The 115,343-nt window shown below is 73.4% G+C and carries 89 protein-coding genes and 4 pseudogenes (1 of these 93 running past the window's edge); 50 read left to right on the forward strand and 43 right to left on the reverse strand.

All coding sequences use genetic code 11. From position 1 onward, the window contains the following. Positions 1-112 precede the first annotated feature (112 nt). Positions 113-1,570, forward strand: coding sequence for a hypothetical protein (locus U5640_RS39070; protein WP_340385601.1), 1,458 nt, complete (start codon positions 113-115; stop codon positions 1,568-1,570). Here the strand turns inward: U5640_RS39070 and U5640_RS39075 are convergent. Beyond that, positions 1,543-2,316, reverse strand: coding sequence for a polysaccharide deacetylase family protein (locus U5640_RS39075; RefSeq protein WP_340383945.1), 774 nt, complete (start codon positions 2,314-2,316; stop codon positions 1,543-1,545). The genes U5640_RS39070 and U5640_RS39075 overlap by 28 nt on opposite strands. Before the next feature lie 337 nt (positions 2,317-2,653). Between U5640_RS39075 and U5640_RS39080 the strand changes: the two genes are divergently transcribed. Next, on the forward strand, positions 2,654-4,201 hold the full coding sequence (locus U5640_RS39080) for a multicopper oxidase domain-containing protein (RefSeq protein WP_340383947.1): 1,548 nt from the start codon (positions 2,654-2,656) through the stop codon (positions 4,199-4,201). 78 nt (positions 4,202-4,279) lie between these two features. On the opposite strand, the gene glpK is transcribed toward U5640_RS39080, so the two are convergent. Beyond that, entirely contained in the window at positions 4,280-5,797 is a 1,518-nt protein-coding gene (gene glpK / locus U5640_RS39085) for a glycerol kinase GlpK (RefSeq protein WP_340383949.1), read from the reverse strand. A gap of 28 nt (positions 5,798-5,825) precedes the next feature. After that, entirely contained in the window at positions 5,826-6,671 is an 846-nt protein-coding gene (locus U5640_RS39090) for an MIP/aquaporin family protein (RefSeq protein WP_340383951.1), read from the reverse strand. Positions 6,672-6,873: 202 nt separating this feature from the next. On the opposite strand from U5640_RS39090, the gene U5640_RS39095 reads away from it, so the two are divergent. The 3 genes from U5640_RS39095 (at position 6,874) to U5640_RS39105 (ending at position 11,878) form a co-directional block, all read left to right on the forward strand. After that, positions 6,874-7,776: a peptidoglycan-binding protein gene (locus U5640_RS39095; RefSeq protein ID WP_340383953.1), complete on the forward strand. Its 903-nt coding sequence runs from the start codon at positions 6,874-6,876 to the stop codon at positions 7,774-7,776. 248 nt (positions 7,777-8,024) lie between these two features. Next, complete coding sequence (locus U5640_RS39100; RefSeq protein ID WP_340383955.1) at positions 8,025-10,520, forward strand: SpoIIE family protein phosphatase; 2,496 nt, start codon at positions 8,025-8,027, stop codon at positions 10,518-10,520. A gap of 236 nt (positions 10,521-10,756) precedes the next feature. Further along, positions 10,757-11,878 carry an NAD(P)/FAD-dependent oxidoreductase gene (locus U5640_RS39105; RefSeq protein ID WP_340383957.1) on the forward strand — a complete coding sequence of 374 codons (1,122 nt, stop codon included), beginning with the start codon at positions 10,757-10,759 and terminating at the stop codon, positions 11,876-11,878. Between the two features lie 35 nt (positions 11,879-11,913). Here U5640_RS39105 and U5640_RS39110 read toward each other — a convergent pair whose 3' ends face one another. The 4 genes from U5640_RS39110 to dacB form a co-directional block, all read right to left on the reverse strand. Continuing rightward, entirely contained in the window at positions 11,914-15,108 is a 3,195-nt protein-coding gene (locus U5640_RS39110; protein ID WP_340383959.1) for a glycoside hydrolase, read from the reverse strand. Between the two features lie 107 nt (positions 15,109-15,215). Further along, positions 15,216-16,520, reverse strand: a complete 1,305-nt coding sequence (locus U5640_RS39115) for a PP2C family protein-serine/threonine phosphatase (RefSeq protein WP_340383961.1) — start codon at positions 16,518-16,520, stop codon at positions 15,216-15,218. Positions 16,521-16,727: 207 nt separating this feature from the next. After that, a complete protein-coding gene (sulP, locus tag U5640_RS39120) occupies positions 16,728-18,437 on the reverse strand; it encodes a sulfate permease (protein ID WP_340383963.1) in 1,710 nt (569 codons plus the stop codon). A gap of 137 nt (positions 18,438-18,574) precedes the next feature. Continuing rightward, a complete protein-coding gene (dacB, locus tag U5640_RS39125; RefSeq protein WP_340383966.1) occupies positions 18,575-19,936 on the reverse strand; it encodes a D-alanyl-D-alanine carboxypeptidase/D-alanyl-D-alanine-endopeptidase in 1,362 nt (453 codons plus the stop codon). A gap of 190 nt (positions 19,937-20,126) precedes the next feature. Between dacB and U5640_RS39130 the strand changes: the two genes are divergently transcribed. Beyond that, positions 20,127-20,786 carry a TetR/AcrR family transcriptional regulator C-terminal domain-containing protein gene (locus U5640_RS39130; protein WP_340383968.1) on the forward strand — a complete coding sequence of 220 codons (660 nt, stop codon included), beginning with the start codon at positions 20,127-20,129 and terminating at the stop codon, positions 20,784-20,786. Between the two features lie 8 nt (positions 20,787-20,794). Beyond that, positions 20,795-21,838, forward strand: a complete 1,044-nt coding sequence (locus U5640_RS39135) for a beta-eliminating lyase-related protein (protein WP_340383970.1) — start codon at positions 20,795-20,797, stop codon at positions 21,836-21,838. Positions 21,839-21,844: 6 nt separating this feature from the next. Here the strand turns inward: U5640_RS39135 and U5640_RS39140 are convergent, their stop codons facing one another. The 5 genes and pseudogenes from U5640_RS39140 to U5640_RS39160 form a co-directional block, all read right to left on the reverse strand. Beyond that, positions 21,845-24,256: a cellulosome protein gene (locus U5640_RS39140; RefSeq protein WP_340385603.1), complete on the reverse strand. Its 2,412-nt coding sequence runs from the start codon at positions 24,254-24,256 to the stop codon at positions 21,845-21,847. Positions 24,257-24,280: 24 nt separating this feature from the next. Further along, a pseudogene (locus U5640_RS39145) lies at positions 24,281-25,342 on the reverse strand (LacI family DNA-binding transcriptional regulator); the annotation flags it as partial. Positions 25,343-25,372: 30 nt separating this feature from the next. After that, positions 25,373-25,948, reverse strand: a complete 576-nt coding sequence (locus U5640_RS39150) for a hypothetical protein (protein WP_340383971.1) — start codon at positions 25,946-25,948, stop codon at positions 25,373-25,375. 103 nt (positions 25,949-26,051) lie between these two features. Continuing rightward, complete coding sequence (locus U5640_RS39155; RefSeq protein WP_340383972.1) at positions 26,052-27,608, reverse strand: hypothetical protein; 1,557 nt, start codon at positions 27,606-27,608, stop codon at positions 26,052-26,054. 88 nt (positions 27,609-27,696) lie between these two features. Next, positions 27,697-28,179, reverse strand: coding sequence for a MarR family transcriptional regulator (locus tag U5640_RS39160; RefSeq protein ID WP_340383973.1), 483 nt, complete (start codon positions 28,177-28,179; stop codon positions 27,697-27,699). 167 nt (positions 28,180-28,346) lie between these two features. On the opposite strand from U5640_RS39160, the gene U5640_RS39165 reads away from it, so the two are divergent. Then, complete coding sequence (locus tag U5640_RS39165; RefSeq protein ID WP_340383974.1) at positions 28,347-29,309, forward strand: alpha/beta hydrolase; 963 nt, start codon at positions 28,347-28,349, stop codon at positions 29,307-29,309. A gap of 9 nt (positions 29,310-29,318) precedes the next feature. On the opposite strand, the gene U5640_RS39170 is transcribed toward U5640_RS39165, so the two are convergent. Continuing rightward, entirely contained in the window at positions 29,319-31,475 is a 2,157-nt protein-coding gene (locus U5640_RS39170) for a GH92 family glycosyl hydrolase (protein ID WP_340383975.1), read from the reverse strand. 235 nt (positions 31,476-31,710) lie between these two features. Between U5640_RS39170 and U5640_RS39175 the strand changes: the two genes are divergently transcribed. From U5640_RS39175 to U5640_RS39190, 4 genes are all read left to right on the forward strand, one after another. Next, positions 31,711-34,533, forward strand: coding sequence for a BTAD domain-containing putative transcriptional regulator (locus U5640_RS39175; protein ID WP_340383976.1), 2,823 nt, complete (start codon positions 31,711-31,713; stop codon positions 34,531-34,533). Next, complete coding sequence (locus U5640_RS39180) at positions 34,523-36,319, forward strand: BTAD domain-containing putative transcriptional regulator (RefSeq protein WP_340383977.1); 1,797 nt, start codon at positions 34,523-34,525, stop codon at positions 36,317-36,319. The genes U5640_RS39175 and U5640_RS39180 overlap by 11 nt, the downstream gene beginning before the upstream one ends. Before the next feature lie 88 nt (positions 36,320-36,407). After that, entirely contained in the window at positions 36,408-37,289 is an 882-nt protein-coding gene (locus U5640_RS39185) for a helix-turn-helix domain-containing protein (protein ID WP_340383978.1), read from the forward strand. Positions 37,290-37,386: 97 nt separating this feature from the next. After that, positions 37,387-38,349, forward strand: coding sequence for an alpha/beta hydrolase (locus U5640_RS39190; protein ID WP_340383979.1), 963 nt, complete (start codon positions 37,387-37,389; stop codon positions 38,347-38,349). A gap of 14 nt (positions 38,350-38,363) precedes the next feature. Here the strand turns inward: U5640_RS39190 and U5640_RS39195 are convergent, their stop codons facing one another. Together U5640_RS39195 and U5640_RS39200 are read right to left on the reverse strand one after the other, a co-directional pair. After that, entirely contained in the window at positions 38,364-39,317 is a 954-nt protein-coding gene (locus U5640_RS39195) for a DUF1731 domain-containing protein (RefSeq protein WP_340383980.1), read from the reverse strand. A gap of 72 nt (positions 39,318-39,389) precedes the next feature. Then, the gene (locus tag U5640_RS39200; RefSeq protein WP_340383981.1) at positions 39,390-39,767 is read right to left on the reverse strand and encodes a peptidase inhibitor family I36 protein; all 378 of its coding nucleotides are present in this window, start codon (positions 39,765-39,767) and stop codon (positions 39,390-39,392) included. 266 nt (positions 39,768-40,033) lie between these two features. Between U5640_RS39200 and U5640_RS39205 the strand changes: the two genes are divergently transcribed. Together U5640_RS39205 and U5640_RS39210 are read left to right on the forward strand one after the other, a co-directional pair. Then, entirely contained in the window at positions 40,034-42,088 is a 2,055-nt protein-coding gene (locus U5640_RS39205; protein WP_340383982.1) for a discoidin domain-containing protein, read from the forward strand. A 22-nt stretch (positions 42,089-42,110) separates the two neighbouring features. Further along, complete coding sequence (locus U5640_RS39210) at positions 42,111-42,713, forward strand: TetR/AcrR family transcriptional regulator (RefSeq protein WP_340383983.1); 603 nt, start codon at positions 42,111-42,113, stop codon at positions 42,711-42,713. On the opposite strand, the gene U5640_RS39215 is transcribed toward U5640_RS39210, so the two are convergent. Beyond that, positions 42,700-43,293, reverse strand: coding sequence for a hypothetical protein (locus tag U5640_RS39215; RefSeq protein ID WP_340383984.1), 594 nt, complete (start codon positions 43,291-43,293; stop codon positions 42,700-42,702). The two genes, U5640_RS39210 and U5640_RS39215, sit on opposite strands and share 14 nt — an antisense overlap. Before the next feature lie 188 nt (positions 43,294-43,481). Here U5640_RS39215 and U5640_RS39220 point away from each other — a divergent pair, with 188 nt between their 5' ends. From U5640_RS39220 to U5640_RS39245, 6 genes are all read left to right on the forward strand, one after another. Further along, positions 43,482-43,781: a hypothetical protein gene (locus U5640_RS39220; RefSeq protein WP_340383985.1), complete on the forward strand. Its 300-nt coding sequence runs from the start codon at positions 43,482-43,484 to the stop codon at positions 43,779-43,781. Positions 43,782-43,834: 53 nt separating this feature from the next. Further along, a complete protein-coding gene (locus U5640_RS39225; RefSeq protein WP_340383986.1) occupies positions 43,835-44,593 on the forward strand; it encodes an IclR family transcriptional regulator in 759 nt (252 codons plus the stop codon). Between the two features lie 119 nt (positions 44,594-44,712). Next, entirely contained in the window at positions 44,713-45,861 is a 1,149-nt protein-coding gene (locus U5640_RS39230) for a PP2C family protein-serine/threonine phosphatase (RefSeq protein ID WP_340383987.1), read from the forward strand. A gap of 54 nt (positions 45,862-45,915) precedes the next feature. After that, the gene (locus tag U5640_RS39235; RefSeq protein ID WP_340383988.1) at positions 45,916-46,695 is read left to right on the forward strand and encodes a hypothetical protein; all 780 of its coding nucleotides are present in this window, start codon (positions 45,916-45,918) and stop codon (positions 46,693-46,695) included. Continuing rightward, complete coding sequence (locus tag U5640_RS39240; protein WP_340383989.1) at positions 46,692-48,092, forward strand: alpha/beta fold hydrolase; 1,401 nt, start codon at positions 46,692-46,694, stop codon at positions 48,090-48,092. The genes U5640_RS39235 and U5640_RS39240 overlap by 4 nt, the downstream gene beginning before the upstream one ends. Positions 48,093-48,225: 133 nt before the next feature. After that, the gene (locus U5640_RS39245; protein WP_340383990.1) at positions 48,226-49,416 is read left to right on the forward strand and encodes a CaiB/BaiF CoA-transferase family protein; all 1,191 of its coding nucleotides are present in this window, start codon (positions 48,226-48,228) and stop codon (positions 49,414-49,416) included. A 175-nt stretch (positions 49,417-49,591) separates the two neighbouring features. Here U5640_RS39245 and U5640_RS39250 read toward each other — a convergent pair whose 3' ends face one another. The 4 genes and pseudogenes from U5640_RS39250 to U5640_RS39265 all read right to left on the reverse strand — a co-directional run. Continuing rightward, positions 49,592-50,305: a gamma-glutamyl-gamma-aminobutyrate hydrolase family protein gene (locus U5640_RS39250; RefSeq protein WP_340383991.1), complete on the reverse strand. Its 714-nt coding sequence runs from the start codon at positions 50,303-50,305 to the stop codon at positions 49,592-49,594. Then, complete coding sequence (locus U5640_RS39255; protein ID WP_340383992.1) at positions 50,302-51,792, reverse strand: aldehyde dehydrogenase; 1,491 nt, start codon at positions 51,790-51,792, stop codon at positions 50,302-50,304. Before U5640_RS39255 ends, U5640_RS39250 begins: the two co-directional genes overlap by 4 nt. Continuing rightward, positions 51,792-53,339, reverse strand: coding sequence for an APC family permease (locus U5640_RS39260; RefSeq protein ID WP_340383993.1), 1,548 nt, complete (start codon positions 53,337-53,339; stop codon positions 51,792-51,794). Before U5640_RS39260 ends, U5640_RS39255 begins: the two co-directional genes overlap by 1 nt. A gap of 183 nt (positions 53,340-53,522) precedes the next feature. Continuing rightward, positions 53,523-54,104: pseudogene (locus U5640_RS39265) on the reverse strand (TetR family transcriptional regulator); the annotation flags it as partial. 376 nt (positions 54,105-54,480) lie between these two features. Between U5640_RS39265 and U5640_RS39270 the strand changes: the two are divergent. Next, a complete protein-coding gene (locus tag U5640_RS39270) occupies positions 54,481-56,988 on the forward strand; it encodes a protein kinase (RefSeq protein ID WP_340383994.1) in 2,508 nt (835 codons plus the stop codon). Between the two features lie 22 nt (positions 56,989-57,010). Then, positions 57,011-57,235, forward strand: a complete 225-nt coding sequence (locus U5640_RS39275) for a hypothetical protein (protein ID WP_340383995.1) — start codon at positions 57,011-57,013, stop codon at positions 57,233-57,235. A gap of 133 nt (positions 57,236-57,368) precedes the next feature. Here U5640_RS39275 and U5640_RS39280 read toward each other — a convergent pair whose 3' ends face one another. From U5640_RS39280 to pdhA, 7 genes are all read right to left on the reverse strand, one after another. After that, complete coding sequence (locus tag U5640_RS39280; protein WP_340385605.1) at positions 57,369-58,505, reverse strand: ABC transporter substrate-binding protein; 1,137 nt, start codon at positions 58,503-58,505, stop codon at positions 57,369-57,371. A 344-nt stretch (positions 58,506-58,849) separates the two neighbouring features. After that, a complete protein-coding gene (locus tag U5640_RS39285) occupies positions 58,850-59,713 on the reverse strand; it encodes a 3-hydroxyacyl-CoA dehydrogenase family protein (RefSeq protein ID WP_340383996.1) in 864 nt (287 codons plus the stop codon). Then, positions 59,710-60,471, reverse strand: coding sequence for an enoyl-CoA hydratase/isomerase family protein (locus tag U5640_RS39290; RefSeq protein WP_340383997.1), 762 nt, complete (start codon positions 60,469-60,471; stop codon positions 59,710-59,712). Before U5640_RS39290 ends, U5640_RS39285 begins: the two co-directional genes overlap by 4 nt. Beyond that, the gene (locus U5640_RS39295) at positions 60,468-61,649 is read right to left on the reverse strand and encodes a thiolase family protein (RefSeq protein ID WP_340383998.1); all 1,182 of its coding nucleotides are present in this window, start codon (positions 61,647-61,649) and stop codon (positions 60,468-60,470) included. The genes U5640_RS39290 and U5640_RS39295 overlap by 4 nt, the downstream gene beginning before the upstream one ends. 57 nt (positions 61,650-61,706) lie before the next feature. Then, positions 61,707-63,077: a dihydrolipoamide acetyltransferase family protein gene (locus U5640_RS39300; protein ID WP_340383999.1), complete on the reverse strand. Its 1,371-nt coding sequence runs from the start codon at positions 63,075-63,077 to the stop codon at positions 61,707-61,709. Continuing rightward, positions 63,074-64,093 carry an alpha-ketoacid dehydrogenase subunit beta gene (locus tag U5640_RS39305; RefSeq protein WP_340384000.1) on the reverse strand — a complete coding sequence of 340 codons (1,020 nt, stop codon included), beginning with the start codon at positions 64,091-64,093 and terminating at the stop codon, positions 63,074-63,076. The genes U5640_RS39300 and U5640_RS39305 overlap by 4 nt, the downstream gene beginning before the upstream one ends. Positions 64,094-64,098: 5 nt before the next feature. After that, complete coding sequence (gene pdhA, locus U5640_RS39310) at positions 64,099-65,220, reverse strand: pyruvate dehydrogenase (acetyl-transferring) E1 component subunit alpha (protein ID WP_340384001.1); 1,122 nt, start codon at positions 65,218-65,220, stop codon at positions 64,099-64,101. Between the two features lie 163 nt (positions 65,221-65,383). On the opposite strand from pdhA, the gene U5640_RS39315 reads away from it, so the two are divergent. Beyond that, entirely contained in the window at positions 65,384-65,854 is a 471-nt protein-coding gene (locus tag U5640_RS39315; protein WP_340385607.1) for an Lrp/AsnC family transcriptional regulator, read from the forward strand. Positions 65,855-65,866: 12 nt separating this feature from the next. On the opposite strand, the gene U5640_RS39320 is transcribed toward U5640_RS39315, so the two are convergent. The 3 genes from U5640_RS39320 to U5640_RS39330 form a co-directional block, all read right to left on the reverse strand. Next, positions 65,867-67,558: an aldehyde dehydrogenase family protein gene (locus tag U5640_RS39320; protein ID WP_340384002.1), complete on the reverse strand. Its 1,692-nt coding sequence runs from the start codon at positions 67,556-67,558 to the stop codon at positions 65,867-65,869. Between the two features lie 5 nt (positions 67,559-67,563). Continuing rightward, positions 67,564-68,610, reverse strand: a complete 1,047-nt coding sequence (locus tag U5640_RS39325) for a histidinol-phosphate transaminase (protein WP_340384003.1) — start codon at positions 68,608-68,610, stop codon at positions 67,564-67,566. 214 nt (positions 68,611-68,824) lie between these two features. Then, positions 68,825-69,733 (reverse strand): endonuclease/exonuclease/phosphatase family protein, encoded by a 909-nt coding sequence (locus U5640_RS39330; RefSeq protein ID WP_340384004.1) that lies wholly within the window; start codon positions 69,731-69,733, stop codon positions 68,825-68,827. Between the two features lie 154 nt (positions 69,734-69,887). On the opposite strand from U5640_RS39330, the gene U5640_RS39335 reads away from it, so the two are divergent. Together U5640_RS39335 and U5640_RS39340 are read left to right on the forward strand one after the other, a co-directional pair. Next, positions 69,888-72,764: an AAA family ATPase gene (locus tag U5640_RS39335; RefSeq protein ID WP_340384005.1), complete on the forward strand. Its 2,877-nt coding sequence runs from the start codon at positions 69,888-69,890 to the stop codon at positions 72,762-72,764. 65 nt (positions 72,765-72,829) lie between these two features. Further along, positions 72,830-73,519 (forward strand): M24 family metallopeptidase, encoded by a 690-nt coding sequence (locus tag U5640_RS39340; protein ID WP_340384006.1) that lies wholly within the window; start codon positions 72,830-72,832, stop codon positions 73,517-73,519. Here the strand turns inward: U5640_RS39340 and U5640_RS39345 are convergent. The 3 genes from U5640_RS39345 to U5640_RS39355 are packed head-to-tail and all read right to left on the reverse strand — an operon-like array spanning position 73,509 to position 75,689. Beyond that, positions 73,509-74,366, reverse strand: a complete 858-nt coding sequence (locus U5640_RS39345) for a PaaX family transcriptional regulator C-terminal domain-containing protein (RefSeq protein WP_340384007.1) — start codon at positions 74,364-74,366, stop codon at positions 73,509-73,511. The two genes, U5640_RS39340 and U5640_RS39345, sit on opposite strands and share 11 nt — an antisense overlap. Before the next feature lie 10 nt (positions 74,367-74,376). Continuing rightward, a complete protein-coding gene (locus U5640_RS39350; RefSeq protein ID WP_340384008.1) occupies positions 74,377-75,258 on the reverse strand; it encodes a fumarylacetoacetate hydrolase family protein in 882 nt (293 codons plus the stop codon). After that, on the reverse strand, positions 75,255-75,689 hold the full coding sequence (locus U5640_RS39355; RefSeq protein WP_340384009.1) for a RidA family protein: 435 nt from the start codon (positions 75,687-75,689) through the stop codon (positions 75,255-75,257). Before U5640_RS39355 ends, U5640_RS39350 begins: the two co-directional genes overlap by 4 nt. A 181-nt stretch (positions 75,690-75,870) precedes the next feature. On the opposite strand from U5640_RS39355, the gene U5640_RS39360 reads away from it, so the two are divergent. The 4 genes from U5640_RS39360 to U5640_RS39375 are packed head-to-tail and all read left to right on the forward strand — an operon-like array spanning position 75,871 to position 81,370. Continuing rightward, on the forward strand, positions 75,871-76,353 hold the full coding sequence (locus U5640_RS39360; protein WP_340384010.1) for a cupin domain-containing protein: 483 nt from the start codon (positions 75,871-75,873) through the stop codon (positions 76,351-76,353). Next, positions 76,350-77,258 (forward strand): acyl-CoA thioesterase domain-containing protein, encoded by a 909-nt coding sequence (locus U5640_RS39365; RefSeq protein WP_340384011.1) that lies wholly within the window; start codon positions 76,350-76,352, stop codon positions 77,256-77,258. Before U5640_RS39360 ends, U5640_RS39365 begins: the two co-directional genes overlap by 4 nt. A 42-nt stretch (positions 77,259-77,300) precedes the next feature. Continuing rightward, positions 77,301-78,977, forward strand: coding sequence for an AMP-binding protein (locus tag U5640_RS39370; RefSeq protein WP_340384012.1), 1,677 nt, complete (start codon positions 77,301-77,303; stop codon positions 78,975-78,977). An 11-nt stretch (positions 78,978-78,988) separates the two neighbouring features. Next, on the forward strand, positions 78,989-81,370 hold the full coding sequence (locus tag U5640_RS39375) for a bifunctional salicylyl-CoA 5-hydroxylase/oxidoreductase (RefSeq protein ID WP_340384013.1): 2,382 nt from the start codon (positions 78,989-78,991) through the stop codon (positions 81,368-81,370). A 2-nt stretch (positions 81,371-81,372) separates the two neighbouring features. Here U5640_RS39375 and U5640_RS39380 read toward each other — a convergent pair. The 3 genes and pseudogenes from U5640_RS39380 to U5640_RS39390 all read right to left on the reverse strand — a co-directional run. Then, positions 81,373-81,564: pseudogene (locus U5640_RS39380) on the reverse strand (amidohydrolase); the annotation flags it as partial. A 170-nt stretch (positions 81,565-81,734) separates the two neighbouring features. Then, the gene (locus U5640_RS39385) at positions 81,735-82,604 is read right to left on the reverse strand and encodes an SDR family NAD(P)-dependent oxidoreductase (RefSeq protein WP_340384014.1); all 870 of its coding nucleotides are present in this window, start codon (positions 82,602-82,604) and stop codon (positions 81,735-81,737) included. 120 nt (positions 82,605-82,724) lie between these two features. Next, positions 82,725-83,297, reverse strand: coding sequence for a TetR/AcrR family transcriptional regulator (locus U5640_RS39390; RefSeq protein WP_340384015.1), 573 nt, complete (start codon positions 83,295-83,297; stop codon positions 82,725-82,727). 180 nt (positions 83,298-83,477) lie between these two features. Here U5640_RS39390 and U5640_RS39395 point away from each other — a divergent pair, with 180 nt between their 5' ends. Further along, entirely contained in the window at positions 83,478-83,795 is a 318-nt protein-coding gene (locus U5640_RS39395) for a hypothetical protein (protein ID WP_340384016.1), read from the forward strand. A gap of 103 nt (positions 83,796-83,898) precedes the next feature. Continuing rightward, a pseudogene (locus U5640_RS39400) lies at positions 83,899-84,417 on the forward strand (alpha/beta fold hydrolase); the annotation flags it as partial. A gap of 265 nt (positions 84,418-84,682) precedes the next feature. Here U5640_RS39400 and U5640_RS39405 read toward each other — a convergent pair. Further along, complete coding sequence (locus tag U5640_RS39405; RefSeq protein ID WP_340384017.1) at positions 84,683-85,138, reverse strand: MarR family transcriptional regulator; 456 nt, start codon at positions 85,136-85,138, stop codon at positions 84,683-84,685. Between the two features lie 59 nt (positions 85,139-85,197). Between U5640_RS39405 and U5640_RS39410 the strand changes: the two genes are divergently transcribed. Then, the gene (locus U5640_RS39410) at positions 85,198-86,031 is read left to right on the forward strand and encodes an alpha/beta hydrolase (RefSeq protein WP_340384018.1); all 834 of its coding nucleotides are present in this window, start codon (positions 85,198-85,200) and stop codon (positions 86,029-86,031) included. 826 nt (positions 86,032-86,857) lie between these two features. On the opposite strand, the gene U5640_RS39415 is transcribed toward U5640_RS39410, so the two are convergent. Continuing rightward, complete coding sequence (locus tag U5640_RS39415) at positions 86,858-87,514, reverse strand: CBS domain-containing protein (protein WP_340384019.1); 657 nt, start codon at positions 87,512-87,514, stop codon at positions 86,858-86,860. A 313-nt stretch (positions 87,515-87,827) separates the two neighbouring features. Between U5640_RS39415 and U5640_RS39420 the strand changes: the two genes are divergently transcribed. The 3 genes from U5640_RS39420 (at position 87,828) to pflA (ending at position 91,840) form a co-directional block, all read left to right on the forward strand. Further along, entirely contained in the window at positions 87,828-88,706 is an 879-nt protein-coding gene (locus U5640_RS39420) for a carbamate kinase (protein ID WP_340384020.1), read from the forward strand. A 138-nt stretch (positions 88,707-88,844) separates the two neighbouring features. Then, positions 88,845-91,106: a formate C-acetyltransferase gene (pflB, locus tag U5640_RS39425; RefSeq protein ID WP_340384021.1), complete on the forward strand. Its 2,262-nt coding sequence runs from the start codon at positions 88,845-88,847 to the stop codon at positions 91,104-91,106. Positions 91,107-91,111: 5 nt separating this feature from the next. Beyond that, positions 91,112-91,840 (forward strand): pyruvate formate-lyase-activating protein, encoded by a 729-nt coding sequence (gene pflA / locus U5640_RS39430; protein ID WP_340384022.1) that lies wholly within the window; start codon positions 91,112-91,114, stop codon positions 91,838-91,840. A 30-nt stretch (positions 91,841-91,870) separates the two neighbouring features. Here the strand turns inward: pflA and U5640_RS39435 are convergent, their stop codons facing one another. Further along, positions 91,871-92,521, reverse strand: coding sequence for a CBS domain-containing protein (locus U5640_RS39435; protein ID WP_340384023.1), 651 nt, complete (start codon positions 92,519-92,521; stop codon positions 91,871-91,873). Positions 92,522-92,695: 174 nt separating this feature from the next. On the opposite strand from U5640_RS39435, the gene U5640_RS39440 reads away from it, so the two are divergent. Next, on the forward strand, positions 92,696-95,074 hold the full coding sequence (locus U5640_RS39440) for a glycosyl hydrolase family 65 protein (protein WP_340384024.1): 2,379 nt from the start codon (positions 92,696-92,698) through the stop codon (positions 95,072-95,074). Between the two features lie 27 nt (positions 95,075-95,101). Here U5640_RS39440 and U5640_RS39445 read toward each other — a convergent pair whose 3' ends face one another. Continuing rightward, a complete protein-coding gene (locus U5640_RS39445; RefSeq protein ID WP_340384025.1) occupies positions 95,102-95,737 on the reverse strand; it encodes a CBS domain-containing protein in 636 nt (211 codons plus the stop codon). A 202-nt stretch (positions 95,738-95,939) separates the two neighbouring features. On the opposite strand from U5640_RS39445, the gene U5640_RS39450 reads away from it, so the two are divergent. Next, positions 95,940-96,455, forward strand: a complete 516-nt coding sequence (locus tag U5640_RS39450) for a DUF2231 domain-containing protein (RefSeq protein ID WP_340384026.1) — start codon at positions 95,940-95,942, stop codon at positions 96,453-96,455. Between the two features lie 41 nt (positions 96,456-96,496). On the opposite strand, the gene U5640_RS39455 is transcribed toward U5640_RS39450, so the two are convergent. Both U5640_RS39455 and U5640_RS39460 read right to left on the reverse strand, forming a co-directional pair. Then, a complete protein-coding gene (locus U5640_RS39455; protein ID WP_340384027.1) occupies positions 96,497-98,068 on the reverse strand; it encodes an AAA family ATPase in 1,572 nt (523 codons plus the stop codon). Further along, a complete protein-coding gene (locus U5640_RS39460) occupies positions 98,061-98,927 on the reverse strand; it encodes a universal stress protein (RefSeq protein ID WP_340384028.1) in 867 nt (288 codons plus the stop codon). The genes U5640_RS39455 and U5640_RS39460 overlap by 8 nt, the downstream gene beginning before the upstream one ends. 318 nt (positions 98,928-99,245) lie before the next feature. Here U5640_RS39460 and U5640_RS39465 point away from each other — a divergent pair, with 318 nt between their 5' ends. From U5640_RS39465 to U5640_RS39485, 5 genes are all read left to right on the forward strand, one after another. Next, positions 99,246-99,533: a DUF1876 domain-containing protein gene (locus U5640_RS39465; RefSeq protein ID WP_340384029.1), complete on the forward strand. Its 288-nt coding sequence runs from the start codon at positions 99,246-99,248 to the stop codon at positions 99,531-99,533. A 48-nt stretch (positions 99,534-99,581) separates the two neighbouring features. Then, entirely contained in the window at positions 99,582-100,502 is a 921-nt protein-coding gene (locus U5640_RS39470; RefSeq protein ID WP_340384030.1) for a pyridoxamine 5'-phosphate oxidase family protein, read from the forward strand. Positions 100,503-100,567: 65 nt separating this feature from the next. Next, a complete protein-coding gene (locus tag U5640_RS39475) occupies positions 100,568-101,491 on the forward strand; it encodes a nitroreductase (RefSeq protein ID WP_340385609.1) in 924 nt (307 codons plus the stop codon). A 51-nt stretch (positions 101,492-101,542) separates the two neighbouring features. After that, the gene (locus U5640_RS39480) at positions 101,543-102,568 is read left to right on the forward strand and encodes a 6-phosphofructokinase (protein WP_340384031.1); all 1,026 of its coding nucleotides are present in this window, start codon (positions 101,543-101,545) and stop codon (positions 102,566-102,568) included. Positions 102,569-102,743: 175 nt separating this feature from the next. Then, the gene (locus U5640_RS39485) at positions 102,744-104,027 is read left to right on the forward strand and encodes an MFS transporter (RefSeq protein ID WP_340384032.1); all 1,284 of its coding nucleotides are present in this window, start codon (positions 102,744-102,746) and stop codon (positions 104,025-104,027) included. Between the two features lie 30 nt (positions 104,028-104,057). On the opposite strand, the gene U5640_RS39490 is transcribed toward U5640_RS39485, so the two are convergent. Further along, positions 104,058-105,278: a metallophosphoesterase gene (locus U5640_RS39490; RefSeq protein WP_340384033.1), complete on the reverse strand. Its 1,221-nt coding sequence runs from the start codon at positions 105,276-105,278 to the stop codon at positions 104,058-104,060. Positions 105,279-105,479: 201 nt separating this feature from the next. Between U5640_RS39490 and U5640_RS39495 the strand changes: the two genes are divergently transcribed. From U5640_RS39495 to U5640_RS39530, 8 genes are all read left to right on the forward strand, one after another. Then, positions 105,480-106,661, forward strand: coding sequence for an ROK family transcriptional regulator (locus U5640_RS39495; RefSeq protein ID WP_340384034.1), 1,182 nt, complete (start codon positions 105,480-105,482; stop codon positions 106,659-106,661). A gap of 369 nt (positions 106,662-107,030) precedes the next feature. Beyond that, positions 107,031-108,554 carry a sugar ABC transporter ATP-binding protein gene (locus tag U5640_RS39500; protein WP_340384035.1) on the forward strand — a complete coding sequence of 508 codons (1,524 nt, stop codon included), beginning with the start codon at positions 107,031-107,033 and terminating at the stop codon, positions 108,552-108,554. After that, positions 108,551-109,579 carry an ABC transporter permease gene (locus tag U5640_RS39505; protein WP_340384036.1) on the forward strand — a complete coding sequence of 343 codons (1,029 nt, stop codon included), beginning with the start codon at positions 108,551-108,553 and terminating at the stop codon, positions 109,577-109,579. The genes U5640_RS39500 and U5640_RS39505 overlap by 4 nt, the downstream gene beginning before the upstream one ends. 63 nt (positions 109,580-109,642) lie before the next feature. Continuing rightward, positions 109,643-110,689, forward strand: a complete 1,047-nt coding sequence (locus U5640_RS39510; protein ID WP_340384037.1) for a substrate-binding domain-containing protein — start codon at positions 109,643-109,645, stop codon at positions 110,687-110,689. 68 nt (positions 110,690-110,757) lie between these two features. Beyond that, positions 110,758-112,005 carry a Gfo/Idh/MocA family oxidoreductase gene (locus U5640_RS39515; RefSeq protein WP_340384038.1) on the forward strand — a complete coding sequence of 416 codons (1,248 nt, stop codon included), beginning with the start codon at positions 110,758-110,760 and terminating at the stop codon, positions 112,003-112,005. A 31-nt stretch (positions 112,006-112,036) separates the two neighbouring features. Further along, complete coding sequence (locus tag U5640_RS39520) at positions 112,037-113,044, forward strand: sugar phosphate isomerase/epimerase family protein (RefSeq protein WP_340384039.1); 1,008 nt, start codon at positions 112,037-112,039, stop codon at positions 113,042-113,044. A 459-nt stretch (positions 113,045-113,503) separates the two neighbouring features. After that, entirely contained in the window at positions 113,504-114,706 is a 1,203-nt protein-coding gene (locus tag U5640_RS39525) for a sugar phosphate isomerase/epimerase family protein (RefSeq protein ID WP_340384040.1), read from the forward strand. 56 nt (positions 114,707-114,762) lie between these two features. Beyond that, positions 114,763-115,343: the 5' end (the start) of a PQQ-dependent sugar dehydrogenase gene (locus tag U5640_RS39530; RefSeq protein ID WP_340384041.1), read on the forward strand. Its footprint extends 1,540 nt past the window's final position; only the first 581 of its 2,121 coding nucleotides appear in the window; the start codon lies at positions 114,763-114,765; its stop codon lies off the right edge, out of view.

Raw genomic sequence — 115,343 nt, forward strand, 5'->3', positions numbered from 1 at the left:
GGGCCGTTCGGCCCGCCCCGCAGGCCCGTCCGCCCCCCGGCTGGAACGGTGGTGAGGCGTGAGTGACAGCCCGCGGACCACCCTGACCGGCGCGCGTAGGACCGGCTCCCCGATGCGCGGCCGCTCCGGCTGGCCGGCGCGCGCGGACGCCGGCCTCCTGGCCGTGGCCGCGGCGTTCACCCTGGCCCAACTCCTGCTCGTACGGCCGGGGATGGGGCTCGGCTGGGACGAGTCGGTCTATGTCAGCCAGGTCTCCCCGCACGCCCCGGCCGCGTTCTTCAGCGCCCCGCGCGCCCGTGGCGTCCCGCTGCTGGTGGCGCCGGTCGCGGCCTGGTCGTCGTCCGTCGTGCTGCTGAGGACCTGTCTGGCCGTCCTGTCCGGACTGGGGCTCCTGCTGGCCCTGCGCGCCTGGCGCGGTCTCTTCCCCACCCGGGTGCTCGCGACCGCCGGCGCGCTGTTCGCCACCCTGTGGGTGACGCTGTTCTACGGCCCGCAGGCCATGCCCAACTACTGGGTCGCCGTCGGCGCCCTGGCCGCCACCGGGTACGTCCTGCGCCCCCGGTCCCGGTCGGCGCTGTGGGGGCTGGCGCTGAGCGCCGCGCTCATGGCCTGGATGCGCCCCGCGGACGCGGTCTGGGCGACCCTGCCCCTGTTCGTCCTCCTGGTGGGGGTACGGCGGTGGAGGCACCCGGCGCCGCTGCTGGCACTGGCCGGCGGGCTCGCCCTCGGGGCCGCCGAGTGGGTGATCGAGGCGTACCTCTCCTACGGCGGGCTCGCCCGGCGCCTGTCCGACGCCTCCCGCATCCAGGGCGGCCTCGGCTGGAACCCCGCCGTCGGGGACCAGGCGCGCGCCCTGGCGGGACGTACGCTGTGCCGGCCGTGCACCGGGGACCTGCCCGCCCTCGTGCTCACCCTGTGGTGGTGGACCCTGCCGCTGCTCGCCGCCGGCGCGGCCGTCGTCGCCGTCCGCGCCCGGCGCCCGGCCCGCACCCTGGTGCCGCTGGCCTGCGCCGCCTCGGCGGCCTTCCCCTACCTCTTCCTGATCGGCTACGCGGCCCCCCGGTTCCTGCTGCCCGCCTACGCGCTGCTCGCCGTGCCGGTGGCCGATCTCCTGGTGCACGCCGTCCGGGCGCCGGGGCGGGTCCGGCGGCGACTGACGGCCGCCCTGGTGACGCTCGCCCTGGCCGCGCATCTGACCGTGCAGTTCGTGGTGCTGGACCACACCGTGCGGCGCACCACCGCCGCCCACCGCGAGTGGGCCCGCACCGCGGCCGCGCTGCACCGCCTGGGCGTCACTCCGCCCTGCCTGCTCACCGGTGACGACTACGTCCCGCTCGCCTTCTACGCGGGCTGCGCGTCCGCCGCCACCGGTGGCCACGACGCCAACACCACCGCGGCGGCCCTCGGCCGTGCCGCTCGGAGCCGGTCCGTTGCGGTCCTCGTCCCCCCGGGCGGAACGCCGCCCGCCTACGCCCGCTCCTGGACCCCGGCCCGGGCCGGAGCCCTGCTGGCCTACCTCGCGCCGGGCCCGCGGGCCGGGGTTCAGCGCACCGGGAAGCCGAAGGAGTAGCCCTGCTCCTTGAGCCGGGGCAGGATCCGGCGCAGCGCCTCGACGGTCTGGGAGCGGTCACCGCCCGCGTCGTGGAAGAGGATCGTCGGCCCGTTCGGCAGCTCGCGCTCGACGGTGGTGACGATCGCGTCGGCTCCGGGGCGCTCGAAGTCCTTGGAGTCGACGTTCCAGCCCAGCGGGCGCATGCCGCGGGAGGCGGCGAGCTTGCGGCTGTACGGGGTGAAGGCGCCGCCGGGCGCCCGGTAGTACATCGGCCGGACGCCGCCGGACGCCTTGGTGATCATCCGTTCGGCGTCGAGTATCTGTTGCGACTGGTAGGCCTCGGACTTCTTGTCCATGGCCGTGTCGTGCGACACCGAGTGGTCGCACAGCCGGTGCCCCGCCGCGACCACCTCCTTCACCAGGTCCGGGTGGGCCTGCGCCTGCGTGCCCACCATGCAGAACGTCGCCCGCACCCCGTACTGCTCCAGCACGTCGAGGACCTGCGGGGTCCAGGTGGGGTCGGGGCCGTCGTCGATGGTGATGTTGACGCCCCGCGCGCCCTTGTCCGAGGCGTGCGCGATGGTCACGTCCACGGGCTTGACGGCACGGCCCGGCTCGGCGGAGCTCTCCGCCCGGGAGGACCCGACACCGACGGCCCCGGCCTGGGCGGTCCACACCGAGGCGCCGGCGGCCAGCACCGTCACACCGAGCGCCGCCCCGACCACCTTGCCGTACCAGCCCCGCCCGTTGCCGTGCCGCGCCATGTCCGCCCACTTTCCCGCAGTTGCCCGTCGACCCTCGGTCGCCTTCCGACCACCTGGCAGGACGAGGAAGCAGGGCTGCGGGATCCCTTCGTTACGGATCACGGACAATTCCGGGGAGGTTTTCGGACAACCCGGCGACCGGGGCACGCGGGTGCGGGCGGAACGGGCACGGCGCCCCGTCGGCCGGGGCCCCGCGCCGCCCGATCGGTCCGTCCGAACGGCCGCGCCACCCGTGCGCCGACGACTACTCCTCGTACACTATCATCACACTCCGTGATGAAAGGGGTGTGGTGTGTCCGAATCGATGGTCTGACCGCTGCCGTCCTGGAGGCGATTCATGGCATCTGTGCCGCGTCGTGGAGTACTGAAGGGCCTGCCGCTCGCGGCCGGGGCGGTCATCGCGGGGAGGGCCAGCGGCGCACGCGCCGACGCGCCCGTGTCGGCGCCCCCGGCCGACACGGCCCCCTTCCCGCAGCCCGCGACCCGGACCGTCAAGCCCCGCCCGCGCCGGCTGGAGACCCGGCTGACCGTCGGGTTCACCGAGCACCGGCTGCCCGGCGTCGGCACCGTCCTGACCCGCAGCTACGACGGCTCCCTGCCGGGGCCGACCCTGCGGGTGCGTCCCGGGGACTCCCTGCGCATCACGCACGTCAACGCGCTCCCGCCGAACCCCGCGGCGGCCCACCACGACCTCGGCATGAACGTCCCGCACGGCTTCAACACGGTCAACCTGCATCTGCACGGCATGCACGTGGCCCCCACGGGCGACGCGGACAACGTCTTCCGCTCCTTCGAGCCCGCAGCCTCCGGGAAGGCCGCCACCAGCTGGAGCAGTGTCGTCGACATCCCCCTCAACCACCCGGCCGGCACCTTCTGGTACCACCCGCACCACCACGGGGCGACCGCGACCCAGCTGCTGAACGGCCTGGCCGGCGTGATCATCGTGGAGGGCGACATCGACGCGGTGCCCGAGGTCGCGGCGGCCAAGGACATCGTCGTCTGCATCAACGAGCTGAAGGTGTCCGGCGGCAAGGTGCCCGACCTGACCTCGGACACCACCTACGACGGCATCGCCTCGACCTTCCTGGTCAACGGCGCGGCGAACCCCACCCTGACCATCGCCCCGGGCGAGGTCCAGCGCTGGCGGATCGTCAACGCGGGGGCGCTCACCACCCTCTATCTGACCCTGGACGGCCAGCAGACGCAGCAGATCGCCGCCGACGGCATCACGTTCACCAGGCCGGTCCCCGTCACCGACCTCCAGCTCCCGGTCGGCGGCCGGGCCGACCTGCTGGTCCGCGGCGGCGAGCCCGGCACCTACCGGCTCACGGCGGGCGGGTTGTCCCAGCCGCTGATGACCCTCAAGGTCACCGGCACCCGCCGCGCGATGGCCCTGCCCACCCGGCTGCCCGGCCGGCCCACCACCCTGCCCGAACCCACCCGCAAGCGCTCACTGATCTTCCGCAGCTACGAGAACGTCTTCTCCGGGGACTTCCGCAACGCCTACCGCATCCTGGGCGACGGCGAGACCCCGCCCGGCGACCCCCGGGCCACGCGGACCGACCCCCAGTGGGGCCGCTTCCGGCCCGACTACGTCAACCACCGGGTGCGCCTCGGCCAGGTGGAGGAGTGGACCGTCACCAACGACTCCCACCGCCACGCCCACCACCCCCTCCACCTGCACACCAACCACTTCCTCGTCACCCGGGTCAACGGCCGCCCGCTGGCCACCCCCGTCTGGCACGACACCGTGGCCCTCCCGCCGCACGGCTCGCTCACCTTCCGGCTGCGCGCCGAGGACTTCACCGGCCGCGCGATGGTGCACTGCCACCAGTCCCAGCACGAGGACGAGGGCATGATGCAGATCGTCGAGTACGTGCGCTGACGGCACGAGGGCGGCCCCCGGCCGCGGTGACCGGGGGCCGCCGTGGAGACGACAGCGCGGGGGCTGCCCGGCGGGGCGCTACTCGACCTTGACCCAGTCGAGCGTGCGCTCCACCGCCCGCTTCCAGCCCGCGTAGCCCTCCGCGCGCTGGTCCTCCGACCACTGCGGCTCCCAGCGCTTGGACTCCTGCCAGTGGGTGCGCAGTTCGTCCTGGCTCTGCCAGAAGCCGGTGGCGAGGCCCGCCGCGTAGGCGGCGCCGAGCGCGGTGGTCTCGGCGACCACCGGACGGCTCACGGGCACGCCGAGCACATCGGCCTGGATCTGCATGCACAGATCGTTCGCGGTGATCCCGCCGTCCACCTTCAGGACGTCGAGATGGACCCCGGAGTCCTGCTCCATGGCCTCGACGACGTCGCGGCTCTGGTAGCAGATGGCCTCCAGGGTCGCCCGGGCCAGATGCTCGTTGGTGTTGTAACGGGCGAGCCCGACGATCGCACCGCGGGCGTCGGAGCGCCAGTACGGGGCGAACAGACCGGAGAACGCCGGGACGAAGTAGCAGCCGCCGTTGTCCTCGACGCCGCGGGCCAGCGTCTCGCTCTCGGGCGCGCTGGCGATGATCTTCAACTGGTCGCGCAGCCACTGCACCGCGGACCCGGTCACCGCGATCGAGCCCTCCAGGGCGTAGATCGCCGGGCTGTCCTGGAACTGGTACGCCACCGTGGTGAGCAGTCCGTTCTGCGAACGCACCAGCTCCGTACCGGTGTTGAGCACCAGGAAGTTGCCGGTGCCGTAGGTGTTCTTCGCCTCGCCCGGCGCATAGCAGACCTGGCCGACGGTGGCCGCCTGCTGGTCGCCGAGCACACCGGCGATGGGGATGGCCTCGCGCAGCGGGCGGGACGTCCGGGTGGTCCCGAACGCCTCCGCGTGCGAGGAGGGGTTGATCTTCGGCAGCATCGCCCGGGGGACGCCGAAGAACCCGAGCAGTTCGTCGTCCCAGTCGAGGGTCTCGAGGTCCATCAGCATGGTGCGGCTGGCGTTGGTCACGTCGGTGGCGTGGATGCCGCCGTCGGGACCGCCGGTCAGGTTCCACAGGACCCAGGCGTCGGTGTTGCCGAAGAGGGCGTGGCCCTGTTCGGCCGCCTCACGGACGCCGTCGACGTTCTCCAGGATCCACTGGATCTTCCCGCCGGAGAAGTACGTCGCCGGCGGCAGCCCCGCCTTGCGGCGGATGACGTCGCCCTTGCCCTCGCGTTCCAGGGCGGCGGCGATGGAGTCGGTTCGGGTGTCCTGCCAGACGATGGCGTTGTAGTACGGCCGCCCGTTGCGCGGGTCCCACACCACGGTGGTCTCGCGCTGGTTGGTGATGCCGATCGCCGCCAGGTCGGTCGGGGACAGGTTGCCGTGCCGCAGGGCGTTCTGGATCACGGAGTTGGTGCGCTCCCAGATCTCCACCGGGTCGTGCTCGACCCATCCCGCCCTGGGGAGGATCTGTTCGTGCTCCAGCTGGTGCTTCGCCACCTCGTTGCCGTTGTGGTCGAAGATCATGAAACGGGAACTGGTGGTGCCTTGGTCCACCGCTCCCACGAAGTCCGCCATGGGGATGCCGCCTCTTTCGTCGGGGGTGTCATTCCTCGGGGGCCGGAATACGACCGGGAGGCTCGGGCTCCGCCGTCGGCAGGAACCGGCCGACGAAGAACTTGTACAGGAACGCGCCGAGCAGACCGCCGATCAACGGACCGATGATCGGCACCCAGAAGTACAAGTTGCCGTACTGATCTCTCCAGGCCGTGCCGTACCCCGTGATGAAACTCGCGAGTCTGGGGCCGAAGTCACGTGCCGGGTTGATCGCGTACCCCGCGTTGGTGCCCCACGCCATGCCGATGGCCACGACGATCAGGCCGACGATGAAGGGGGCCAGGTTCGCCTGGGGCGGGTTGTTCAGCAGGTCGGTGACGGCCAGGACCAGCAGCAGCAGGAGGGCGGTGCCGATGATCTGGTCCCGGAACGCCCCCCACTCGTGGACCGGCAGGTTGGGATTGCCGTTGGCGGGGAGCGTGGAGAACACGCCCTGCGACTTGATGGTGTGGCCGGGGTCGTACTTCCCGAGTGCCTCGGTGTAGTTCCAGCGCACGATGAGTGCCGCGACGAAGGCGCCGAGGAACTGGGCCACGATGTAGGGCCCCACCTTCTTCCAGGGGAAACCCTTGAACGCCGCCAGGGCGACCGTCACCGCGGGGTTGATATGCGCGCCGCTCAGCCGGCCGGCGACGTAGACGCCCAGGGTGACGCCCAGGCCCCAGGCCCAGGCGATGCTGTCGTGGTTGCCCAGTCCGCCGGGCGGTACCGTCAGTCCTCCGCCGGCCACGACCTGGGCCACCACGCCGCAGCCGAAGAGGATGAGAACCATGGTTCCGGCGAATTCGGCCGACAACTCGCCGACCAGTGCCGATCTTTTCAGCCGCTCAGCCATAGCAGCTCGATTCCTGCCGGCCTCAGGACCGGCCGTAGATTGCCCCGAGTCCTCACGAGATCAGAATAGGACGATCAAGTCCTTACCGCACATACAGAATATTTATCTCTCGCGCCCGCGTGGCTGTTTCCCGGCGGTCCGCCGGGGATTCGGTGCAGAAAGTTTGGTTGAATTCTGTAGTTCGTAGGGAGAGGAACGGCGCGTGAGTGAACCGACTGGTCTGGTCTGCCCCGAATGCGGTGTGCCCAGGGCGGCTGACGGCAGTCCTGCCTGTTCCTGTGCCCGCCGCGCGGCCGACGCCCACCTGGAGAACCGGGCGGCGGAGACGGCGGCCGCCGAGGACTTCGACCCCCTCCGGATTCGTCCCTTCGCCGAACCGGCGGTCGCGGAGGAGGGCGCCGGGGACTTAGCCGGACCGATCACCAAGGCCGCTGTCGCCCCCGTGCCGGAGCCGGTGGCGCAGGACATCGGAGGGACGGAGGAGGCCGAGGAGAGCGGAGAGCCGCAAGCGTCCGCGGAGCGCTGGCGGCCCCGGCGGCTCGTGCAGCTCAGCGGGGTCGGGGCGGCCGCCGCGGTGCTGGTGACGGGCGGCGCGGTCGCCGCCCTGTTCAGCTACCAGAGCCCCGCCCGTGAGGACGCGGGACCCGACGACGTGCGGGTGAGCGTCCCCGCCGGAGCCGCCGGGACCGGTACGGTCACCACGCGGCCGTCCGCCACGGCGTCCCCCACGCAGACGTCCGCGAGCCCGACCGCGTCGCCGAGCGAGACCCCCTCCGAGAGCGCCACCGCACCCACCGGGTCCGCCGAGCCGTCGGCGTCCCCGACCGCCACCGGCGCCACCTCCACCGCGGCCCCCGCGCCCAGCCCCTCCGAGGGCCGGCCCCCCGTGCTCCGCCCCGGCGACAGCGGACCCGAGGTCACCGAACTGCAGCTCCGTCTGGCCCAGGCCGGTTTCTACGGCGGTGACGCCGACGGCCGGTACGGCGGCGAGGTCGAGAACGCCGTCCGCCGCTACCAGCTCGCCCGCCTCCTTCTCGCGGAGGAGCCGGGCGTCTACGGGCAGACGACCAGGGCCGTCCTGGAGAGCGAGACCTCGGAGCCCTGAGCCGCCCGCTCGCCCGAGGGCGCGGGCAGCGGGACGCCGAGGGCCACCGGGGTGCCGAAGTGCGGGGTGCCGTCGGCGTTCCAGGTGTCGCCGCCCGTCGAAGCCGAGGTCTCTCACGGGTGTGCGCCCGCGCGGCCGGGAGGGACGGCGACGCGCAGCGCGTCAGCAAGGAGAGGTGGTTCTACCCTGGAGACAGCCGCTGGAGACCAGCCCTTGGGGGGACCGCTGTCCAGACGGAGGCGTGGTACATGGAAATGGCCGACGACCGTGATTTCCCCACCGCAGCCGTGGTCGTGGACGCGGACGGCAGAGTGAGCGGCTGGAGCGAGGGCGGGCGTCTGCTGCTGGGCTGGGCGTCCGAGGACGTCCTCGGACAACCCGTCACCGACCTGCTGGCGGATACTCCGGCAGTCGGCTCGGAACCGCGACCGACCGGCTCGGAGCCGTCACCGTCCGGCATCCCCGGAGGCAACGGTATCGGCGCCGACGGCACGGGCCTCGTGGCACTGCGGCACCGGGACGGATTCACGGTGGATGCGGTGGTGACCACGCATCCCCTGGTCGGTCTCGACGGAGGCGCGCAGGGCCGGGTGATGACCGTGCAGCGCTGGGACCGGCGCCCGGTGATCGCTGACCGGGCCTTCGAGCAGTGCCCCTTCGCCCTGGGCGTCTACGACCCCGAGCTGCGCTTCCTGTGGATCAACGCCTCCGCGGGCCGGGTGATCGCGCACTCCGAGGAGCAGGTGCGCGGCAGGAAGTACCGCGACGTGCTGCCCGAGTTCGACCGGTCGTTGTTTCCCGAGAGGGACGACAAGCCCTACACCGACCAGCTCGCCGAAGTGGCCAGGACGGGCGAACCCGCGCGGCTGATCACCGTCTTCCGTCCGCTGGGCAGCAACTACGCGAACGCCTGGGCCACCAGCATGTGGCCCGTCCGGGACGCCGAGGGCACGGTGCGTGCGGTCGCCAACTGGGGCTTCGACATGAGCGCCGAGTACTGGGCCCGGCAGCGCCTGCTCCTCCTCAACGAGGCCAGCAGCGGCATCGGCCGCACCCTCGACGTCATCGGCACCGCCCAGGAGCTGGCGAGGACCCCCGTGCCCGGGTTCACGGACCTCGTCACCGTGGACCTCTTCGACGAGGTGCTGCGCGGGGAGGAGCCGCCCTCCCCGCCGACGATCGAACGCGGCGCGTCCGTCACGCTCAGCCGTGCCGCCCGGCACGGCACCACGGAGGACACCGACCGGTCGACCGGGCCCGCGATGCCGGTCACGCATGCCGCAGCTTCCGTGGCCGCCACTTGCATGGACACCGGCAGGTCCACCGTCGAACTCGCCGCCGACCCCGGAGTGGGCGGCGAATGGGCCTTCGGCCCGGGACTCGCCGCCGACCCGGCCCACTGGCCGCCGGGGAACCCGGTGATCGACAAGTCGATCACGGCGGAAGGGCTGACCGGCCGCATCACGGTCCCGCTGCGGGCCCGTGGCGCACTGCTGGGGGTCGTCACCTTCTCCCGCAGTGAGCGGCCCGAGGCCTTCACCGCCGACGACCTGATCCTCGCCGAGGAACTCACCGCCAAAGCGGCCGTCGCCATCGACAACGCCCGTCGGTACTCACGCGAGCGCACCACCGCGCTGACCCTGCAACGCACCCTGCTGCCCCAGCGGTTGCCCCAGCAGGACGCCGTCGAGGTGGCCTCGCGCTACCTGCCCGCCGACACCGACGCGGAAGTGGGGGGCGACTGGTTCGACGTCATCCCGCTGTCCGGCGCCCGGGTCGCGCTGATCGTCGGCGACGTCGTCGGCCACGGTCTGCACGCGTCGGCCAGTATGGGCCGACTGCGCACGGCGGTGCGCACGCTGGCCGATGTCGACCTGCCGCCGGACGAGTTGCTGACCCACCTCGACGACCTGGTCCTCCACCTCGCCAGCGACCTCCAGCCCAGCAGCCACTTCCAGACGACCGGCGAGACCGGGGCGACCTGCCTGTACACCGTCTACGACCCGGTCTCGCGCCGCCTGACCCTGGCGAGCGCCGGCCATCCGCTGCCGCTGGTGATCGCCCCGGACGGCACCAGGACCCCGGTGGCCGCACAGCCCGGACCACCGCTCGGGATCGGCGGCCTGCCGTTCGAGTCGAGCGAGCTCGAACTGCCCGAAGGCAGTCTGCTCGCTCTCTACACCGACGGGCTGGTGGAAAGCCGCGAGCGCGACGTCGACCGGGGCGTCGCCGGACTGCTGGGAGCACTGGACCACACGGTGTCCTCGCTGGACGCCCTGTGCGACACGGTGATGGCGGCCATGCTCACCGGGCACCGCACCGACGACGCTGCGGTGCTGCTCGCACGCACCAGCGCCCTGGATCCCCAGCACGTCGCCGACCGGGACGTCGAGCCGGACTTCACCCAGGTGTCGCGCGCCCGGCAGTTCGCTCTCGACCAGGTGGCGGCCTGGGGTCTGGAGGAGACGGCCTTCGTCACCGAACTGGTCGTCAGCGAACTGGTCACCAACGCCATCAGATACGGCGAGCCCCCGATCAGGCTCCGGCTCATTCGCGACACCGCTCTGATCTGCGAGGTCTCGGACGCCAGCAACACCGCTCCGCACCTGCGCCGGGCGCGTGCCTTCGACGAGGGCGGACGGGGCCTGCTGCTCGTCGCCCAGCTCACCCAGGGGTGGGGCACCCGGCACACCTCGCAGGGCAAGACCATCTGGTGCGCTCAGTCCCTGGCAGACGATGCCTGATGAACGTGGCGGGCAGGGTGCGTCGCAGCATGAGCGGCCCCGGCCGCTGCGAGGTGGATGCCGGGCTATAGTCACCGGGTCGCGAAAAACGATGTCGCGCGGGTGCACCCCGGGCATCGCACACACATCGATGCAGATGGTTCTGATCGGTGAGCGTCTCCTGCCGAGACCGGACAACCCGTCCGCTCACGGCGCTGACCTCGCCGACGCGTGTCGGCGCTACAGAGGAGCGCAGCATGCAGAAGACCATCGCCATCGTCGGAGCGGGACTGGGCGGGCTGACGCTCGCCCGGGTGCTTCAGGCCCACGGCGTCGCCGCGACGATCTACGAGGCTGAGGCCTCGGCGACGACGCGTGCACAGGGCGGCCTGCTCGACATCCACGAGGAGACCGGACAGGTCGCGCTTCGCGCAGCCGGTCTGTACGACGAGTTCCTCACTCTGGTCCGCCCGGGTGAGGACGCCAAGCGTGTGGTCGACCGCCACGGCACGATCCTTCTCGACCTGCCCGGTGACCCCGGTTCGGTCCGTCCCGAGGTGGATCGTGGCGAACTCAGGCGCCTGCTCGTCGACTCGCTGGCGCCCGGGACGATCAGGTGGGGTCACAAGGTCGCCTCGGTCCGGCACCGTCCGGAGGGCGGCTACGTCCTCACCTTCGGTGAAGGTTCCGCCACGCGCGCCGACATCGTCATCGGCGCGGACGGCGCCTGGTCGAAGGTGCGTCCGCTGCTCACCCCCGCCGAGCCTCTCTTCAGCGGAACCTGCTTCATCGAGATCGCCCTCGCCTCGGATGGCCAAAACCGTCGGGCGAACGCGGCCGCGATCGGCAGCGGCACGCTGATGGCGGTTGCGCCGGGCAAGGGCATCATCGCCCATCGCTACGCCGACGGGCACGTGCGCGGATACGTGGCGCTGAACAAGCCCGAGGACTGGATGAGGTCGATCGACTTCGGCGACCCGTCAGCGGGCCTTTGCCAACTTGCCGACGAGTTCGACGGCTGGTCGCCGCTGCTCACCGCCTTCGTGACGGAGAGCGACGCGGAACCGTGGCTGCGCCCCCTCTACGCCCTTCCCGTCGGGCTTGCATGGGACAGGGTGCCCGGAGTGACGCTCGTCGGTGACGCCGCGCACCTGATGTCGCCCTTTGCCGGCGAGGGCGCGAACCTCGCCATGTACGACGGCGCGGACCTGGCCGCCGGGCTGGTTGAGCAACCCGACATCGAGGTCGCGCTCAGTGCCTACGAAGAGCGGCTGTTCCTGCGCAGTGGCGACGCCGCCGGCCGCTCGGCGCGGAACCTGGAACTCTTCTTCGGCCGGGAAGCACCACAGAGCGTGGTCAACCTGTTCGACCACTCCTGATACCTCGGTCCGTCCACCTGCGATCTCCGGCCCCGTCAGCGCCGTACGAGTCCGATCCGGTACGTCGTCGTCCGTGACCCGTCCTCGGCGGTCACGGCGACGACGGCCAGGGTCCGGCCGGAGGGAGCCCGCGTCCTGGTCACGGTGACCGCCGCGTACGGATCACGGGCGGTCGCCGTGAGCCGGGCGTGGGCGGGATCGGCGGTCACGGCGCGGTAGTCCGTCGTGCCGGGGTCGAAGTCCGCGAGCGGGACACCGGCCACCTCGATCGAGGCGGCGGCCGAGTCGGAGGAGACCCCGGCCGTCCGGGCGTGCACCTCGATCTCGCTCATCGTGATGTACCCCCCGGGCCGTGCCGTCATCACCAGCCGCACCCCGGTCGCCGGACCCGCCCGCAGCGGTACGCCGACCACCGGCGTGCCCTCGGTCCCGACAGCGATCTCGTCGCTCGCGTCGGTCCAGCCGCCGGCGGGGTCGCGCACCTGCGCCCTCAGGCTCGCCGGGAAGGAGGGGGTGGTCCCGTCGCGGTGGAAGTGCGCCACGAGCCGGGTGAGATCGCGGGCCGCCGGCAGGGTGAAGGTGATCGTGTCGGAGGGGTTCTTGGTGTTCCCCGGCTTCCAGTTGGACCAGGCCTTGTCGGTGGTGTCGCCGTTGCGCAGGCGCTCGGCGGAGTAGCCGCTCTCGGTGAAGCTGGCGGCGACAAGGACGGCGGGGTCGGGCGCGAGGTCGGTCTCGGCGGCCTCGGTGACCTGCACCCGGACGGTCGCGGGCACCGTACCGCCGTCGACGATCCGCGCGGTGCCGCGCAGGCTCACGACCCCGGTCGCCGTGAACGCGTCCTCGGGCACCGGGTCCCAGGCCACCGGCAGCTCGGCCCGGCCGCCGTGCGCGCCCACGCCGACCACGGTGGCGGGCAGTCGCGGGCTGCCGCCGACGTAGGTCTTGGCGCGGCCGGGCAGGGTGGCGGTGACGGTGTCCACCGTGACGAGGGCACGGGCGGGGATCTGGCGGCCGAGCGGATCGGTGGCCCGGCCGGTGACCCGGACCGTGCCGGGCTCGCGCCAGACCCGGTCCGCGGGGAGCCGCCACACCACGGGGAGCGCGCCTCGGGCGCCGTCCCGGTGGACCGGGGTGACCGTCGCGGGGAGGTCCGGGGTCCGGCCCGGGGTGGTGAACACCGCGGCCGGCTCGGTGCGCAGCACGGTCTCGTCCGTCACGGTCCAGCGCTGGTTCGCCGCCGAGGTCGGGGTGTACGCCGACACCGGGGCGCCGTCCGCCGTGGACTGCCCGGTGACGTCCAGGAGGCGGCCGGTGCCGGCGTTGACGAGAGTCCAGGTGCCGTCGCCGGTGGTGGACAGGATCCACTGGGCGGCCGGGTCGGAGACGCCGTCGGCCGGTTCCTCCAGGACGGCCCGGCCGTCCCGCACGGCGAGCAGCCTGCCGTCGGCGGCGTGCGCGACGGTGTAGCGCTCACGGTTGCCGAGGCCTCGCGTCACCTTCCGCACGGACCAGAGCTGCCGGGCCCCGGCCGGGTCGTCCGTACGGATCACGGGTGTGCCGCCGTCGTCGGACGGGGCGAGCGACCTCCCGCTCTGGGTGCCCCGGAGGCGGTAGACGTGCCCCTGCTGCACGAGGGCCGCGTCCTCGGCCACTCCGCCCACGCCCGAGACCAGGAAGGTCGTGACGGACCTCGCGGGGACGGTGAGGGTGGCGGACCGGCCGGTGACGGCCACCGGGGTGCCCCGGACCAGGGCGCCCTGCGCGCTCGTCACCACCGGGGTGACGGTGGCGCCCGGCGCGATCCGGCGGAAGCGGGAGAGGTCGAGGGTCACGGCGTGGGCGGTCGCGGCGCCGTTGACGTGCACGACGGTCGCCGCGCGGCCGGAGCGGGCGACGGCGGCCACGCTGGAGGTGTCGTCGACCTTGACGAAGTGGTCGCCGGGGCGGATGTAGTGGGTGAAGTTGCGGATGGTGTGGAACTTGGAGTTGGTGCGGACCGGGCAGGTCTCCAGGGTGTCGGCAGCCGTGCAGGTGAAGGGCACATGGACGCTGCCCCAGTTCTTGCCGGCGGCGGTCTGCGGGATCGCGTCCTCGATCGGCTGCCAGAACACCCAGGCGGACGGCTCCAGTTCGCGCATGTCGTCGACCATCCGAGTGGCGATGCCGAGCCCCGGGTCCATGCCGGTGTAGTCGGTGCCGGTGCCCCAGGTGCCCTCGACCTCGCTCATCCACAGGGGTTTGCCGGCGCCCTTGGCGATGTCGCGGGCGCTGGTGCGCAGCCCGGTGCCGTAGGTGTGGACGTTGAGCCGGTCGACGGCGGCGCGGGCGGCGGGGCCGTAGGCGTTCCAGTTCTGGGTGAAGAGGGTGGGGTTGGTCTCGTCCATCGCCGAGACGCGGGCGTCGGTCGAGGCGCCGCGCAGAGCGCCGGCGAGGGCGAGGAGCACCTTCTGCTGGAGCGCGGGACCGGCGTGGGCGCCTTCCTGGCGGCCGCCCGTCGGCTGGCCGTCGGAGCCCAACTGGGTTCCCCAGTAGGTGGTGTTGGGTTCGTTGAGCGGGTCGATGGTGTCGAAGGCGATGCCGTGTTCCCGCTCCAACCGCTCGGTCACGCGGACGAGGTAGGCCGCGAAGTCGTCGACGCGGTCCGCGCGGATCTGGTCGGTGCCGGGGTCGAGGCCGCCGGAGACGTATCCGCTGACCGTCTGGAACCAGGGCGGCGAGTTGCTGAACGCCTCCCACCGGGTGACCTTGTCCTTGATCTGGTCCACCCACCAGCGCTGGCCCGCGTCGGCGTCCGGGTTCCAGTGGCCGGGATCGTTCGGGTCCCACCAGTCGGTGTCCGCGCGGGTGGTGCCCTCGGGGGCCTTCCAGAAGCCCTCCATGGTCGCGCCGGTCTTCATGTAGTCCGTGCGCACGTCGGGGGCGTTGCCGCCGCCGATGTTGTAGCGCGCGATGTTCAGGCGCAGTCCGTCCTCGCCGAAGAGGAGGTCGACGAGGCGCCGCCGGACGGGCTCCGGGTAGCCGCCGGTGGCGTTGGCGAACCAGACGAGGCTCGTTCCCCAGCCCTCGAACTCCTGCTGCCGGTACGACGGATCGATGCGCACGGTCACCGCGCCCGGCGGTGCCGGGGTGTCCGCGACGGCGGCCGGGGCGGAGACGGTGAGGAGACCTGCGCCGAGCAACAGGGGCACCGCCGCCGCCGTCGCCCGGATCACGCGCTGCCGTCTGGACACGGAACTCCCTGCAGAGAGAAACAGAATCGACCAGAAGCGATCGGCCTCAGGTATGCTCAACCGACGGTAATGAACACGTCAAGATGGTCGACGGTCCCTGACGGGAATCAGCGCGCGGCCGGGGTGAGTTCGGCCAGCAGCAGAGTGCGGTCGTCGGTGCCGGGCGTGCCCGAGGGCAGTCGGAGGAGCCGTTCGCACAGCGCGGGCAGCGTGTCGGGGTCACCGGCGTCGGCGGGCCCGGCGACCGCCTCGTCCAGCGCCCGGGCCAGCCGTCCGATCTCCTGGTCTATGTCGGCCTCCCGCGACTCCACCAGACCGTCGCTGTACAGCGCGAGCAGGGCCGGTTCCGGCACGGTCAGCACCGTCGGCTCGTAACTGCCCGAGCCCAGACCGAGCGGCAGACCCGCCCCGGTCAGCGCCACCGGGGAGGTGCGTCCGTCCGGGCCGCGCAGCAGCGGTGGGGGATGGCCCGCCCCGACCAGCGAGCAGGTCCGCTCCCGTGCGTCCCACTCGGCGTACACACAGGTCGCGAACGAGGCCCCGGGCGTCTCACTGGCGAGCGCGTCGAGCCGGCGGATGACCTCCGCCGCCGGGATGTCCATCCCCGCGAGCGTGCGCAGGGCCGTCCGCAGCTGGATCATCGCCACGGCCGACTCCGGACCGTGCCCCATGGCGTCCCCGACGATCAGTCCGACCCGGTCGCCCGGCCGCCGCAGCACGTCGTACCAGTCGCCGCCGACCACACTGCCCCTCCCCGCGGGCAGACAGCCGTGCGCTATCCGGCACCCCTCCAGCTTCTGCGCCGGACCGGGCGGCATGCTGTCCCGGATCGCGAAGGCCATACGGCGTTCCCGCTCGTAGCGCCGCGCGTTGTCCAGGGCCACACAGGCGCGGGCGGCCAGCGCCTCCACGGCTGCCACGTCGACGGGCCGGAACGGCGCCCGCCCCGTACCGCGCGTGCAGGTCGTGAAGCCGATCGGGACGCCCCGCAGCCGCAGCGGGACGACCAGGAAGGACCCCACCCGCAGCAGATCGCCGCGGCGCGCCTCGCCGTCCCCGGCGGCCGTCAGCCGCTCGGCCGTGTACGGGTCCACCCGCTCCAGCACCTGCGCGTGCCCGGCCGTCAGGGCCTGCGCGTACGGCGTGTCGCGCGGGAAGGACACCATCTCCCCGACCGGCAGCGCCCTCTCCCAGTCCTCGGCGGCCCCGGGCCCCACCCGCAGCGCCAGCCGGCGCGCCTCGACGTGCGGGGCGTCCGAGGCCGGGGGCGCGTCCTCCTCGCGCCGCCAGCGCTCCAGGACGTACAGGGAGGCCGCGTCGCAGAATCCGGGTGTCAGCGCGTGCACGACATGGCTGCCGGTCAGCCGCAGATCGAGTTCCGAGCCGATGACGTCGGCCGCGGGCGAGAACACCGACCGGCGGGGCGAGGACAGGGGGTCGAAGGAGTCGGAGCCGCGGCTGTGCGGGTCGTTCCGCAGGGTCGTGCCTTTCGGGTGGGGCGGCCGCGTGGCGGGGACAACGGATCACCACGCGTAGTCGGCCACTATATGATGAAGCGTCAAGTCACGGAGCCGCATGGGAAGTTGACCCCGGTCCGGGGGGCCGGGATCCGGCCGAGGTCAGGACGGCTCCGCCCGGTCGGCCCGCCACTGCCGGTAGGCGGCCACCGCGGTGGGCAGCGTCGGGAAGATCAGCTCCTCGCCGACGGACCGCGTCAGACCGTAGGCGTCCAGGTCGCCCCGCAGGTCCTGCTTCACCCGCGCCAGTGCGAACACCACGCCACGCCGGTCGAGTTCACGGCGCAGCTCGTCGACCGCGTCCAGCGCGGTGATGTCCACCTCCACATTGGCCTCGGTGTTCAGCACGAACCACCGCACCGGATCCCGCTGCCCGTCCACCGCGGCCAGCGCCCGGTGCCGGAAGTTCTCCGCGTTGGCGAAGAACAGCGGCGAGTCGTACCGGTACACCAGCAGCCCCGGGACCGTGGCGGCCTGCGGATAGTCGTCCACGTCGTGCATCCCGGCGAGACCGGGCACCAGCCCCTCCACCGCGTCGTGCGGACGGGCCACCCGGGTCAGCAGTTCCGCGACCGACAGGCCGACGGCGACCAGCACGCCGTACAGGATGTCCAGAAGCAGCACACCGGCCAGACAGCCGAGGGACAGCAGCAGTTCACGGCGGCGGAAGGAGGCCAGTCGGCGGAAGCCCGCCAGGTCGATCATGCGCAGCGCGGCATAGACCACGAGCGCGCCGAGCACCGCCGACGGGGTGTCGGCCAGCAGCGGCCCCATGAAGAGCAGCACCGCGAGCACCACCGCCCCCGCGCACAGCGAGTACGCCTGGCTGCGGGCGCCGGCCGAGGAGGCGAGCGCCGTGCGGCTCGCGCTGCTGCTCACCGGGAATCCGTGCAGCACGCCCGCGCCCAGGTTGGCCGTGCCCAGCGCCAGGAACTCCTGGTCGGCGTCGAGCTCCGGGCCGTCCGACCCGGGCTCGGCGAAGGCGCGGGCGGTGAGCACGAAGTCGGTGTACGCCACCAGCAGCACGCCCACCGCGGGCAGGACGAGCCGCGGCAGGTCCGCCAGGTCCGGGAAGGACAGGCTCGGCAGGCCCGAGGGGATCTCGCCGATCACCTTCAGGTCGTAGCGCCCGTCCAGGTCGAACAGGGCCACCGCCGAGGTGGACAGGACCACCGCCAGCAGCGGGCCCGGAAGCCTCGGGAACCAGCGGGTCACGGCGAACAGCAGGGCGAGGACGCCGACCGAGAACAGCAGGGTGGCGAGGTCGAGGTCCGCGAGGTGCGTCAGGAACGACCACACCTGCGGGAAGAACTTCGACCCCGACGTCTCCACCCCGGTCAGCTTGGGCAGCTGGTCCACGATCATGATCAGCGCCACGCCCGCCAGGTACCCGATCAGGACGGGCCGGGACAGCAGGTCCGCGACGAAGCCCAGCCGCAGCGCCCACGCGGTGAGGCACAGCAGGCCCACGGTGACGGCCAGCGCGGCCGCCAGCACGGCGTAGCGCCCCGGATCACCGGCGGCCAGCGGGGCCACCACCGTGGCTGTCATCAGCGCGGTCGTCGACTCCGGGCCCACCGACAGCAGCCGCGAGGAGCCGAACAGCGCGTACAGGCCGAGCGCGGGCAGGATCGCCCACAGCCCGGCCACCGGCGGCAGCCCGGCCACACCCGCGTACGCCATCACCTGCGGCACCAGGTACGCCGCGACCGTCACCCCGGCGAGCAGGTCGCCGCGCAGCCACGCACGGCGGTATCCGGCCAGGACCGCGAGCCCGGGCAGCGGGCGCAACCTCGACGGGGCGGGCGACATGGCTCTCCTTCTGCGGACGCCTTCGGGAGCACCCCCGGGTGGGGTGCTCGCGACAGCATCGCAGGGCGTCGCCGCCGGGACGGGCGGCGGCTCCCGCGTGCCGCCCGTCGGCACGCGGGGCGCGGCGCCCCGGGCTCTTAGGCCCAGCAGCCGTTCACGGTCGCGGCGAGGCCGTCCATGGCGTCCTTGATGTCGCTCGGGTTGGCGGTGGAGCCGTTCTCGATGAAGGAGAACACCTTCCACTTGCCGTCCTTGCCCTGGGTGAGGCCGCTCAGCGCGATCGCCCCGGTCAGGGTGCCGGTCTTGGCGTGCACCTTGCCGACGGCGCAGCGGGAGTTCACGTCGTCGAAGCGGCCCCACTCCGGGCCGAGGGTGCTGCCGGCCTCGCCGGAGACGGGCAGTCCGTCCAGGACGGAGCCCAGGGTGTGCGTGTAGCGGTCCTGCGTCAGCAGCTCCAGGATCTCCGCGAGGGTGGCCGCGGGGATGCGGTCGGCGCGGGAGAGGCCGCTGCCGTCGTACATCTCGAAGCCGGTGAGGGACACGCCGTACCGCTCGCTCAGCACCTGGCGCACCACCGCGGTGCCGTCCTCGAAGGTGGCCGCGCGGCCCGCGCCGAGGGCGGTCATCCGCAGCAGCGTCTCGGCGATGTTGTTGTCGCTCTTCTTGAGCATCGTGTGGACGATGTCCGACAGCGGCGCCGAGGTGTGCCGGGCCACCGGCACGTCGTGCGTGCTCGCGGTGGCGCGGGTCACGGTCCCGTCGACGGTGACGCCGTTCGCGGCGAGCTGCCGGGCGAAGGCCTGCCCGGCGTCCAGGGAGGTGTCGTCGACGCCCTGCCCGTCGACGACGAGCGCGCGCACCGGGGCGACCGAGTCGGGGTAGTAGCCGGTGTTCCAGCCGTTGGCCAGGGTCGGCTCGGGGAAGAGGCTGTCGTCCACGGCGACCTTCACGGAAGTCAGGCCCGCCGCCTTGAGCCCGGCCACCGCGGTCTTCGCCAGCTCGGCGAGGTCGGCGGTGGTCAGGGTGCGGTCGCCGCCGCCGACGAGGGTCAGCGTGCCGTCGCCGTAGACGACGTTGGTGGTGAAGCGGTGGTCCGGGCCGAGGATCGTGAGGGCGCCGGTCGCCGTGGCGAGCTTGACGTTGGAGGCGGGCATCAGCGCGGTGGCGCCGTTGTGGTCCCAGAGGGTGGCGTCCGACTCGGCGTCCAGGACCACGCCGCTGACGTTGGAGCCCAGGCGGGTGTCGACGACACGGGTCCCGAGGTTGGTGACCATCTGCTGGTCGTCGGTGTCCAGCGTCGCGGTCTTGGCCGTGGTGCCGGTGTCCTTGCCGGCCGCGAAGGCCGAGGGTCCCGACAGAGCCACCGAGGCGACCGGCACGGCCAGGGCGAGCACGAGCGCCCGCCGCATGGCGGTGCCGTGCTCCCGGGGCTTGCGGTGCCGGCGTCGGCCGCCGGGCTCGAAGAGGTCGGCGGAGGTCTGCGTGGTCATGTCACTCATGCAGGTGCAGGTCTTTCTTGTGGGGGCCCTGTGCAGCGAACTCCGGCGCACACTACCCGAATTGATCGTCCGTTCGGGTGGCGGACGCGGGTCTGCCCGCGGGCGTGCCGGCCCGTGCCCCGGTGGACACCGCCGGCGGGCCGGTGCGGCCCTCTCGTCTTTCGGTACGCTGTACCGTACAGTGACCCGCATGCCCCGCCGCACCCCCGCCCTGGACCGGGCGACCCCGGACCGGATCGCCGAGACCGCCCTCCTCCTGATGGACGAGGACGGCCCCGAGGCGCTGACGTTCCGCGCCCTCGCCGCGCGGCTCGACATCTCGCTGGCCTCCCTCCAGCGCCGCTGCACCGATCTGTCCGGGCTGCTCGACCTCTGCCTGGACCACCTGGCCGCCCGCTTGCCCGAGCCCACGCCCGGCGGGGACTGGGCGAGGGCCACCGAGGCCCGGTTCACCGCGCTGTACCGGCTGCTGGTCGCCCACCCCGGGCTGCTCGTCCTGCGCGGCTCCCGCCCCTGGCTCGGTGAGAACCTGCTGGCCCGGCTGGTCGAGCCGCAGCTCGCCGACAGCCTCGCCGCCGGGATGACCGCCGAGGAGGCGATCGCCGCCTACCGCGGGATGTACCTGCTGACGCTCGGCAGCGCGAGCTTCGTCGACCACCGGGACCCCCGCTCCGCCCGCGCCCTCACCCGCGGCGCGCTCGCCGCCCTCGACCCCGAGGCGTTCCCGGCGCTGACGGGCCATCTGACCGAGACCGTGCGCGCGGTGACCGGGCACGACGTCTACTACGGCGCACTGCGCCGGCTGATCACGGCCGCCGACCCGGCCCGGGCCGCCACCGACACCCCCTGAGGACCTCCATGACCACTCCCGCACGCATCTTCAGCAGCGACAACACCGCCGGCGCCTCCCCGGAGATCGTCGAGGCCGTGACCCGGGCCGCCGCCGGCCAGGCCCGGCCCTACGGCGCGGACGACCTCACCGCCGGTGTCCGTCGCCGGCTGGGGGAGATATTCGAGCGCGAGGTCGACGTGCTGCTCGTCTCCTCCGGCACCGCCGCCAACGCCCTCTCCCTCGCCGCGCTCACCCCGCCCTGGGGCAGTGTGCTCTGCCACCGCGACAGCCACGTCAACAACGACGAGTGCGGGGCGCCCGAGTTCTACACCGCGGGCGCGAAGCTGGTCCCGCTCGGAGGCGAGGACGCCAAGATCGCTCCCGGCGACCTGCGGGCGGCCGTCCGGCACAAGGCGGGAGACGTGCACAGCGTGGAGCCCTCGGTGGTGAGCCTGACCCAGGCCACCGAGACCGGCGCCGTCTACACCCCCGACGAGATCGGGGCCCTGGGCTCGCTGACCCGGGAGGCCGGGCTGCGGCTGCACATGGACGGGGCCCGGTTCGCCGGGGCGGTCGCCGCGCTCGGCCGCACCCCCGCCGAGCTGACCTGGCGGGCGGGCGTGGACCTGCTGTCGTTCGGCGCGACGAAGAACGGCACGATGACCGCCGACGCGATCGTCGTCTTCGACCGCTCCCTCACCCCCGAGCTCTCCTTCCGCGCCAAGCGCGCCGGCCAGCTGGCCGCCAAGATGCGTTTCCAGGCGGCCCAGTTGGACGCCTATCTCGCCGACGGCCTGTGGCTGCGCAACGCGGCCCACGCCAACGCCATGGCGGCCCGCCTCCAGGACGGGCTGAAGGCGCTGCCCGAGGTGGGCCTGCTCGGCGTCGCGGACGCCAACATCGTCTTCTGCCGGCTCTCCCCGCGGATCACCGAGGGGCTCCTCGGCGAGGGGTACGTCTTCTACCACGACCGCTGGGAGCCGGGGGTGGCCCGCTTCGTCACGTCCTTCGCGACGACGGAGACGGACGTGGACGGCCTGCTGGAGGCGGTCCGCCGGTACGCGGGCTGACCGACCTCAGCCGACCACCCGGCCCACCTCGATCCGGGCGATGTCCGGGGCCGGCCCGGCCGCGCCCGTGATCGTCACCGTGTTCGCGCCCGCCGCCAGGTCGACGGGGACGGCCAGCGTCCAGAAGTCGTCCCCGCTCCAGGTGTTCTTGAAGGTCGCCCGCAGCGGGGCGCCGTCGCCCACCGAGAGGTGCGCCGTCCGCGAGACGACGTCCGTGTTGTAGGAGTGGCCGTTGTCGCGCCGGTCGTCGTGGGCGTAGTGCACGACCAGCAGATGACGGCCCGGCCGGGACACCTCCACCGGGAACCGGGCCGTCCCGCCACGGTCGCCGCCCAGCCCGGTGAGCCGCAGACCGCCGGGCGCGTGGGCGCAGTCGACGACCCGGGCCCCGTCCGCGAGGACGGCGGCGCCGGCCCCCAGGACCAGGACACCGTCCTCGCAGCCGTCACCGGAGACCTCCAGGGCACGCAGCGCGGCCCGCCCCGCCGTGGCGGTGACGCGGTTGTTGCCGGCCGCGAGGTACAGCCGCAGCGGCTGTCCGGGCGCCGCCGTCACCGTCGTGCCGTGCAGGGCGAGCTCCACCTCTGCCGAGGCGTGGGTGACGAGCGTGAAGTAGCCGTCGCGCGGGGCGTACACGTCGAAGACCGCCGCGTCGCCCGCGCCCAGCACGAGCGCGCCGGTGCCGGTCCCGGCCGACGAGGAGTAGTCGTACGACGGCGCACCGGCGGTCTCGGCCAGCGTCGCCTCGTACGTGGTGGACGGCGGACCCGTGCGGGCGGTCAGATCCAGGCGGTCGAGGGTCACTTCGCCGTCGCCCGCGGCGAGCGTGAGGACGTGGGTCCCCGCCGCCAGCTCCACCCGGAGCTCCTTGCGGCCGCCGTGGGCCGCGTTCTGGGTGGAGGGGTAGGTCACCGTGACCGGGGCGCCGCCGTCGACCGACAGCTGCTGGGTGGCGGGACCGCCGGACCCGTTGCCGTACAGGACGGCCAGGTCGTAGCAGCCGTCGGCCGGGACCGTCACGGTGAGGTCCACCCGGCCGGCGGGGGAGAGAAGCCCCTCGACGGTGCGGGTCCCGGAGGCCGCGTAGCCGCCCGCGTCGCTCACGGTGCCGTGGGTGCGGACCCGGCCGCCGGTGACGGCCGCCTCCTCGGCCTCGTACGAAGCCGACCAGGGGACGTCGGCGGGGGCCGGGGTGCCCCGGCCGGCCGGGGTGAGGACGATCCGGTAGGCGGACATCCGGCGCGCACCGTGCAGCGGCACGGTCACCGAGCCGTCGTCGGCCACCCGCACCCTGCTCCGCGCGAGCACCCGAGGCGCCGGGTGCGGCCCCTCGTACCCGGACCAGCAGGCCTCGGCCACGGTCGCGACGACGGTACGGCCGAAGACCGCCCGCGGCACGTTCCGTACGACGACCTCGGCGTCCCCCGTCGCACCGCCGAGCAGGACCTGGGCCTGGCGGCGGGCGGCGTCGAGGGAGGCGAGACCCTGGAGGGTGTCGACGGTGTGCGGCTCGGGCGGTGTCACCCGGACGGTGTCGCCGCTCAGTCCCGCGTACCAGCGGAAGAACCACCAGCCGCCGTTCGGGACGTTCATGCGCACCACGTTGCCGCTGAGATTGCCGGCGGTGTCCCAGTAGGCCTGCTGGGCGTACACCTTGTTCCGCTCGAACATGGCGACCCACTGCACCAACTGGCCCGGCACGGACAGGTCGCGCCGGTTGCCGTACTCGTCGATGCCGACCGTCAGCGGCGGGACGCCCGCTTCCCGCTCGATCGCACGGTATCCGTCGTAATGCTCCTGGAAGTCCCGCAGCGAGGAGGGGTCCAGCTCGTGCCAGGTCATCACCTGCGGCAGCACGTCCTCGCGCCGCGCGAAGGCGAGGAAGTCGGTCAACAGGCGTGCGTGGTAGGCGGCTTCGTTGGGCCCGGCGATCCGCGCCCCCGGGTGGAGCTCCCGGATGCGCCGGTACACGGTCCGCCAGTCCCGCAGGAACCGGTCCCGGCCCGCCGCGTACTCCGCCGGGTCGGCGGCGTCGAGGCCGTACCAGATCTGGTCGGGCTCGTTGAACGGGACGTAGACGAACCGGTCGCGGTCCGGGCGGGCCGCGATCTCCCGCACGATCCTCTCCACCCGGGCCAGGTGGTCGTCGATGCCCAGGTCCTCGTACGGCCACCGGGCGTAGTCGTCCTGGAGCAGCACCTGGATGTGGCCGCCGCCGTTGCGGAAGAAGGACTCCGCGACGGTGAGCGCGTCCCCGTTGGGGTGCTGGGCGCCGCCCTCCGGTTTCTGCGAGATGCCGGTGATCCGCAAGGGGGCGAGCACGGCGTCACCGGGGACCCCGTCGTCGCTGAGCCCGTACAGCGCGCCGTTCGCGCCGTGCAGCACCGGGCCCTCCGACGCGGCCAGGTCGACGGTCAGACGGTGCCGGACGGCGGCGGGTCCGGGCGGGGGCCCCGAGCTCTCCCGGACCACGAGCCGCGGTTCGTGGACGGGGTACGCCTGCGGCGGCACCGGCCGCTCGGGCGCCGTCTCCTCCAGCGCCGAGTGCAGCCGGGCGAACGCCGCCCGCCCCAGGCCGGCGAAGTCCAGCCGTACGGTGGTCAGTTCCGGGGTCAGGAAGGCGGCGTGCGGTGCGTCGTCGAACCCGGCCACGCTGACCTCGCCGGGAACCGCCCGGCCGCTCTCGTGCAGGGCGCGCAGCACCCCGAGCGCGAGGTCGTCGTTGCCGCACAGGACCGCCGTGACGGCCGGGTCCCGGGCCAGCCGGAGGCCCGCCGCATACCCGGCCTCCGGCCCCCATCCCCCGTGCAGGGGACGGGTGCGCGGTGCTCCCGCGTCCCGGAGGGCCTGCCGCCAGCCGCCGGTGCGCGGACCGGTGCGGTGGGCGCCGGAGGGGAGCGCGACGTAGTGGACGGTCTCATGGCCGAGGGAGAGCAGGTGCCGGGTCGCCTCGTAGGCCGCGCGGCGGTCGTCGGTCCACACCCAGGGCCGGCCGTCGCGAGGCGGACGCGCGGGCGTCTCGACCACCGCGACGAACGGCAGTCCGGGCGGCAGGCAGTCCAGCGCCCGTACCCCGGCGGGGTCGTAGGCGATCACGATCAGTCCGCCGCCGTTGTCCGCCGCCCGCCGCACCTCGGCGGCCACGGCGGCCTCCTCCGCCGACTCCAGGACCGCGATCCCGACGGAGTAGGAGGCGGCGCGGGCGGCCTCCTCGACGCCGCGCAGCACGGAGGCGTACCCGTAGTGGGTGGTGTTCGAGGTCAGCACGGTGACCGCTCTGCGCCGCCCGCTGGCCAGGGCGAACGCGGTGGGGTTGCGCCGGAAGCCCAGCGCCTCGACGGCGGCGAGCACCCGCTCCCGGGTGTCCGGGCTCACCCGTGGATGATCGTTGATCACCCGGGAGACCGTCTGGTAGGAGACTCCGGCGGCGGTGGCGACATCCCGGATGCTGGCGGGCCGCCCGGTGTGACCGGTCACATGCATGACGGGATTGTTACCGGTCACATGGGGGCCGTCAAGAGTGCCGCGGCCGGGCTACCAGGTGTGCGCGACGTCCACCACGAGATGGCCGTCGAGCTGGAGCACCCGGAAGGGGAGCCGGGCCCGTACGCCGAGTCCGAACTGGGTCTGCCCCTCGAAACTCCCGCCGAAGCGGGTGTCGCGGAAGGTGCGGTAGCCGGTGAGGTCCACCCCGGGCAGGCGCTGTCCGGTCCGGCCGGAGTAGGTGGCCGCACCGGTGTCCGGGTCGTAGGCGGGCGCCCGCACGACGACCTCCAGGATCGCGCCGCCGCCCACCGGGATGACCTCGCCCGACGGGTCCCCGATGAACCGGTCGACGTAGTGGACGGAGTACCCGAGCTGGGCGGCCGTGGCGTCCGGGACGTCGACGACGAACCGGTCGTAGCAGTCGTGGCGGCCGGTCCTGACGTCGGTGATGTACTCGCCCGAGGTGCTGGCCCAGCTCGTCCTGCCGAGGCTGCCCCAGCCGGTCGGGCAGGCGGCCGCCGCCCGGGGAGCGGCGGCCGGGGCGGCCACGGCCGGAACCGCGGCCGCGCCCAGCGTGGCGGTCAGCAGGAGCGCGGTCGCCCAGACGGTCTTGCTTCGTACCATCTTGTTCCCCCAAGGGTGTGAGTGTCTGGTATCAGGGGAGACAGCCTGGTTGGCCCGATGGTTGCACGCGCTTTTCGGAAGTGGAGAGATTCCGCTTTCTGCGCTACGACAGCCGGGTGGTGGTGTAGGCGCACTCCGTGTAGATGTACCCGGGCTCCAGCTTGGCGGTGTCCGAGGCGGGCGAGGCGAGGCTGTCGCCGTTCGGCTTGTGCACGAAGTACGTGGTGCCGGCCGGCAGGCTGATCGTGTGCTCGGGGTAGTTCTTGTTCGCGTTGCACGGCTTGAAGCCGATCGAGAGCGTGTCGGCGAAGGTGTACGCCTTGCAGCTGCCGCAGCCCTTGAGCTTGAAGCTGCCGGTCACCGGGCCCGTGTACATGACCGTGATGTCGTCGGGGCTGTCGTTCTGGACGGTCACCGAGATGCTGCCGCCGGAACGGGTCGTGGGCAGCTTCTTGCCGGCCGCCGGCACCGTCTGGGCGACCTCGGCGGCGATCGCGATCTTCTTCGCCAGCGCCGCGTTCTTGGCGCTCTTGTGGGCGGAGGCGTACTCCTCCATGGTCGTCTGCGCCTTGTCGAAGTCCCCGTCCCGGTACTGGTCCACGCCGCAGTTGTACGTGCCGGTGTCGGCGCTGCCGGAGGCCCGGTCGGCGTCCTTGGCCAGCGCGCCGGTGACGGCGCCGTCCTCGGCCGAGATGGTCTGGATCTGGCCGCTGAGGGTCTTGAGCTGCTCGACCGCCGTGCACGGGTCGCTGCCGCTCAGCCCCTTGACCTTCGCGGAGACGGCCGAGCCCACGGCCGGCTCGACCTTGGCGGCCTGTGCCGAGTCGGGGAACGTGGTGAGCAGCTCGTCGAACTGCGAGGCCCAGGTGGCCTGCCCGCTGGTGAGACCGGCCGAGGCGCACTCGTAGAGCGAGGTGGCCAGCCGGTCGTCGGGCCAGGTCTTGAGGTCGCTCAGGTCGGTCTCGGGCATCTTCTTCGGAACCGACCGCAGATAGTCGAGCGGGGCGATCGCCTCGCAGTAGTCGCCCTTCTCGTAGACGGCTCCGACGGTCGCGTAGTACGTCTTCATCCGCGCCGGCACCTTCGCGGCCGCCCGCGAGTCGGGGTGGTCGGCGCTCAGGTTCTCGTAGACCTCCAGTGCCTCGCGGTAGTCGGACTGCGCCGAGGAGAACGCCCGCTCGCCGGCCGCCTCCACCTGCCGGTCGGCCCGGTCCAGCCGGTCGAGGAGCATCTGCTGCGTCGCCTCGTCCCGCGCCCCGTCGTACGCCACGACACCGCCGGCCGGCGCGACCAGCAGCACCAGTCCGAGGGCGAGCGCCAGCGGCGCGGACGGCGGCCAGGCGAGCCGGGTCCGCAGGCCCACGACGGCGCCGTGCGCCGCCGCCGCGACGAGGAGCAGGACGTACAGCACCAGCGCGAACACCGGCACCCCGTCCGGGTCGGCCGGCAGCGCCACGAACAGCAGGACGGCGGTCGCGGCCAGACTCGCCAGCATCGGCACCCAGCGGCGCACCAGCGCGTAACCGAGGCCGAGGCCGCTGAGGTTGAGCACCGCCACGGCCACGGCCCGCACCCCGTCCGCCGGCGCGGGCGGCGGCGCCACCGGCATCGGCGGCATGACGAATCCCTGGTCGTATCTGCCGTACTGGTCCCCGGACATGGCGGCCTCCCCCGTCAAATGCGCGCACGTAGCTCTGATTTGTCAGTCTATCGGGGGAGGAAGAGGCACCGACAGGCCGTTTACGGGTTCAGGGGTGCGTGACGTTCGCCGTCACCAGGCGCAGGAGCTCCTTGGTGAGGGCGTCCTGTTGCGGGGTGAGGCCCATGGCGTCGCCGATGGCGAGCGGGACGCCGCTCGCGCGCTCGCGCAGGCGGGCGCCGGCCCCGGTGAGGCGCAGGGCCACCGAGCGCTCGTCGTCGGGGCGGCGCTCGCGCAGCAGCAGCCCCTGCGACTCCAGGCGCTTGAGGAGGGGGGAGAGGGTGCTGGACTCCAGCTGGAGCGCGGTGCCCAGCTCACGGACGGAGAGCGAGTCGCGCTCCCAGAGCGCCAGCATCACGAGGTACTGGGGGTAGGTGAGGCCCAGCTCGTCCAGCAGCGGACGGTAGCGGGCCGTGACCGCGCGGGACGCCGCGTAGAGCGCGAAGCAGAGCTGGTCGTCCAGGAGCAGGGACCCCTCGGCCGTCGCGGCGGCTTCGTGCCCTGCGCCGGTCCCGGTGTCTGCGCCGGTCATGGGGCACCACCCTCTCTTTGAAGTCCTCCCGATTCTATCGTCGCCAAAAGGATCGAGGGCGAATTGGTTGTGCACGACTTAATCGCGCGCTACCGTTCCGGATGTGCCGCACGTCCCCCCGGACTACCGTCGGGAACTGCCCGCGGCACCCGACCGAGGAGGTCGTCATGACCGACACCACCGCCCAGCGCCCCGTGCTCGAAGCCGCTGCTCAGTCCTTCGTCGAGGCGACGGCGAACCCGCCGTATCTGTTCGACCTGGGTCCTGTCGAGGGGCGGAAGGCGGTCGACGAGGTGCAGTCGGGTGATGTGGTCGTGCCGGTGGTGGAGGAGGAGTGGGTCACGGTGGGTGGTCCGGCGGGGGGTGTGCGGGTGCGGATCGTGCGTCCGGCCGGTGTGGAGGGGGTGTTGCCGGTCGTTTTGTACATTCATGGTGCGGGGTGGGTGTTCGGCAGTGCGCATACGCATGACCGGTTGGTGCGTGAGCTGGCGGTCGGTGCGGGGGCCGCGGTGGTCTTTCCGGAGTACGGCCTGTCGCCGGAGGTGCGGTATCCGGTGGCGATCGAGCAGAACTTCGCGGTGGCGCGGTGGGTGGTGGAGGAGGGTGCTTCGAAGGGGCTGGATGCTTCGCGGATGGCGGTGGCGGGGGATTCGGTGGGCGGGAACATGAGTGCGGCGTTGACGCTGATGGCGAAGGAGCGGGGTGGTGTTCCGCTGGTGCTGCAGGTGTTGTTCTATCCGGTGACGGATGCGTCGTTCGACACGGCGTCGTATCACCAGTTCGCGGAGGGGTATTTCCTGCGGCGGGACGGGATGCGGTGGTTCTGGGACCAGTACACGGCCGACGAGGGTGAGCGGGCGCAGATCACGGCGTCTCCGCTGCGGGCCACGGTGGAGCAGCTGAGGGATCTGCCCCCGGCGCTGGTGATCACGGGTGAGGCGGACGTCCTGCGCGACGAGGGCGAGGCGTACGCGAACAAGCTGCGCCAGGCCGGTGTCCCCGTCACGGCCGTCCGCTACCAGGGCATCATCCACGACTTCGTCATGCTGAACGCCCTGCGCGGGACGCAGGCTGCCGAGGCGGCCATCACCCTCGCCGTCGGCACCCTGCGCGACGCCCTGCACCGGTGAGTTCGGCGGTCACGGGGCCGAGAGGCTGAAGGTCAGCGCGCCGCCCTTCGCGGGGAAGGAGTCGGGCAGCCAACGGGGGTCCGTGGGACGCCCGTCGAGACGGACCTCGCGGACACGGGAGTGGGTGTCCGAGGCCTGCGGGGCGACGACGGTGATGGTCACGCCGTTGCCCCGGCGGATCTGGGCGAGCGGGAAGAGCGGACTGGCCAGCGCGAGTTGGGAGCTGCCCGGGACCTGGGGGTACATACCGAGGGCGGCCCAGACGGCCCAGGAGGACATGGCGCCGAGGTCGTCGTTGCCGACCAGCCCGTCGGGGCCGTCCCCGAACAGCGTGGTGAGGATCGCCCGCACGGTGTCCTGGGTGCGCTCGGGCCGCCCCAGGTAGTCGTAGGCCCAGGGCGTGTTGAAGGACGGCTCGTTGCCGAGGTAGGCGTACGGCCGGTCGGCGCCCGCGTTGTACTCGGTGAAGAACGTGTCGAGGCGGGCGGCCGCGGCCGCCTCGCCGCCCATCGCAGCGAACAGGCCGGGCAGGTCGTGCGGCACCATCCAGGTGTACTGGGCCGCGTTGCCCTCGACGTAGTCCCGGCGCTGCGTCGGCCTGAACGCCGGCCAGCTGCCGTCGGCGCGGCGGGGCTGGAGGTAGCCGCTGCCGGGGTGGAGCAGGTTGCGCCAGTTGCCCGAGGCGCGCTCCAGCGCCTCCCGCGTCTCCGTGTCGCCGAGCCGGCCGGCCAGCCGGGCGAGGGCCGCGTCGGACACCGCGTACTCCAGGGTGGTGGCCGCCGCGCCCCAGACGCCCTTCGTCCCGGCGGGGATGTAGCCGAGCGTGTCGTAGTACGTGTGCCCGGGGCGCTGCCGGTCGTCCCGGCGGCCGGCGACGGCCGTGCGCAGCAGTTCGCCGGCCTCGAAATCGGTGCCGCCGAAGGCGTGGACGGAGGCCGCCATGGCGGGCAGCGGGTCGCCGACCATCACCCCGGTGCCGCCGTTGGCGAGCGTCCAGCGGTCGAAGTAGCCGCCCTGGCGGCCCTGTTCCAGGATGGACTGGGCGACGTCCGAGGCCTCGCGCGGCGCCAGGAGCGCCAGCAGCTGGATCTGGGAGCGGTACACGTCCCAGCCGGAGAAGTTCGCGTACTGCACATGCCCGGGCCGGGTGCGGTGGACCAGGCCGTCGAAGCCCCGGTAGCGGCCGTCGGCGTCGCTGAAGGCGCCCGGGTGCAGCAGCGAGTGGTACAGCGCGGTGTAGAACATCCGGCGCCGCGGTGCGCTGCCGCCGGCCACGGTGATCCGGCCGAGCCAGCCGTTCCACTCCCGGCGGGCGGCCCGCCGTACCGCCTCCAGCGTGCGGCCGCGCTGCTCGGCGAGCGTGTTGCGGCGGGCGGCCTCCTCGTCGACGAAGGAGATGCCGACCCGTACGGTCACCTCGCGGGTGCCGGGCGCGAACGACACGTACGCCCCGGACGTCCGCCCGTCCAGCGGCTCGCTGTGCGCGAAGGGCCGGTCGAACTCCGCGTGGAAGTAGAGGCGGTAGCGCACGGACGAACCGCAGAAGCCGCCGCTTTCGGTGAAGCCGGACAGGGTCCGGGTGCCGACGGTGACCTCGCCGGTGGCCTTGTTCCAGGCCCGCCCGGCGTCCACGGTCAGGCCGGCCGGCTCCCGGGCGTCCGCCGGGAAGGTCAGCCGGGCGACACCGGACCGGCGGGTGGCGGCGATCTCGGTGCGGATACCGTTGTCGAAGTCGACCCGGTAACTGCCCGGCGCCGCCCGCTCGGCGGCATGCGAGAACGTCGCGTACCGCGCCTCCGGGTCGTCGGCGGGCCGGCCCGTCAGCGGCATGAACGGTACGTTCCCGTAGTCGCCGCAGCCCGCGCCGGACAGATGGGTCAGGCTGAAGCCGCTGATGCGGTCGTCGCCGTAGGCGTAGCCGCCGAACTGGCGGGTGACCGTGTCCGGGCTCCACTGGATGCCGCCCAGCGGTGCCGAGGCACCGGGGAAGGTGTTCCCGCCGCCGCCTCCGTGGCCCCAGTCCACCCCGCCCGGCTCCGTGCCGACGAAGGGGTTGACGTAGCGGGCCGGGTCGGCGAGGGACGGCAGGGGCGTGCCACCGGCCCGCGCGGGCGGGGCCAGCAGCACGACCGCCGCCACGGCGGCCCCGAGAGGTGACAGACGCAATGAGATCTCCTTGCTCGCGGGAGGCCGGCGGAGCGCACGGCAGGGGAGACGCCCACTGTCACCGGGCCGGGCGCGCGCACCGAGGCGCCGTGCCGGACGACACCCGGAAGTCAGGCACACGGCGCAGTCCCGGCCGACGCCGGTGAACAGGGCGGACGTCCGGTTCGTAACTCTGGGTGACACCGTTGCTGACGTAAGGTCGGAGCGGGGGCAGGACGGAAGGGGAGGGGATCGCGTGCCGCCGGAGCCGGTGCGGTTCATGGTGCTGGGTGCCCTGCGGGTGCACCGGGGGGAGACGGAGCTGGACGTCGGCGGGCCGCAGGAGCGCGCCTTCCTGGCGCTCCTGCTGGCCGCAGCGGGACAGCCGGTCGCCCTGAGCGAGATCGTGGACGTGCTGTGGGGCGCGGAGCCGCCGCGCAGCGCGGTCAACGTCGTCCGGCGGCACGTGGGTTCGCTGCGCCGCCTGCTGGAACCCGGGCTCCCCGCCCGCGCCGAGGGCAGCCGGCTGCTCCGGGACGCCGGCGGCTACCGCCTGGTCACCGACGGTGACCAGGCCGACCTTCCGCGGTTCCGCGCGCTGCGCGAGACCGCCCGGCACAGCACGGACACCGCACCCGCCGAGGCCACCGAACTCCTCACCGAGGCACTGCGGTTGTGGCACGGGCCGATCGGCGACGGCATCCCCGCGCCCGCCCGCAGCCACCCCCTGTTCGACGCGATCGAGCGGGAACGGCTGGCGGCCGCCCGTGAGCTGGCCGACGCCGCCCTGCGCGCCGGACGGGCGGAGCGGGCCCTGCCGCCCCTGCGCCGGGCCGCCGCCGACCATCCGCTCGACGAACCCGTCCACGCCGGCCTCCTGCGGCTGCTCGCCGCGGCCGGTCACCGCACCGAGGCCCGCACCGTCTACGAGACCGTGCGGGCCCGGCTCGCCGAGGACCTGGGGATCGACCCGGGCCCCGAACTCACGGACGCCCACGCCGCCCTGCCCGGCGAACCCGCCGCGACCGGCGCTCTCCCGCACGTCGTCCCGTCGCAACTGCCGTACGACCTGCCCCTGTTCATCGGACGGGAGACCGAACTCGACGAGGTGCTCGCCCTGTTCGACACGGGACGACCCCGTCCCGGGACCGTGGTGATCGGCGCCGTCGGCGGCATGGCGGGCGTCGGCAAGACCACTCTCGCCGTGCACTGGGCGCACCGGATCGCCGACCGGTTCCCCGACGGGCAGCTCTATGTGAACCTGCGCGGCTTCGACCCCTCCGGCGCGGTCATGGAACCGGGGGAGGCCGTCCGCGGATTCCTCGACGCCCTCGGCGTGCCCCCCGAACGCGTCCCGCACACGACGGCCGCGCAGAGCGCGCTCTACCGCAGCACCCTCGCGGGACGGCGGGTCCTCGTCGTGCTCGACAACGCCCGCGACACGGAGCACGTGACACCGCTGCTGCCCGGCTCGCCCGGCTGTCTCACCCTCGTCACCAGCCGCGACGAACTGCCCGGCCTGGCCGCCGCGCACGGGGCCCGCTCCCTGGTCCTGCACCCCTTCGACGAGGACCGGACCCGAGCCTTCCTCGTCCGCCGGCTCGGCGCGGCACGGGTGGCCGCCGAGCCGCGCGCCGCCGACGAGATCGGCGCCCTGTGCGCCGGGCTGCCCCTCGCCCTCGCCTGCGTCGCCGCCCGCGCCGCAGCCCACCCCCACTTCCGGCTCGCCGACATCGCCGGCGAACTGCGCGAGGCCCACGGCAGCCTCGACGCCTTCGCCCGCGCCGACGCCTCCGTCGACGTCGGCACGGTCTTCTCCTGGTCCACGGACGCCGTGTCCCCCGACGCGGCCCGCCTCTTCCGGCTGCTGGCCCTGCACCCCGGACCCGATCTCACCCTCCCGGCCGCGACCGCCCTCGCGGGCCTGACGGAGCGCCGCACCCGCCGCCTGCTCGCCGAACTGACCGGCCTGCACCTCGTCACCGAGCACAGCCCCGGCCGCCACTCCCTCCACGATCTGCTGCGCGCCCACGCCGCCGAACTCCTCGACGCGCACGAGACCGAGACCGAGCGGGAGGCGGCCCTGGACCGGCTCCACCACCACTATCTGCACACCGCGCACACCGCCGACCGCCTCCTCGCCCCCACCTCCGACCCCCTGACCCCACCGCCCGCACCCGAGGGCGCCCGGCCCGAACCGCTCGCCGACGACCACCACGCCCTGGCCTGGCTCACCGCCGAACACGCCGTCCTGCTCGCCGTCGTGACCGCCGCCGCCTCCGGACGGCCCGCGCGCGCCCGCCTCGCCTGCCACCTCGCCTGGTCCCTGGAGCCGTTCTTCGACCGGCGCGGCCACTGGCACGACGCGCTCGGCGCACAGCGCACCGCGCTCGGCACCGCACGGCGGCTCGCCGACCCCGTCCTCCTCGCCCGCGGACTGCGCGGACTGGCCCGCATCGAGGGCCGCCTCGGCCTGCACACCCGCGCCGTCCCCCGCCTCGAACAGGCCCTCGGCCTCTTCACCGCACTGGGCGACGACACCGGCCGCGCCCACACCCACCGCAGTCTCGGCTGGGAGTGCGACCAGCGGGGCGACCTGCCCGGCGCCCTGCGCCACAACCAGCACGCCCTCGCCCTGTTCCGCGCCCTCGGCGACCGCGCGGCCCAGGCCAGCGTCCTGAACTCGGTCGGCTGGTACCACGCCCGGCTCGGCGCGTACCGAGCGGCGCTGACGCACTGCCACGAAGCCCTGCACATGCTCCAGGACCTCGGCGACCGGTACGGCCAGGCCACCACCTGGGACAGCATCGCCTACGCCCACCACCACCTCGGCCGCCACCCGCACGCCCTCCTCGGCTACCGCAACGCCCTCACCCTGCTGCGGGACCTCGGCGTGCCGTACCTGGAGGCCGACATCCTCACCCGCGCCGGGGACACCCACCTCGCCCTGGGCGACCGAGCGGCGGCCCACGAGGCGTGGACGCGGGCACTGGCCCTGCTCCGGGAGCTCGGCCACCCCGACGCGGACGCGGTCGAGACGCGTTTGAGGTGCGGGGAGGGACGGGCCGGTGCCTGCTGAACCGATCCGGTTCCAGGTCCTCGGGCCCGTCCGGGTCCGGCGCGGCGCACAGGAACTCGACCTCGGCTTCCCCCAGCAGCGCGCCCTGCTCGCCCTGCTCCTGCTGCACACCGGCCGGACCGTGCCGACCGGTGAGATCCTCGATGCCCTGTGGTCCGTACGGCCGCCCGCCAGCGCCCCGAACGTCGTACGCCGCTACGCCGCCGCCCTGCGCCGCCTCCTGGAACCCGGACTGCCGCCCCGCGCCCCCGGCAGCCGTCTGCTGCGCCGCACCGGCGGCTACCTCCTCGCCGCGGAGCCGGACGAGGTCGACCTGCTGCGGTTCCGTGAACTCACCCGGCAGGGCAAGCGGGCCGCGGCCACCGGACGGGCCGAGACGGCGGCCCACCGCTTCGTCCGGGCGCTGGAGGAGTGGCGCGGCCCGCTGGCGATGGGCATCCCCGAACCCGTCCGCGCCCACGTCCACTTCACGGCCGTCCACCGTGAACTCCTCGACACCGCCCGCCTCGCGGCCGACGCCGCCCTGCTGTCCGGCCACGCCGACCAGGTCCTGCCCGCCCTGCGCGAGGCCGCCGCGCGCGAACCCCTCGACGAGCCCCTGCACGCCCGTCTCGTGCTCGCCCTCGCCGCCGGCGGCCTCCAGGCGGAGGCGCTTCGCACGTACGACGGCATCCGCCGCCGACTCCTCACCGACCTCTCCCTCACCCCCGGCCCGGAACTGACGGCCGCCCACACCCGCGTCCTGCGCCAGGAGGTGCGCCGCTCGGGAACCGCGGGCCACGGCAGACCGCCGGGCGGGACCGTGCCGCCCTCCCGCCCGGACCTCTTCGTGGGGCGGGAGGACGAGTCGGCGCGGCTGACGGAGCTGGCACGGGGCTCGGGCGTGCTGCTCGTCGGCGGGATGCCCGGGGTGGGCAAGAGCGCCCTCGCCGCGCGCTGGGCGCACCGGGCGGCAGCCCGGTACCCGGACGGCCGGCTGGAGGTGGACCTGCGCGGCTCCGACCCCGGCCGGCCCGCGCTCGAACCCGGCGAAGCCCTGGGGGAGTTGCTGACCGCCCTCGGGGTGACCGGCCGGCGCATGCCCGACGGTGTCGCCGCCCGGAGCGGGCTGTACCGCACGCTGCTGGCGGAGCGCCGCGCCCTCGTCGTGCTCGACGACGCCCTCGGCACCGAGCAGTTGCGCCCGCTGCTGGCCGCCGCACCGGGCTGTCTCACCCTCGTCATCAGCCGCAACGCCCTGCCCGGTCTGGTCGCCGCGGGTGCCCGCCCGCTCCGGCTCGAGCCGCCGTCCGACGCGCACGCCCACGCCATCCTCGCCCGCCGCGCCGGCCCCGCGCGGACCGCCGCCGAACCGACGGCCGCCGCCGAGATCGTCGCCCACTGCGACCGGCTGCCGCTGGCCCTCGCGGTCGTCGCCGACCGGCTCACCGGCCACCCGCACCTCTCCCTCGCCGCCGTCGCCGCCGAACTGCGCGCCGCGCACGGCGGCCTGGACGCCCTGTCCGCCCTGCGCCCCGCCCTCCTCGCCTCCTACCACCGGCTGCCGGACGACGGAGCGCAGCTCTTCCGGGCGCTGTCCCTGCACCCCGCACACCCCATCACCCCGGCGTCGGCCGCGGCCCTCACCGGAGCGCCGCCCCGCACGACCCGCCGCCTGCTCGGCCTCCTCGCCGAGGCCCACCTCCTCGCCGAGCCCGCACCCGGCCGCTACACCCTGCACGGCCTGCTGCGCGCCCTGGCCGCCGAACTCACCCGGACCGCGGAGGCCGATGTGCCGGGCCGGTAGCCGGAGCCGTGCCGGCGATACGGCTCGCACCGCGCCCGCACCCCACTGTCACTCTTTTTGCACATCCGCCGACCTACCGTCCCGGCACGTGACCACCATCTTCACCGTCCGTACGCCCCTGGGCGTCGAGATCCTCACCCGGGAACACGGCGAGGAGCCGCACAGGCCCCTGCCCGCCGAGGGCCGCCCGCAGCCCGCGCACCGGCTCCGCGCCCGGACCACCGGCGAGTACCTCTTCGTGGGCCTGCGCGGCGGCACGGCGGAGCCCGCTCCCGAGCCCCTCACCCTCCCCCTCATCCCCGGGGACATCTGCTTCTACGACGTCCGCCACGCCCCCGTCCTGGACTTCCCCGAGCGGTTCCGGGCCACGGTGTTCCTCGTGCCGGCCGATCTGCTGGGGCTCACCGAGGCCGAGGCCGCGCGGATCACCCGCACCCCCGTCGACCGTGCCTCGCGCCTGGGCACGCTGCTCTCCCCGCTCCTGTCCGACCTCGCCCGCGCGGCGGCCGAGGCACGCCCCCCGGTCGGCGAGATGCTCGCCTGGAACGCCGTGAACCTTCTGTCCACCCTCGCCGTGGAGCAGCTCGGCGCGCGTACCCCCGATCCGGCGTCGCCCCGTTCGGCGGTGCTCACCCGCGTCCTGGAGTACATCGAACTGCACCTGACCGATCCGGAGTTGTCGCCGGAGGCGATCGCCCGCGCCCACCACGTCTCCGTGCGCTACCTGCACAAGCTGTTCAAGGACGAGGGCACCTCCGTGGGCCGCTGGATCCTGCGCCGCCGACTCGACGAGTGCCGGCGCGACCTGGTGCGCCACGGCCGCGGCAGCCGAACCATCGCGGCGGTGGCCGCCCGCTGGGGCTTCCTGAGCGCCACCCACTTCAGCCGGGTCTTCCGCGCTGCCTACGGCATGTCCCCCAGCGCATGGCGCGACACCGCTGCCCGCGCCGACCGCCGCCGTGCGCTGTGAGGACACCGCCCGTGCGCTCGCGGGCAACGCGCGGCGCCCCGGCGGATCTAGCGTCCGTGAGCAGAACACCGCACATCCCGACCCAGCAGGAGATGCCATGTCCGACGCCGTAGAGCCGGTCGTGCCGGTGCTCGAAGCCGCTGCTCAGTCCTTCGTCGAGGCGACGGCGAACCCGCCGTATCTGTTCGACCTGGGTCCTGTCGAGGGGCGGAAGGCGGTCGACGAGGTGCAGTCGGGTGATGTGGTCGTGCCGGTGGTGGAGGAGTGGGTCACGGTGGGTGGTCCGGCGGGGGGTGTGCGGGTGCGGATCGTGCGTCCGGCCGGTGTGGAGGGGGTGTTGCCGGTCGTTCTGTACATTCATGGTGCGGGGTGGGTGTTCGGCAGTGCGCATACGCATGACCGGTTGGTGCGTGAGCTGGCGGTCGGTGCGGGGGCCGCGGTGGTCTTTCCGGAGTACGGCCTGTCGCCGGAGGTGCGGTATCCGGTGGCGATCGAGCAGAACTTCGCGGTGGCGCGGTGGGTGGTGGAGGAGGGTGCTTCGAAGGGGCTGGATGCTTCGCGGATGGCGGTGGCGGGGGATTCGGTGGGCGGGAACATGAGTGCGGCGTTGACGCTGATGGCGAAGGAGCGGGGTGGTGTTCCGCTGGTGCTGCAGGTGTTGTTCTATCCGGTGACGGATGCGTCGTTCGACACGGCGTCGTATCACCGGTTCGCGGAGGGGTATTTCCTGCGGCGGGACGGGATGCGGTGGTTCTGGGACCAGTACACGGCCGACGAGGGTGAGCGGGCGCAGATCACGGCGTCTCCGCTGCGGGCCACGGTGGAGCAGCTGAGGGATCTGCCCCCGGCGCTGGTGATCACGGGTGAGGCGGACGTCCTGCGCGACGAGGGCGAGGCGTACGCGAACAAGCTGCGCCAGGCCGGTGTCCCCGTCACGGCCGTCCGCTACCAGGGCATCATCCACGACTTCGTCATGCTGAACGCCCTGCGCTCGACCCACGCCGCCGAGGCGGCCATCACCCTCGCCGTCGGCACCCTGCGCGACGCCCTGCACGTCTGACCCGCGGACCCACGTCACGGCGTGGGAGGGCCCTGCCGGCGACGCCGTACGAGGTCCTCGGCGGCCCCCGGCCAGACCGGGTGCTCGAAGGTGAAGCCCGCGGCGAGCAGCCGCCCGGGGGCGACACGCCGGCTCTTCAGGAGCAGTTCGGTGTCCGAGCGCAGGGCGAGGGCGCCCAGCTCCGCCATCCACCTCGTCGCCGGGAGCCCCACCGGGACGCCCCACGCCGAGCGCAGCGCCCGCATGAAGGCGCGCTGCGGCAGCGGCGCGGGCGCGGCGAGGTTCACCGGTCCGGCGAGGTCGTCGCGCGCGACGAGGAACTCCACGGCGCGCACGAAGTCCCGGTCGTGGATCCACGACACGTACTGGGCGCCGCCCGCCACCGGTCCGCCCAGCCCCAGCCGGGCCAGCCAGGACATGACGTCGAACACCCCGCCCCGGTCCGGGCTCATCACCATCGCGGAGCGCAGCGCCACCTTACGGGTGTGCGGGACGGCGGCCGTCTCCAGCTCCCGTTCCCAGGCGGTGGCGATGTCGACGCTGTAGGCCCAGTAGCCCGGCACGTCGGGCTCGTGACCGCCGATCACCCCGGTGTCCTCGTCGTGGGCCGCGTCGAAGCGGTGGGTGTAGATCGTGGCGGTGCTCATCTGGAGCCAGACCTTCGGCGGCCGGGCGGCGGCGGCGATCGCCTCGCCCACGACCCGCGCCGAGTCCACCCGGGAATCCATCATGGCCTTGAGGTTCTCCGGGGTGTAGCGGCAACTGACGCTGCGTCCGGCCAGATTGAGCACGACGTCACTGCCGTCGATCTCCTCGGACCAGGCCCCCCGGGTCCGCCCGTCCCACGGCACCTCGCCCGGCCCGGACGGCCGCCGGCTCAGCACGACGACCTCGTGCCCGGCCGCCGTCAGGGCCCGGCGCACCACGTTTCCCACTTGCCCGGTCCCCCCGGGCACCACGAACTTCACGAGCAGGCTCCCCTCACCGTGTGCCAGGAAGCCTACTCTCTTTTGAACGCGTTCAAAACTGCTGCCGTTCGGCTACCAGCAGGGCTTGAAGGAGCTGATGCGGTCGTTGGCGCCCTCCACCAGGACGCCGGCGGCGGAGCGGGCGGGGACCCACATGAGCATGTCCCCCTGGTAGTCGATGTTCTGGTAGAAGCAGATGTCCCGGTCGGTCCGGTTGACGATGGAGCTCGTCCGGTCGTTCATGTAGTCGCCGATGTTGGACCGGTACGGGTCGGTCTGGCCGACCATGCGTCCCTGGAAGTGGATGTCCTGGAAGATGCACACCATCGCCGCGGGGCAGTCGCTCTCGGCGGCGCTCGCCGAGGGGGCCACGGCCAGGGTGGCGCCGACCAGGGCGGCCGTCATCGCCGCGGGTACGGCGGCTCGTCGGACGATTCGCTTGAGCCTCATGGGTTTTCCGTCCTTCGTTCAGGGATGTTCCAGAAGGAAGGGAATCACCGTCCGATTGTTCAACTGTTGTCCATGGGTGCGGAGTTCCTCTCCGCCGCCACTTCTCCCCAGTCATCAGGTCAAGCGTCCCGGACTATTGACTCGCCACGGCGGCAGTCCGCATTCTCGACCCACTATCTTGCGTCGGTCATGACAACCCCAAGGGCGATCAAAGCGCCCTCTCGTCGACCGCGCGACCCGTCGACCGAGGGACGTGGGCTGTGACCATGACCGGACGCCCGTACCGCAGACGCCGCGACGTCACCGTCGTCTCGCTGCTCCTTCTCGTGCTCGCCTCGATCCTCGGCCCCGCGCAGAGTTCGGCGGCCGGGACCGACTGGTGGACGCCCACCTCGCGGCCGTCCCCCGACTCCGGGATCAACGTGACCGGTGAGCCCTTCACCGGCACCGACTCCGCCGGGCAGGTGCGCGGGTTCGTCGACGCGCACAACCACCTGTTCTCCAACGAGGCCTTCGGCGGCCGGCTGATCTGCGGCAAGGTGTTCTCCGAGTCCGGTGTCGCCGACGCGCTCAAGGACTGTCCCGAGCACTACCCCGACGGCACCCTCGCGCTCTTCGACTACATCACCCACGGCGGTGACGGCAAGCACGACCCGGCCGGCTGGCCGACCTTCGCGGACTGGCCCGCGTACGACTCCATGACCCACCAGGCGAACTACTACGCCTGGGTGGAGCGCGCCTGGCGCGGCGGGCAGCGGGTGCTGGTCAACGACCTCGTCACCAACGGCATGATCTGCTCCGTCTACCCCTTCAAGGACCGCAGCTGCGACGAGATGACCTCGATCCGGCTCCAGGCGAAGCTGACGTACGACCTGCAGGCCTACATCGACAAGATGTACGGCGGCACCGGCAAGGGCTGGTTCCGCATCGTCACCGACAGCGCGCAGGCCCGTGACGTCGTCAAGGCGGGCAAGCTGGCCGTGATCCTGGGCGTCGAGACCTCCGAGCCGTTCGGCTGCAAGCAGATCTTCGACATCGGCCAGTGCAGCAGGGCCGACATCGACAAGGGCCTCGACGAGCTGTACTCCCTCGGCGTGCGCAGCATGTTCCTGTGCCACAAGTTCGACAACGCGCTGTGCGGCGTCCGCTTCGACGAGGGCGGCCTGGGCACCGCCATCAACGTCGGGCAGTTCCTGTCGACCGGCACCTTCTGGCAGACCGAGAAGTGCACCACCGCGATGCACGACAACCCCATCGGTACCGCCGCCTCCGCAGCCGAGGCCGACCTGCCGGCGGGCACCGAGGTCCCCGATTACGACAAGAACGCCCAGTGCAACACCCGCGGACTCACCTCCCTCGGCGAGTACGCCGTACGCGGGATGATGAAGCGCAAGATGATGCTCGAGATCGACCACATGAGCGTCAAGGCCACCGGCCAGGCCCTGGACATCTTCGAGGCCGCCGGCTACCCGGGCGTCATCTCCTCGCACAGCTGGATGGACCTCAACTGGACCGACCGGGTCTACTCCCTGGGTGGTTTCGTCGCCCAGTACATGCACGGCTCCACGAACTTCGTCTCCGAGGCCAAGCGCACCGAGGCGCTGCGCGACAAGTACGGCGTCGGGTACGGCTTCGGCACCGACTTCAACGGCATCGGTGACCACCCCGCCCCGCGCGGCGCCGACGCCGCGAACAAGGTGACCTACCCCTTCAGGAGCGTCGACGGCGGCTCGGTCATCGACCGGCAGACCACCGGCTCGCGCACCTTCGACTTCAACACCGACGGCGCCGCCCAGGTCGGCATGATCCCCGACTGGATCGAGGACATCCGCAAGGTCGGCGGACAGGACGTGGTCGACGACCTCTTCCGCGGCGCCGAGTCCTACCTCGACACCTGGGGCGCCACCGAGCAGCACCAGGCCGCCGTCAACCTCGCCAAGGGACAGTCGGCCACGGCCAGTTCGTCCGAGTCCAACCCCTTCACCAGCTACCAGCCGGGCCGGGCGGCGGACGGCGACGACTCCACCCGCTGGGCCAGCGACTGGAGCGACGACCAGTACTGGCAGGTCGACCTGGGCTCCACCCACCTGGTCTCCCGCGTCACCCTCGCCTGGGAGCGCGCCTACGGCAAGTCGTACCGCATCGAGCTCTCCACGGACGGCAGCACCTGGACGACCGCCTGGTCCACCACCTCCGGCGACGGCGGCCTGGACACGGCCAAGTTCACCGGCACTCCCGCCCGCTACGTCCGGGTCCACGGCCTCGACCGCGGCACCGACTGGGGATACTCGCTGTACGAGGTGGGCGTCCACAGCGCCTGACGGACGACAACGGGGGACCGGCATGGCACGGATGCCGTCGGCGCAGCGGCGCAGACAGCTGACGGAAGCGGCGATCAGGGCGATGGCCCGGGACGGCGTCCCCAGGACGACCACCCGGTCCATCGCCGCCGAGGCCGGGGTGTCCCTCAGCGTCTTCCACTACTGCTTCGACTCCAAGCAGGCCCTCGTCGAGTCCGTCATCACGACGCTCACCGCCCACTCGGTGAGCGTCGTGAAGGAGGCGCTCTCGCCCAGGGCCGGCCTCGGCGAGACGGTCCGGGCCGGGTTCCAGGCGTACTGGGACCACGTCCGCGCCCACCCCGACGAGCACATGCTGACCTACGAACTCACCCAGTACGCCCTGCGCGAGCCCGGCTTCGCCCACCTGGCCCGCCGGCAGTACGAACTCTACGAGGAGGCGTACGCCGAGCTCATCGGAGAGCTGTGCCGGGGCATGGACCTCGAACTCGGCGTCCCCGTACCGGTCCTGGCCCGCTACCTGGCCGCGATGACCGACGGGCTGACCCTCAACTACCTGGTCCTCGGCGAGGCGGCCGCCGGGACGGACGTCCTCGACATGGTCACCGCCCATGTCGCCGGGCTGGTCCGGGTCAGCGGCCCTTGACCTGCGCCACCAGCGCCTTGAACTCGGCCCACTGGACGGGCGGTTGCCCCAGTCCGCGCCGCTGCGGGTAGCGGGCGGTGGCCCGCCGGGTGTGGGCGAGCACCTTGAACGCGTCGGTGGGCCGCCCCGACCCCATCGGCTCCACCACCCGCTCCGGCACCAGCAGCCAGGACTGACCGGATCTGCGCAACTCGCCCCGCACCAGCGCGTTCTGCATGTGGCTGATCCTCTCGTCGTGCCGGTGCACCAGCAGCGAGGCCGGACCGGGGGCGGCGGCGCAGTCCGCGGGCACCGCCACGGCGTAACCGCCGTCCGCCGGGACGGGCCGGGTCCGCGCCGGCACCGGCGCCCCCGAGGCGTCGCGCGCGGCCAGTACCGCGCTCGCGTGCCGGGCGAGCCGGTCGGCCCCCGGCAGACCGCCGGGCACCGGCGAGCCCACCGGCGGCGGCACGAACGGCTCGCGTACGACCACCTGGTGCGGTGTGACCGTGATCAGCAGCCGCAGGTAGTACCAGGCCATCATCCGGCGCAACGGCACCGACACGTACGTGCGGCTGTGCGGCTGCCGCTCGAAGAGCATCCGCCAGTAGTCCTCGGCGCCCTGCGGCCCGGTCCTGATCTCGTCCGGGCACTCGGCCCGGCCCCCCGACGAACAGCTCCACCGGGGCGTCGAGACTCGCCGTCGACTACGCCCTGCGCGCCGCCGAGGTCGCCGAGCGGCGCTACACCCACGACACCGCCGTCGACCTGCTCCAGCAGGCGATCGACGTGCACACCACCAGCCTGCGGGCCGACCGCACCACGGCGGCCGCGCTGATCGAACGGATGCTGCCCTTCCGGGACCAGCTCGCGGGCGCGGCCGGCACGGCCTGCGCGACCCGCCCCGTCGCCCACGCCCTCGGCGATCTCCACCGGCTGCTCGGCGAGGACCGGTCGGCCGCCGGTCACTACGCCCTCGCGGCCCGTACCGCCGAGGCCTGGCGCTCCCCCCGTCTTGCCGCGGACGCCCGCCGGGCGGCGGCCGACCTGGAGGCGGCCCGCGCCGCACGGCCCACCGTCGTGCCGTAGCGCCGCGGGGCGCACGCCTTGCCTGGCGCCCGCCCGCGGCGCACGCTGGTCCTATGGCGGGGCAGGACGGGCCCACGCTCATCACGTCCGTCCAGCGGGCCTTCCGGCTGCTGGAGGCGGTGAGCGCGCACGAGAACGGCGCGCCGGCGAAACAGCTGGCGCGGGAGACGGGCCTGCCCCTGGCCACCGCCTACCACCTGCTGCGCACCCTGGTCCACGACGGATACGTGCGCAAACTGGAGGACGGCGGCTTCGTCCTCGGCGACCGGCTGCGCACGCTGCACACCTCCGGCCGGGGACAGGCCCTCCTCAGCCGGGTGCGGCCCACCCTCGCCGCGCTGCGGGACGAGCTCGCGACCGCCGCCTACCTCACCTTCTACGAGGAGGGTGAGATCCGCGTCGCCGAGATCGTCGACGGCCCCCGCACGCCCCGCGTCGACCTCTGGGTGGGCTTCGAGGACGCCGGACACGCCACGGCGCTCGGCAAGTCCGTGCTGCGGGAGATGGACGAGGAGGCCCGCAACGACTACCTCTCCCGCCACCACCTCGCCGATCTCACCCCGCGGACGATCACCAGCACCCCGCAGCTGCTGCGGCAGCTCGACGCCTCACCCGTGGCCCCGGCGGTCACAGACCTGGAGGAGTACGCCCTCGGCACGGTCTGCGTCGCCGTCCCCGTCTACAGCGGTGACGTCCTCGGCTCGCTCGGCGTGTCCCTGCCGGTCGACCGGCAGCCGCGGCTCCGGGAGATCCGCGACCGGCTGATTCCCACGGCGAACCGGGTGACCAGGAGCCTCTCGCTCACTATCTGAAATCCCGCACCTTGTGACACGGGAGCCGAACCCGTTTTCCTATATCAAACGGACATTCCACCCGCCGACCCCGAACGCCGACCACAGACGCCGACTACAGACGAGGACTGCGGACGCACATGAACCAGGCCCGACACCGTGGCGCCGACCACGGGCCGACGCACCTGTTCAGGTATGTCGTGGCGGGACCCGTCCTGCCCGTGCTGATCGTTCTCGGCGTGATCCTGGTCGACCTCCTCGGCGGTGCCGGGCTCACCTGGCTGCCCCTGCTCGCGGTCGGCCCCGCGCTGGCCGCCACCACCAACGGCCCGCGCGGTGTCCTGTACGTCGGTCTGCTCGCCGGTGTGCTCGGCGCGGTGCTCGGCGTCCGCAACGCCGTCCCGGCCCGGGAACTCGTCGCCGTCCTGTCCGCCCTCGCGGCCGTCACCCTGGCGAGCGGGCTGGCCAGCGCCCTGCGCGGGCGCCGGGAGCGCGTCCTCGCGGCCGTCCGCTCGGTCGCGGAGGCCGCCCAGCACGCGCTGCTGCTGCCCGTGCCGGAGATCGTCGGTCCGTTCCAGGTGGCCGTCCGCTACAGCGCGGCGGCCGCCGAGGCCCGGATCGGCGGGGACCTCTACGCCCTGGTGCCCACGCCGTACGGCGTCCGGCTGCTCGTCGGCGACGTGCGCGGCAAGGGACTGCCGGCCGTCGGGACGGCCGCGCTGGTGCTCGGCGTCTTCCGCGAGGCCGCCCACGACGAACCCGACCTCCTCACCGTCGTCGACCGGATCGAGCGGAGCCTCGCGCGCAACCTCGGACCCGACGACTTCGTGACCGCCGTGGTGGCGGGCCACCCGCGCGACGGCGAACTGGAAGTGGTGAACTGCGGACACGCCCCGCCGCTGCTCGTCCGCGCCGCCGGGACCGTCACCCCGGTCGAGCCCACGCACCCCGCACCGCCCCTCGGTCTGCGCGCCCTCGCCGGCGAGAGCCCCGCCCTGCAGGTGCTCCCCTTCGGCGACGGCGACCAACTGCTGCTCTACACCGACGGGGTGACCGAGGCCCGCGACCACGGGCGGGAGTTCTATCCGCTCGTCGACGGACTGGGCCGCCACGTCACCGACGAGCCCGCCCGCACCCTCGACGCCCTCCAGGACGAACTGCTCGCGCACGTCGGCGGCAAGCTGCACGACGACGCGGCGCTGCTGCTCATCCGCAAACCGGCCACCGAGGCTCCGGTTGTTCCCCAACCGGCTTGCGGGGGACTGGTGTTGGGCGACCGGTCGGGGTGACCAGCAGGGGTCCCTGCCGGGTGAGCGCTGTGCCGGGTGCTGCAGACTGAGCGCATGATACGCATGAGGAAGTTCGCAGCCGCGTTGTTAGCCACGACGGCCACGCTGCTCGCGACACCCCCCACCGCCTCGGCCACCCCCGCCTCCTCCCACCCCTTCTTCCGGGAGACCTTCGACCGCCTCCCCCTCGGCCCGGTCACCGCCGGGCGCGGCTGGACCTCCGACACCTCCCACGGCTCGCTCACCGTCGAGCCCGGTGCCGACGGCCACGGCCGCCAACTGCGCCTGCACACCGAGGGCAACGGCCGCGCCTTCCTCGTCCTGGACGACCTCGCCCCCGCCGGCAACAGCTTCTGGGCCAGACTGCGGCTGCGCGTGGACGCCTTCCCCCTCGCCCCCGACTGGGCCCACTGGACCCTCGCGGAGGCCTCCGGCTTCGACACCCCCACCGTCGTACGCCCCCTCGGCGGCCAGTACGTGCCCACCGAGAAGGACAACTTCTGGGGAGTCGGCTCCGACCTCGGGCCGACCGGGGACTGGACCGCCTGGAAGACCTCCGCCCCGGCCGCCGCCGGCCGGTGGAGCTGCGTGGAATTCCACCTCGACGCCACCGACAACCGCGTCACCGTCTACCTGGACGGCGTGGAACGGCCCGAGCTGACCGTCTCGACCAAGGAGCACGGCGGCACGGCAGGCGACTTCGTCTTCCCCGCCTTCGACCGGCTCAAGCTGGGCTGGCAGCTCTACCAGGCCGACCCCACGCCCACGTCGTACGACCTCCGCATGGACGACGTGGCGGTCGGCACCCGGCGCGTCGGCGGGTGCGCCCCATGAGCCGCGGCCTCACGCGCAGGGCGCTGCTCGGCGGGGTGGCCGGCGGGCTCGCCCTGGCACCGCTCGTCGCCGGTCGGGCCGCCGCCGAGCCGTACGCCGCCGAGCCGTACGGCCCGTCCGGCGCCCCTGAGCCGTACGTCCCGATCTCCGTCGGCGCCGGGGGCGGCCCGGCCGGGACGGACCGGGTGCACGTGCTCAAGGTCGGCTCCGGCACCGCGCCCACGGTGCTGGTCATGGTCCCGGGCATGTTCGGTGCCGCGAACGACTTCAGGCTGCTCGCCCGCGATCTCGTCGCCGCCGTGCCCGGCGTCCAGGTATGGGCGTTCGACCGGCGCGAGGAGAACCTGGCCGACCGCTCCGGGTTCACCGGCGCGGACCCGGCCGCGTACTACCTGGACGGCCGCTACCGCGCGCAGGACCCCGCCGCCTCCGCCTTCGCCGCGCACTGGGGTCTGGCCCGCACCCTGGAGGACCTGGACACCGTCGTCCGGGCCGCTTCCTGCGGCGGCCGGCGCCGGGTGGTGCTCGGCGGTCACTCCTGGGGCGCGACCACGGCGATGGCGTACGCGGCCTGGGACTTCGACGGCCGCCCCGGCCACCGGGCCCTCGCGGGCCTGGTCCTGGTCGACGGCGGGGTGCGCGGCGCCTTCGACGGCACCGGGGCGCCCGTGGCCGACTCGCCCGACGAGGTCCGCCGACGGCTCGCGGCGATCGACGGCGGCGCCGTCTTCGACCTCACCCTGAGCGGGGTCGGACTGGGCGCCCGCGCCGAGTCCACCCAGATCTGGTACCAGCTCGCCGGCTGGTACGCGCACCACGACCCCGACGGCCCCTCGGTCCTGCAGCCCCGGATGCCCGAGGCCCTGCGCCCCCCGGTCCCGGTGACCAACGCCGCCTTGCTGGGCACCCTGGTGGACGCCGGTTCCGGGTGGCCGAACGACATCAGCGTGCACTCCGGCCGGCTCGCCGCCGACGGCGAGGTGCGCCGCTGGGTCGACGAGGGCATCACCCCGATCGCCCGGGTCGCGCAGGCCTACGCGGGCGACCCCGCACCGGGCGTGTGGGAGTGGTACTGGCCGGCCAGGCTCTCCGTGGACCTCGACGTCACCGACGCCTACGCCGACACCGGTACGGCCCGCTCGCTCGGGCTGCGGCTGCGGCACGGCACGGGTCTGGACGTCCCGCTGTACGCCTTCGGGACGAGCTACGCCCGGGGCACCGTCGTGTCGTCCGCCCGCCGGGTGGCCGCCGACTCCCGGATCCCGTACGCCGCCTACGCGAGCGACGAGGCGATGAACCACCTCGATCCGCTGTTCGCCGCGCCGTCGCACAACACCCTCACCCGCACCCTCGCGCCGTTCCTCACCGGCCTGGAGCGACCGGCCCGCCAGGGCTGAGCGACCGGGCCGCCGGACCCCTTCGTACGGGTCCCGCGGCCCGGCCCGCCGCACCGGAACCCTCACCCCCGCCCTGACCGTTCATGATGTCGGGACGCTGTCGGAAGCATCGAAGAAGCCCGGAGGTCAGCCCATGACCGAGCCGTCCGAAGCCCCGCTGCCGCTCGCCGGTATCACCGTCGTCAGTGTCGAACAGGCCGTCGCCGCCCCCTACGCCACCCGTCAGCTGGCCGATCTCGGTGCCCGGGTGATCAAGGTGGAGCGCCCCGGGGGCGGCGACTTCGCCCGCCGCTACGACACGACCGTGCACGGTGAGTCCAGCTATTTCGTCTGGCTCAACCGGTCCAAGGAATCCCTGACCCTCGACCTGAAGACCGAGGACGGCCGGGAGGTGCTGGAGCGACTGCTGGCGCGGGCCGACGTGTTCGTCCAGAACCTGGCCCCCGGCGCGGCCGCCCGGATGGGCCTCGGGGCCCAGGAGCTGCGCGCCCGCTTCCCCTCACTGATCCCGTGCGCCATCACGGGCTACGGCTCCGACGGCCCCTGGGCCGACCGCAAGGCGTACGACCTGCTGGTGCAGTGCCAGACCGGTCTGGTCTCGCTCACCGGCGGCCCCGCGGAACCCGCCCGGGTGGGCATCTCCGTCGCCGACATCGCCGCCGGCATGTACGCCTACTCGGGCATCCTCACCGCCCTGTTCACCCGGGCCACCACGGGGGTCGCCCGGGCCGTCGAGGTCTCGCTGTTCGAGGCACTGGCCGAATGGATGGGCCAGCCCGCCCTCTACACCCGCTTCGGCGGCACCCAGCCCCCGCGCGTCGGGACCCAGCACGCCACCATCGCCCCCTACGGCGCCTACACGGCCGCCGACGGCAAGGACGTCCTGTTCTCCGTCCAGAACGAACGCGAATGGGCGGCCCTGTGCGAGCGGTTCCTCGGCGATCCCGCGCTCACCGCCGACCCGCGCTTCGCCACCGGTCCCGCCCGGGTCGCCCACCGCGACGAACTGAACGCGATCGTCGCCGCCCGGTTCGCCGCGTCGGACAGCGACGAGGTGCGGGACCTGCTGGACGCGGCCGGCATCGCCAACGCCGACGTCAACGACGTCCACGCCTTCCTCGGCCACCCCGTGCTCGCCGCCCGGGACCGCTGGCGGCAGGTGACGCTCCCCGGAGGAGCCGGGATCCCCTCCCTCGTCCCGCCCGTGGACCTGGCCGGGGTGGCCCCCCGGATGGACGCGGTCCCCGCCGCGGGCGAGCACACCGACGCCATCCTGGCCGAACTCGGCCTCCCCCCGGCCGGGAGCGGCAGCGGCACCGCATGAGGACCCTGCAGCTAGTGCCGTGACCGGGAAGGTTTGCCGGGAAGCTCGCGGCGTCCGGTGCGGTGCATCGCAAGGCGGAGCGTCGCCCGCGTACTGGATGTACTCGGGTGATGCGACAACGCGGCGAGGTGCCGTGCCGGGCGTCGCGAGCCGGTGAACCTTTCCGGTCACGGCACTAGGGGGTGCAGGCCCGTACCAGGGCGTCGAAGAGGCCCTGTTGTGCCGGGTCCGCGTGGGCGGTGTCCTCGGGGTGCCACTGCACGGCCGTGAACCACCCCGGGGCGTCCGGGAGTTCGAGGCCCTCCACGGTGCCGTCGGCGGCCCGCGCCGTGACCGTGAGTCCCGCGCCGGTGCGCCCCACCCGCTGGTGGTGGTAGCAGGACACCTCGGCCTTCTCCGCGCAGAGCGCCCGTTCCAGCAGGGTGCCGCGCCGGACCGGCACCGGGTGCACGAGGTGCCGGTGCTCATGCCCGGGGCCGCCCATGTCCTGCTCCAGGGTGCCGCCGAGGGCGACGTTCACGACCTGGAGGCCGCGGCAGATCGCCAGCAGCGGCAGCCCCAGGTCGAGGGCGTGCCGGGCAAGCGCGAGGTCGAAGTCGTCCTGGGCGGCGTCGACGTCGTAGACACCGGCGTGCACGTCGGTCGCGCCGTAGCGGTGCGGGGCGAGGTCGCCGCCGCCGGGGAGGAGTACGCCGTCGAAGCGGGCGAGGCGTCCGGGCAGCTCCCCGGGGGCGGGATGGAGGCCCACCGGTTCGCCGCCCGCCCGCCAGACGGCCTCGATCAGGGCGCGGGCGTTGACCTCCGCGGCGTACCGCAGGGCGGAGGTCGTCGCGCTGAAGCGGGCGGGGATCGCGACCAGCGGTCGTGCGGGACTGCTCGGACGGCTCACAGCTGGATCCAGGTGGTCTTCAGTTCGGTGTACTTCTCCATCGCGTGGACGGACTTGTCGCGGCCGTTGCCCGACTGCTTCACGCCGCCGAAGGGGACCGTCAGATCGCCCTCCTCGTAGCAGTTGACCCAGACCGTCCCGGCCCTGAGGGCGCGGGAGACCCGGTGGGCGGTGGACAGGTCCGAGGTCCACAGGCCGGCGGCGAGGCCGTACTCGGTGGCGTTGGCCAGCCGGACCGCCTCGTCCAGGTCGTCGAAGGCGAGGACCGACAGGACGGGCCCGAAGATCTCCTCCCGGGCCAGCCGCATCCCGGGTTCGACCCGGTCGAAGACGGTGGGCCGCAGGAAGCTCCCGCCGCTGTCGGCCAGCGTCCGTCCGCCGCCCGCGCGCAGCCGCGCGCCCTCGTCGAGGCCGGTGCCGACGTGGCCGAGGACCCGCTCCAGATGGGCCTCGCCGACCAGGGCGCCCATCTCGGTCGCCGGGTCCAGCGGATCGCCGACCCGCAGCTCGCGGGCCCGGGTCACGATCGCCTCGGTGACGCGTTCGGCGACCGAGGAGTGCACCAGGAGCCGGGACGGGGCGGTGCACATCTCGCCCTGGTTGAAGAAGATGCCCCAGGCGGCGGTGGCGGCGGCCTTCTCCAGGTCGGGCGCGTCGGGCAGGACGATGTTCGGCGACTTGCCGCCCAGCTCCAGCCAGACCCGCTTGAGGTTGGAGTCGGCGGCGTACCGCAGGAAGTGCCGGCCGACGGCGGTGGAGCCGGTGAAGGCCAGCACGTCCACGTCCGGGTGCAGCCCGAGCGCCCGGCCGGCCACCGGACCGTCGCCGGTCACCACGTTGAGCACGCCCGGCGGCAGTCCCGCCTCGGTGGCGATCCGGCCGAGCAGCAGCGCCGACAGCGGTGCGTTCTCGGAGGGCTTCAGCACGACGGTGCAGCCCGCGGCCAGTGCCGGGGCGACCTTCCAGCTCGCCAGGGTCAGCGGGAAGTTCCACGGCACCACGGCGCCGACGACCCCGGCCGGTTCCCGGGTGACCAGGGCCAGGGCGTCCGGGGCGGTGTGCGGCGACTCGTCGGTGAGTTTGTCGGCGAGCTGCCCGTACCAGCGGAAGGTGCCGATCGCGGCGCGCAGTTCGATGCCGTACGCGTCGCTGATCGGTTTGCCCATCTCCAGGCTGACGGTCAGCGCCAGCTCGGTGCGGTGCGCTTCGAGCAGGTCGGCGACGCGCAACAGGATCCGGCCGCGGTCGGCGGGCGCGAGGCGCGGCCAGGGGCCGGAGTCGAAGGCGCGGCGGGCGGCGGCCACGGCCAGGTCCACCTCGGCCTGCCGGGCGTCCGCGACCTCGGCCAGGACCTGGCCGTCGCGGGGCGAGACGACGGTGAAGGTGGCCCCGCCGCCCGGTTCCTCCCGCCCGTCGACGTGGTGCCGGGTGGGCGGGGTCAGGTCCTTGGCGCGGCGCAGCAGCTCGTCGTGGGCGAGGGCCGGCATCAGCGGTTCTCCTCCTGGTCCCCGGAACCGGTCGCGGGGGCGGGTGCGGGTGGGGTCGCGGTGGGCGTGATCGCCGGTGCGGGCACGGGCGCGGGCGGCGCGACGGGCGGCCGCCGGGTCGGCCGGGCCACGACCACGCCCAGCGCGAGCACGGCCGGGACGGTGAGCTGGAGCCAGAGGGCGGTGGCCGAGTCGCCGCCGATGAGTGTGGTGAAGTTCTGGATGATCAGCCAGATCGTCCCCGCGATGCCGAGGGCGCCCAGCACGGGGGCGATCACGGTGTTCCAGAGCCGGGTGTCGGCACCCGAGCGGCGGAAGAAGACGATCACCGCGACGGAGGTCAGGAAGTACAGCAGCATCGCGGCCAGCACGGCGACCCCGCTGAACCAGGAGAAGAGCGTCAGCACCGGGTCCTTGCCGAGGACCGCGAACGGCATCACCAGCGCCACCGCGATCACCGTCTGGACGATGCCGGCCGCCCAGGGGGAGTGGCGCCGGTTGAGCGCGGTCAGCCCGTGCGGCAGCAGACCTTCGCGGCCCAGCGAGAACAGGTAGCGGTTGGCGGAGTTGTGGAAGGCGAGGATGCCCGCGAACAGCGAGGTCGCCAGCAGGACGGGCAGGACGTCGCCGACCCAGGACCCGAACAGGGCGGTGATGGGGGCGAAGACGAAGGAGGTGGCGTCACCCGAGGCCAGTGCCTTGCCCGCCTCGTCGGTGACCCGGGAGGCGCCGTGCGCGGAGACCAGCATCCACGAGGTGAAGGCGAAGAAGCCGGTGACGACGGCGACCGAGAGATAGGTGGCGCGCGGGACGGTCTTCCTCGGCTCGCGCGCCTCCTCGCCGTAGATGGCGGTGGCCTCGAAGCCGAACATCGATGCCACGGCGAACATCAGCGCCACGCCGGGGGCGCCCTGGAGCGCGGCGTGCGCGGAGAAGCTGTCGCCGATGCCGAGCCCCTCGGGGCCGCCGCCCCGAAACAGGGTGACCAGCGCGAAGGCGATCAGGATGCTGAACTCGGCGAGCACGAACACGGTGAGCACCTTCGCGCCCATCTCGATGCCGCAGGCGCCGAGCAACTGCACGATCACCATGGTCACCAGCGCCCACACCCACCAGTCGACGTGGACGCCGGCGTAGTGGTCGACCAGAGCGCCCACCGTGGCGCCGTAGAGCCCGTACATGGCGGCCTGGACGGCGCAGTAGGCGAAGAGGGCCACACCGGCGCTGCCCGAGCCGGTCGAGCGGCCGAGGCCCTTGCCGATGTAGGTGTAGAAGGCGCCGGCGTCCACGACGTGGCGGCCCATGGCGACGAAGCCGATGGAGAAGAGCAGGACCACGACACCGGCCGCGAGGTACGCCGCGGGGGCGCCGGCCCCGTTGCCGATCGCGATGGCGATGGGGACCGCGCCGGCGATGCCGGTCAGCGGTGCCTGGGCGGAGAGGACGAAGAACAGGATGCCCAGGACGCCGAGCGAGTCGGGCTTGAGCCTGCCTGCGGTGGAGGAATCGTGCGCGGAGTGCGGGGTGACCGCCGTCTGACTGTCCACTCGGATTCACCTGTCGGGGACGGGGAGGGATGGGGAGTTCGTTTTGGTTCAAACGAGTTGCCTCATCGTCGGCGGGGACTATCCGTTTGGCAAGGGGGTGCGGCGGGTTTTTTCTGGCCCCGAGACGCGCGAAAGCCCCGGACGCCGAACGTCCGGGGCCGCCAGAAGTGCAGGTCGCAGGGGCTACGGGTGGGCGTCGTCGGTGGTGTCGCCGTCCGCGTCGAGCAGGCGCAGCAGGGACCGCAGCTCCTCCGCGGCGGAGTCCGTGACCTCGGGCTCCCCGAAGATCAGCTGGTGCAGGACGAGCCCGTCGAGCGCGGCGAAGACGAGCCGGGTCGGCGCCCGGTCCGCGCCGGCCGGCAGCATCCGGCCCGGCTCGCGCCGGGTGGCGTCGAAGTACTGGTCGTAGAGGGCGCGCAGTGGGGGCGGCAGCTCCGGCCTGCGGCGCGACTCCAGCAGCAGCTCGTACTGGAACGCCTGGGTGTCCGGGGCCGCCGTGACCATCTCCGGCAGGCCGGTCGAGAAGTCCGCGACCCTGCCGGTGCCCGGTTCCAGGGAGCCGGCGCTCGGCGAGGTGCGGATCGTGTGGGCCGGCGCCTCCTCGATCAGCGCGTCGCGCGAGCCGAAGTGATGGACGACGAGACCGTGGGTGACACCGGCCTCCTGTGCGACGGCCCGGTAGGTCGGCCTGCGCAGTCCGTCCCGCGCCACCACGCGTACGGCGGCGTTCGGCAGGGCCTCGCGGCCCTCGCCGTACTGGAGCCGATTGTGCGACGTCCGGCTCCCGGGGTCCGCGGTGGAATCGGTCCTGCGGCGACCCTGTAGCGCGGCGGGGAGGTGACCTTCAACACATCCGACCTCTGTGCCGGAGCAAGTGGCTTCATTCTGCACTTGTTGCTCATCGCGCACTGTTCCCGCAGGACGTGCACGTGTCACCCGATCTCTGACGCTTCGTCATATTGCTTTCGGAAAGGGGAGGACGAGGCTCGTTCCGGCCGTCGTCCGGGCGGTCGCCGAAGCCGCGAAGTCCCCCCGTGCGCCCCTCCTGCCTCTAGTGTTGCTCCCAGACCCCCCACAGGGCCTTCCCCCGCAGCGTGGGCGGGACCCCCGCCCGCCACCACGAGAACAGGCGGCCGAGGGCATGAGATCACTGCGCCCAGAAGACCCCCAGCAGCTAGGCCCCTACCGCCTCCTGGCGCGGCTGGGGGCAGGCGGCATGGGCCGGGTCTACCTGGCGCGGTCCGCGGACGGCCGTACCGTCGCGGTCAAGGTCATCCGTCCCGAGATGGCAGAGGACAGCAACTTCCGCATCCGCTTCCGCCGCGAGGTGGCCGCCGCCGCGGCGGTCGGCGGTGTCTACACGGCACCGGTGCTCGACGCCGCGCCGGACGCCGAGACGCCCTGGCTCGCCACCGCCTACGTGGCCGGCCCCACCCTCGCCGAGGCGGTCGCCGAACACGGGCCGCTGCCGGTGGAGACCGTCCTCGCGCTGGGCGCCGGGATCGCCGAGGCGCTGACCGCGGTGCACGCCGAGGGGCTGGTCCACCGCGACCTCAAACCGTCCAACGTGCTGCTCGCCGCCGACGGCCCGCGCGTCATCGACTTCGGCATCGTCCGCGCCCGGGACGGCTACGAACTCACCGGCGACGGCTCCCTGTTCGGCTCGCTCGACTACATGTGCCCCGAGCAGGCCACCGGCGAGCAGATGGGGCCGGAGGGGGACGTCTTCTGTCTCGGCTCGGTGCTCGCGTTCGCCGCGTCGGGCCACCCGCCCTTCGGCGGGGCCGCCGGAGCCGCGCTGCTCTACCAGGTGGTGCACGGCTCGGCCGATCTGACCCAGGTGCCCGAGCCGCTCGACAAGATCATCAGCCTCTGTCACACCAAGGACCCGGCGCTGCGGATCGACCCCGACCGGCTCTCCGCCGCCTGCGCGCCCGGCGGCGCCGACCAGGTGCTGACCGAGGGGTGGCTGCCGGGACCGGTGGCCGACATGATCGCCGCCCGCCGCGCCGCCGCGGCCCTCGCGGAGCGCCGGGCGACCGCGACGGACCTCGTCCGGGGCGAGGGCGCGCCCGACGGCGTGCGGACCGCGGAACCGGCGGCCCTCGCCGACGCGGCCGAGCCGGAGTCCGCCGCCCCCGGCCGGCCCGGATCGGCCTACGCGACGGTGGGCTGGCCGGGGTACGACACCGCCCTCGCCGGTGAGCACGCCGGGGCGGCCACCGGCCGCCCCGGCGGGAGCGGCCCGGCCGGGGCAGGCGGCGCGGGCGAACCGGACGAGGGTGCCTTCCGTGCGGACGGTGCCGGAGCCCTCGCCGCCGAGCCGCGGGAGGCGGAACGCCACGGCCCCGGACGGCGACTGCAGGAGCGGCCGGAGCGGGCGACGGACCTCGACCCGGTACGGGCGGGCGCACGCGGAGGGGCGGACGACCCGGTGCCGGAACGTTCCGCCACCCCCACCCCGCACCGCGCCCGCACCACCCGCTCCCGCGTCTCCCGGCGTACCCTCCTCACCGCGGCGGCGGCCGGCACCGCGGTCATCGGGGGCGCGGCCGTCCTGGCCGCGCGCCGAAGGCCGGGCGGACCGGGGGCGCGCCCGGCCGGCCCGGCCCCCGAACCGGCCTGGGTCTTCCGGGGCGGTCCGCTGCTCCAGGCCCCGGCCGTCTTCCACAACGGCACGGCCCTGCTCAAGACCCGCCCCGGCACGATGGTCTGCCTGGACGTGACGAACGGCGCCCAACCGCGCTGGGTCTACCAGGGCATCAGCCTCTCGCCCACGCCCGTCTTGCTGGCCAACGACGCCGCGGTCGCGCTCGGCGGGACGGGGGCCACCCTGATCGGCGTCGACCCGGCCGGCGGGACCGAGAGGTTCACCCTCGACTTCGGCGAGGACTACCAGTTCGACCAACTGCTGGGCAGCTACGACGACTACTCCGTCTCCGTCCTCGGCGCCAGCCTGCGCCGGTCGGGGGAGCAGGGCGTGGCGACCTCCACCAGCACGGTCTTCGGCGTCGACCTGCGGACCCGCCGGGCCCTCGTCATCCCCATCGACCCCGAGGACGTCGGCGTCCCCCTGCACCCCGTCATCACGTCCGACTACTTCGTCTACGCCGACGGACTGCGCAACGTCGCGGCCCGCAACACCCACGACGACGGCACCCTGCGCTGGCGGCACCAGGTCGGCTACGACCTCAGGCCCGGGCTGGCGGTGCTCGGCCGGACCGTCTTCGCCATCGGCTCCGAGTTCATCGCCCTGGACCTCACCACCGGGAGGGTCCGCTGGCAGGCCAAGGCCGAGCGCGGCATGTTCGCCTCCCTCGGCGCGGGCGGCAACACGGTCTACGCCACCGGCACCGACCCGTACGGCGTGTACGCCTTCAACGCGGCGAACGGCACCCGGCGCTGGTTCTGCGAGACGCCCCGCCTCAACGTCGACAGCCCCATCGCGGTCGGCGCGCACGCCGTCTACGTCCCCGCCTACGAGAACAAGGACGGCTTCTACGCCATCGACACCGCCTCCGGCCGGCTGCTGTGGAACTTCACCGACGGCCGCGAGACCGGTGTCAACGACTGGCAGCTCTCCTGCGACGGGAACGGACACCTCGTGGCCCAGCACTTCGACCGGGCCTACGGACTGCCCGTCACCTGAGCGGACCGTGGGCTCCGGCCCCGTGAGCATCCCGCCCCCCGCCCGACCGGAGCCGCCGCCTCCAGCACGTCCACGGCCGGGCGCGGACGTCCCCGGGCAACCGGCCGCGCCGGCGGACCCCGATCCCGCGGTCCGCCTCCTGCACGCCGTCGCCGTCGGTGATCCGCCCGACGACCGGCTCCCGTTGGGCCCCGCACACGCCTTCGCCGACGCCGACCGGGCCGGCCCCGAGCACGACGCGCGGTGATCCGCGTCCTGTACCTCGAGGCCGGCCCGGACGCCGACTCCGTCGCCGACGTGGCCCTCGTGGTCCGGTGCCCGCACCTGCCCGGCCTGCCGGAGGCGCTGCGCGACGACGCGCCGGACACCGGACCCGCGGATCAGGCTCCCGGGTGCAGTCCGAGCCAGCCCGGTGACGGGTCTCCCTTCACCTCACCGAAGTACAGCGCGAAGGTCTGCTTCCAGCGCTCGATCGCGGCACGGTCGGCCATGAAGCGCGGGAAGCCGTCGAGGTTGCCGTTGGGGTACTCCCAGACGGGCTTCAGTCCCGCCGGCGGGGTGACGTCGGTGCGGACGGACCAGCCGTTGGTGGCGGCCTTCTGCTGCTCGACGGAGAGCCGCCAGTTCAGGTAGAGCTTGGCGGCGGTGGGGTTCTTGGCCTGCTTGAGGATCGCGGCCCGCTGCCCCCAGGACATGAACGGTGCCGTCTCGGGCAGCACCCACTTGACCGGCCCCGTGGACAGGGGAGCGCCGGAGCCGCCGATGCCGATGGCCTTCTGGCCGCTGCTGACGGCCGCCGACGGGGTGTAGCTGCCGCGGGCGAACTGCAGGTCCTGGGTGGCGAGTCGAGCGAGCCAGTCCCAGCCGTACTTCTCCACGTAGAGGGTGTAGAGGTACAGGACGGCGTCGTCGTCGTGCGGGTAGGAGGAGGCTATCTTCCCCTTCCAGCGGGGGTCGGCGAGGTCGAGCGGGCCGCTGGGGACGTCCGAACCGACCGCGGCGGGGCCGTACATGTAGCTGAACGCGCTCACCTGGACGGCGACCCAGGCGCCGTGCGGGTCCTTGAAGGGAGCGTAGAGCTTGGAGAAGCCGGCCGGCTTGTACGCCAGCAGGCGGCGCTCCTGCTTCCAGCGCACGAAGTCCTGCACGGTCTGGAGCTGTACGACGTCCGGTACGACGGTGTCGGTGGCGAACTGGTTGTCGACGCGTACGTCGTGGAACTTGCTGTAGTCGACGACCACGTTCAGGTCGATGCCCGGGAAGCGGCTCTTGAAGCCGTTGCGGATTCCGTCCGCCTGGCTGGAGACGTCGCCGCCGGCGTAGAGCACGAGCTTGCCGCCCTCGGCGAGGGCAGCCTGGTAGAGCTCGTCGAGGGACCGGGTCTCCTCGGCACCGCCCGATTCCACGCGGCCGGCGGATGCCTGGGCGGACGTGGCGGAGGCAGTGGCGACACCGAGACCGAGTGCGGCACCCGCTCCGGTGGCGAGCAGGCGGCGTCGGCTGGGAAGGCTGGTCATGGTGGGGGGTGAGCCTTTCTGTCCGGTCTGTTCGGTCACGCATCTGTGCTCGACGATCTTTCCGTCGGCGACGCGCCAGAAGTCGGCGACGGCCAGGCCGCGCGGCCAGTGCGTGGCGCGAGCGATCACTTGAGAATACGATAACTGACGCCTCAGGTAACTGTCGTCACGCTGTCAACTCCCGTTCGTCAAGGCCTTCGAGCCCGTCGGGCGGCCTCCGGCCATGCCGGACAACTCGTGACCTGGGCGAGGACCGACCTTGGTTGCGGAGATCACTCCCGCTCCCTTCGCGGGCACACGGCCCGCGCGCCCTGCGGCACGTCGGCCTCCGACGGCGCCGGTGTTCACCAGCGGTGGAAGCCCTGGCCGCTCTTGCGGCCCAGTTCCCCGCGGGCGACCTTCTCGCGCAGCAGCCGCGGCGGCGCGAACCGTTCGCCGAGCGTGGCGTGCAGATGCTCGGCGATGGCGAGCCGCACGTCGAGGCCCACCACGTCGGTCAGGCGCAGCGGCCCCATCGGATGCCGGTAGCCGAGCCGCATGGCCGTGTCGATGGCCTCCGGGTCGGCGACGCCCTCCTCGACCATGCGGATCGCCTCCAGACCGAGGGCCAGCCCGAGCCGGCTGCTGGCGAAACCGGGGGAGTCCCGCACCACGACGTCCTGTTTGCCGAGCGCGTGCGTCCAGCGGACCGCCGCGCCGAGGGCCTGTTCCCCGGTGCCGGGCGCGAGGACCAGTTCGACGAGCGCGGACACGGGCACGGGATTGAAGAAGTGCATCCCGAGAAAGCGCCCGGGGCGCCGCAGGACCGCCGCGAGTTCGGTCACCGACAGCGCGCTGGTGTTGCTGGCCAGCACACAGTCGTCGTGCACCACCCGCTCGGCGGCGGCGAGCACCTCCGCCTTGAGGGCGGCGTCCTCGGGAACCGCCTCGACGACCAGGTCGCAGTCGCGGGGCAGCCGGGAGATCGAGGACACCACCGTGACCCGGTCCGGCACGCCGTCCTCCGGCGCGGCCGCGGGCGCCCCGCGCTCGGCCGCCTTCTCGAGACCCCGCGCGATCCGCTCCAGCGCGGCCGCCGCCGCGCCGCCGTCGCGTTCCACCACGACCACCCGGGAACCGGCCGCCGCGAAGGACTGTGCGACACCGGAGCCCATCCGGCCGCCGCCGATCACCCCCACCACCATGGGCGGAGCCGGAACCGAGGTCATGCCCGGCCCCCCTTCTTCTCCAGGAACCGCGTCATGCGCTCCCCCTTCTCGGGACTCTCGAACAGCACCGCCTGCGCCAGGTCGTCGGCCACGGGATGCGCCCCCGAGGCGTCGGTCACGAGCTTGGTGAGCCGCAGCGCGAGCGCCGAGGACCGCGCCATCCGGTCGAGCAGCGCGTGCGCCTCGTCGAGCAGCCGGTCCGCCGGTACGACGTCCAGCACCAGCCCGCAGCCGAGCGCCGCACGGGCGTCGAGGGTACGGCCGGCCAGCAGCACCTGCTTGGCCACCGACTCGCCCACCAGCTCACGCAGCCGCCAGCACGCCCCGGCCGCGGCGAGGATGCCGAGGCCCGGTTCGGGATTGCCGAAGACCGCGTCCGGACCGGCGATCCTGAGGTCGCAGGCGTACGCCAGCTCGGCGCCGCCGCCCAGTGCCCAGCCCGGCACGGCGGCCACGGTCGGCAGGGGCAGCCGCCGCACCCGCTCGAACAGCCGGCTGTTGATGCCCCGCAGCGCGTCGTCCCGGCCGCGCCGCCGCAGCTCCGCGATGTCGGCGCCGCCCGCGAACACGCCGCCGTGCCCGGTGAGCAGCAGCAGCTTCGGTGTGCGCTCCAACTCCTCGCACACCCGGTGCAGTTCGGCGACCATCCGGCCGTTGACGGCGTTGCGGGCGTCCGGCCGGCGCAGGGTGACCACCACCCGGTCCGCCCGCTCCTCGACCAGCAGCGTGCCGTACGCCGTGTCCTCCCCGGTGCTCATACGCGCTCCACGAGCATTGCCACACCCTGCCCGACCCCCACGCACAGGGTCGCCAGGCCCCGCCGGCCGCCCTCCCGCTCCAGCCGGCCCAGCAGGGTCAGCAGGACGCGGGTGCCCGAGCAGCCCAGCGGATGACCGAGGGCGATCGCGCCGCCGTCGGCGTTGACCCGGTCCGGGTCCAGCCTCAGCCGCCGTACCACCGCGAGAGCCTGGGCGGCGAACGCCTCGTTCAGTTCGACCGCGTCGAGGTCCCCGGCCGTCCAGCCGGCCCGCTCCAGCGCCAGGGCGGTCGCCGGCACCGGGCCGAGCCCCATGAGCCGCGGTTCCACCCCGGCGGAGGCGGCGGCGACCACCCGGGCGCGCGGGGTGAGCCCGAACCGCTCCACCGCCGCCGCGCTCGCCACCACCAGGGCGGCGGCCCCGTCGGACAACGGCGAGGAGTTGCCCGCGGTGACGATCCCGCCCGCGCGGAAGACCGGGCGCAGCGCGCCCAGCTTCTCCAGCGTGGTCGTCGGGCGCGGCCCCTCGTCCTCGGTGACCTCTGCGTCCCCCACCGGCACCGGGACGATCTCCGCCGTGAAACGGCCCGCCTCCCGCGCGGCCACCGCGCGCCGGTGGCTGCGCAGCGCGAAGGAGTCCGCCTCCAGCCGGGTGATGCCGTCCAGGGCGGCGACCTCCTCCGCGGTCTCGCCCATCGACAGCGTGGTCGCGGCGGGGAAGCGGGGGTTGGTGAACCGCCAGCCCAGCGAGGTGTCGTGGACCTCGCCCGGCCGCGCCCAGGGCGTGCCCGGCTTGGCCATGACCCAGGGGGCCCGGGTCATCGACTCGACCCCGCCCGCCACCACCAGCTCCGCCTCACCGCATCGGACGGCCTGCGCGGCGGACGCGACGGCCGTGAGCCCCGACGCGCAGAGCCGGTTCACGGTGTACCCGGGCACGGTGTGCGGCAGCCCGGCCAGCAGGACGGCCATCCGCGCCACGTCCCGGTTGTCCTCGCCGGCCTGGTTCGCGGCACCGAGGACCACCTCGTCCACGGCCTCGCCGGGGATGCCGGCCCGCCGCACGGCCTCGCCGACCACGAGCGCGGCCAGGTCGTCGGGGCGTACGGAGGCCAGCGCGCCGCCGTAGCGGCCCTGCGGGGTACGGGCCCCGTCGATCAGATACACCTCGGCGGACATCGGCGTTCTCCTCGTGTGCAGTCGGGATGATGGTCGGGCCGGGGACGCGGGCGGGCGTCAGACGTCGGCGAGCAGGATCGCCGGGCGTTCCACGCAGTCGGCCACGAACCGGAGGAAGCCGCCGGCGGTGCCGCCGTCGCAGACCCGGTGGTCGAAGCTGAGCGAGAGCTGGGTGACCTTGCGGACGGTCGCCTCCCCGTCCACCACCCAGGGCCGGTCGATGATCCGTCCCATGCCGAGGAGAGCCGCCTCGGGGTGGTTGATGATCGGGGTGGAGCCGTCGACCCCGAACACGCCGTAGTTGTTGAGGGTGAAGGTGCCCCCGGTCAGCCGGTCGGGCGGCAGGGTCCCGGCCCGGGCCAGCTCGGTCAACCGGGAGATCTCCCGCGCGAGTTCGACCGTCGTCAGCCGGTGGGCGTCGCGTACGACCGGGACGATGAGGCCGCGGTCGGTCTGGGCGGCGAAGCCCAGGTGCACCTCGTCGTAGCGCAGGATCTCCCGGCGCTCGGTGTCCACCGCCGAGTTGAGCTCGGGGTGGCGGCGCAGACCCGCGACACAGATGCGGGCCAGCAGCGCCAACAGGCCCACGCGGCGCCCGGGTTCGGCGGCCTCCAACGCCTTCTTCGCCCGGAGCAGCCCGGTCGCGTCCACGTCGACCCAGGTGGTGGCGTCGGGGATCTCGGTCCGGCTGCGGGTGAGCCGGTCCGCGACGGCCTTGCGGACGCCTCGCAGCGGGATACGGGTGGGGCCCGCGGAGGTCGGTACCGGCGTGACGGCGCCGCGCGCGACGGCCTGTTCCACGTCCCGGCGCAGCACGACCCCCGCGGGGCCGGACGGCACCAGCGCGGCGAGGTCGACGCCGTGGTCCCGGGCGAGCTTCCGCACGAGCGGGGAGACGACGCGGGGGGCTTGCGGCTCGGCCTGGGGTGCGAGGTCGGCCGGAGGCCGGGTGCCGGCCCGGGGTGCGGGGTTGACCGGCGGCGCGGTGCGGGCCGGACCTGCGGGGTCGGCCGGCGGCGTGCCGGGCGCGGCGGGGCCGGCACGGCGGCGACGGCGAGGTGCCGGGCCGTGCCCCGTGCCGTAACCGATCAGGACGTTGCCGGATCCGGCCCGCTCCTCCTCGCGGTGGCGCTCGGCTGCTGCCCCTGCGGCTTCCTCCCCCGGTGCGGGGGCCGCGGGGCCCACCGTGATCAGCGCCGCCCCCACCGCCAGGGCGGTCCCCGCCTCGGCGTGCAGACGCAGTACCGTCCCGGCGTACGGCACCGGCACCTCGACGGCGGCCTTGGCGGTCTCCACCTCCACCACGACCTGGTCGACGGTGACGGTGTCGCCGACGGACACCTTCCACTCGACGATCTCCGCCTCGGTCAGCCCCTCCCCGAGGTCGGGCAGTCGGAACACGTGCTCGCGCAGGGTCGCGGCGGTCATGCGGCCACCTCCTCCGGCAGGTGCCGGGTGTCGGGCTCGTCGGTGAACTGGAGGCGGTCGACCGTGTCCAGGATCCGGTCGACGCCGGGCAGATGGGCGTGCTCCAGCTTCGGCGGCGGGTACGGGATGTCGAAGCCGGTCACCCGCAGCACGGGCGCGGCCAGCGAGTGGAAGCAGCGCTCCTGCACGCGAGCGGCGATCTCCGCGCCGACCCCGGCGAAGCCCTGCGCCTCCTGGACGACCACGCAGCGCCCCGTCCGGCGCACCGACTCCACGACGGTCGCGTCGTCGAAGGGCACCAGCGTGCGCAGGTCCACGACCTCCAGCTCGACGCCGTCCTCGGCGGCGGCCGCCGCCGCGGCCAGCGCGACCGGGACCGACGGGCCGTAGGCGACGAGCGTCGCGTCCCGGCCCGCCCGCCGGACCGCCGCCCGCCCGAACGGGGGCGCCCCGCGGGTGCGCAGACCGGCCTCCTCGCGCGACCAGTACAGCTTCTTCGGTTCCAGGAAGACCACCGGGTCGGGGTCGGCGATCGCGTCCCGCAGCAGCCAGTAGGCGTCCTCCGCGGTGGCCGGGGTGACCACCTTCAGGCCCGGGGTGTGCGCGTAGTACGCCTCGCTGGAGTCGCAGTGGTGCTCCACCCCGCCGATCCCGCCCGCGTACGGCACCCGGATCACCATCGGCAGCCCGATCCGGCCCCGGGTACGGTTGCGGGTCTTGGCGACGTGCGAGGCGATCTGCTCGAACGCCGGGTAGGCGAAGGCGTCGAACTGCATCTCCACCACGGGCCGGAACCCGCCCATCGCCATGCCGACCGCCAGCCCGACGATGCCGGCCTCCGCGAGCGGGGTGTCGAAGCAGCGCTCCTCGCCGAAGTCGCGGGTCAGCCCGTCGGTGATCCGGAAGACCCCGCCGAGCGCGCCGACGTCCTCCCCGAAGACGAGGACCCGTTCGTCCTCGCCGAGCGCGTCGCGCAGGGCGGTGTTGAGCGCCTGCGCCATCGTGACCTCGGTCATCGTCGTCAGTCCTCCTGGACCTGGGCGGCTGCGGCGAGCTCGGCCGCCAACAGGGCCCTTTGCTCTCGCAGCTGTGGGGTGGGTTCGGCGTAGACGTGGTCGAACAGCTCCAGCGGGTCGAGCACGGAGTCCGCGTTCATGCCCGCGCGCAGCTCCGCCGCCAGTTCCTCCGCCTCCTCCCGCAGCGCCGCCGCGTCGGCGTCGGTGAGCGCGCCGCGCGAGCGCAGGTACGTCTCCAGCCGGGCGACCGGGTCGGCGGCCCGCCACCGCTCAACCTCCTCGTCCCGCCGGTAGCGGGTGGCGTCGTCGGCGTTGGTGTGCGCGTCCATGCGGTAGGTGTGCGCCTCGACCAGGACCGGGCCGTTCCCGCCGCGGGCGTGGGCGACGGCCGCGTCCAGCACCGCCAGCACCGCGACCGCGTCGTTGCCGTCGACCTGCTCGGAGCGCACCCCGTGGCCGATGCCCTTGTACGCCAGCGCGGGCGCAGCGCTCTGCCGGGCCAGCGGCACCGAGATCGCGTACCGGTTGTTCTGCACGAAGAACACCACCGGCGCGCGGAACACGGCCGCGAAGTTCAGCGCCTCGTGGAAGTCGCCCTCGCTGGTGGCGCCGTCGCCGATCATCGCCATCGCCACCCCGTCCGCGCCCCTGCGGCGCAGGGACTCGGCCATGCCGGTCGCGTGCAGCACCTGGGTGGCCAGCGGGGTGCACTGCGGGGCGACCCGGGTGGCGGCGGGGTCGTAGCCGCAGTGCCAGTCGCCGCGCAGCAGGGTCAGCACCTCCACCGGGTCGATGCCACGGGTCACCAGGGCGACCGAGTCGCGGTAGGTCGGGAACAGCCAGTCGTCCGGGCGCAGCGCGAGCACGGCACCGACCTGACAGGCCTCCTGGCCCCGGCTGGACGGATAGACGGCGAGGCGGCCCTGCTTGGTCAGGGCGGTCGCCTGGGTGTCGAAGCGGCGGCCCAGGACCATCCGCCGGTGTGCCTCGCGCAGGATCTCGACCGGCGGTTCCGGGTAGCCGGCCGGCGGCCGGGCGACGGGGGTGCCGTCCTCGGCCACGAACCGCACCGGTGTCAGCGACGGCAGGAGGCCCTGCACCGTCTGGCGGAGGCTCTTCACGGACATAAAGGGCGCTCGCTCTCTCCGAATACTTTCTCTGGACACTTGACAGGAGAATGGTGGGCATCGCGGAATATGTGTTCAATAGCTCGGCCGAACCGGCGATGAACTGCCGAACCGAAGCGTCTGGGAGGGCAATGTGTCCGAGGAAACCTCGCCGTCGGTGTCGATGGCCGGACGAACTGCCGTCCCGCTCGACGACATCGACCGGCAGATCCTGAGCCGCCTCCTGCAGGACGGCCGTATCTCGGTCCGCGCGCTCGCCGAACAGGTGCACATCTCCCGGGCCAACGCCTACACCCGGATCGGCCGGCTCGTCGCCGAGGACGTCATCACCGGCTTCACCGCGCAGCTCAACCCCCAGCGGGCCGGTCTCGGCACCAGCGCCTACGTCACGATGAGCATCGAGCAGAACGCCTGGCGGGACATCTCCCGCGCCCTGCGCGCGATCCCCTTCGTCGAGCATGTCGCCCTGGTCACGGGCGACTTCGACGCCCTGGTGCTGGTGCGCGCCCCCGACAACCTGACCCTGCGCAAGGTCGTCCTGGAGAGCATCCACGCGGTGCCCGGGGTCCGCTCCACCCGCACCTGGCTGGTCTTCGACGAGGTGCGCGGACGCGGTGCCACCTGGACCGACTGACCCGCGCGCCGGTCATACGTCGACCAGCTCGGCGGCGACCCCGAGGCGCCCCGGCGCGGCAGCGGGTGCCGCGGGCCGGCGCGCGCGCACCACCCGGAACCGCCCGGTGATGAAGTCGGCGCCCGAGCCCGGCAGCTCGGCGCAGGGCGAGGAGGGGTCGGCGGGGAGGTCGTCGAGGTTCTCCACCAGATGCACCCCCGCCTCCAGCGCCGCCGTCTCGGCCGCCGCCAGCACCAGCGGATCGGTGGAGTGCACCGAGGCGTACCGGGCGCCGTGCCGCCCCACCGTGCGGCGCAGCAGGTCCAGCCCGTGCGAGGCCGACTCCGTACCCACCAGGAAGGTGACCGGACCGGGCCACTCGCGGGTGTAGACGCGCTCGTCCGAGGCGCGCAGCCGCACCAGCAGCGGACCGAGCAGCTCGGCCCCGGGATGGTCCGGGTGGGTCAGCACACCGGTGGAGTGCAGCACCGGACCGTGCCGCGCGGCCTCCGCGAGAGCGGCCCGCACCCCGGTGGCGCCGCAGGACGCCCCCAGCAGCCGCGCCACCCCGGCCGGATGCCCGAGCAGCCGGTCCACGGCGTCCCCGAGGTCGGCCCCGAGGTCGCGCAGGGTCCGGTGCCCCTCGTCGGTGGCGAAGCCGCCTTCGGGGACCAGGATGTTCTGCGGCGTGGTGCGGACCGTCCCCGGACACAGGCACGCCGCCAGGGCGAGCCCGCGCACCAGGCCCCGGTAGTCGTCGGTGGAGTCCACGAGCACGGTGTTCAGCCCCGTCCGGTCGGCGAACACCACCGCCTGCCGGGCGTGCCGCTGGAGCCAGTCCGCGAAACGCCCGCAGCCGGTGAAGTCGACGATGCGCACGGCCGGGTCCGTGGCCAGCCGCCGGTGCACCCGCCGCTCCGGCTCCGCCACCGCCAGGGTGACCAGGTCCGGGGAGTGCCCTGCCTGTGCCAGCACCTGCCGGGCGACCCGCACCGTGATCGCCAGCGGCAGCACCGCGCGCGGATGCGGAGCGACGATCACCGGGTTGCCGGTCACCAGGCTCGCGAACAGGCCCGGCCAGCCGTTCCAGAGCGGGAAGTCGGGACAGCCCACCAGCAGCGACAGCCCCCGGGGCACCAGCGTGCAGGTGCCCCGCAGCGCACGCGGCCGACCGCCCCGTACGGCGCCCTCCCAGCGCAGATCCGCCGGGACGCGCTCGGACTCGGCGAAGGCCCGTGCCACCGCCTCCAGGGCCCGGTCCTGGGCGCGCGGTCCGGCGGCGCGGAACGCGGACGAAAGCGTCTGGCCGGTCGTGTGGTGCACCGCCAGGGCCAGTTCGTGACTGCGGGTGTTGAGCAGGCGCAGGATCTCCACGGCGAGTTCCGCGCGCCGGCCCGGCCCCGCGGCCCGCCAGTCGGCCGCCGCCCGCCCGGCCGCCGAGACCAGTTCGGCGGGCTCGCAGCGCGGATAGGAGACGGCCGGCCCGACACCGTACGGCGAGGACTCCGTGCACACCCGGCCCGACTCGCCGGGCTGCCCCAGCTCGAAGGGCCGCCCCAGCAGCGAGTGGAACACCCTGCCCGCGGTGCGGGTGGACCTCATGCCCGCGTCGGCCGCGTCCTGGCCGGTCGCCTCCGTGAAGGGGCGCCGGCACTCACCGGCCGCCAGCGCGCCGACCATGCCGTGCAGCAGCTCGCGGTGACGCTCGTAGGGACCGGGGCGCACGGCCGTCAGCCTCTCCAGCTCGCCGCGAGCGCGAGCAGGGCGTCGTTCTCCTCCGGCAGCCCGATCGTCACCCGCACGCCCTCGCCGGGGAACAGGCGGACCATGACCTTCCCGTCCGCGCAGTGCAGGGCGAAGTCCGCGCTGTCCGCGCCGAGCGGCAGCCACACGAAGTTGGCCTCGGAGTGGGGCACGTCGTGGCCGAGCTCCCGCAGCCGCCCGGCGACCCGGCCGCGTTCGGCGACGGTGAGGGCGGCCCGCCGGGCGACCTCCGCCCGCTCGCCGAGCGCCACCACGGCCGCCCGCTGGGCGAGATCGCCGACACTGAACGGCACCTGCGTCCGCCGCACGTGCGCGGCGATACCGGGCGGCGCGACGCAGTAGCCGACGCGCAGGCCCGCCAGGCCGTACGCCTTCGAGAAGGTCCGCAGCACCGCCACGTTCGGCCGGTCGCCGAGCAGCGCGAGACCGTCGGGGACCAGAGCCGGATCGGCGTACTCCCGGTAGGCCTCGTCGACCACGATCAGCACGTCCCGCGGCACCCGGTCCGCGAACGCGGTCAGCTCCCGCGCGCCGACCGCCGTGGAGGTCGGGTTGTTCGGGTTGCACACGAACACCAGCCGGGTCCGGGCGGTGATCGCCGCCGCCATCGCGTCGAGGTCCAGTGCCTCGTCCCGCAGCGGCACCCGTACGGCCGTACCGCCGGCGACCGCGGTGAGGATCGGGTACGCCTCGAACGACCGCCAGCCGAAGACCACCTCGTCCCCCGGACCCACGACCGTGTGCAGCAACTGCCCGCACACCTCGGAGGACCCCGCGCCCACCGCGATCCGGTCCGGCTCCACCCCGTGGTGCGCGGCCAGCGCCTCGACCAGCGCGGAGGCGTGCAGATCCGGGTACCGCGACACACCGCCGGCGGACTCCGCCAGGGCCGCCGCCACCCCGGGCAGCAGCCCGTGCGGGGATTCGTTGCTGGCCAGCACCACGGCCCCGGGCAGTTTGCGGCCCGGGACGTAGGAGGGCAGCCGGGACAAAGACGCACGCACACGCACCATGCTCGACTCGCTTCCGAGGCGGGGGGCCCGGGGGCCTGGCCGCCGGGCATGTGACACGCACAGCGTGAAGAGCGGACGACATTCGCTCAACTGTTTGGCGAATTCGGCTACGAATCGCCGAAAACAGGGCGGGAGGGCGGCAGACCGTCTCCCGGGGAGCCCGCCAGGACGCGGGGGACGAGACGGACGGCGAGCCCGTCGCCGGGCGGGTTCCTCATCCGGCGGGCCGGACCGCCAGCACCGCGACCACCGCCCGGTGGTCCGTGCCCGGGAGCGTCCGTTCACCGACCGAGATCCCCGTCAGGCCCGGGCCGTGCAGCACATGGTCGAGCTGGACCAGCGGCGGCAGCGGCGCCCGGTCGGCGGGCCAGGTGCGGGCCCAGCCCCGGCCCAGCTCCGCGTGGGTGTCCGTGAGCCCCGCCGCGAGCAGGGAGCGCATCGGCGCGTGGTCCGGGGAGGCGTTGAAGTCGCCCAGGAGGACGGTGTCCGGGCCGCTGTCCCGGGCGACGGAGGTGAGCGCCGCGAAGTCCCGCGTCCAGCGGCCGGGGTCGCCGAGCGGGTAGTACGTGTGGACGGCCACCAGCCGGACGGACCGCCCGCCCACGGTGACGTCCGCGGCGGTCTGCGGCCAGGCGGTGCCGGCGTCCAGCGGCCCGCCGCGGGTCAGCGGCAGCCGCGAGTAGAGCGAGGAGTCGTTCTCGGGGTGCAGCTCCTGGTGGGGCAGCAGCCGGCCCACACCCGCCTCGGCGAACGCCGCGACCCCGGCGCGGGTCAGCTCCTGCACGGCCAGTACGTCGATCCGCTCGTCCCGCACCAGCCGCAGCACCGCCCGCGGATCCACCCCGCCGACATGCGCGTTGAGCGTGGCCACCCGCAACTCCACCGCCCCGGCCGGGACATGCCGCTCATCCGGCAGGAAACGCGGCACCAGCACGGCCACCTGCGCGGCCGCCAGCAGCGCCACCACGGCCACCGTCCAGCGGGAGCGCAGGGCGGGCACCGCGACCACGGCCACCAGCAGCAGGACGCTCAGGGCTGCGCCGTACGGGAAGAGCACCACGGGAACCGCCCACCACGATCCCGCGTCCAGTCCCGTCAGTCGCACCACGAGCAGGGCGAACATCCACCGTCCTCCACCTCCGGGGCGCCCGGCGGCGATCACCGGGCTCGGGAGCAGGGACGACGACGGCGGCCCGAACGGTTGCCGGACCTGGCCGGAGGCCCTTTTGGGCATGATGGCCCCAAGCGGTACGACACGGACGGACGGAGATGAACCGGTGCCGGAGCGGGACGGGACGGCGACACGGCTGGTCGGCAGGACCGATGAACTCGCGCGCCTCGACGGGGTGCTCGGCGGTCTCGGCCGGGACGGTGTTCCCACGGTGGTCGACATCTCCGCGGACGCCGGCCTGGGCAAGAGCCGCCTGCTGGCCGAACTCGGCACCCGGGCACGGCGACGCGGACTGACGGTGCTGCGCGGGGCGGCCACCGAGTTCGAACGGCACACGCCGTTCCAGCCGTTCACCGACGCCTTCGCCGACGCCGATCCCGCCTTCCTCGCCTCCGGCGCCGTGCCCGAGGCGGCGGCCCCGGTGCTGTACGGGGTGCGCAGGGCGCCGGCGCGGGGCGAGGGCCGCGACCGCTTCGGCCTCCACCGCGCCGTGGCGGAGGTGCTGGGCGCCCTCGCGGAACAGGGCGGAGTGGTGCTGGCGCTGGACGACCTGCACTGGGCCGACCCGGCCTCCCTGGAACTCCTCGACCAGCTCGTCCGGCACCCGGTGCGGGGGCGCGTGGCGCTGGTCGTCGCCCGCCGGGAGCGGCAGACCCCGCACCCGCTCGCCGCCGCCCTGGCCCGGGGCGTGGACCGGGGAGCCGTGCTCCGGATGCCGTTGGGGCCGCTGCCCGAGCGGGAGTGGACCGAGACGCACGCCCCCGATCTGGCGCCGCAGGACGCGCGGCGGGTCTACGCGGCCGGTGAGGGCAACCCCCTCTACCTGCGGTGCCTGCTGCACGCCCACCGGCAGGGAGGACCCGTGCCCCAGGCCGGGGAGATCACCCCCTCCGGGGTCCCGGACGGACTGGCGGCGCTGCTCCTGGAGGAACTGGCGGCCCTGAGCGAGGAGGAGCGCCGGACGGTCGAGGCGGTGGCCGTCCTGGGCGAGCAGGCCACCCCCGCCCTGCTGCGGCTGCTGACCGGGAACCCCACGGCGCAGGAGCTCCAGACGCGTACCGGCGCGGCGGTGCGCCGCGATCTGCTGCGCACGCAGCCCGACGGCCGCTGGACGCTGCGCCATCCGCTGCTGCGCGCCCTGGTCTACGAGAACGTTCCCGCGCCGCGCCGCGCCGAGCTCCACCGCACCGTCGCCGAGGAGCTGGCCCGCACCGGTGCCCGCGCCGCCGAACGCGCCCACCACGTCGAGCGGTCGCTGACGGGCTGGAACCCGGTGTCGGCGGCCGTGCTCACCGAGGCGGCCGCCGGATACGCCCACACCGCGCCCGCGACCGCCGCCCAGCTGCTGGACGTCGTCCTGCGGCTGATGCCGGACACCCCCGCCCACGCGGCGCGGCGCGGCGAGCTGACCCTGGCCCGCGCCAGGGCGCTCGCGGTCGGCGGCGCCCTGCGCGAGAGCCGCGACCTCCTCCACACCCTGATCAGCCGCTGCGGGCCCGACGACGCCGCACTGCGCGGGGACGCGACGGCGCTGTGCGCCATGATGGAACGGCACCTGGGGCACTCCCCGGAGGCGACCGCCCTGCTCCGGCGGGAGCTGACCCGCGATCCCGCCCCGGGGCCGCGCCAGGCGGTCTCCCTGGGCCTGGCCCTCGGCATGGCCGCGCTGAACACCGTCAGCTACCCGGCCGTCCGCGACGACCTCGCCCGCACGCTCGCGGTGGCCCGCTCCCACGACGACCCGACGGGCGAACTGGGCGCGCTGGCGCTGGCCGCGCTGGGCGAGGCGTACGCGGGCGACACGGCGGCGGCGACCCGGTCGGCCCGGGCCGCCGCCGACCTCGCCGACGCGCTGACCGACCCCGACCTCACCGAACTCTGCGAGGCGCTGGTCTGGCTGGCCTGGGCGGAAGCCCTCCTCGAACGCCACGCCGACGCGGAACGCCACACCGACCGGGGACTGGACCTCGCCCGGCGCACCGGTCAGGTCCACGTCCTGCCCCACCTGCTCACCGCCCGGGCCTTCCTCCGTCTGACCACCTGCCGGCTGCCCAGCGCCCTCGCCGCGGCCGAGGAGGCGGAGTCCGTCGCCCGCGCCGTCGCCAGCGGCGATCTGCTCGCCCTCACCCTGAGCTTCAAGGCGCTGATCCTCCTGCTGCAGCGCCCGCTGGGCGACCCCCAGGCCCTCGCGACGGCCGAGGAGGCCGTGGCCGCCGCCGGCACCAGCCGCCACTGGTGGGCCTCGCTGGCCGGCTGCGTCCTCGGCCACATCGCCCTGGTCGGCGGCGACCCGCACCGCGCCCAGGACGCCATACTGCGCGCCGGCGGCCCCGACCTGCACGGCCTGCAACCCTCCACCCTCCCCGGCCAGCTCGAGACCCTCGTCGCCACCGCCCTCGCCACCGGCGATCCCGAACAGGCCGAGCGCTGGGCCGACCGGGCCGCCGGGGAGGCCGACCGCATCGGACTGAACGGCCAGCGCGGGGCGGCCCTGCGGGCCCGGGCCGCCCTCGCCCAGCACCACGGCGACCCCGCCACCGCCGCCCGCCTCCTGGAGGAGGCCGCCCGGTCCTATGCCCCCTCCGGCGCCGCCCTCTGGGAGGCGTACTCCCTGCTGCTGGCCTCCGCCCAGGCCCAGGCCGCGGGCGACCTCCCGCACGCCACCGCACTGTGGGAACGGGCGCACCGCCTCGCCGACACCGGCGGCGCCGGCCTCCTGACCGACCTCGCCGCACTGGTCCGCCCCCGAGCCGAGGAACCCCCGCCCGTCCCCACCGAAATCGACCGGCTCACCGCACGCGAACGGCAGATCGCCGCACTCGTCGCCGAGGGGCTGGGCAACCAGGCCATCGCCACCAAGCTGTTCCTCAGCCGCCGTACCGTCGAGACCCACCTGTCGGCGATCTACCGCAAGACCTCGGTACCGTCCCGCTCGGCCCTGGCCGGCCTGATGACCCGCGCCGGACTCGACCGGCAGCCGTAGCCGGCCGCTCCGCCCCGCGCCGGGGGCGTGCGAGGCGTGATCTTCCCACTTGTACCCTCCCCGGTATGACCGATGACGAAGCCAGCCGCGCCGCCCGGCTGTCGGATGCCCAGGCGAAGGCCGTGCGGCTCTTCGCGGAGATCGAGGAGCGCGCCCTCGTCGCGCCGGGGCAGGGGGAGCGGGCGGTCAGCGACCGCATCCGTGACCTGGCGAACGAGCTGTTCGGCACGACCCGGCACTGGCACAAGCGGATCGTGCGCTCGGGCCCCCACACGCTGCTGCCGTACAAGGAGAACCCGCCGGACCGCCTGATCGGCGCGGACGACATCGTGTTCGCCGACTTCGGGCCGATCTTCGAGGAGTACGAGGCCGACTTCGGCCGGACCTTCGTCCTGGGCGACGACCCGGTCAAGCACCGGCTGCGCGACGACCTGCCGAAGGTCTTCGCCGCCGGCCGCCGCTTCTTCGAGAGCGACCCCGGCATCACCGGCGATCGGCTGTACGCCGAGGTGGAGCGGCTGGCCGCCGAGGCGGGCTGGGAGCTGGGCGGCTGGCACGCCGGGCATCTGGTCGGCGAGTTCCCGCACGAGTCGATCGACGGCGCGGACGTCGAGTCGTACATCACCCCCGCCAACGACACCCCACTGCGGCGCACCGACTCGGCGGGCCGCCGCTGCCACTGGATCCTGGAGATCCACCTCGTCGACCGCGGGCGCGGGTTCGGCGGGTTCTACGAGGAGCTGCTCACGCTCTGACCGCCGCTGCGGCGTGCGCCGCAGCGGCGGGCCGCAGCAGGGCGTCGAGCCGCTCGAACAGTTCGGCGGCGGCCGCCCCCTTCCAGTCCGGCGGCAGCAGGTCGAGGGGCAGGCCGGGGTCGCGGTAGGGCAGCCGCCGCCACTGGGTGAGCATCGGCACATAGGTCCGGAACGCCTCCAGGGGCTCCGGCGCGCGCTCCGTCACCGCGTCGCGGACGGGGCCGTACCGGCGCAGGAAGTCCGCGTAGAGCCCGGTGAGTTCGTCGAGGTCCCACCAGGAGCGGATCTTCTCGCGGGGGTCCCCGAAGGCGACGTGGTCACCGGTGAACAGGTCGGCGTACGCGGACAGCCCGCGGCGTTCCAGGGTGCGCCGAGTCTCGGCCGCCAGGTTCCCGGGCGCGACCCACACGCCCGAGGCCGCCGTGCCGAAGCCGAGCCGGGTCAGGACCGTGCGCAGCGCGTGCCGCTTCTCGCGCTCGGACTCGGGCACGGAGAACACCACGAGCACCCAGCCGTCCTCCCGCACGGCCCGGGTCCGCCGGAAGATGCGCACATCGCCCTCGGCGAGCGTCTGCAGGGTCGCCTCGGCCGGCGCGTACCCGGCCAGGCCGTCCCGGCGCTCGGCGCGCAGCACCTCGCGGCGCTTCATCCGCGAGACGCAGGACCGTACGGCCCGGCCCTCCACCCCGAGGTCGGCCATCAGGGCGATCAGGGACGCGACCGACAGCCAGGCGTGCCCCGCACGGGCGTAGAGCCCGAACAGCGTGAGGATCAGCGGGGCGTGACGGGACTCGCGCTCACCCGCCGGGGCGCTCGCCGAGGTCGTCTGCGCCGTCCGCGCGGTCATGTCCGGCACCTTATGTCAGCCGGGTCCGGGTCACGGTGTTGCGCAGTTCGCCGAGGCCGCTCACCCGGGTGACGACGGTGGCGCCGTCGCCCAGGAAGACCTGGGGTTCGCGGGCGCCGCCGATGCCGCTGGGGGTGCCGGTGAGGACGACGTCCCCGGCGCGCAGGGTCATGCCGTGGCTCAGTTCGGCGATGAGCCGGGGGACGGGGAAGGCCATCCGGCCACTGGTCGCGTCCTGGAGGAGGCGGCCGTCGACCTCGCACTGCACCCGCAGGGAGGCGAGGTCGTCGATCTCGTCGGCGGTGGTGAGCCAGGGGCCCAGCGGCATGGTGGCGTCGATGCTCTTGCCCTTGAGCCACTGGCCGCCGTGGGCCCGCTGGAGGTCGCGCTGGGAGACGTCGTTGGCGACCAGGTAGCCGAAGACGTGGTCCAGTGCCTTCTCCTCGGGGATGGAGCGTCCGTCGCGGCCGATGACGAGGGCGATCTCGGCCTCGTAGTCCCACTGCGTGGAGAGGGCGGGGTCGTAGGCGATGGGGTCGTACGGCCCGATGACGGTGTCGGGGCCCTTGGTGAAGAAGGTCGGGTGCTCGGGCAGGCTCACCGGGTCCTGGCCCCCGCGCTTCCCGCGGGACTCCTCGAAGTGGTCGAGGTAGTTCCAGCCGGTGCACAGGATGTCGCGGCGGAAGCGGCGCAGCGGCGCCTCCAGCCGGACGTCCGACAGCGGCAGCGACGTACCGCGCGCGGCACGGGCCGCGTCGAGGGCCTCGGGGCCGCCGCGCACGATGTCGTCCACCGTGCCGATCTCCGGCGGCAGCACGGTGATCGTCCGCTCGGGCAGGTGCACGGCGCCGGCCCGCCGCGCGCCGTCCAGGGTGAAGGAGGCGAGTCTCATACGGCGGGCCCCTGCGACCGCGGGGCGACGAGCCGGTCGTCCGGGATCACGGCGACCCCGAGGATCTCGATCACCGCCTCGGGCTGCCACAGCGCGGTGCAGCCGATGCCGGCCATCGCCGGGTAGACCGGCCCGGCGAGCTCGCGCCAGACCTCGCCGATCTCCTTGCCGTGCGCCTGGTAGTCGGGGATGTCGGTGAGGTACAGCGTCACGCTGACCAGGTCCGCCGGCTCACCGCCCGCCGCCCGCAGAGTGGTGAGCAGATTGCCGAACGCCTGCCGGAACTGCGCCACGACACCGCCCGGAACGATCTTCATCTCGGCGTCCAGGGCGGTCTGGCCGCCCAGGTACAGCGTGTTCCCGGCCAGCGTGCCGTGCGAGTAGCCGCTGGGCCGGGGGAGGGAGTCCGGGTTCACGGGGACGGGGGGCATACGGCCTCCGGAGCGCGTCGGTGCTGACTGGACTGGCTGGAGCGGAAAGGGCTGGCCGGGGGCCGGCTGGAGCTGAGGGGCCCAGCGACCGGACCGCATGTATTGACTTTAATTGACGACGGTGAAAAATACGAGACATCGGATCCCGGACCCGACCGCCCGACCGAACGGAGCCCGCGCCATGGAGCCCGACCTCAGCAAGTACCGGCTGGAGGGCGACAACTCGATGTACCGCCTGCCCAGCGGCATCGTCGCCCCCGTCGTCACCCGCGGCGGACTGGAGAACGCGAACACCGCCGACTCGGGCGGCGCCGTCCGGGTCTCCGGCGTGAGCATCCAGCACACCCCCGCCACCCGCCTGTGGTTCGGAAAGGTCAGCAACGAGCCGGGCTACCGCTCCGTCTCCCACCACCACGGCGAGGCCGAGACCGGGGGATACGTGCTGTCCGGCCGGGCGCGGATCTACTTCGGCGACAAGTTCGAGGACTACGTCGACATGGAGGAGGGCGACTGGGTCTTCGTGCCGCCCTTCATGCCGCACGTCGAGTGCAACCTCTCCCGCACCAAGCCCCTGACCTGGATGACGACCCGCACCCCGGAGAACATCGTCGTCAACCTGCCCGACATCGCCGACGCCGAACTGCGCGACTGGCTGGACCGATGACCGGCCCGGCGCCGACCTCGGCCGTCTTCACCGCCGCCGTCACCCTGAAGCCCGCCGAGCCCGAGCACTTCGACCTCGCCTTCACCGCCGTCACCCAGCCCTGCCCCTGGCCCAAGGCCTACGGCGGCGACCTGGTCGCCCAGGCGGCCGCCGCCGCCATGCGGTCCGTCACCGACGGCAAGTCCCTGCACTCGATGCACAGTTACTTCCTGCGCCCGGCCGACATCGGCGCCGAGGTCCGCTACGAGGTGGAGGTGCTGCGCGACGGCCGCGGCTACAGCACCCGCCAGGTGCGCGGCTACCAGAACGGCAAGCCCCTCTACGTCTGCCTCGCCAACTTCGCGGCGGGCGAGGCGGGTGCGGCCTTCCACGCCACCCTCGCCGAGGACGAGGAGGTGCCCGGCCCCGAGGGCCTGCCCACCTCGGCCGAGTACCTCGCCCGGCACGCCGACGCGCCCCTGACCGAGGACGTCAGGAGCTACTGGTCCGGTGGCCGCGGCTTCGACATGCGGCACGTCCCGGGCCCGGTCTACCTCACCGTCGAAGGGGACCGCCTGCCGCACCAGGCGGTCTGGATCAAGCCGTACGACCCGCTCCGCCCCGTCGACGGACTCACCGACGCCGGTCGGGACCTCGCCGCCCTGGCGTACGTCTGCGACTACACCATCCTCGAACCCGTCCTGCGGGTCCTCGACCTGCCCTGGTCCCGACCCGGCCTGGTCACCGCGAGCCTCGACCACGCCATGTGGTTCCACCGCCCCGCCCCGACGGGCGACTGGCTCCTCTACGTCCAGGAGGCGGCCGCGGCCGACGCGGGCCGCGGACTCGGCACCGGCCGCTTCTTCACCCGCGACCGCCGCCACCTGGCCACCGTCGTCCAGGAAGGCATGATCCGCCCCGCCTGACCCGCCCCCGCCCCGGGCGGGATCCCGGAAGGAACACGTCCGTTGACCCCTGCCTTCCCACCCTCCAGACCCCTCGGTCTCGCACCCTCGGCACACGTCGACACCTTCACCCGCGACCATCTGCCGCCCCCGCACCAGTGGCCGGCGATCGAGTTCACCACCCCCGAACTGGCCTACCCGGACCGCCTCAACGCGGCGACCGAGCTGATCGACACGCCCGTCGCCCGGTACGGCCCCGACCGCCCGGCCCTGCGCACCCCGGCCGGGGAGCTGTGGACGTACGGCGACCTGCGCACCCGCGCCAACCAGGTCGCCCAGGTCCTCACCGAGGACCTCGGCCTGACCCCCGGCGGGCGCGTCCTGCTCCGCTCGCCCAACACCCCCTGGACGGTGGCCTGCTGGCTCGCCGTCCTGAAGGCCGGCGGAGTCGTCGTCACCACCATGGCCGCCCTGCGCGTCCGCGAACTCACCCCGGTCGCCGAACGCACCCGGCCCGCCCTCGCCCTGGTCGACCACCGCTGCGCCGACGACGTCCACACCCTGCGCGAGACCGTGCTGCCCTCGCTGACCGTCGTGGAGTACGGCGGCACCGGCCCCGAGGACCTCCTCGCCCGGGCCGCCGCCAAGTCCGGCGAGTTCACCGCCGTGGACACGGCCGCCGACGACGTGGCGCTGCTCGGCCCCACGTCCGGATCCACCGGCGTGCCCAAGATCACCATGCACTTCCACCGGGACATCCTGTCCATCGACAACACCTTCGGCCGCCACACCCTCGGCCTGGTCCCCGACGACCTGGTCGCCTGCACCGCGCCCCTCGCCTTCACCTTCGGCCTCGGCATGCTGGTCGTCTTCCCGCTGCGGGCCGGTGCCTGCGCCCTGCTCACCGAGTCCGCCACCCCGCTCCAGCTCGCCGACCTCGTGCGCGAGCACGGCGTCACCGTCCTCGCGACCGCGCCCACCGCCTACCGGGCCATCCTGCGCGAGGGGGCGGAGGACAGCCTGCGCGGACTGCGCGTCGGCGTCTCGGCGGGCGAGCACATCCCCCGCTCCACCTGGGACGACCTGCACCGCCGTATCGGTCTGAAGGTCGTCGACGGCATCGGCGCCACCGAACTGCTGCACATCTTCATCTCCGCCGCCGGCGACGACATCCGTCCCGGCGCCACCGGCCGCCCCGTCCCCGGCTACCGGGCCGCCGTCCTCGACGTGGACGGCACGGAACTCGGCCCCGGTCAACCCGGACGGCTGGGAGTGATCGGCCCCGTCGGCTGCCGCTACCTCGACGACCCCCGCCAGGAGGACTACGTCCTGGGCGGCTGGAACATCACCGGGGACGTCTTCCACCGGGACGAGGACGGTTACTTCCACTACCACGCCCGCAGCGACAGCATGATCGTCTCCTCCGGCTACAACATCGGCGGCCCCGAGGTGGAGGCCGCCATCGACACCCACCCGGACGTCGTCGAATCGGCGGTCGTGGGCCGGCCCGATCCCGAACGCGGCTCGGTCGTCTGCGCGTTCGTCGTCCTGCGGGACGGCGTCAAGGGCGACGAGAACATGGCCAAGGAGATCCAGGACCACGTCAAACGCGTCCTCGCCCCCTACAAGTACCCGCGTGACGTGCGCTTCCACGGCGCCCTGCCGCGCAACACCAGCGGAAAACTCCAGCGGTTCGCACTCCGCAGGATCGTCGAGGCCGAAAACGCCGACGAGCAGTGAGAGGAACTCCCTTGAAAATCGCGATCATCGGCGGTGGCCCGGGAGGTCTCTACCTCGCGGCCCTGATGAAACAGCTCGACCCCGCCCACGACATCACCGTCTGGGAACGCAACGCCCACGACGACACCTTCGGCTTCGGCGTCGTCTTCTCCGACGAGACCCTCGGCGGCATCGAGAACGCCGACACCGACATCGCCGAGGCCATGTCCCGCCGCTTCGCCCGCTGGACCGACATCGACATCCACCTCCAGGGCGAGAGGCACACCGTGGGGGGCCAGGGCTTCGCCGCCATGAGCCGCAAGGACCTCCTGCACCTCCTCCAGGAACGCTGCCGCACCCTCGGCGTCACCCTGCACTTCTCCACCCCCGCCCCCGACACCGACCGCCTGCGCGCCGCGTACGACCTGGTGGTCGGCGCCGACGGCGTCAACTCCGCCGTACGGGCCGCCCACGCGGACGTCTTCCGGCCCTCCCTGGACCGCCGCCCCAACAAATACATGTGGCTCGGCACGGACCGGGTCTTCGAGGCCTTCCAGTTCTTCGTCGATCAGACGCCGTGGGGCGTCATGCAGGTCCACGGCTACCCCTACTCCGCCACCGGCTCCACCTTCATCGTCGAGATGCACGAGGACGTCTGGCGGCGGGCCGGCTTCGACGCCACCGAGGACGTCGTCCTCCCGCCGGGCGCCTCCGACGACGCGGCGGTGGCCCGCGTGGGGGAGCTGTTCGCCGACGCCCTCGACGGCCACCGGGTGTTCGCCAACAACTCCAAGTGGCTCAACTTCACCACCGTGCGCAACGAACGCTGGCACCACGGCAATCTGGTCCTCATCGGCGACGCCGCCCACACCGCGCACTTCTCCATCGGCTCGGGCACCAAACTCGCCATGGAGGACGCCCTCGCCCTCGCCGCCTGTCTGCACGAACACCCCGACACCGAGGCCGCGCTGACGGCGTACGAGGCCGAGCGCCGCCCCGTGGTGGAGTCCACCCAGCGGGCCGCGCAGGCCTCCCTGGAGTGGTTCGAGAACATCGGCATGTACGTCCACCAGGAGTCCACCCAGTTCTGCTTCAACCTCCTCACCCGCTCCCGCCGCATCACCTACGACAACCTGCGCACCCGGGACGCGGAGTTCGCCGACCGGGTGGACACCGCCTTCGCCCGCGCCCAGGGGCTCGAGGGCACCGCCCCGGCGATGTTCCAGCCGTACCGGATCGGGCAGCTGGAGCTGAAGAACCGGGTCGTCGTCTCCCCGATGGACATGTACTCCGCCGTGGACGGCGTGCCCGGCGACTTCCACCTGGTCCACCTCGGATCCAAGGCGATGGGCGGCGCCGGACTGGTGATGACGGAGATGGTCTGCGTCTCGCCCGAGGGCCGTATCACCCCCGGCTGCACCGGCCTGTGGAACGACGAACAGCGCGCGTCCTGGGCGCGGATCGTGGCGTACGCCCATGAGCACAGCACCGCCCGCATCGGCCTCCAGCTCGGCCACTCCGGCCGCAAGGGCTCGACCCGGCTGATGTGGGAGGGCATGGACGCCCCGCTGCCCGAGGGCAACTGGGAGACGGTCGGCCCGTCCCCGCTGCCGTACGGCGACGGCTCCCCGGTGCCGCGCGAGCTCACCCGCGCCGACCTGGACCGGATCGTCGCGGACTTCGCCGCGGCCGCCCGCCGGGGCGCCGAAGCCGGCTTCGACCTGCTCGAACTGCACTGCGCCCACGGCTACCTGCTGTCCTCCTTCCTCTCCCCGGTCGCCAACCGCCGCACCGACGAGTACGGCGGTCCGCTCGCGAACCGGCTGCGCTTCCCGCTGGAGGTCTTCGACGCCGTGCGCGCCGCCTGGCCGGCCGAGCGCCCCGTGAGCGTGCGCATCTCCGCCACCGACTGGGTGCCCGACGGCACCACCGAGCACGACGCCGTGGAGATCGCCCGCGCCTTCGTCGCGCACGGCGCGGACGCCATCGACGTCTCCTCCGGTCAGGTCACCAAGGACGAGCGGCCCGCCTTCGGCCGCTCCTACCAGACCCCGTTCGCCGACCGCATCCGGCAGGAGGTCGCCGCCGCCACCGGTACGGCCGTCATCGCGGTCGGCGCCATCGCCTCCTACGACGACGTCAACTCGATCCTGCTCGCGGGCCGGGCCGACCTGTGCGCCGTGGGCCGTACCCATCTGTACGACCCGCACTGGACCCTGCACGCGGCGGCCGAGCAGGAGTACCGGGGGCCGGGCGCCGACTGGCCGCAGCCGTTCGCGGCGGGCCGCCGCAGACCGCCGTCCGCGCGCACCGACGCCGTGCGCCCCCGGCTGTCGCTGCTCCGCTCCGACCCCGCCGCCCAGGGCGTCCACCTGCGCTGGATCCCCTCGCGCGCACCGGCCCCGGTGTCCTGAGCGGGGGTGCCCCCCGGGGCGCCGGGGGCGACCCGGTTGATCGCGACATGGACGGCCTGGAGCGGGTCGGGGCTGCTCACCTGCCAGTCGCTGCCCGCGGCGAGCGTCGCCCCCGCCCGCAGCAGATCGCCGAACGGGCACTGCCGGGCGCCACGTTCGGGGCCCAGGAACGGCAGGGTCAGTTCGTCCATCCGCAGGCTGGGCCGCTGCCTGTGCGTGCTGGGCGCCGCCACCGGGGGCCGGTACGCCTCGAACTGATCGACCGGGCGGTGCGGTTGCTGCGGGACACCCCGGCCGAAACCCATCTGACCACCGCCTACCGCAAACTCGGCATCCGACGACGTACGGAACTACCCCGCGCACCTCACAGGGGTGCCAGTTGGCGGCTGAGCCTGAGGACGTTCTCGACGGCCCGGGGGTCCTCGGCGCCGCGTGGCACGGGAACCGGCACGGCCTCGGGCCCGATGAGTATCCCGGTCTGCCCGTCGAGGGAGGCGTCAGTGGCGGCGAGGACGGACGACCGGGCGGCCACGGAGGCAGGAGCGGCCGTGGAGCGTTCGAACTTCCGGCGTACCAGTGGCCACAGAAGACGCAGCGGCGGGGAGACGATCTTCGGTGAGGTCATGGTGCCGTTCGTCATGGCGGTCGCTGCGCCGCCGGGATCCGCGGCGAAGACCGCCACTCCGGTGCCGCGAAGGCTCTCGGCCAGGTAAAGGGTGTAGACGAGGTGGGCGAGCTTGGCCCGGCCGTACCAGTGGAACCCGTAGTAGCCGCCCGGCGGTTCCACGGAGTCGAAGGTGCGCTTGGCGAGGCCGACCGCACCGGAGGTGACGTTGACGACCCGGCTCGGCGCGCCCGCTCGCAACTGATCCAGAAGCAGTTCGGTCAACAAGTAGGGCGAGAGATGGTTGACGGCGAAGGACGCCTCGACACCGTCGACGCTCTGGCGGCGCCGGTCGAACATCGCGCCGACGTTGTTCACGAGCACCCGCAAGGGGCCCTCGGCGGCCAGTCGCGCGGCCAGGGCCCGTACCTCTTCGAGTGAGGCGAGGTCGGCCGCCACGAAGCTGGGCGCCGCTCCGGTCGCGACCGACGCCACTTCCTCGACGGCGCGCGCACCGCGCTCGGCGTTTCGGCCGACGACGGTGACGGCGTACCCGCGCTCCGCAAGCCCTTTCGCCGTCTCCAGGCCGATGCCCCCGGTACCCGCCGTTACCACTGCTCGCGCGCTCATGGATCTGCTCCCTGCATGGCCACAAAGGATCGGATGGCTATCCGTTTTTTCGTGGGCATGCTACAGCAACCGGATTGGTATCCGTTTAATACGAGGTCGCCGGGGACGGCTGCCGCCGTGTCAGCGCGGCGGGCGGAGCCCTTCCAGCAGAACCCCGAGATACAGCTCGCGCGGTTCCCCGTCCCCGGAACGCACCGCGTGCTCCACACCGCACAGCAGGCGGCGCACATCGTCCGCCTCGACACCGCTCCGGATCGTGCCGGACAGCCGGGCCCGGTCGAGCAGAACGGCTACCGCCTCATCGAGCTCGGCCTTCATTTCCGAGGTCTGGGCGCGCGCATCGCCCGCAGACGACAGCACGGTCGCGAAGTCGGGATCGGTCAGCGCGAGGTCGAGCGTGAACCGCAGCAGTCCGCGCAGCCCCTCCAGCGGGTCCTCGGCCGAGGACGCCGCCCGAGCCTGCTCCACCAGTTCCCGGAAGCGTTCCACCGAGAGCGCCTCGATCAGCGCGTGGCGGTCGGGGAAGTGCCGGTAGACCGTGCCGACGCCCACCCCGGCCAGCCGGGCGATGAGGTTCAGCTGCAGCGAGTTGTCGCCACCGGCGATCCGCTCACGCGCGACCTGCAGAATCCGGGCCCGATTGCGCGCGGCATCGGTCCGCAACCGCGCCTCTTTCCCCGATCTCGCCGCCACGTCCCCAGCATAGGCGGGCCCTTGCCGTGAGAGTCATCTGCCCTCCGTCGGCATCCTCCGTACCTTGGGAGGCCTCGGATGGCCCGCCTGCCCGCAGTGTGCGACATCCCGCGCGATTCGTGAAGCGTTCGGACCTCGTCCGACTGATCCACAGTCGGGCTGAAGGCGAGGAGACTCGGGTTGGCGGTGCTGGCGGTGCTGGCGGTGCTGGCGGTCGTACGGGACCTGCGTGAGCACTGGGCGCCCGCGTCGGCGGGGGAGCGGGAGCGGTTCGAGGCCGACTTGCTGTCCGGGTTCGTTCTCGCGCGGGCGTCGGCGGGTCTGGCGGACGGCACCATCCGCGGGGATGTCGGACACCTGGAGCAGATCAGGATCCGGTTCGGCCGGCCACTGCGGGACATGGAGCCCGCAGAGGCCGACGCGCACTTCGGCCAGGTGCGTGCGGAACTCACCCATCGGTACCCGGCTGGAGAGTCGAGTGCCCGCTCGACGAGATGAACCCGCCGCGCGGGGCCAAGGACGTCCAGCTACGGATCCCCCCGACCGAGCCGGAGGCCGCGACGCTGTTCACCGGCTGGGGCGGCGAGCCGGCCCCCTGCCGCTTCTCCCGCTGGTACAGGAGTTCGTGGCCCACGGCTGCCGAGGGGTCGCCTTCGACTTCTCCGGGCACGGCGAAAGCACCGGAAAGCTCAGTGAGTCAAGCCTGCGGCGACGGTTCGAGCAGGCCGTCGCGGTGATCGACGCGTATGGCGGAGCGGAGGGGCCGCTGGTCCTGGTGGGTTTCAGCATGAGCGGGCAGACCGTGGCGGATCTCGTCGCCCACTACGGGGATCGGGTGACGGCGCTGGGGCTGTGCGCGCCCGCCGTGTACACCGCCGAGGCGCGGGACGTGCCCTTCGGGGACGGGAACGGCCGGTTCAGCGGGATCGTCCGGCTGCCGGACAGCTGGCGTGAGGCGCCCGCGCTTCAGGTGCTGCGGGCGTACGAGGGCCGGGCGGTGCTCGCCGTGCCGGGCACGGACACGGTGATCCCGGCCGCGGTGACCGAGGCCGTGCAGGACGCGCTGGCCGCCCGCGCCCAGTACATGCGGTTCGACCTTCCGGACGCGCAGCACCAGCTGAGAGAAGCACGGCCCGCTACATCGGCCGGTTCCTGGGTGAGGACCCGCTCGCGGTGCCGTGGGAGGCGGTGGCGTACTTGAGGACCGGCACGTCAACTTCCTGGGCCGCTATCTGTTCAACATCCAGGCCGGCGGCCCGGACCAGGGGCTACGTCCGCTGCGCGACCCGGACCCCCCGACAGCGACGACGGAGACGAGGAATGGGCGGGGTGATGCCGCCCCGCCCCGCAGCACCGGAACCACCAAGCCGCCGCGCCGAAACCCTTCAGCCTGAACCCGCCCGCCCGGCGGACTCAAGCACCGCGCTCAGAAAGCGACGCACCGTCTCCAACTCGCCCGCGTCGAAACCTTCCGCGGCCACCACCACCTCGCCGATCACCGGCCCGAAGAAGGCCCACCCCAGTTCCACGGCCTTCTCCTCCACCTCCAGCAGCACGCGTCGCCGGTCTGCCGTGTCCCTGCTGCGCTGGACCAGTCCGAGCCGCTCCAGCCGATCCACCAAGGCAGTGGTCCCAGCTGAGTTCAGTCGCAGTTGCTCGCCGAGCCACCCGGGCGTGGCCCGCGTACCGGCGCGTGCCGCGTCCAGCAGGTGGATCAGCGCGCGCACATCGGTGGGATGCAGCCCGTGGCGCGCGGCGAACTCGGCGCCGAGCAGGTCGAACTCCACGGTGACCGCACGCAGCAGGTGAACCAGTCCCATCACGGGGCTCTGATCGTCCATGCACACTCCTCGAAGTCCCGTAATATCTCGCTGGCCGAGATTATCGCCTGGCGAGAGGAATGCTCGTGTCCCTGCCCGCCTTCGACCTTGCCTACGACGAGCTTCGCGCCCGCTGGCCCGAGTCCACCGAGGAGCGCGACGTCGCCACGCCGTACGGGCGCACCCGGGTCCATGTGTACGGATTGCCGGACGGCAGCCCACTGGTGCTGCTGCCCGGCGGCTCTGCCACCGGCCTCGCCTGGTTCGCCAACGCGCCCGCCCTCGGTGAGCGATACCGGGTCCATGCGGTAGATCTGCTGGGCGACGCCGGCCGCACCGAGCGCCGGGGCACACCATTGAAGAACGCCAACGATCTGACGGCCTGGCTGGACGCACTGCTGGACGGCCTCGGGCTCGCCCGCACGCACCTGTGCGGCCACTCGTACGGCGCCTGGCTGGCCGCCAGGTACGCGCTGCACGCACCGCGGCGGGTGGACCACCTCGCCCTCGTCGACCCCACCCAGGTCTTCACCGGATTCCGCCTCGGCTATCTGCTGCGCGCGCTCCCCACCCTGATCCGCCCGAGCGAGGCCCGCGCCCGCGCCTTCCTGGCCTGGGAGACGGCAGGCACACACCCGGACGAGACCTGGCAGCGCCTCTACGCGCTGGCCACCACCGTTCCCGGCCGGAAGCTGGTCACCGGCGCCCGCCCTCGGACCGCCGACCTCCTCATGCCGGTCCTGGTCCTGCTCGCGGAACACAGCCGCGCCCACCACGCCGGCAAGGCCGCCGACCGAGCCCGCCGGATGCTCTCGCAGGGTGAGGTGGCAGTGCTCCCCGGAGCCACCCACCACTCTCTGCCGCTCACCGAGCCGAAGCAGCTGAACGACCGGCTGATGACTTTCCTGGACTGACAATGCCAAATGCTGGCGATCTTCAAGAGACCTTCGTTTTCTGAAGATCACCGTGCGGGGGCCCGCACACCCCCGCACGGCCGTCAAAAACCCTGGCGGGGCCGCGGCGTGCTGCGGCTCTTCGACCGCCGGTCTGCGGGCCGACATCGACGAGGCGGTCACCCGGAGACCGGACCTGGTGGTCGACTGCCCGTCCCTCGGCGCGCAGCAGCGACCGGCGCTGCTGCGGCACAGTCGGGCCGGGGTGGGGCCCGCCTCCACGCGAGTACCGCGTGGACGGCCGCCCGGTGTCGGGCGAGGGCGGCTGGTGGCGGCGGCAGGACCTCAGGGGTGGACGATCGTCCAGTTCGGGACGGTCGGGTTGACGATCTGCGACCTCTGGGCCCCGCCCTCGACGCAGTCCCTGATGAGGAGCCTGTCGGGGTTCCCCGCCACGCTGGTGCCCCCATGTCCAGGCAGGCACCGGGGCTGGCGAAGTTGCGGATCCAGTTGGTGTCCTCGTCCTGCTGGTCGAGCCACCACAGCTGGTTGTCCGCGGTGGTTCCATTGCGGCCGTACGTGACACCGCGCTGGCCGCGGGCTTGGCCCCCGACCCGTTGAGGTCCATGCAGCCCGCCCTTGACCTGGCGTATCCGGAACAGGGCGGTGTCTCCGGGACCGGCCTTCGGTTCCACCACCTCGATGTTCCAGCGTTCGTTCTCCCCGGAGCTCGGGTCGCAGGTCTGCGCCGTGACCAGATCGCCCCGCTCGGGCCCGGCCACGCCCGGGACGTCCGCGCAGCGCTTGACCGCCCGCGACCGACGCCTGGCTGGGAGACGCGTGCGCGTCACCCCGGCCCGCCCTCACCCGGGAGGTCGAACTCCACGTCCACGACGCCCTCGACGGCGCGGATCAGCCGCGCCGCCACCGGGACCAGCGAGGTGTCCCGCACCCGGCCGCCGAGCCTCACCACGCCGTCCCGCACGGCCACCCGCACGCTGGAGCCGGGCAGGGGGAACAGGTAGGCCACGACCTCGCGCCGTACCTCCTCGGCGATCTCCTCGTCGGGGCGGAGGAAGACCATGAGCAGGTCGGCACGGCTGACGACCCCCTGCAGCACGCCCGCCGCGTCGACCACCGGAAGCCGCTTGACCCTCGCCCGGGCCATGGTCGCCGCGGCCTGGGCCAGGGTGGCGTCCGCGTGGACGGTGAGCGCGGGGGAGGTCATCAGCTCCTGCGCCGTCACCGCACCGGCCTTGGCCAGGTCCGCCAGGCGCCGCAGTTGGGTGCTCCGGTCCGGGTCGCTGTCGCGGAACTCCTCCTTGGGCAGCAGATCCGCCTCCGAGACGACGCCGACGACACGGCCACCGCCCTCGACCACGGGCAGGGCGCTGACCTTCCGGTCCCGCATCGTCCGCACGATGTCCTTGAACGCCGTCTCGCGGCCGACCGCGGCGACGGTGCGGGTCATGACGTCACTGACGATGTGCGGGGTGCCGTGCATGGACACTCCTCGGTGGTTCGTCCGACGGCCGGGGCGGCCGGGCCGTCGACGGTGCCGGGAACGGCCTGTTCCGACGGCCGATTCCAGTGTGGGCCCCCGGCCCACGCCCTGCCCAGGGGCCGTCCGGTCCCCGGCCGGGGCCGCTCGGCACGTCGGCGCACCGGCCGGGCCGGGACCATCGGGCCCCCCGCGGGACCTGTGGCCGCTGCCCGGGAGCCGGCCCGGCGCGCGACGATCGGAGCGTCCCCGGCCGGACCGAGAGCCGGCCGCACCCCTTCGACACCGTGCCCGCCGCCCCTGGAGGACCGAAGCCATGCGTATCGTCGTCGCCCTCGGCGGCAACGCCCTGCTGCACCGCGGCGAACGCCCCGAGGCCGCCGTGCAGCAGGCGAACATCGACCGGGTGGCCACCGCCCTGGCCGCCCTCGCCCATGAACACGAACTCGTCCTCACCCACGGCAACGGCCCCCAGCTCGGCCTGCTCGCCGGGGAGAGCGCCGCCGACCCGGCGCTCAGCGCCCCGTATCCGCTCGCTCTCCTCGGCGCCCAGACGCAGGGCATGATCGGTTCCCTGCTGGCCCGCACCCTGCACGACGCCCTGCCCGGCCGTCCCGTCGCCACCCTCATCACCCACACCCTCGTGCGCGCCGACGATCCGGCGTTCGCACGGCCCACCGAGCCCGTCGGCCGGACCGGCCCCCGGGAGACGGCCGGCGCCCGGCGCCGGATGGTCCCCTCCCCGCAGCCGGAACGGGTCCTGGAGACCGAGACCGTCCACCGGCTGCTCGACAGCGGCACCCTGGTGATCTGCGCGGGCGGCGGGGGCGTACCCGTCACCTCCGACCCGCACACCGGCGCCCTGACGGCGGTGGAGGCCGTCGTCGACAAGGACCTCACGGCGGCCCTGCTCGCCGAGGACCTGAAGGCCGACTTCCTGCTCGTCCTCACCGACGTCCCCTGCGTGTACGAGGAGTACGGGACGCCGGAGCAGCGGCCGATCCTCGACGCGACCCCCGCCGAGCTGCGCCGCGCAGAGTTCCCTGCGGAATCCATGGGGCCCAAGGCCGAGGCCGCCGCCCGGTTCGTGGAGCGGACCGGCGGGCTCGCCGCGATCGGGGCCCTGGACGCGGCGTACGAGATCGTGCACGGCCGGTCGGGCACTCTCGTCCGCCCGGACCTCAGGGGCGGCTGACGGCCGCACGCCAGGGGCCGACCGGCCCTTCCCCGTCGGGGCCGCTCGGCCCGGCCGGGGGCGCTGTCCGGCACTCCCCCCGGCGCTCGCGGCGGACGAGCATCGAAGCGCAGGGCACGCACCGAGGAGAGGAACGCGATGACCGCGACCGTGACAGCCGCCGAACGGGTCACCCCGGCCGCCTGGCGAGGCTTCGCCGGGACACGCTGGCGCGAGCTGATCGACGTGCGGGACTTCATCCAGGCCAACTACACGCCCTACGAGGGAGACGCGTCGTTCCTGACCGGCCCCACGGACCGCACGCGCGCCGTCTGGGAGAAGGTGGCCGCGCTGTTCCCCGAGGAGCGGGCGCGGGGCGTCCTCGACGTCGACGCGAGAACCCCCTCGACCATCACCTCGCACGCGCCCGGCTGGATCGACCGGGACCGCGAACTGATCGTCGGCCTGCAGACGGACGCCCCGCTCAAGCGCGCGATCATGCCGAACGGCGGCCTGCGCATGGTGGAGAACGGCCTCAGGGCGTACGGCTACGAGCCCGACCCGTTCGTGACGCAGGTCTTCGGGACCTACCGCAAGACCCACAACGACGGGGTCTTCGACGCCTACACGCCCGAGATGCGCACCGCCCGCAAGGTCGGCATCATCACCGGGCTGCCGGACGCCTACGGGCGCGGCCGGATCATCGGCGACTACCGGCGGGTGGCCCTGTACGGCACCGACCGGCTGATCGAGGCCAAGCGGGCCGAGCGCGCCCGGCTGGACGCCGAGCCGTCCACCGGGGACGTGATCCGCGACCGCGAGGAACTCGCCGAACAGATCAAGGCACTGGGTGAACTGACCCGTATGGCGGCCACCTACGGCTGTGACGTCTCCCGCCCCGCGACCGGCGCGCACGAGGCCGTGCAGTGGCTCTACCTCGGCTACCTCGCCGCCGTGAAGGAACAGAACGGCGCCGCGATGTCGCTGGGCCGCACCTCGACCTTCCTCGACGTCTATCTCCAGCGCGACGTGGACGAGGGGACCATCGACGAGCGGCGCGCCCAGGAGCTGATCGACGACTTCGTGATCAAGCTGCGGATCGTGCGCTTCCTGCGCACCCCGGAGTACGACGCCCTGTTCTCCGGCGACCCCACCTGGGTCACCGAGTCCATCGGCGGCATCGGCACGGACGGCCGCCCGCTGGTCACCCGTACCTCCTTCCGCTTCCTGCAGACCCTTCACAACCTCGGCCCCGCCCCCGAACCCAACCTCACCGTGCTCTGGTCGCCCCGACTGCCCGCCGGCTTCAAGGAGTTCTGCGCACAGGTCTCCATCGACACCAGCGCCGTCCAGTACGAGTCCGACGAGCTGCTGCGGCCCCGCAACGGCGACGACACCGCGATCGCGTGCTGTGTCTCCGCGATGGCGGTGGGCAGGGAGATGCAGTTCTTCGGCGCCCGGGTCAACCTGGCCAAGGCCCTGCTGTACGCCGTCAACGGCGGCCGGGACGAGATGACCGGCGAGCAGGTCACCCCCGCGATGCCCCCGCTGACGGGTGAGTACCTGGACTACGACGAGCTGTCGGCGGCGTACGACCGCGTGCTGGACTGGCTCGCCGAGACGTACGTCGACACGCTCAACGTCATCCACCACATGCACGACAAGTACGCCTACGAGCGTGTCGAGATGGCCTTGCACGACCATCCCGTGCACCGCTTCATGGCCTGCGGCATCGCGGGGCTGTCGGTCGCGGCGGACAGCCTGTCGGCGGTGAAGTACGCGCGGGTGAAGGTGTTCCGGGACGCGACCGGGCTGGCCGTCGACTACCGCACCGAGGGCGACTTCCCGGCCTACGGCAACAACGACGACCGTGCCGACGCCCTCGCCGTCGGGCTCGTGGAAGCCTTCATGGCCAAGGTGCGCCGCCACCCCACCCACCGGGACGCCGAGCACACCCAGTCGGTGCTGACGATCACCTCGAACGTCGTCTACGGCAAGCACACCGGCAACACCCCCGACGGGCGCCGCGCCGGAGCGCCCTTCGCGCCCGGTGCCAACCCGATGAACGGGCGGGACCGGCACGGGGTGGCCGCCTCCGCCCTGTCGGTCGCCAAACTGCCGTACGAGCAGGCCCGGGACGGCATCTCGCTCACCACGACGATCACCCCCGAGGGGCTCGGGCACGACCCGGCCGAGCGGGCCGGCCACCTGGTCGGCATCCTCGACGCCTACATGGCCGTCGGCGGCTTCCACATGAACGTCAACGTCCTCGACCGGGCCACGCTCGAGGACGCGATGGAGCACCCGGAGAAGTACCCGGAGCTGACGATCCGGGTCTCCGGATACGCCGTCAACTTCGTCCGGCTGACGCGTGAGCAGCAGCTCGACGTCATCAGCCGCACCTTCCACGGATCGCTGTGACGACGATGACGACCGGTCGGATCCACTCCTGGGACCTGTCCACCGGCGTGGACGGTCCCGGGACCCGGTTCGTCCTCTTCGTCAGCGGCTGCCCCCTGCGCTGCCTGTACTGCGCCAACCCCGACACCTGGCACATGCGGGACGGCCGGGAGGCCACGGTGGACGAGGTGATGGCGGAGATCGAGAGGTACCGGGCCTTCGTCACCACGGCCGGCGGCGGGGTGACGGTCACCGGCGGAGAGCCGCTGCTCCAGTCGGCCTTCACCGGAGAGGTGTTGCGCCGCTGCAAGGAGGCCGGCCTGCACACGGCCCTCGACACGTCCGGCTTCCTGGGCGTGCGAGCCACCGACGAACTCCTCGCCGACACGGATCTGGTCCTGCTCGACATCAAGTCCTTCGACATCGGCACCTACCGGAAACTCACCGGCGGCCACCTCGCCCCCACCCTCAGCTTCGCGACCCGCCTCGACCGGCTCGGCGTCCCGGTGTGTATCCGCTACGTCCTCGTCCCCGGCTGGACCGACGACGAGGCGGCCGTGGACGGCCTCGGCGCCTTCCTCGCCGGCCTGGACACGGTGGAACGGGTCGACGTCCTGCCGTTCCACAAACTCGGCGCCCACAAGTACGACACCCTCGGCATCCCCTTCCCGCTGGCGGACACCCCGACGCCGGACCGGGACCTCGTCGAACGGGTCCGCGACCGGTTCAGGCGGCACGGCCTGCGCGCGGTGTGAGCCCCGCCGGGCCCCTGGCCGGCCCCGTCGCTACCGGTGTTCCGGAGCAGGCGCCGCCGGTCCCGGCGCGGGGCCGGCCGGCCGCGAAGAGCCCGTGGGGGCAGGTCTGTTGACGACACCGACCACGCCGTCGACCCGGTACGCCGACCGGATCGCGGCCGCCAGCTCCGCGCCGTGCTCCCCGGGGACGCACAGCGTGACCACACCGTCCCTGACCGAGACGGTCACCTCGGGGGCGGTCCGGCCGAGGACGAGGGGCAGTACGTCGTCGAGGATCTCCCGGCGGATCTCGTCGTCGGTCCGCAGGAACACCCGCAGCAGGTCACGCCGGGTGGCGATGCCGATCAGCCGGTCCTCCTCGTCCACCACCGGCAGCCGCTCGACACCGCGCCGCTCCATCACCCGCGCCGCGTCGGCGATCCGCTGCTCCGGATGCACGGTGATCGCGGGCGTCGACATCAACTCCCGGGCCGTGAGGTCGCGGCCGTCCGCGGACCGGCCCGCCGGACGCCGGATCAGGTCCGTCCCGGAGATCACCCCGATGACCTTGTCGTCCTCGTCCACGACGGGCACGCCGCTGATCCGGTGCCGGTCCAGCAGCCGTACGACGTCCTTGAACGGGGTCCCCCGGCGGGCCCGGACGACCTCACGGGTCATCACCTCACCCACGATGCGGGCCATGCGTCCCACCTCCTCCTCGTCCGCTCCAGCCTCCGGCCGCCGCGGACGGAAGGGCAGGTGCTGTCGGTCCCCTCCGCGGGGCCGGTCGGCCCTCGGACGGCCGCCCGAACCGGACAGCGGGCGCCGCGGGGCCCACACTGGAGTTCTGGCACGCACGGGGCAGGAGGTGAGCCGGTGACGGGCTGGACCTGGGAGTACGACGGCTACGACCCGCAGGCCGAGTCGCTGCGCGAGGCGCTGTGCACGCTGGGCAACGGTTACCTGGCCACCCGCGGGGCGCTGCCGGAGTGCGACGCGGACGCGGTGCACTACCCCGGCACCTACGTGGCCGGCTGCTACGACCGGCTGACGACGGAGGTGGCGGGGCGCCGGGTCGAGAACGAGGACATGGTCAACGTCCCGAACTGGCTGCCGCTCCGGTTCCGCCTCGCGGGGCGGCCCTGGCTCACCCCGGAGACGGCCGAGGCGCGGGACCACCGGCAGGTGCTGCACCTGGCCTCGGGACTCCTGGAACGCCGGACGCGGTACCGGATCGGCGAGGACCGGTCCCTGGTGGTGCGCCAGCAGCGGCTCGTCCACATGGCCGACCCCCATCTGGCGGCCCTGCGCACGGAGTTCACCGCCGAGAACTTCGCCGGGGACCTGGAGGTGGAGGCCGCGCTGGACGGGGGTGTCACCAACGCCGGGGTGGCGCGCTACCGGGACCTGGACGGCCGCCACCTCACCCGGGCGCACACCGGATCCGCCGGGCCGGACACGGTGTGGCTGCGCTGCCGCACCCGCACCTCCGACGTCCGCATCGGCATCGCGGCGCGGCTGACCGCCGACGCGCGGATCACCGCCCGGCACGAGAGGACACGGGTCCACCAGACGGTGCGGCTACCGCTGCTGCCCGGCCGTACGGTCGCCGTCGACAAGACCGTCGCCCTGCACACCTCCCGCGACCCCGCGATCAGCGATCCGCTGGCCGCCGCGGTGGACCGGGTGGCGGCGGCGCCGCCCTTCGACGCGCTGCGCGAGACACAGCTGACCGCCTGGGCCCAGCTGTGGCGGCGGGCCGAGCTGGAGGTGCCCGGCGAGGCGGGGCGTGTCCTGCGGCTGCACCTCTTCCACGTGCTGCAGACCCTCTCCCCGCACACGGCCGACCTCGACGTCGGCGTACCGGCCCGGGGCCTGCACGGCGAGGCCTATCGCGGACATGTCTTCTGGGACGAGCTGTTCGTGCTGCCGTACCTCAACCTGCACTTCCCGGAGGTCTCCCGGGCCCTGCTCCGCTACCGGCACCGCCGCCTGGACCGGGCCGTGGCCGCCGCCCGCGCCACCGGCCGGCGTGGCGCGCTGTACCCGTGGCAGAGCGGCAGCGACGGCCGGGAGGAGACCCAGGAACTGCACCTCAACCCCCGCTCCGGGCGCTGGATGCCGGATCACTCACGGCTCCAGCACCACGTCGGCTCGGCGGTCGCGTACAACGTGTGGCAGTACTGCGAGGCCAGCGGGGACACGGAGTTCCTGCACACCAAGGGCGCCGAGATGCTGCTGCAGATCGCCCGCTTCTGGGCCGACTCGGCGACCTGGGACGAAGGACTGGGCCGGCACCGCCTCCGGGGCGTGATGGGCCCCGACGAGTACCACGACGCCTACCCGTCCTCCCCGCGGCCCGGACTCGACGACAACGCCTACACCAACGTCACCGCCGCCTGGGTGCTCACCCGCGCCCTGGAGGTGCTGCCGACCCTGCCGGAACCCCGACGGCGCGAACTCGCCGAACGAACCGGCCTCGACGAGGGAGAGCTGCAACGCTGGGAGGAGGTCTCCCGCACCCTCCATGTGCCCTTCCACCGCGGTGTCATCAGCCAGTTCGAGGGGTACGGCGACCTCGCCGAGCTCGACTGGGAGGGCTACCGGCGCCGCTACGGCGACATCCGGCGCCTGGACCGGCTCCTGGAGGCGGAGGGCGACACCGTCAACCGCTACCAGGCGTCCAAGCAGGCCGACGTCCTGATGCTCGGCTACCTCTTCTCGCCGCACGAACTCCGCGCCCTCTTCGACCGGTTGGGGCACCGGCTGGACGACGACACCTGGCGCCGGACGGTCGACCACTACCTGCTGCGCACCAGCCACGGCTCCACCCTCAGCGGCCTGGTCCACGGCTGGGTCCTGGCCCGGGCCCGGCGGGCGGAGGCATGGACGTACTGCCAGGAAGCGCTGCTCGGCGATGTCGCCGACGTCCAGGGCGGCACCACCGGCGAGGGCATCCACCTGGGCGCCATGGCCGGCACCCTCGACCTGGTCCAGCGCGGACTGACCGGCCTCGAGACCCGCGCCGGTGCCCTCTGGCTCGACCCCGTGCCGCTGCCGGAGCTCTCGTCCTACGGCTTCTCCCTCCGCTACCGGGGACACTGGGGCGTCCGGCTGCACCTGAGCCGCGGCCGGCTGGAGACGACGGTGCCGCCCTCGGACCGCTCCCCGATCGACATCCGGCTGCCGGGCCGCGCGGTCCGCGTACGGCCGGGGGAGACCCGCGCGATCACCCTGCCGGACCTCACGGACTGACGGCACGGACCGGGCGCCGCGGGACGCTCACGTGGCCAGTCCGGCGCGGCGCGGTGTCCCGGGCTCCGCCAGGGCCGACGCGGTGTCGTCCACCCGGTGGCGCAGTTCCGCGGAGACGTCGACGACACCGTCCACGTCCTGGCACAGGCGTACCACGGCCGGCACGAGCGACCGGCGCTCGACGGTGCCCTTCAGCGACACCCGGCCGTCGACGACCCGCACGGTGACCGCGCCGGGGGCGACGCCCAGGGTGCGGAGCAGCACCTCTCCCGAGATCTCCTCCCGGATGGCGCTGTCGCCCCGGAGGAACACCCGCAGCAGATCGGCCCGGCTGACCAGGCCGACCAGCCGGTCGCCCTCGTCGACCACCGGCAGCCGTTTGACGTGGCGCCTCTCCATGACCTGGGCCGCCTCCACCGCCGTCCACTGCGGCCTGGCCGTCACGGCAGGACTGTGCATCAGTCCTCCGGCGGTCGGACCCGCCTCCTTGCGCAGCAGATCCGCCTCGGAGACCACCCCGACGGCGTGTTCGTCGTCGTCCACGACCGGTACGGCGGTGATGTCGTGCTCGGCGAGCAGCTTGGCGATCTCCTTGAAGCCGGTGTCCCGGCGCACGCTGACGACCGGTGTGGTCATGAGGTCGCCCACCATCCGGTGCCCCATGGTTCCCGCCTCCTCGTGTCGTGTGCGGCCCCTCCTCTCCCCAACTCTCCGCCTGACCCGCCCTCGCCGCATGGGCCGTTCGGCCCCAACCGGCCCTCCTCGCCCGTCCCGGCCCCTTCTCAGAAGAAGCTGAGAAGTTCCTGTGCCAGGCTGGCGCGCCCGATCCGCACGGTGAGTGCCCGATCCCCTGGAGGAATTGCCGATGAGCCTGGTCAACGGCCTGCCCGCACACATACTGCTCGTGCATGTCGTCGTCGTCCTCGTTCCGCTGACCGCCCTGGCGCTCGTCGTCTGCGCGCTACGGCCCGGGGCGGCGCGGCGCATGGGTGTCGTGCTGCCCGCGCTCGCCCTGGTCACGCTCGTGAGCGTGCCGCTCACCACGCAGGCGGGGGAGTGGCTGGAGCGACACGTCGACGGCAACGCCCTGGTGCGCCGGCACGCCGAGCTGGGCGACGGCCTGCTCCCCTGGGTGGGCGGCCTGTTCGTCCTGGCCGCCGCCGTCTGGTGGGCCACCGGCCGCGCCGCCGCGTCCGGCCCGGCGGCCTCGGACGGTGCCCGCCGCCCCGGCGCACCGCTGCGGGTGGCGGCCGCGGTGCTGTCCCTCGTGGTGGCCGCGGGAGCCGTCGTGGACGTCTACCGCATCGGCGACTCGGGAGCGAAGGCGGCGTGGCACGACGGCTTCTCCAAGACGGCGTCGGGCGGCGGGGACGACGACTGAACCCCTCCCCGATCCGCGCCCGCCGGTCCGGGCCGGTCCGGCTAGTCCGGTTCCATGTACGGGCGGCGGAAGACCGGGGCCTGCCCCGGGCCCCACGGGCGCACGGCCGCCAGCGCGTGGGCGACGGCGGACTCCAGTGGTCCGCCGGTGTCGACGGCCACGGCCTCGGGCCACGGGGGTTCCGTGGCCGCCATGGCGGCGGCGACCTCGATCCCCGCGTCGGACATGCCCGGTGCGCGGGTGCTCAGGCGGGCCGCCGAGACCTCGCCCGGGACCCGGCAGTGCAGGGCCACCAGGTCGGCGTCGGTGCGCTCGGCCAGGTGCCGGGCCGCCGTGCGCTGCTCCGCGGCGGACCAGGTGGCGTCCAGGACGACGGACTCGCCGGACGACAGCAGGGCGGCCGCGCGGTCGAGCAGGGTGGAGTAGGTCCTGGCCGTCCACTCGGGCGTGTACAGCCCCTCGCCGTAGGCGGCCGCGGCCGACCGTTCCGGCGGGACACCCGCGAGTTCCTTGCGCAGACGGTCGCTGCTGAGGAGCGTGGCCTCCAGCCGGCCGGCGAGCGCACCCGAGAGGGTGGACTTCCCGCTGCCCGGCAGCCCGCCGACGAGGGTGAGTCCGACGGCGGCGGTGCGCAGGTGACGCAGGGTCGTCGAGATCAGCCGTCGAGCCGCCGGCTCCGCGCCCGGCGCTCCCTGGCCCGCCTGGATGAGCGACACCTTGGCGCGGACGAACGCGCGGTAGGCGACGTAGTGGTGCCACAGGGACGGGGGCGCGGGGTCGCCGGAGTACTCGCTGTACCGGGCGAGGAAGGAGGCCGCCGCCTCCGGGGCGCCGAGCTGTTCCAGGTCCATGGCGAGGAAGGCGGCGTCGTCCAGGCCGTCGACGTAGCGCAGACGGTCGTCGAACTCCAGGCAGTCCAGGACACGGGGGCCGTCGTCGAGGCAGAAGACGTCCTCGGCGAGCAGATCGCCGTGGCCGTCCACCACCCGCCGCTGGGCGATGCGGGAGTCGAAGAGCCGCTCCCGGCCCGCGAGGTAGCGGCGCACCAGCCGCTCGACCTCGGGCATTCCTTCGGGCACGCCGTCGGGCAGGGAGCCGTCGTCGGCCGACGCGTGGATCTGCGCGAAGCTCGCCTCCCACCGGGCCGCCAGCGCGTCCCGCGTGCCCTGTTCGTCCACGTCCCGGCCGCGGGGCGCCTCGGCGTGCCAGGCGGCGAGCCGACGGGCGACGGCCCGCAGGTCGTCGTCGAGCGGAGCACCGGTGCGGACGAGCCGGGAGAGGCGTCGGTCCGCCGGCATCCGGCGCATCACCACGAGAGGTTCCCCGTCTCCGTCCCCGGCCCCGTCCCCGCCCCCGGCCTCGGGACCCGTGAACTCGCCGAGGCCCAGGTACACGTCCGGTGCGAAACGGCGGTTGAGAGTCACCTCGCGTGTGCAGGCAGCCCGGCGGGCGGCCCGTGAGCCGTAGTCCAGGAACCCCAGATCCACCGGTTTCTTGACCTTGTAGGCGCGATCGCCGACGAAGAACACGATCGCGGAGTGCGTCTCGCACACCTCCGCGCGGGGCGGCGGACCCCCCGCTCCGGCCGGTGCCGGGTGACCGCGCTCAGTCATGAGGGACGACGGCCACCGGGCAGCGCCCGTGATGCAGGGCGGCGTGCGCGACGGGCCCCAGGTGCGGTGTCCCGCCGTGGTGGTGCGCCCGCCGCCCGACGACCAGCAGCGCGGCACCTTCGGCGGCCTTCAGGACGGCCTTGGCCGGGCTCGTCAGACGGACGCTGTCGACCACCTCCACCTGCGGGTACTTCTCGTGCCAGGGGCGGAGCGCCCGGCCCAGCTGCTTGCGCGCCTCCTTCGTGATCTCCTCGGTGACGGTGTGGTCCGCACCCCAGGGCATCCGCGCGTGGAGCGGCACGCTGTGGCCGTGGACGGCCAGCAGGGGCACGTCCCGGGCCGCGGCGGAGTGGAACGCGAAGTCGAGCAACTCGTCACCGGGCGTGCGCAGTCCGAGCGCCACGACCACGCGGCCAGGGGGACCGGAGGCCGGCTGCTCCGCCCGCTCGGCGCGGACCAGGACGACGGGCCGCTCGGCCCGCGCCACGACCGGCATGCTGATGTCGCCCATGACGTAGCTCTCGATGGACTCCAGCCCCCGGGAGCCGAGCACGACCATCTCGGAATCCGCGGCGGCCCTGACGAGGGCCACCTGGGCGTCCTCCGGTACCAGGGTGCCGAGCACGGTCAGCCCCGGGTGGTGCGCCTGGAGTTCGGCCTGGGCGGTGTGGACGAGACGTTTCGCCCAGTAGTTCTGGTCCACCTCGGTGGCGACGCGGGCCGGTTCCGGCGCCAGCAGTGGCCATGCGTGCAGCAGGCGCAGCGCGAGTCCCCGTTTCTCGGCCTCGTCGGCGGCCCAGCGGGCGGCGGCGAGGCTCTCGGGTGAGCCGTCCAGGCCCACGGTGACGACGGGTTGCATGGCGCGGCCTCCGTCTCTCCCCTATCGAGGAATACCCCATTCGCCTCCCTCGCGCATGTGGGCGACGTGGGGAGGGGGGCCGGACGCCGGTCCGCGAGGGACTTTCGGCCCTGTGACCGGAGCCCGCCGGTGTCGGAGGGTGGAGGGGCCACGGGGCCGTCGGCACCCGCGCCGTGGTGCCGGCGGGTGCGGGCCGCTGTCGGCCGACGCGCCGTACCCGTACTCCGCGGAGAAAATGGTGGAGGCGCGACGGGTGGCTCACGCGCACACGGCTCATGCGTCGCGGTCCGCGGTCCGTACCGGATGAGGAGGATGGCGATGTCGCACACGGCGGAATGGAAGGCCCGTCTCCACATCTTCGAGGACGACGAGGGGACGACGAAGGCCCATCTGGTGCTGGACACCGGCACCACGGCCCTCACCGGCCACGGCACCGCGCACTGCCATCCGGCGGACCGCGACGTGCCGGAGATCGGCGACGAGTTGGCGGCGGGCCGGGCGATGAACGATCTCGCCCGCAAACTGCTGCAGGCCGCCGAGCGGGACATCGAAGGGGTGGGCGCACCGCGGCCGGGCACGCAGCACGCCGCCGGCTGGCTCCTGTGAGGCGGGCCGCTGAACCATCCCGAAGGAACCAAAGGAGAGGTGGTCACCATGCGAGCTCACGTCGGCGACCAGCTCGTCATCGAGAGCACGACGTCGGGCGCCGCCCGGCGCGACGGTGAGATCGTCGGACTCCGCCATGAGGACGGCACACCGCCGTACGACGTGCGCTGGTCGGACACGGACGAGGTGACGCTCGTGTTCCCCGGTCCCGACGCGCACGTTCACCATCTGGAGCCGCATACGGAGCCGCGTACGGAGCCGCGTACGGAGCCCCGTTCGGAGCTCGGTCCGGAGACCGATCCCGGTGACCTGGGCCGACGCGTGGCCGCCGAACGCCGCAGACAGGGGCTCGGCCTCGAGGAGACGGCCCGCCGCGCCCGGATGTCGCCCGGTTACCTGTCGTACCTGGAGGAGCACCCCGCCGATCCGAGTGTGGCGGCTCTCATCCGGCTCGCCGACGCGCTGGGCACCACCGTCGCCGCGCTGCGCGGCGGCGGGACCGGGCTGCCACCCGGCCAGGGGCACGCGCTGCTGCACCCCCGACTCCAGGATCTCGACGAGGGCGAATGCCGTTCCCTGCTCTCCACCCACGGCGTGGGACGCGTCGCGGTGACCTCGTCCGACGGCCGCCCGGCGGTCGTACCGGTCAACTACGAGGTCGTGGGCGACACCATCGCCTTCCGGACCGCCCCGGACTCGCTGCCCGCGGCGGCCGTGGGCACCGAGGTCGCCTTCGAGGTCGACCACGTGGACGATGCCCTGAGCCAGGGGTGGAGCGTGCTCGCCGTCGGCCACGCGAGCGTCGTCACGCGGCCGGAGGAGGTGCGCGGCCTCACCGAGCACGCCCACACCCCGCCCTGGGCGGGCGGTGAACGCGCGATGTGGGTGTCCATCCGCCCCACGAGCCTCACCGGCCGCAGGATCACCGCAGAAGGGCAGGAGGCGCCGCGCGCGGGAGGTTCCCCGTGATCCGGCAAGCACTCTCCGACGACCGGGTGGCGGCCCTGGTCCATGACGCGGCCGCCGCGCCGTCCATGCACAACGCGCAGCCCTGGCGCTTCCGCTTTCTCCGGCACAGCCGCACCTTCGAGCTGCGCGCGGACTTCGAGCGCACCATGCCGCACGCCGACCCCGACACCCGGGCCCTGCATCTCGGCTGCGCCGCCGCCCTGCTGAACCTGAGGGTGGCGGTCGTCCACGAGGGCCTGCGCCCCGAGACCGTGCTGCTGCCCGACCCCGCCGACCGCGCCCTCCTCGCGAGGGTGCGGCTGACCGACGGCGGTGAGGGGGAACGGGACCTCGGCGCGCTGCATCCGGCGATCCACCGGCGGCACACCAGCCGTCAGCCGTTCGAGGAGAGGGAGATCCCCGAAGCCGTACGGGAGGCTCTTGTCGCCGCCGCGCACGCCGAGGGCGCGACGCTGACGTTCCCCACCGGATGGCATCTGCGGGAGGTGCTGGAACTCTTCCGCGAGGCCGAGGCCCGCAACCGTACCGACCCCGGCAGCGACCAGGACCTGATCCGGTGGACCGGCGGCGACGCGGTGTCGGTGGGCAGCGCCGGCGAGGGCGTCCCGCACTGGGCCTACGGGCCGCGCATGCGCGGCGGCCGGGCCCCCATGCGCGACTTCGCCGGGGCGCGGCCGACGGCCGGACGCGATGCCGCCGACTTCGAACAGAGCCCGCAACTGGCCCTCGTCAGCACGGTCCACGACCGCCGCGAGGACTGGCTCCGCGCCGGCCAGGCCATGGAACGCGTCCTGCTCCTGGCCACTCTGCACGGCCTGTCCGCCTCCTTCGCCACCCAGCCCCTCGAATGGACGGACCTGCGCTGGCCCCTGCGCGACCCGGCGACCGGGACGGGCCCCACCCAGGTCGTGCTGCGCCTCGGCTACGGCCCCCGGGGCCCCGCCACCCCACGCCGGGACGTCTCGCGGGTACTCGACATCCGGCCCTGACGTACGACGGGGCCGCTCCCACCGAGGACGAAGCGGCGAAGGGAGGACGCCATGAGAGTCGGGGTGCTGACCGGCGGCGGGGACTGTCCCGGTCTCAACGCCGTCATCCGCAGCGTCGTGCGCAAGGGCGTCCAGGAGTACGGGTTCGATTTCGTCGGTCTGCGCGACGGATGGCGGGGCGCGCTCCAGGGCAAGGTGGTGCCGCTGGACGTGTCCGTCGTACGGGGGATCCTGCCCCGCGGCGGGACCGTCCTCGGTTCCTCCCGCACGAACCCCTTCGCACACGAGGACGGGGTGCGGCGCGTCCAGGACACCCTTGCCGCGCACGCAATCGACGCGCTCGTGGTGATCGGCGGAGAGGACACGCTGGGTGCCGCCGCCCGACTCGGCCGACAGGGGATCCGGCTGGTCGGCGTGCCGAAGACGATCGACAACGACGTGGTCGGCACCGACTACACCTTCGGTTTCGACACGGCCGTCGGGATCGCGACCGAGGCCATCGACCGCCTCCACACCACCGCCGAGTCGCACATGCGCACCCTGGTGGTGGAGGTGATGGGGCGGCATTCCGGCTGGATCGCCCTGCACGCCGGGGTCGCGGGCGGCGCCAACGCCATCCTCATCCCGGAGCGGCCGTTCGACATCGACCAGGTGTGTGCCTGGGTGCGGAGCCGCTTCAGGACCAACTACGCGCCGATCGTGGTCGCCGCCGAGGGGGCCGTGCCCGTGGAGGGGCGGGAGATCCTCAAGGACCGGTCCCTGGACGAGTACGGCCATGTGCGGCTGTCGGGTGTCGGCGAGTGGCTGGCGCGGGAGATCTCGCGGCGCACGGGCACGGACGCCCGTACGACGGTCCTCGGCCACGTCCAGCGCGGTGGCACGCCGAGCGCCTTCGACCGGTGGCTGGCCACCCGCTTCGGGCTGCACGCCGTGGACGCGGTGCGGGAAGGGGACTTCGGCACGATGGTGGCCCTGCGCGGCACGCGGATCGTCCGCACCGCGCTGCCGGAGCCCGGGGCGCGGAACAAGACGGTGGATCTGTCCCTGTACGACGAGTTCGGGGTGTTCTTCGGCTGATCCCCTCCGCCGCCGGCCGGGCGGGACGGCCGGGTCCAGGACCGGGGACCGTCCGGCCGCCGACAGGGCCCGATGGCCCCGTGCCCGGGCGGGGCCCCGTGACGACAGTGGTCACGGGACGCCGCGTGAGCGCCCCGGTGGCGCGGTCCACCGTGCGGAGGAAGGGGCGGGCGACATGGTCGAGCAGTCGAAACCGGGGGACGGGGCTTCCCCGTCGGGGCCGTCGGTGCCGGGTCGGGCGTGGCTGATGCTGGCGCTGGCCACGGCGGGTTTCGCGGTCAACTTCTGGGCGTGGGCGCTGCTGAGCCCGTTGGGCCCGCGGTTCAAGGAGAGCCTGGACCTGTCGTCGTTCCAGCAGTCGCTGCTGGTGGCGGTGCCGGTCGTGGTGGGCTCCCTCGGCCGGGTCCCGGTGGGAGCGCTGACGGACCGGTTCGGCGGCCGGGTCATGTTCCCGGTCGTGACGGCGGGCACCGTCGTCCCGGTGCTCTACCTCGGCCTGGCCGGGCACTCCTCGCTCACCGCCCTGCTGGCCGGTGGGTTCTTCCTCGGGATCGGCGGCACGGCGTTCGCCGTCGGCGTCCCCTTCGTCAACGCGTGGTTCCCGCCCGAGCGGCGGGGCCTGGCCATCGGTGTCTTCGGCGCCGGCATGGGCGGCACCGCGATCAGCGCCCTGACCACGGTGAAGCTGGTCGACGCGCACAGCATGGCCACCCCGTTCCTGATCACCGCAGTGACGCTGGCCGTCTACGCCGTGGCCGCGGCGCTGCTGCTGCGCGACGCGCCGGGGCGGACGGTGCCGGCCGGGCCGCTGGGACGCCGGCTGGCCGCCACGTTCCGTCTGCGGGTCACCTGGCAGGCATCCGCGCTGTACGCGGTGGCGTTCGGCGGCTACGTGGCCTTCTCCGTCTACCTGCCCACCTACCTCAAGACCGGCTACGGCCTGACACAGGCGGACGCCGCGAACCGGATGGCGGGGTTCGTGCTGCTCGCGGTGGCGATGCGGCCGGTGGGCGGCTGGCTGTCGGACCGGCTGGGGCCGGTCCGGGTGCTGGCGGGTTCGCTGGCCGTGGTCGTGGCCGGGGCCGTGGGGCAGTCGTTCACCCCGGCGCTGGCCCCGGCGGGCACGGTCGCCTTCCTGGCCATGGCCGCGGCCCTCGGCGCGGGCAGCGGCGCGACCTTCGCCCTGGTCGCCCTGCTGACCCCGGCCGAGCGGGTCGGCTCCGTCACGGGGGTGGTCGGCGCCGCGGGCGGACTGGGCGGATTCCTGCCGCCGCTGGTGATGGGCTCGCTGTACGGCGAGTACGGAACCTACGCCGCCGGTCTCGCGCTGCTCGCGATCGTGGCCGCCGCGGCACTGGCCTACACCCTCACCGCCGTGCGCACCGCCGTCCGGGGCGACGACCGGGCACCGCTCACCGGCGGCGGGCAGCGGCCCCGCACCGCCCGCACCACGGCGTGAGCGCGCACGGTGGTCTCCGGCCCGCCCCCCTCACGGTGAGGCGGGCGCGTGCGGGGAGCGGAGCACGAGGAGGGTGATCTCGCTGGGGGCGAAGACCCGGAACGGCGGGCCCCAGAAGCCGGTGCCGCGGCTGGTGTAGAGGAGGGTGCGGGCGCCGTGCCGGCTGAGTCCCGCGAGGGCGGGCTGGTCGAGGCGGACCAGGTGGTGGAAGGGCCAGATCTGGCCGCCGTGGGTGTGGCCGGAGAGCTGGAGGTCGATGCCTGCGGCCGCCGCCCGGTCGACGAACGTGGGCTGGTGGGCGAGGAGCAGGACGGGCAGGTCGGGATCGGCGCCGTCGAGGGCTCCGGCGAGGTGGGCCCGGTGGCCCGCCAGTCCGGAGGACTCGGCGGTGACGTCGTCCACCCCGGCGACCACCAGGGTGTCGCCTCCCCGTTCGAGCAGCAGATGGCGGTTGCGCAGGGGCTCCCAGCCCAGCTCGTCCATCAGGTCGACCCAGCCCTGGGCCTCGCTGTAGTACTCGTGGTTGCCGGTGACGTAGACCCGGGCCCGGGTCGCCCGCACGGTGGCGAGGGGGGCGGCCTGGGCGCGGCGGCGGTCGGCCGTGCCGTCCGCGATGTCCCCGGTGTGACAGACCAGGTCGGCCTCCAGGGTGTTCACCGTCTCGCACACCCGCGCCGACCAGCGGGCGCGGTCGAGGGGGCCGTAATGGGTGTCGGTGACGAGGACGACACGCAGGCCGTCCAGTCCGGCACCCAGCCGGGGCAGGGGCATGTCGAGCCGGCGCACGCGGGGGACGCGGCGGGCCTCGGCGTGACCCCAGGCGAGCAGGACCGCGGTGACGCCGAGGACGGCCCACGTGACGATCCGGGCCCGGTCCTGGCTCCCGCCGGCGCCGGCCACGGTGAGGGCGAGCCGCAGGAGGACGCCGAGCAGCACGGACCAGGTGAACAGGACCCAGCTGGTGCCCAGCAGGGTGTCCCCGACGATCGCCGCCCGGTCCTGCTGGCGCCGGCCGTGGCCGCGCGCCATCGCGAGCGGCATCCCGACGAGACCGAGGGCGAACAGGGCGGTGCCGGCCGTCGTGACGGGCAGCGGCCAGTGCTGGCCGCCGTACAGGAGTACCCAGCAGGGCACGACCCACAGCAGGACGGGGGCGATGAGGGGGAGGTAACGGATCAGGCGGTGCAGTCGGTTCCGCCGCTGCGAAGGCGCTTCGCCCTCGGCGGGCCGGGTCTCGCTGGTGTCGGTCACGCTTTCCCCCCTGGCCGGGCTGCCGTCCCTCGCACTGTATCCGCTCACTCCGGACCCCCTACTTTGTCCTGCGACTGGAAAAAGTGGGAGCCTACTGCTGCGTAACTACTTCCCAGGCTGGAAAATGGTTGTTACGTTCCTCTCCGAAGGCCTGACGGCCTGACGGCACAGGCGCCGGAGAGGGGAGGGGCCGTGAGACGGATGACCGCTCGACCCGAGAACGCTCACCAGGCGCGGCTGCTTCGTCTCCTGCGTGACAACGGGTCCCACTCCCGTGCCCGGATGGGCGATCTGGTGGACCTGTCCCGTTCCAAGCTGGCGGTCGAGGTGGACCGGCTGCTGGAGACGGGGCTGGTGGTCGCGGACGGGCTGGCCCCGTCCCGGGGCGGCCGGCGGTCGCACAACATCCGACTGGCGCCGACCCTGCGCTTCCTCGGTGTCGACATCGGTGCCACATCGGTCGATGTCGCCGTGACGAACGCGGAGTTGGAGGTCCTGGGGCATCTGAACCAGCCCCTGGACGTCCGTGAGGGTCCGGTGGCGGTCTTCGAGCAAGTGCTGTCGATGGCCGCCAAGCTCAGGGCCTCCGGTCTCGCGGAGGGCTTCGACGGCGCCGGGATCGGCGTCCCGGGGCCGGTCCGCTTCCCCGAGGGCGTACCGGTCGCGCCACCGATCATGCCGGGCTGGGACGGCTTCCCGGTCCGGGAGGCACTCAGCCAGGAACTCGGCTGCCCGGTCATGGTCGACAACGACGTGAACCTGATGGCGACGGGGGAGCAGCACGCGGGCGTCGCGCGCTCCGTGGGCGACTTCCTCTGCGTCAAGATCGGTACCGGCATCGGCTGCGGCATCGTCGTCGGCGGCGAGGTCTACCGTGGGACGACGGGCAGCGCCGGCGACATCGGTCACATCCAGGTGGAGCCGGAAGGACGTACGTGCGCGTGCGGCAACCGCGGTTGCCTGGAAGCCCACTTCAGCGGTGCCGCGCTGGCCGTCGACGCGGAACAGGCCGCGCGCGAGGGCCGGTCGGCGCAGTTCGCCGCCCGGCTGGAGACGGCCGGGCGTCTGACGGCCGAGGACGTGTCGGCCGCCGCGGCGGCGGGGGACCCGGTGGCCCTCGAACTGATCCGGGAGGGCGGGAAGCGCCTGGGACAGGTCATCGCCGGGCTCGTCAGTTTCTTCAACCCGGGGCTGGTGGTGATCGGCGGCGGTGTGACCGGGCTCGGGCACACGTTGCTGGCCAGCGTCCGGACCCAGGTGTACCGGCAGTCCCTGCCGCTGGCCACCCGTAATCTGCCGATCGTGCTGGGCGAGTTGGGACAGGCGGCCGGAGTCATCGGCGCGGCCCGGCTCATCAGCGACCACGTCTTCTCACCGGCCTGACCTCCGTCCGCCCCCGGGGGCGACGGAACAGCGCCGTCGTCAGCAGCCCCCTCGACGCGTCAACGCGACCATCCCCGGGCCCTCAGCGCCCTGCACAGCAGCCACGCCGCAAGCCCGTAAGCCGCCCTCGCCGTGACCGCCGTACGACCCCTCGGCGGCCGGCTCCCCCACCGCGTGCACGGCCGCCGGGCCCGTACGCCCGCCGCCCCGCGCTGCCCTGCTCCTTCCCGCCCTCTCCTCACCCGTACGCCCCGGAGCCCGCGCCGCCAGGGGCTCCCCGGAGCCGCCCGGCCACCCGAACCGACGTGCCCGCCCTGACCGCTCACAGCCCTGTCCGCTCACGGCCCGCACCCGCCGAGGGGATTCCTCATGGCACCACGACCACCCCTGCTCACCATGTCCGGCATCACCAAGTCCTTCCCCGGCGTGCGCGCCCTGGACGGTGTGGACCTCGAGGTCCGAGCCGGCGAAGTCCACTGCCTCCTCGGCCAGAACGGGGCCGGCAAGTCCACCCTGATCAAAGTGCTCGCCGGAGCCCACCAGCCCGACGGCGGCGAGATCACCTGGCAGGGCGTCCCCGTGACCCTCGGCTCACCCATCGCCGCCATGCGGCTCGGCATCGCCACCATCTACCAGGAACTCGATCTGATCGAGGGACTGTCCGTCGCGGAGAACGTCTTCCTGGGGCACGAACCCACCTCCGCCGGGTTCGTGGTGCGCGGCTCCGCCGCCCGCACGGCGACCGCGGCGCTGCTGCGACGCCTCGGGCACGCGGAGATCGATCCGGCGCGGCTCGTCGGCGAACTGTCCGCGGCGCAGCGGCAGATCGTCTCGATGGCCCGCGCGCTCTCCCACGACGTCCGGCTGATCGTGATGGACGAGCCGTCGGCGGCGCTCGACCCCGAGGAGGTGGACAACCTCTTCAGGATCGTGGGCGATCTGACGGCCGAGGGTGTCGCCGTCATCTACATCTCCCACCGTCTGGAGGAGATCCGGCGCATCGGCGAGCGGGTCACGGTCCTCAAGGAGGGCCGGTCGGTCGCCGGCGGACTGCCCGCCGAGTCGACGCCGACCGAGGAGATCGTGGCGCTGATGACCGGGCGGAAGGTGGAGTACGTCTTCCCCGACCGCCCCGCGGCCGGGTTCGCGGCGGGGAGAGAACCCGTGCTGAGGGTCGAAGGGCTCACCCGGCGCGGGGAGTTCGCCCCCGTCGACCTGGAACTGCGGCCCGGTGAGATCGTCGGACTGGCCGGGCTCGTGGGGTCCGGGCGCAGCGAGATCCTGGAGACGGTCTACGGCGCCCGCAGGCCCGACGCCGGCCGGGTCCTCGTCGACGGCACCCCGCTGCGCCCCGGCAGTGTCCGCGCCGCCGTCCGCGCGGGCATCGGCCTCGCGCCCGAGGAACGCAAGGCGCAGGGGCTGCTGATGCTGGAGTCCGTCAGCAGCAACGTCTCCGTCTCCACCCTGTCCCGGTTCGCGCGCGCGGGCTGGCTCGACCGGCGCTCCGAGCGGGCCGCGGCACACCGGGCGGTCCGGGAACTGTCCCTCCGACCGGACGATCCCGATGCCGCGGTCAGGACCCTGTCCGGAGGCAACCAGCAGAAGGCGGTCCTCGCCCGCTGGCTGCTGCGGGGCTGCAAGGTGCTGCTCCTCGACGAGCCGACCAGGGGTGTCGACATCGGTGCCCGGGCGGAGCTCTACGCGGTGATCCGCCGACTGGCCGACGAGGGCCTGGCCGTGCTCCTGGTGTCCAGCGAGGTGCCCGAGGTGCTGGGTCTCGCCGACCGGGTGCTGGTCCTGCGGGAGGGCAGCGTCGTGCACACGGCGGACGCCCGCGAGCTCGACGAGCACCGTGTACTCGATCTTGTGATGGAAGGGAGCCCGACGCCATGACGCAGCCGGCCACCGCGGGGCAGCGGGAAGCGGCCGAGGCCGCCGCCAAGTCCACCGGAGTGCAGAGGAGTTCGCGCCGACTCGGGCTGCGGTGGGATGTGCGCAGCCTGTCCCTGCTCGGGGTCCTCGCCGTCCTCGTCGCGGTCGGCGGGATCACCGCGCCGGACGCGTTCCTGGCGACCAGCAATCTGCAACTCGTCCTCACCCAGGCGTCCGTGATCGGCGTCGTGACCGTCGGTATGACGTTCGTCATCACCAGCGGCGGCATCGACCTGTCGGTCGGCGCGATCGTGGCGCTCGCCTCCGTGTGGGCGACGACCGTGGCCACCCAGGAGTTCGGCTTCACGGGCGTCCTCTTCACCGCGGTCGTCGTCGGGGTGGGCTGTGGTCTCGTGAACGGTCTGCTGATCGCCTACGGCAGGATGGTGCCGTTCATCGCGACACTGGCCATGCTCGCCTCCGCCCGGGGTCTGGCCCTGCAGATCACGGACGGCAGCACCCAGATCGTGACCGTGGCGTCCGTGCTCGATCTCGGGGCCAGGGACTCCTACGTGCTCGGTGTCCCGCCCCTCGTCCTGATCTTCGCCGCGGTCACCGTCATCGGCTGGCTGCTGCTCAACCGCACCACCTTCGGCCGGCGCACCGTCGCGGTCGGCGGCAACGCGGAGGCGGCCCGCCTCGCCGGCATCGACGTACGCCGCCAGCGTCTGTACCTGTACCTGCTGTCCGGACTGTGCTGCGGCATCGCCGCGTTCATGCTGATCGTGCTGGCCGGCTCGGGCCAGAACACCAACGGCAACCTCTACGAGCTGGACGCCATCGCCGCGGCCATCATCGGCGGCACCCTGCTCAGCGGCGGTCGCGGCACGATCCTCGGCTCCGTCCTCGGTGTCCTGGTGTTCACCACGATCACCAACATCTTCGCCCTGAACAACCTGGAGACCGCTGTCCAGCAGATCGCCAAGGGCGCCATCATCGTCGCCGCCGTCCTGGTCCAGCGCCGCTCGGCGCCCGGCGACGCCTGACGCCGCCGCCCGGTCCCCGCCCCACCCTCACCGCGCACCACCCAGTCGAAGGGTCGATCCGCCATGGCAAGAATCCCCTCCACCAGCCGCAGAGCAGTGCTGTTCGGCACCGCGGCGGTGTCCGCCGGTGCGCTGCTGACGGCCTGCACCAGCAACGAGCCCGCGAAGCAGGAGCAGGCCGCGGACAACGCCCCGGTCGCGGACGACAAGCCCGGCAAGGCCGTCACCATCGGCTTCGCCGGCCCCCAGGCCGACCACGGCTGGCTCAACGCCATCAACGACAACGCCAAGTCCCGTGCCGGGAAGTACTCCGACGTCACGCTGGAGATCACCGAGGGCTCCAACGACATCGCCCAGCAGATCGGCCAGATCCAGACCCTGATCAACAAGAAGGTCGACGTCCTGGTGATCCTGCCGGCCGACGGCAAGGCCCTCACCCAGGTGGGCCTCCAGGCGATGAGGGCCGGCATCCCCGTCGTCAACCTGGACCGCGTCTTCGCCTCCCCCGAGGCGTACCGCTGCTGGATCGGCGGCGACAACTACGGCATGGGGCTCAACGCCGGCCACTTCATCGGCGAACGGCTCAAGGACAAGCCGAACGCCAAGGTCGTCGAACTCGCCGGCCTCGACAACCTCGAACTGACCCAGCAGCGCACCAAGGGCTTCGACGACGCCCTGAAGAACTACCCCAACATCAAGAAGGTGGCCCGCCAGGCGGCCGACTTCACGGTCGAGTCCGGTCAGGCGAAGATGGCGCAACTGCTCCAGGCCCAGTCGCGGTTCGACGCGCTGTGGAACCACGACGACGACCAGGGCGTGGGCGCGCTGCGCGCCATCGACCAGGCCGGCCGCGACGACTTCCTGATGGTCGGCGGCGCGGGGGCCAAGTCGGCGATGGACGCCATCAAGGCCGACAACGGCGTACTCAAGGCGACCGTCCTGTACCCGCCGACGATGGCCGCCTCCGCCATCGACCTCGCCCGGGCGCTCGCCCAGGGCAAGGGCGTCGGCGGCCTCGCCGAGTTCGAGATCCCCTCCTCGCTGACGCTCTACTCGGCCGTGGTCACCAAGGACAACGTCGACCAGTACCTGCCGACCGGCTTCATCTGACCGGTCCGGGCCGCGCGGCCCGCGACGACAGCGACGAGTCACTGACACTCCGACGTGGAGGAATCCGTATGGAACAGAGGGACGGTCGGACCGCACCGCCGGCACTCGGTGTGGGCATGGTCGGCTACGCGTTCATGGGAGCCGCGCACTCACAGGGGTGGCGCACCGTCGGGCACGTGTTCGACCTGCCGCTGCGGCCGGTCCTGGCCGCGATCGCCGGCCGCGACGCGCACGCGGTGCGGGCGGCGGCCGGCAAGCACGGCTGGGCCGCGGCGGAGACCGACTGGCGCGCCCTCGTGGCTCGCGACGACGTGCATCTCGTCGACATCTGCACACCGGGCGACAGCCATGCGGAGATCGCGATCGCGGCCCTGGCGGCGGGCAAGCACGTGCTGTGCGAGAAGCCGCTCGCCAACTCCGTCGCCGAGGCGGAGGCCATGGCCGCCGCGGCCGACGCGGCCCGCGGACGCGGACAGGTGGCCATGGTGGGCTTCAACTACCGTCGGGTGCCCGCCCTCACCTACGCCCACCGGCTCATCGCCGAGGGCAGACTCGGCGCCGTGCGCCATGTGCGGGTCAGCTACCTCCAGGACTGGCTGGTCGACCCCGACTTCCCGCTGACCTGGCGGCTGCAGCGGGAGCACGCGGGGTCGGGGGCGCTCGGCGACCTCGGCGCGCACATCGTCGACCTCGCGCAGTACGTGACCGGTGAGCTGCTGGTCGGCGTCTCCGCGCAGCTCGAGACCTTCGTCAGGGAACGCCCCCGCCTCGACGGCGCCTCCTCCGCACCGACCGGACTCACCGCTCCTACCGCCCCCACCGCTTCCGGCGGCCCCGGGCCGGCCCGCGGTCCGGTGACGGTGGACGACGCCGCCGTCTTCACCGGCCGGCTCGCCTCGGGGGCGCTCGCCACGTTCGAGGCGACCCGGATGGCCCCGGGCCGCAAGAACGCCCTCCGGCTGGAGGTGAACGGGGAGTCCGGGTCGCTCGCCTTCGACCTGGAGCGGCTCAACGAGCTGTACTTCCTCGACCACCGGGAGCCGGCCGCCACGGCGGGGTTCCGCAGGATCGTCGTCACCGAGGCGGAGCACCCGTACCTGGAGGGCTGGTGGCCGCCGGGCCATGTGCTCGGCTACGAGCACACCTTCGCCCACCAGGCCCGCGACCTGGTCGAGGCCGTCGCGTCCGGCACCGACCCCGTGCCGTCGTTCGCCGACGGTCTGCAGGTGCAGCGGGTGCTCGCCGCGGTCGAGGAGAGTGCGCAGAAGAACTCCGTCTACACCCCCGTCCAGGCCGTCGAGGCCGTGGTCCGCTAATACACCGGCAGGAACCCCGTTGGGAGGCACCATGCCACGCCCGTTCACCCTGTTCACCGGCCAGTGGGCCGATCTGCCCCTGGAGGAGGTCTGCCGACTGGCCGCCGAATTCGGCTACGACGGCCTCGAACTCGCCTGCTGGGGAGACCACTTCGAGGTCGACAAGGCCCTGGCCGATCCCGCCTACCTGGCCGGCCGGCACGCCCTGCTGGACAAGTACGGCCTGCGCTGCTGGGCGATCTCCCAGCATCTCGTCGGCCAGGCCGTCTGCGACCACCCCATCGACGAACGGCACCAGGGCATCCTGCCCGCCCGGATCTGGGGGGACGGGGAGCCGGAGGGCGTGCGGCGGCGGGCCGCCGCCGAGATCAAGGACACGGTCCGGGCCGCGGCCGCCTTCGGCGTCGACACGGTCGTCGGATTCACCGGATCGTCGATCTGGCATCTGGTGGCGATGTTCCCCCCGGTGCCCGAGCGGATGATCGAGCGCGGCTACGAGGACTTCGCGGAGCGCTGGAACCCGATTCTGGACGTGTGCGACGCCGAGGGCGTCCGCTTCGCCCACGAGGTCCACCCGAGCGAGATCGCCTACGACTACTGGACCACCGCACGTGCCTTGGAGGCGGTGGACAACCGGCCGGCGTTCGGGCTCAACTTCGACCCCAGCCACTTCGTCTGGCAGGACCTGGACCCGGTCGGCTTCCTCTACGACTTCCGGGACCGGATCTACCACGTCGACTGCAAGGAGGCCCGCAAGCGCCTGGACGGGCGCAACGGGCGGCTCGGCTCCCATCTGCCCTGGGGCGACCCGCGGCGCGGCTGGGACTTCGTCTCCGCCGGGCACGGTGACGTCCTCTGGGAGGACGTGTTCCGGATGCTTCGCTCGATCGGTTACGACGGTCCGGTCTCCGTCGAGTGGGAGGACGCCGGCATGGACCGCCTCGTCGGCGCCCCGCGCGCCCTCGCCCACCTGAAGCGCTTCGACTTCGACCCGCCCGCGGCGTCCTTCGACGCCGCCTTCGGAGGCGGCGAGAAATAGGTCCTGTCGTCTGGATCACGCCGCGCGTCGCGCGGCTACGTCGGCCCAGCCGACCTGATCCACACGACAGGCCCTGGTCGCGACCGCGGCCGGGACACCCCGACGCCCCGTGCCGTCGGGGTGGTCCCCCCTGCCCCGGTCCCCCTTTTCCCCTGCCGGCGGCCCTCTCGCCGCCCGCCCCCACACCGTGACCGCGCCCGCCACGGAGCATCTTTGCGGTGCCGCGGTCCGAGCCGCCCTGGTGCCGGCGGCGGGGGCAGGTCCCCGAGCTCCCGAGCCCCGCCCACCGCGCGGCCGTGCACCCGGCACCTGGAGGTCGAGACCTACACCTGGCAGGCGCTCCCGCCGAAGCTGCGCCCCCGCACGCGGACCCGGCTCGTCGACGGCATCGCCGGTCTCGCCCGAGGCGGCGGCCGTTCCCCCACCCGCACCACCGTCACGACGAAAGAGAGAATCACTGTGACCGCTTTCCACGACGAGACCGTCACCGGCGAAGCCTTCACCGGCGAAACCGTCACAGGCGACGCCCTGCGCCGCACGCTCGGCCTGAGTCGCCGCCGTTTCCTCGGCACCTGCACCGCCGCCTCCGCCGCGGCGATCGCGGCCCCCGTCTTCGGCGCCGCGCCCGCCCTCGCGCAGGACCCGGCCGGGACCGCCGGGACCGCAGGCGGTGACCGGGGCCGTTCCGCCCTGGTCCCGCCGCACAAGCGCGGCATCATCCTCTACACCGTCCGTGACGCGGTCGGCCGCGACCCGCTCGCCTCCGACCTGCCCTCCGGTTTCCGCGAGGTCTTCCGGCAGCTGTCGCGCTTCGGCTACCGCCAGGTGGAGTTCGCGGGCTACGGCCAGCACGCCAACGCACCCGGCGGCGCCGATCTCGGCACCGTCAAGGGCGCGCGGCTGCTGCGCTCCTGGCTCGACGCGTACGGGCTGCGGGCGCAGGGCAGCCACGGCTACATCCCGCCGTCCTGGCCGCTGACGCCGACCGACCTGGACACCTTCAAGCGCTGGCTGGAGATCGCCAACATCCTCGGCATGGAGCACATGGGCACCGGCGCCGACCCCACCACCACCCCCTACCGGGCCGACTGGGACGTCGCCGCCGAGAAGTGGAACACCCTGGGCGCCGTCGCCCGCCGCGAGGGCGTCAAGCTCTACACCCACAACCACGACAGCGCCTACGACTTCCTGCTCGACGGCGGCCCGCTCGACGCCCAGGGGCGGCCGACCCGCAGCTCCGGCATCCGCAAGCTGGAGTACTTCCTGACCATGACGGACCGCAGGAACGTCTATCTGGAGCTGGACGTCTTCTGGGCGCACGTGGCCCAGTACAAGTTCCACACGTACACCGCCCACGACGGCTCGGCGGGCGAACGTGTCTTCGACCCGGCCGCGCTCGTGGTCCGCAACACCCACCGCTTCCCGCTTTTCCACGCCAAGGACGGCGTCGTCAACCCCCAGAGCGGGCTCGGCTACGACATGGTGCCGTTCGGCACGGGCGACATCGACTACCGGAGGTTCTTCACCCGGGTGGGCGCGAAGAACCACCACAACCCGATGGTCGAGCAGGACAACGCGCCGAGCACGAGCGCACCCGGCCAGTCGCTGGAGTTCGCCCGGGTCGGCTACGACAACCTCGCGGCCCTGCGCGCCCGCCACTGACCCGGCGTCACCCGCCCCCGTCACCGTCTCCACCCCGCAGACCGAAGGAGTTCTGAGTGCGCAACAGACGGATCGCCACCCTCGCGGGGGCGGCTGCGTTGGCCGGAGCCGTCGCGCTCCTGCCTCTCCCCGCAGCGCAAGCAGCCCCACCGGCTCCCGTGCCGCCGGCCGCGTCGGACTTCCAGAAGGTGACCCTCAACGACCGCCCGGGTGAGCCCATGGCCCTCGCCGTCCTGCCCGACCGGCGGGTGCTGCACACGGCGCGCACCGGCGAGGTCCGGATCCACGACCCCAGAAGCGGCGTCAACTTCCTTGCCGCCGACATGAAGAAGAGCCCCGCCGGGCTCTACCAGCACGACGAGGAAGGCGTGCAGGGCATCGCCGTCGACCCCGGCTTCGCCAAGAACCACTGGGTCTACCTCTACTACTCGCCCCGCCTCGACACCCCCGTGGACGACCCGGCCACCGCGGGTGTCAACGAGGGGGACGCGCCGCAGTTCGGCACGGCCGAGGACTTCGCCGCGTACCGGGGGGTCACCCGGCTGTCGCGGTTCAAGCTCGTGGGAAACACGCTCGCCTTCGCCACCGAGCAGAAGATCCTCGACGTACCGGCCGACCGCGGCATCTGCTGCCATGT

The sequence above is a fragment of the Streptomyces sp. SS7 genome (assembly GCF_037993025.1).
GTDB lineage: Bacteria > Actinomycetota > Actinomycetes > Streptomycetales > Streptomycetaceae > Streptomyces.

Coding starts and splice junctions, on each gene's coding strand:
- U5640_RS39340 (WP_340384006.1), top strand. CDS start 72,830: ATGACCGATGACGAAGCCAGCCGCGCCGCCCGGCTGTCGGATGCCCAG.
- U5640_RS39200 (WP_340383981.1), bottom strand. CDS start 39,767: ATGAGGCTCAAGCGAATCGTCCGACGAGCCGCCGTACCCGCGGCGATG.
- U5640_RS39355 (WP_340384009.1), bottom strand. CDS start 75,689: ATGCCCCCCGTCCCCGTGAACCCGGACTCCCTCCCCCGGCCCAGCGGC.
- U5640_RS39300 (WP_340383999.1), bottom strand. CDS start 63,077: ATGACCGCCGCGACCCTGCGCGAGCACGTGTTCCGACTGCCCGACCTC.
- U5640_RS39410 (WP_340384018.1), top strand. CDS start 85,198: ATGCTCGTGTCCCTGCCCGCCTTCGACCTTGCCTACGACGAGCTTCGC.
- U5640_RS39360 (WP_340384010.1), top strand. CDS start 75,871: ATGGAGCCCGACCTCAGCAAGTACCGGCTGGAGGGCGACAACTCGATG.
- U5640_RS39445 (WP_340384025.1), bottom strand. CDS start 95,737: ATGGGGCACCGGATGGTGGGCGACCTCATGACCACACCGGTCGTCAGC.
- U5640_RS39150 (WP_340383971.1), bottom strand. CDS start 25,948: ATGGTACGAAGCAAGACCGTCTGGGCGACCGCGCTCCTGCTGACCGCC.
- pflB (WP_340384021.1), top strand. CDS start 88,845: ATGACCGCGACCGTGACAGCCGCCGAACGGGTCACCCCGGCCGCCTGG.
- U5640_RS39290 (WP_340383997.1), bottom strand. CDS start 60,471: ATGAGCACCGGGGAGGACACGGCGTACGGCACGCTGCTGGTCGAGGAG.
- U5640_RS39100 (WP_340383955.1), top strand. CDS start 8,025: ATGGAAATGGCCGACGACCGTGATTTCCCCACCGCAGCCGTGGTCGTG.
- U5640_RS39075 (WP_340383945.1), bottom strand. CDS start 2,316: ATGGCGCGGCACGGCAACGGGCGGGGCTGGTACGGCAAGGTGGTCGGG.
- U5640_RS39215 (WP_340383984.1), bottom strand. CDS start 43,293: ATGCTCTTCGAGCGGCAGCCGCACAGCCGCACGTACGTGTCGGTGCCG.
- U5640_RS39130 (WP_340383968.1), top strand. CDS start 20,127: ATGCCCCGCCGCACCCCCGCCCTGGACCGGGCGACCCCGGACCGGATC.
- U5640_RS39385 (WP_340384014.1), bottom strand. CDS start 82,604: ATGAGCGCGCGAGCAGTGGTAACGGCGGGTACCGGGGGCATCGGCCTG.
- U5640_RS39405 (WP_340384017.1), bottom strand. CDS start 85,138: ATGGACGATCAGAGCCCCGTGATGGGACTGGTTCACCTGCTGCGTGCG.
- U5640_RS39510 (WP_340384037.1), top strand. CDS start 109,643: ATGGCAAGAATCCCCTCCACCAGCCGCAGAGCAGTGCTGTTCGGCACC.
- pflA (WP_340384022.1), top strand. CDS start 91,112: ATGACGACCGGTCGGATCCACTCCTGGGACCTGTCCACCGGCGTGGAC.
- U5640_RS39205 (WP_340383982.1), top strand. CDS start 40,034: ATGACCGGACGCCCGTACCGCAGACGCCGCGACGTCACCGTCGTCTCG.
- U5640_RS39500 (WP_340384035.1), top strand. CDS start 107,031: ATGGCACCACGACCACCCCTGCTCACCATGTCCGGCATCACCAAGTCC.
- U5640_RS39480 (WP_340384031.1), top strand. CDS start 101,543: ATGAGAGTCGGGGTGCTGACCGGCGGCGGGGACTGTCCCGGTCTCAAC.
- U5640_RS39450 (WP_340384026.1), top strand. CDS start 95,940: ATGAGCCTGGTCAACGGCCTGCCCGCACACATACTGCTCGTGCATGTC.
- U5640_RS39080 (WP_340383947.1), top strand. CDS start 2,654: ATGGCATCTGTGCCGCGTCGTGGAGTACTGAAGGGCCTGCCGCTCGCG.
- U5640_RS39505 (WP_340384036.1), top strand. CDS start 108,551: ATGACGCAGCCGGCCACCGCGGGGCAGCGGGAAGCGGCCGAGGCCGCC.
- U5640_RS39325 (WP_340384003.1), bottom strand. CDS start 68,610: ATGGTGCGTGTGCGTGCGTCTTTGTCCCGGCTGCCCTCCTACGTCCCG.
- U5640_RS39165 (WP_340383974.1), top strand. CDS start 28,347: ATGACCGACACCACCGCCCAGCGCCCCGTGCTCGAAGCCGCTGCTCAG.
- U5640_RS39225 (WP_340383986.1), top strand. CDS start 43,835: ATGGCGGGGCAGGACGGGCCCACGCTCATCACGTCCGTCCAGCGGGCC.
- U5640_RS39435 (WP_340384023.1), bottom strand. CDS start 92,521: ATGGCCCGCATCGTGGGTGAGGTGATGACCCGTGAGGTCGTCCGGGCC.
- dacB (WP_340383966.1), bottom strand. CDS start 19,936: ATGAGTGACATGACCACGCAGACCTCCGCCGACCTCTTCGAGCCCGGC.
- sulP (WP_340383963.1), bottom strand. CDS start 18,437: ATGTCGCCCGCCCCGTCGAGGTTGCGCCCGCTGCCCGGGCTCGCGGTC.
- U5640_RS39495 (WP_340384034.1), top strand. CDS start 105,480: ATGACCGCTCGACCCGAGAACGCTCACCAGGCGCGGCTGCTTCGTCTC.
- U5640_RS39285 (WP_340383996.1), bottom strand. CDS start 59,713: ATGACCTCGGTTCCGGCTCCGCCCATGGTGGTGGGGGTGATCGGCGGC.
- U5640_RS39210 (WP_340383983.1), top strand. CDS start 42,111: ATGGCACGGATGCCGTCGGCGCAGCGGCGCAGACAGCTGACGGAAGCG.
- U5640_RS39365 (WP_340384011.1), top strand. CDS start 76,350: ATGACCGGCCCGGCGCCGACCTCGGCCGTCTTCACCGCCGCCGTCACC.
- U5640_RS39415 (WP_340384019.1), bottom strand. CDS start 87,514: ATGCACGGCACCCCGCACATCGTCAGTGACGTCATGACCCGCACCGTC.
- U5640_RS39105 (WP_340383957.1), top strand. CDS start 10,757: ATGCAGAAGACCATCGCCATCGTCGGAGCGGGACTGGGCGGGCTGACG.
- pdhA (WP_340384001.1), bottom strand. CDS start 65,220: ATGTCCGTGAAGAGCCTCCGCCAGACGGTGCAGGGCCTCCTGCCGTCG.
- U5640_RS39295 (WP_340383998.1), bottom strand. CDS start 61,649: ATGTCCGCCGAGGTGTATCTGATCGACGGGGCCCGTACCCCGCAGGGC.
- U5640_RS39235 (WP_340383988.1), top strand. CDS start 45,916: ATGATACGCATGAGGAAGTTCGCAGCCGCGTTGTTAGCCACGACGGCC.
- U5640_RS39305 (WP_340384000.1), bottom strand. CDS start 64,093: ATGACCGAGGTCACGATGGCGCAGGCGCTCAACACCGCCCTGCGCGAC.
- U5640_RS39090 (WP_340383951.1), bottom strand. CDS start 6,671: ATGGCTGAGCGGCTGAAAAGATCGGCACTGGTCGGCGAGTTGTCGGCC.
- U5640_RS39255 (WP_340383992.1), bottom strand. CDS start 51,792: ATGCCGGCCCTCGCCCACGACGAGCTGCTGCGCCGCGCCAAGGACCTG.
- U5640_RS39330 (WP_340384004.1), bottom strand. CDS start 69,733: ATGTTCGCCCTGCTCGTGGTGCGACTGACGGGACTGGACGCGGGATCG.
- U5640_RS39230 (WP_340383987.1), top strand. CDS start 44,713: ATGAACCAGGCCCGACACCGTGGCGCCGACCACGGGCCGACGCACCTG.
- U5640_RS39240 (WP_340383989.1), top strand. CDS start 46,692: ATGAGCCGCGGCCTCACGCGCAGGGCGCTGCTCGGCGGGGTGGCCGGC.
- U5640_RS39280 (WP_340385605.1), bottom strand. CDS start 58,505: ATGACCAGCCTTCCCAGCCGACGCCGCCTGCTCGCCACCGGAGCGGGT.
- U5640_RS39315 (WP_340385607.1), top strand. CDS start 65,384: ATGGCCGGACGAACTGCCGTCCCGCTCGACGACATCGACCGGCAGATC.
- U5640_RS39420 (WP_340384020.1), top strand. CDS start 87,828: ATGCGTATCGTCGTCGCCCTCGGCGGCAACGCCCTGCTGCACCGCGGC.
- U5640_RS39460 (WP_340384028.1), bottom strand. CDS start 98,927: ATGCAACCCGTCGTCACCGTGGGCCTGGACGGCTCACCCGAGAGCCTC.
- U5640_RS39070 (WP_340385601.1), top strand. CDS start 113: ATGCGCGGCCGCTCCGGCTGGCCGGCGCGCGCGGACGCCGGCCTCCTG.
- U5640_RS39190 (WP_340383979.1), top strand. CDS start 37,387: ATGTCCGACGCCGTAGAGCCGGTCGTGCCGGTGCTCGAAGCCGCTGCT.
- U5640_RS39485 (WP_340384032.1), top strand. CDS start 102,744: ATGGTCGAGCAGTCGAAACCGGGGGACGGGGCTTCCCCGTCGGGGCCG.
- U5640_RS39515 (WP_340384038.1), top strand. CDS start 110,758: ATGGAACAGAGGGACGGTCGGACCGCACCGCCGGCACTCGGTGTGGGC.
- U5640_RS39455 (WP_340384027.1), bottom strand. CDS start 98,068: ATGACTGAGCGCGGTCACCCGGCACCGGCCGGAGCGGGGGGTCCGCCG.
- U5640_RS39160 (WP_340383973.1), bottom strand. CDS start 28,179: ATGACCGGCGCAGACACCGGGACCGGCGCAGGGCACGAAGCCGCCGCG.
- U5640_RS39345 (WP_340384007.1), bottom strand. CDS start 74,366: ATGACCGCGCGGACGGCGCAGACGACCTCGGCGAGCGCCCCGGCGGGT.
- U5640_RS39155 (WP_340383972.1), bottom strand. CDS start 27,608: ATGTCCGGGGACCAGTACGGCAGATACGACCAGGGATTCGTCATGCCG.
- U5640_RS39135 (WP_340383970.1), top strand. CDS start 20,795: ATGACCACTCCCGCACGCATCTTCAGCAGCGACAACACCGCCGGCGCC.
- U5640_RS39350 (WP_340384008.1), bottom strand. CDS start 75,258: ATGAGACTCGCCTCCTTCACCCTGGACGGCGCGCGGCGGGCCGGCGCC.
- glpK (WP_340383949.1), bottom strand. CDS start 5,797: ATGGCGGACTTCGTGGGAGCGGTGGACCAAGGCACCACCAGTTCCCGT.
- U5640_RS39520 (WP_340384039.1), top strand. CDS start 112,037: ATGCCACGCCCGTTCACCCTGTTCACCGGCCAGTGGGCCGATCTGCCC.
- U5640_RS39245 (WP_340383990.1), top strand. CDS start 48,226: ATGACCGAGCCGTCCGAAGCCCCGCTGCCGCTCGCCGGTATCACCGTC.
- U5640_RS39470 (WP_340384030.1), top strand. CDS start 99,582: ATGCGAGCTCACGTCGGCGACCAGCTCGTCATCGAGAGCACGACGTCG.
- U5640_RS39465 (WP_340384029.1), top strand. CDS start 99,246: ATGTCGCACACGGCGGAATGGAAGGCCCGTCTCCACATCTTCGAGGAC.
- U5640_RS39270 (WP_340383994.1), top strand. CDS start 54,481: ATGAGATCACTGCGCCCAGAAGACCCCCAGCAGCTAGGCCCCTACCGC.
- U5640_RS39475 (WP_340385609.1), top strand. CDS start 100,568: ATGCACAACGCGCAGCCCTGGCGCTTCCGCTTTCTCCGGCACAGCCGC.